The sequence below is a fragment of the Bacteroides sp. f07 genome (genome assembly GCF_042854785.1).
Lineage (GTDB): Bacteria > Bacteroidota > Bacteroidia > Bacteroidales > Bacteroidaceae > Bacteroides.
In genome coordinates, this window is the sequence record NZ_BAABXI010000001.1 from 3,402,617 (window position 1) to 3,517,959 (window position 115,343).

A 115,343-nucleotide genomic window follows, 5' to 3' on the forward strand; every position below is an offset into this window, starting at 1 on the left:
AGTTGTTTGGAAACAGCATGGTAATAGAGTTCATGAACCGGCGTACTGATACTTTCCAGCACTTCGTCGGGAAGTAGCTTCAACTCGCCCTGTTCTATCCCGGCACGAAACAAGCCGTTTCCCGTGCCGATAAAGAAATGGTTGCCGTCCGTCTGTTCAATGGCGGCTATTTCACCGTCAATCGGTGTTGGTATATGCAACGTCGTCCCGGTATGGGTATCATACCAGGTAATGCTATCCTTACAACATAACCAGATACGGTCATTCTTGTCCAAATAACCGTGATTCAGAAACGCCTGTGACTTATTTCTGATCAGCTCAGGATGTACATAAGCCAGTTCAAATTTATCATGACGCGAATCATATCTGAAAATACGACCTTTCTGACCGATTACCCATAATACATTCTCGCTGTCCATATAAAGCCAACCCAAGGCAATCCGTGAGTCCAGCGTCATGCTTTCGTCTGAAAAGGTGTAATGTTTGATATGTTTGCCGTCATAACGGTCTACCCCTTCCTGAGTTAAAAACCACATATATCCCCGTCGGTCTTTCTGGATATGGTATATTTTCTGATTGTTCAGACCGTCCTCCAGCCCTATGTATTTATAAATCTGCCCTCTGGCTACAGTACCACTAATGAAAAGGACTATAAGTAACAAGAGCCTCTTCATCTTTACAAAACTATTCATGTCTTTCACAAATATTCAAAAAAAATCACTGCAAAAATATAAAAAAATAATTAAAACGCAATTCAATAAATGTATTTATATTTCAACCTGAGATTAACATTAATACTCATGTATCCAGTTCTTAGTTTATAGAAAAACATATCATAAATGAAAATAGTGAGAGAGTATTTTTCCACTAATTAATTTGCATCTTTCAATATATTATCCGAATATTGCAGAGATGAAAAAGCACACCATGAATCCAGTTGATGAAAAAATCATAATAAAAAAGCTAAGGGCAGGAGATAATGAAGCATACAAGTATTTGTATGACTATCATTATGTTGCTCTCTGCAAACTTAGTTATTATATGCTGAAAGACAAGATACAAGCAGAAAGTATAGTCAGTGATGTTATTTTTCACTTATGGGAAATCCGGGAAAGTTTGGAACTCGTTCCTCCCCTGCGCAATTACCTAGTAATAGCCGTACGTAATAAATGCCTGAATTATCTGGCTCTCAAGCAACAAGAAGTGGAAATCCGCTTTTCTGCCATGGAGCGGGCAGGAATCCAACTGCAAAATATCATACCGGACAATCAGCAGCCTCTGGGCACACTATTAAAGAAAGAACTGGAACATAAAATTCAAGAAGCTATCCAAAAACTTCCCCCTGCCTGCAAGCAGGTATTTACAATGAGCCGCTTCCGGGAAATGAGTTACGAAGAAATTTCTAAGGAACTTGGCATTTCCGTCAACACGGTCAAATATCACATAAAGAGCGCATTAGCAATACTAAAAAGAGAACTTGGAACTTTCTTATGCATTTTTTTCGCTTTTTACCCTACCCTCTTGAAATAAAAAACTGTAGTATATATAAAGGCAATCATTATTTATGGATGAACAATCACTACATACGGATACTGTCAATGATTGGATTACCGGATATCTGACAAATAGTCTGACACCGGAAGATATGCAATCATTGCAAGAATGGCTGAATGCTTCGGAAAAAAACAGAAAATATTTTTCCGATATGCAGGAAGTATGGATAGCCGCTTCGGACGAAACAGATGATATGGACTTCAACAAAGAAAGAGCCTATCAACTATTCTTGAAACAAACCGAAGCCAGTGGCCGACAAGGCACCAATAAACGCAAGGCTTTCCAACTTCGCCCGTGGATGTATGCTGCCGCGATGATTATCGTGGTCTTTATTTGCGGAACAATCGCTTTCCAGACAGGAAAGAGTGTGATCCGGAATCAACTGACTCAAATCTCTATTGAAGCTCCATACGGATCAAAAACCAAATTATATCTTCCCGACGGAACCCTGGTCTGGCTCAACGCTGGTTCGAAGATGAGTTATGCACAGGACTTCGGTATCAACGAACGGGCACTGAATCTTACCGGAGAAGCTTATTTCGAGGTAACCAGAAATGAACATATTCCTTTTAAAGTACATACCAATGAATTGGACGTGAAAGTATTAGGAACTAAATTCAATTTCAAGAATTATCAGGACGATCTGGAAGCTAAAGTCTGTTTGCTCGAAGGGAAAGTGGCTCTCAGTACCCAACAAAAGGAAACAATACTTCACCCGGACCAACAAGCCTTATTAGACAAAAAGACCGGCAATTTATTGATTTCAAGCACTAAAGCGGCTTACAGCGCCGAATGGACAAACGACCGTCTCTATTTCGATGAAGCATTGCTCCCCGATATTGTGAAGGAACTGGAAAGAAGCTACAACATAAAAATCACTATTGCAGACGCTGCGCTAAACTCCGTCCGTTTCTATGGTAACTTCCGCAGAAAAGAACAGAGTATCCGGGAAATTATGGATGTACTATCATCTACCGATAAAATGACTTATACCATTGAAGGAAAAAATATTGTGATCACACTTCCTGAATGAAACAGAATGTTAAACCTTTTAAAACCCAAAAGAATATGAAAAGCAACTTTGAAAAGACATGATTTGACTCCCCTGATAGAAATAAAAAAAGGTCAGGTTCCTTTCCAACCCCTGACCCCTTTTGACTTTCTGTCTTAAAAGCCACAGTGACTTTATTGATGAAAGCTTAGGCAAATATACTGAAAATCCTAAACTTCTCATCTTATTTATCAATTATTTATTCATTGACTTATGAAAACTAAGAAAAAAGTTTTTTTCATGGTCCTGCTCATGCTATGTTTTCATCTGAGTTCATTTGCACAGCATATCAGTATGCAGTTGAAGAACGTGACAGTAAAACAGGCCATTGAAACAATACAGAAGCAGAATGGATATTCATTTACATTTGCGGCAAGCGATTTGAATACCCAGAAGATTATTACAGTAACAGCCAAAAACTTACCTATAGAAAAGGTAGTGGAACAGATTTTAATAGGACAAAATGTTAGTTATACAATTCAAGGTAAAGACATCATTATAAAGAAGAAAAGCAACCAAGCCGCCCAACAAAAGAAGAAAAGTACAATTAGCGGAATAATCACAGACAATTACGGAGAACCTATCATCGGTGCCAATATCAAAGAAAAAAATGGCACAAATGGGACTATCTCGGATATTGACGGTAAGTTCCAACTTACTGTTGATGAAGGTAACAGTGTGCTAATATCTTACTTGGGATATCTGACGCAAGAGGTGAACACTAAAAACAAGACACATCTGGCGGTCACAATGAAAGAAGACGCACAAGCATTGGATGAGGTTGTCGTTGTAGGATACGGAACGATGAAGAAAAGAGACCTGACCGGTGCCATCTCTTCTATCAAAATGGATGAAACTCCCGTGCAGACTTTCACAACTGTAAGCCATGCGTTAGCAGGAAAAGCAGCAGGTCTGCAAGTAGTCCAGACGAGTGCCCAGGTAGGTGGTGGCAGTAGTTTTAATATACGTGGCGCAGCCTCCGTCGGAGCCGGAAATGATCCGCTTATCATCATCGACGGCTTTCCTGTTTCTTCCAGTTCCACACTTGGTTCGGGCAACCGTTATGATGCCGGTCAAACCGATAATATTCTCGAGTCCATCAACCCGAACGACATTGAGTCAATAGAAGTTCTGAAAGATGCCAGTTCTACCGCAATCTACGGTGCAAGAGCCGGACATGGTGTAATTATCGTTACCACCAAACGGGGAAAAGAAGGAAAAGCAAGTGTCAACTACTCCGCCAATGTCTCTGTGCAAAAAATGAAAAACTCATTCAAGATGTTGAACGGGCAGGACTATATGTATCAAACCAACCGATATTATCACGAGCTATGGCTGAAAGAAAAAGGAGAAGGCATTTACGAGGATTATATGATTCCAAATGATGATGCAGCGGACTTTAAACCCAGATACTCGAACGACCAGATACTTAACGCACCGACAATTCCCTGGTTTGATGAAATCACACGTACCGGACTTATGCACCAGCATAATGTTTCTATAAACGGCGGAACAGACAAGACGAAATATATGGCTTCTATCAACTACCTAAACCATAAAGGCGTAGTGAAGAATAATGATATGGAACGCTTCACTGCAAAAATAAATCTGGATCAACAGATTTCCAAGTATGTAAAGGGCGGACTGTCTTTCAATATCAGTCGGAATAACTACGACAATGTACCTTTGGGAAACGGTGAGAATGAGAATTCAGGCATTATTACTGCTGCTGTAGCCTTCAATCCGACTGTCCCTGTCAGAGATGAAGAAGGAAACTACTCGGCCAATCCTCTGATGCCTCAACTTCCGAATCCGGTTTCTCTCTTGGAGATTAATGATAAAACTGTCAAAGAGCGTCTGCTGGGTTCAGCTTATATAGAAGTGGAGCCTATCAAGGGACTGAAGCTAAAGGCCAATTTGGGTATCGACCGGAAATATCAGAAACGAAAAACTTATCTTCCGAAAACCACTCAATACGGTGCGGCTGTTAACGGTCAGGCATATTTAGCCCAAGAAGATAACAACGACTATTTAATGGATCTGACAGCCAATTATCAAAAGACATTCGGCGAACATAGCTTCAATGTGCTTTTCGGTTATTCCTATCAGAAGTTCAACACCGAAGGAATGAGTGCGGGCAATCAGGATTTTATCAATGACTCATTCCTGTACAATAATCTGGGAGCAGGAAATTATAGCCGCCCGCCGGTAGGTTCGTACGCATCAGTCAGCAGTTTGAGTTCTTACTTCGGACGTTTTAATTATTCGTGGAAGGAAAAATACCTGCTCACCGCTACCCTCCGCGCTGACGGTGCTTCCAACTTTGCCAAAGGACATCAATGGGGATATTTCCCTTCCGTATCCGCCGGCTGGCGTTTCTCCGAAGAAAAATTCATCAAAAGTTTTTCCTCTGACTTTCTTTCGAATGGTAAACTGCGCTTAAGCTGGGGACAAACCGGTAATTATAACGTAGGTAACGGAGCTCTCGACTATTATGGAGCAGACCCGTGGTATGGCAGCCAATTCGGTGATTCACAACACGTAGGTATTTATGTGTCACAATTAGGTAACCCGAATCTGACGTGGGAGACGACAACCGAATTTAATATCGGTCTGGATTTGGGATTCTTCAACAACCGAATCAACCTGACTGCCGAATATTTCCAGCGCACAATTTCCGATTTGCTGGTAAAGAAGAAAGCAATCCCCCACTACAATGAAGTAAAAACCATCGCAGCCAACATCGGTTCAACCCAAAGTAACGGTGTGGAACTGACTCTGAACACGCAGAATATACAGACTAAACAATTTGCATGGAGCACCGATTTAACATTCTCAACATATAACGACCGTTGGAAAGAACGCGACCCGAACTGGAAACCTGCCGCCTATCAGAAAGAACAAGACCCGATTCGCGGAGTCTTTGCCTACATAGCCGACGGCTTGTTGCAGCCCGGTGAGGAAGCCCCCGTCCACCAGCCGCAACTTCTTCCCGGACAAGTGAAACTCAAGGATATAAATGGAGACCATAAACTGAATGAGGAAGATATGGTTTTAATCGGACGCAATGACCCCAAATTCATTTTTGGTTTCAACAATAATTTTTCTTATAAGAATTTCGACCTTAATATATATATGTATGGACAAGTAGGAAAAATAGCAGGAGCAAACAGCTATTACGACGCTTGGGGGTCTTATGGTAACCGCATCAAACTGGGGCAGAATGTACCTGTCTCTTTCAAAGATGCCTGGAGTTCGGACAACCAGACAAGTACACGTCCAAGCTTTATAGAGTCGGCTTATGGTACCGGTGACCTGTTCCTCCAGAAAATTTCATTCCTGCGTATCAGAAACATTACATTAGGATACACTGTCCCGATCAGTAAAAGTATCTGTAACCGACTGCGAGTATACGCTGACATCAACAATCCGTGTGTATGGACCAACTGGAAAGGTCAAGATCCGGAAACGGACAGTAACACGAATGCGTATCCCAACGTCACAAGTTTCAGCATCGGAGTAGATATTTCATTCTAAATAAACCTAAAAAGAATTGAACATGAAAAGAATTACAAAACTTATATATCTTGCTCTCGGAAGCTGCCTCATCGCAGGACTGAACGCTTCGTGCGAACTCGTCTCCGAGAACTATGGTGATATCAATACCAGTATCTTCCCCAAAACGGCAGAAGACGCTGATGCTATCACAACGTCTGCCGCATACGCCACCTTTAAAAATAGTGGTTACGGAGGTCTGTTTAATATAGCAACAGGCATACAAATCGTAAGCGACGAGGCAGGCGATTACGGAATGTGCAACTGGGGGTGGGACCACATCAACTATGCCAACTGGAATACTCTCAAGATATCCGGCTCCGGTAGCTGGCTGACCGTTGAGAGCTACGCCTATGTAAACGATATCAGTAAAATGACTCTGACTATCGACCGGTTGAACAATATTGAAATGGATGACGCCCTCAAACAGCAATATATTGCCGAACTTCGTATGGGCAGAGGATGGCTGGCATATCTTCTCTACGATTTCTACGGCCCAATCCCCATTGCCGACCTGGAAACACTCAAGAATCCTATGGCGGAGAAAATTCTGCCCCGACTCAGCGAAGAGGAGATGCAGACATACATCGAGACTGAACTTACAGAAGCAAGTAAAGTACTTCCCGCCAACTACAAAAAAGGAGACAAAAACTATGGCCGCTTTACAGCCGGACTGGCACATACCGTTTTGCTAAAACTCTATATGCTGACCAAGCAATGGGATAAGGCGGAGGCAGAAGGACGCGAACTTATGAAATCTGAATATGGTTTCGAACTTGTGCCCGAATACAAAGATATATTCACACTGGCAAATGAGAAGAACCCGGAAATTATCTGGGCATGCCAATGCGCCAAAGGATACCAGGAACACAAATGGCAGCCTCATGTATTGCCCAACGATTATAATTTCACCTCCTATCTGGATAAAATGACCAAATGGAACGGATATAAAATCTCATGGGATTTTATGCAGACCTTTGATCCGGAAGACAGACGCCTGCAGACGATCGCATACGAATATACCAGCAAAGACGGAGTGGTACATAATGAAAAGAATGACAGACCGGATCCTTCCGCGCAATTATATCTCGGAGCGGTTCCACTGAAATATGAATTTGACCCGGATTGCACGGGAGAGGATTCACAAATAGACTGGATTATCTATCGGTATGCCGACGTGCTTACTTTGACGGCGGAAGCTATTGTGCGCAACAAAAATGCCGTAACACAGGAAACGATTGATTTGCTTAATGAGGTGCGTACCCGCTCGCTTCCCGGCAAAGGATACAGCCTACAAGACTTGAACAGCGTGGACAAATTCCTGAAAGCCGTATTGGACGAAAGAGGTTGGGAGTTATACTTCGAAGGAAACCGCCGCCAGGATCTAATCCGTTATGGATTATTTGTGGAAGCTATCAAAAAGAAGGCTCAATCAATGGGTAAACAGACGCTCGTGGATGAAAACCGTTACCGCTTTCCTATTCCACAAGATATTATTGACGAAGGTAAGGGAATAATCAAACAGAACCCCGGTTATTAATCACTGAAAAGAAAAATCATGAAAAAGTTAATTTATAGCATCATCGGACTACTAATGTTCGCCGGTTGCGAAGATGATTATAAGACCGACATCACAATTCCAATGTCGGGCATCTATCTGAGTTCTCCCGCAGAAGGAGCAACTATGGACTTAAATGATGAAAGTAAAGATTCATACGAGTTTACTTGGGATAAGGCTTCGGAAGAAGGTTCCGTGCTGATATTCAGCACGACCAAGGATCTCGTGAAACAGGTTAGCGTAGAAGCAGGGACAGGGACAAATTGCAGCATATCAGCACTGGTTATCAACCAATTATTTTCTAAACTGGATATTAAATCAGGGAATGAGAAACTCATATACTGGACTGTGAAAGATAAAAACAACCAGACTGCCGCTGCATCAGAAGTTCGTACGTTACAAGTCAGACGAATGAAAAGCGTTTTGCTCACTCCTGAAGATATGTCAACAGCCACTTTGTTGGCAGACGCTACACAAACCAAAATAAAATTTGAATGGGATGCTTCAGGAATCGGTTATGATACAGAGTGTACGGTACTCCTTTCTTTAGACCCGGAAATGGACAGCTTCGTGGAACTACCGACAAAAGGAACAGGAAATATCTCGATCACCCACGAAGAAATGGAACAGACAATCGAAAAGTTGTCTATCAAGCGTTACCGGACCAATACTATTTATTGGAATGTACGTAACAATACAGATCAGTCACTTATTTCCCGTGTCGCTAACACATTATACACAAACGACATGATGCGCCTGGTTGACAAACGTGGAGACGAGACGATCACTTATCCCGTAGTCCGCGTGACATTCTCTGACGGAACTTCGCAAGTGTGGACAGCCCAGAATCTGAATACTACCAGATATCCGGACGGAACGGAAATCGAATCCGAATATTACAGATATGCTCCCGAATCCCTTGGAGAGAACTGGATCAAAGCAATCGGCACCTATTACAGTTTCGTGATTCGCGACCGGATTATCCCTGAAGGTTGGAGAATACCGACAGAAGCCGAATGGAATTATTTATTCTCCGAAGCCGGGAAAAATGGCGGGTATAATGTTCTTAAAGACCCTGTCTATTATTATAAAGATCCTACCGGTCAGGAACATTTAAACGAATGGGGACTGAGCTTTACTTCAGCAGGTACATGGAATCTGGATAGGGACGCAATCGAACTGGCTCAGGAAAAATTCTACTTTATGGCCGCCGATTTGGGGGATCCCGCGACATGGAACGATCCATGGAGAGCTTTAATCCATGATAACAGCGAAACTTTATGGGTATCCTGGGCCAAAGGAACCGTCATGCGCTATATCTATATAGAATAACTAATAAAACATGCATCATTATGAAAAGATATTACTTTCAAATATTACTGGCGTGCTGCCTGACACTATTTGCCGGATGTTCCGATTCAGATTCGGAATCCGGTCAGAACGGTATACCCAAAGGGTCAAAAGCTATTGACCTGCAACAAGACAGAAGTGGGCTGCTACGTAATCCTTGCATGGGCTGGGGGCTTTATGACGATGCAGTCGGCAATGTAGCCAACGCAGAAGAGTATTGGGCTGCACAAGACGAAGCTGCACGCAACTATGCATCTTTCTTCTATATACGCTGGCGTTGGTCGGAAATGGAACCGGAGGAAGGAAAATATGCCTGGATCTATGACGAGAACTATAAAAAGCTGATTCAAGGAGCGCTCGACCGAGGATTGAAGCTATGTTTCCGTATCTATGACAACGGACAGGACAACATCCGCCAAGGTACTCCCGAATATGTCCGTACCGCAGGAGCTAAAGGATATACTGTGACAGGACAGAATGGTAATTTATGGACTCCTTATGCCGACGATCCTATCTTTCAGCAGAAATATGAAAAGTTTGTCGCAGCATTCGCTAAAGAGTATGACAATCCGGATATCGTAGATTTTATCGACGGGCACTCTTTGGGCTGGTGGGGAGAAGGCTCACATATTGAATACCTGAATTCTGACAAGAAGAAAGAGACGTTCGACTGGTTTACAACGATGTATTCCAAGAACTTCAAGAATATCATTCTGGTATTACCCTATAATAGTGAAATCGGATTCAATACGGAAAAAGAAATCGCTATCGACCAAAAAGGGTATGGATTACGTAGAGACGGACTTGGAAGTATGTGGTTTACTGAAAATGATGAGAAAGTAGCGAACGAAATGTACGGAAAAGTTTTAATGGTGGGCGAATGTGCTTACTGGGGAGGATATACGGCTGCTTACGAACCTTTCAGAAACGACACGAAATATTCCTTTAAATCATGGAAGGATGTATATAATCAGAGTTTCGACCATGCCCAGACTTATCATTTCAACACACTCGACTTAAGAACGATTACCGAAACAAAGGGCTGGACGGGACTGGCACCGGAACTTGTCCGCAAATTTGTTTTGAACGGCGGATACAGGGTATATCCTACTTATGTAATCATGCCTTATGAAGCCTCAGCAGGTCAAACCGTATCTATCTCCCATTCATGGAGAAACACCGGATATGGTTACTTGCCGAATAACATGAAGAATTGGAATTATAAGTACAAACCGGCCTTTGCTTTGTTCGACGAGAGCGGCAAACTGGTAAAATCATGGATTGACGAAGATGCCGAGCCTTCCCAATGGCTGTCTAACCAACGGAAAAACTATACTTATGAAGTTTCCCTTGACGGTATTTCCAAAGGCAATTACCAATGGGCGGTAGCTATTGTGGACAAAACCAAAGATAACAAGCCTGGTATCAATATCGGTATCAAAGATAAGGAGAAAAAAGACGGGTGGACGTTTATCAGTGAGATGACTATTAAATAAATGAACCGATAAAACATGAAACATATATATTTATATCTATTTGCATTTATCTCCGTTATCCTTGCAGGCTGCTCGCACGCCTGTCAAAAGGTAGAGTTGCAGGAAGACACCGTATCATTGCTTCGCAACCCTTGTATGGGTTGGGGAGTATATGACGACGCTAATGATGAAGTACAAAACGCGGATATTTACTGGGCTGCCCAAGACGAGGCAGCCCGTCAATATGCCTCCTTCTTTTATGTACGCTGGAGATGGTCGGACATGGAACCGGAGGAAGGCAAGTATGCCTGGCTATATGATGAAAATTACAAAAAGCTGATACAGGGTACCTTAGATCGTGGATTGAAACTCTGCTTCCGTGTTTACGACAACGGACAGGATAACCAGCGTGCCGGAACTCCTGACTACGTACGCCGTGCCGGAGCAAAAGGCTATACCGTGAAAGGACTGAAAGGTGATCTTTGGACACCTTATCCGGATGACCCGGTTTTTCAGGAAAAACTGGAAAAGTTTGTCGAAGCCTTTGCCAAGGAATATGATAATCCGGACATCGTAGACTTTGTAGACGGATACAGCCTCGGCTGGTGGGGAGAATGTCATCATGTGATTCTGCAAGACCAAAGCAAATTCGAGCAAGTATTCGACTGGTTCACAACGCTCTATTCCACTCATTTCAAACATGTCATTCTTACGCTCCCCTTTGGCAGCCAAATCGGTTTCGACACCGAAAAACGAATTGCAATCGATGGAAAAGGATATGGCATGAGAAGGGACGGATTGGGAAGTATGTGGTTCAGTGATGAAGAAAGGAGAATCGTCGCGGATATGTATGGAAAGACACTTCTTATCGGAGAATCCTGTTATTGGGGATGTTCCACCGATGATTGCACTCCATTCAGATCGGATACACGTTACCGGATGAATACATGGAGAGATGTGTACGAACAGACTTATCAACATGCTATTGAAGGACATTTCAATACGTTGGATTTAAGAGAGATTCCCGAAACAAAAGGGTGGACCGAACGGGCAAATGACCTAGTAGAGAAATTTATCGTCCAAGGAGGATACCGGATTTACCCGTGTAGCCTATCATTGCCTGTCCGTATTAAAGCCAATTCGACAGTCACCATTTCACACAAATGGAAAAATACGGGAAATGGTTATTTGCCCAACAATATGCCCAACTGGAATTATAAATATAAACCGGCTTTTGCATTGTTTGACCAACAAGGGAGGCTTGTACAAACATGGGTAGATGATAATGCAGAACCTTCGGACTGGCTGCATAATACGGTACATTCTTATACTTATCCGGTTACTTTCACTGATATTCCAAAAGGGACTTATCAATGGGCTGTGGCTATCGTCGACCAGACGAAAGACCAACAGCCGGGGATTAAACTGGCAATCAAAGATAAAAAAGAAAAAAACGGCTGGTTTTTACTCAATGAGATAACTATCCAATAAATAAAAAACAGGAGGTGTGTCATCGCTCAAAGATATCTGTCATTTAGCTTTGACACATCTCTCTAAAAAACAATGATATGAGGATTACATATACATTCATCTTCCTGCTGGCAATAACTCTATTTTCATTTCCGCTCAAAGCGGAAGAATCTATCCGGTTAATACCACAACCTGCCGAGCTCCAGATGCAGTCCGGCACTCTCATATTACCCGGTTCTGTTGATATTTCCTATTCATCAGCATTAAAAAAGGAAGCAATTCTGCTAAGTAAGTATTTACAGGAATCAAAGCTAACCACAAAACTTTATTCCGGCAAATCCGATGCAATGATTCAGTTACAAATCTCCCCGACTACTCTTCCTGCACACAAAGAAGGATATGTCCTGCAAATTTCAAATCAAAATATACAGATAAAATCGTCTTCGTCCACGGGAATATTTTACGGTATCCAAACATTACGCCAACTTATCGGTAAATATCCTGACCGTCGACTTCCGCAACTGACCATAACTGATTATCCGAACTTCAGTTGGAGAGCTTTCATGCTGGATGAAGCACGCTATTTCAAAGGCAAGGAAGTAGTATGCCGGCTACTCGACCAAATGGCTTATTTAAAAATGAACACGTTCCATTGGCACTTGACTGACGACCAAGGCTGGCGCATTGAAATCAAGAAATTCCCCAAACTTACAGAAATCGGTTCTTACCGTGATTCAAGCGAAATCAACCATTTTGAGAGTGATGTGTTCGACGGTAAGCCACATAGCGGCTATTATACCCAGAAAGAAATTAAAGAAATTATCGAGTATGCCCGCGAACGTCATATCAATATTGTCCCGGAAATAGAAATGCCGGGACACGCCAGTGCCGCCATTGCTTCTTACCCCTGGCTGGGAACAAATAACGAATCTATTAAGGTGCCGGGAAAATTCGGAGTGCATTACAACGTTTACAACGTAGCCGATTCCAAAGTACTGGACGCCTTGAAAGATATCCTGACCGAAGTTATTGAATTATTTCCTTCTCCGATAATCCATATCGGAGGCGATGAAGTGAAATATAACCAATGGAAAGAGTCTCCTGTAGTACAGGCATATATGCAGAAACATGCACTGCAAACACCGGCAGAACTACAAGTGCATTTCACCAACGGCATATCCAACTGGCTTTCCTCTAAAGGAAAAAGAATGATGGGCTGGAACGAAATCACGGGCAGCAAGTTACACGAATACCAATCTTCCACTGATACTGCTATCCAAAATGAGAAGTTGGCCAAAAATGCGATTGTACATTGTTGGAAAGGAGATTATTCTTTGATTAAAGAAGCTATCGAGAATGGGTATGATATTGTAAATGCTTATCACGAATATACTTATCTCGATTATGACTACAAAAAAATTCCTTTAGAGAAAGCATATCATTTCAATCCTGTACCCGAAGGGCTGACAACAGAACAGCGTATTCATGTATTAGGTGTCAGTTGCCAGATGTGGGGAGAGTTTATTCCGACCGTAGAAAGTATGGATAAACTGCTATTTCCCAGGATAGCCGCGTATGCAGAAACAGGATGGAGCTTGGAAAAGAACAAGAACTTTCAGCAGTTTTCAGAAGCATTGAAAGCTCCTTAAAGCTCAAAATAGAAGGCTATTTCAATATCCTTAAAAATAGCCTTCTATTCATATATCATTTAAGTATCATTGCTAATATATTCCTCATAGTTGTCACTAAGAATTATTTAGTCAATGAACGAATACAATCCACCTCATCCTCCGAATAAGGCGTCCCATCACTACGGAAAATATCATGGAACCATAATGGTGGTTCTACTGTGTCAAGTAACGGAGTATCCCATGCAAAAATCGTATTTGTTTTTCCGGCTACCAGTCCCCAGTTTATCGCACCGATATTTTCCTCTTTCAACACAGGCATAATATCCTGAAAAGTACTATTCTGAGTTCGTGCCATGTATTCCGTACAAATCATCGGACGCCCGTATTGTTTCAATGAATCTATCAGTTGCCTATGCATATCCAAAGATTCGTACGTATGATAAGTAATCACGTCCGAGTTTTCCAACTGGTATTTATTGAGATTGGTCAAATTCATATCCCATACTCCGGCAGACAGAGGTTGTGACGGATTAACCGTCCGTCCCCATGTAAATATTTTCTGCAATAAAGGCAAACTCCTTTCACCATACCTGTAATTGCCCGAACCACCGGGTTCGTTATATAAATCCCATAACACGATTCTCTTGTCATCCTTAAAGGTAACCAGAATATCTTTCACATAACTTTCCAATACCGGAAGTATAGTTGCCGTATCACCTTTATAATACAGATCGCCCGGATCACGAACCCAGCCCGAATTATGCACTCCCGGTTGTGGTTCCGGTTGTCTGCCTGCCTGATAAACAGGATTCCAGCAATCGTCCAAAAAGACAAAGATGGTAGAAATATGATGTTTATCGGCAATAGCGAGATATTCATTGATACGTTTCTTAAATCCTTCCTTATCCGTTTCCCAAAGCAAGTGGTGTAAGTATACGCGCATACAATTCATTCCGATTCCTGCCGCCCAACCAAGTTCGCGTTCTATTGTCACCGGATCAAAAGTATCCGCCTGCCACATTTCCAGTTGGTTGATAGCCGTACTCGGAATGAAATCACAACCACGAAGCCATCCCCATTGTTTATACCATTCATTAGCTTGCTCTTTTGTCCAGACTTCACGGACAGGAGTTGTTTTCTGATTACAAGAAACCAACAATATAACGCCAATAAAAAATGCTACTAATATATTTCTCATAAGATTTTATATTTCAATATTCTACAATATAAGAGACTACTCAAAAACTGCTTTTCTGATACTGGCATTCCATGTGTCTCCGATATACATAACCCCGTTAGCATCCATGCATAATCCCGAAGGAGCACATAATTTTGCATCTTTGCCAACGCCATTTACAGCACCGGAACCATTGCCGCCAATGACAGTCGAAACTCCTGTGTCATTCACCATACGAATAGCATGATTGTCCTGGTCAACAATATAGATATTACCTTCATCGTCCGAACACATCTGTTCCCCCCTCAAGAAACGGGCTTCGGCAAATGCGCCGTCCCAATAACCTGTCTCGGTAGAAGTATTCAGCCAAGTAACTTCGCCTGTCGTGACATCAATATATGCCAGTTCGGACGTTGACCTGATTTGTACATACAAATGATTCGTACCGGTAGCAACAGCAAGAGCCGTCGAAAATTCCTGACTGCCATGCCGTTCGACTAATCCTATTGTTTTTGCAGTCCATGTCGAAGGGTCTATTTCTATAACAGTATTTGTCCATCCCTGCCGGGTATATAATTTACCGTCCTTACTAGCTGTCAATCCAACACCCCAATAGCCGTCAATACCCGCTTCGACTGCTTTCACCTCAGTCGACCAGTTATTAGCCGGATCAACTACAATAAGTTGGATTGCCGTACCGCCACATTCAGCTATTGTATAAAATTTCTTGGAAACATTATCATAAACAACACTTGTAAAGCCATATCCTCCCGCCACACGGTCATAACCGGCAAGGAAAGATACTTCACCTGTTTCCGACAAACGATAAAGTCCCAGTTCAGCCGGAATCCGGTCATCCGGGAAACGGCGTAAAAAGAGAATGTTCTTTCCGGCATCGTCAACAGCAATTGCCGAAGGCAATACATCCACTTTCAGATTTTCTATCCACCAACGTTTCTCGTACATAAAGTCATCGGTATAGGCTTCCTCCATTTTGTCCAGTTTCACACTTATCTTACAAGTCTCGCTATTCGTTATTTTAGGTACTTTCACCTGTAATTCCGTATCACTTGCTGAAAGGATTTCGGCAACAGTAGTTCCGAAAGAAACACGCAGATTGGCCGCTATATCTCCGAAGTTTTCACCTCTGAGTGTTACTATATCTCCCTTTCCACCATTCTGCGGCTCAAATTCCGTCAGTCTTATAGGCAAGATGATACCTGACTGAATAACATCGACCTTTACATTCCGATAATCAGGAGCAGTGAGAGTTATAGTCGCTTTTCTCCCTTGCTTTACTGTATTTTCATCCACACTGATAGTCAGAACCGATTCGTCTTCCGTTACGTTCTTCAAACTAAACCGGCACCAGGCTGTCGCTTCCGCAGGAGATATGTCAGTGGTAACTTCCAGATTAGAAAACAGGGTTATATCCTTAGTGCTTGCAGCAGCTGCAAACGACTGGCTTAGCTCATCCTTATCAAGTGCCAAGTAAGGAGAAGCCTGTTCCTTATCTTCGCATCCTGTGAATAATAGCATCTGAGCTATTACACACATTCCATATAGAATTATGTACTTCATACTGTATCAGGTTTAATTACTTAATGCCGAGGAAAAATCAATAGACAATTGTCCGTCATTATCAACAATCCGATGTATCGTAAGCCGTTCACTGCCTCCCGGAGTATTAGGAGAATGGTACGAGATGCGTAAAACTCCATCAAAATCTTTAAAAATCATGGCATGCCCCCCATTATCATTCGGGTTCAGGGGCTGAGGGTCCTGTATCCAAGGACCTGTAACAGTACCCGATTGAGAGCGGGCTACACCAATGGCATATTGTCCGTTCCCGTCCTTTCCCAACAAGAAACTAGACCATAGCATCAAAAGTTCACCATTATTCGCCCTGTACAGGAATGGAGCATCTGATACATAATACGAATTTCTAATAACCCAAGGCGCTGCACTTGCCGCAAACAAGGTCACCGGTTCGTCAGCCGCTTCTTTCAAATCTTTTGTCAATTTCTGTGCAACGATAGTTCCATCGGAGATTTGTGTCCATTCATGGCTGAATACAATCCACGGATCCTTGTTTTCATCAACAAAAAGCGCAGCATCCAAGGCCTGCCATCCATTAGGAGTAACGGGCCTGTTGACCAATGGAATAAATGGCCCTTCAGGTTTGTCGGACACCAATACGGATGCTCCCCGTACTTCATCTGCTCCGCTAAAAGTAGCAAACATATAATACTTGCCTTCATAATAATAAAGGTCGGGAGCCCAGAAGTCGGTCTTTCCCCAAAAGCTTGCCGGTGCTTCAAAGCTGATTCCGGCTTTCCGCCAATCACGTAAATTACGGCTAACAGCCACGGCAATCTGATTGGCAGACGTCGGATAAAGCGCGTCGTCTGCATGAACATGCAAATAATATTTTTTAGATACGGGATCCGCAAAAATAAACGGGTCACGCACACGGAATGAATTATACACTATCGGATAGTCTTCCTCTACCGGTGGGACAGGCTCCGAAGACGCTCCTTCCTGAATAATAGAAATATTGACAGGATAATCCTTTCCTGCCAGTTGCACGGCAAGTGACACGGAACGCTCTTCTTCACTTTCATTTTCCTTGACTGTTATCAGAAAACTTCCCGCCCCCTCACTTCTGCGAGGAGAAACTTTAGCCCATGTACCTATCCCTTTATGTACAATCTGCCATGGAGCATTAGCCTCTACTGTATATTCCTGCTCTCCTCCTTCTGCTCCCACATGCCATTCCTGTAATCCATCTTCTATTTTAAAGAAAAAAGACTCCTCCGCATCCTGCTTACATGATGCAACAAACATCAGTGTAGCTAATAAATTTATTATAATAAGCATATGTGTTTTCATATTAATTATTCCATCCATCATTTTGTACTAAATTTGAGTTCTTTTCCATTTCCGAAGCAGGTATTGCCCATTTCCAAAGATAATCACCACCCCACAAATAAGAATAGGTAGTATTCCCCCAGACTTCCATCAACCCGTTGCCTTCATAAAACTTTTTCTCTTTCCATGTTCCCCATCGGAGTTCATCAAAAAACATATATTCTTCAAAAGCCAATTCCCAGTACCGTTCCTTACGGACACGTTGGCGCATATCATCCAAGCCTTTTACTGTTGTATAATCGTTGGTATTCAATGCCTGGACTCCTACTCTGCCGCGGACATCATTGACATAAGGTATAGCTTCTTCCCATTTTCCCTGTTCTGTCAGTGATTCAGCCAGATTCAGAAGCACATCTGCATAACGGATTAATGGAATATCAATTGGAGAACGTTCCATAATCGTATGTTCCGTACCTTCATACACAAACTTTCGGATCAAGTAATAAAACTTATCATTAGTGTCTGTCCGGATATCATAAGGTTCAGCATCGTCAGAGCCCCGATATGGCCAGCGCAATGTATATGAGATAGCCGTCCCCGTCACACCACCCAGATATGTGGAATAAGGGGTTATCACATTCATAGCCAGACGCGGATCCCTACCTGCATAAGCAGCCTTAATACGCGCTTCATTTCCATTGGGAAGATATTGCTCCATATCAGCACCATAACTTCCCATTATTTTAATCTCCCCGTCAGTCAGGTTATCCCGCAAGAAAAATACGGAACGTTCTCTCGGACTCATCGTAGAATAACCGGGAAGATAATCATCCCAGTCAAACGGTTTGCCGTCCGCACACTCATAACTGTCTATAAAGGCAGGATTCGGCAGATAATTGTTCCAACCTGAACCACTCGTTGTCCGGTTACCAAAAGCCCAATTAAATACAGACCCGTAACCGGAAGGGTTTTCTATACAAGGAATGGTAAATATCATTTCATCACAACGTTCGTTAGCTTCCTTAAAAAGAGCTTTATAATCCCCGAACAATGAATACCCCATCTTAGTGATTGCCCTGAAATCATCTTCCGCCTTATCATATTGTTTCAGCCACAAATAAGTTTTCCCCCGCAATGAATAAGCGGCAGCTTTAGTGATCCGCCCGTAGTCCGAGCTACCGGCAGCATACTTGGCAGGCAGGTTCGGTTCTTCGACACAAGCTGTCAGATCAGCCAGCACTGCATCCCAGATTTCCTGTTCTGTAGAACGCCCTTTTATACATTCCTCGGCTGTCACCGGTTCCAAATAAAGAGGGACTCCTTTCCATAAAATATTCATCCGATAATAATTATACGCCCGAAGGAACTTGCACTCTGCAATATATTGCGCTTTCTTCCCGTCACTCATATCGGGTGTCTTTCCTATATTAGCTATAACATCATTGGCCCTGTGAATCAATTCATAATAACGCTTCCAGGCTGAGAGAAACTCTGTTGATGAAGGAGTAGCTACTCCGAAAAGCGTCGGTGTATGCCAAATCCAGTTGCGATCCATATCCATTATGCTGGAGCGATAATCATAAAAATGCAAATCACCGTCATAGCCGCTATTAGTTGCATAATCTGCTCTTAGAGCATTATATACTCCATTCACAACCTGAACAGCCAGCTCTGCGTTATCCCAAACCCCGGCCGTGGATATGACATTAGCCGGTTTCGTATCCAAAAAGTCTGCAGAACAAGCATAGACAAACAATATTAATATGCCGCCAAGTGTAATAATCGAGATAGTCTTTTTCATTGTCGTACAGATTAAAAATTAATATTAATACCTAACGCAAGCTGGCGCATTGTTACATATCCCATACCCGTCTGCATTTCCGGATCCATACCTGAGAATTTGGTTATAGTCAACAAGTTTTCACCTGAAAAATAGACACGTACTTTATTGGCATAAAACTTCCGTGTCCATGTTTGCGGAAGTGTATAGCCAATAGTCAGGTTACGCAGTTTCAGGAAATTACCTTTTTCAAGGTGCAACGTACTCGCTTCTGTTGCCTGATTGGTTTGATTAAGCGTCAGGCGTGAGTTCTTCGAATGTAAATTGGTGCGAGAGTCGTTGGGATTCTCCGGATTATAAAAATAATGGTCATTTTGAAGTTCTTTCGATAATCCATATCCCAAAATTGTGGATGTGGAATTTTGTCCTACCGAATACCAATAAATGGAAAATCCTGCCGCTCCCTGCCAATTCATGGAAACATCAAATCCTTTCCATGACACCGCGCCCTGCAATCCATAATAATATTTCGGAACTGACGATACTTTCTGAAATTTCTTATCATAGTCATTTCCATAAAGCCCATCCCCGTTTATATCAGCATAAATATAATCGCCATACCATAAATTAGCTTTTCCTATTTTTTGGTTAGGATAAAATACGTAACCTTGATCTTGCATCGCTTTCAACCACTGCATATCCTGTTCCGTACGAATCATCCCGTCTTTAGGACCTCCGGCAGGATTAACCAACCCGTTATTAAAGAAATAAGTAGCATCTCCCTTATAAGGCTCTTTCAGATAATATTCATTGATAATATGTCCTTCAATTATCCTGTTGTCCCCTCCGTCAGAAACATCTCCCAGATTCGACTTATAGACATAACTGCCGTTCTCGTCATATTCCCAGCTATTCTTTAAAGTTCCTTTAAACTTGCTGACATAATTCTTATTATAAGAGAAATTCCCGGAGAGAGAATATGACCATTCATTGATACGGTCGTTCCAGTTCAATGTCAACTCAACACCCTTATTGGTAACCTCGGCATAATTTTGACGGGCGGGTGTCTTGTTCCCCATCGTTGCATACACACCCGGACGATAAAGGATGCCATCAGTAACCTTATTGTAAATATCAAATTCTCCAACCAGCCTATTATTCAATATAGCGAAATCCAGTCCGAGATTAGCCTGCGTCACACTCTCCCAACGCAATTTTTGATTAGCAATTACGGTCTGCGCCAACCCCGAAGTCAGTTTATCTCCAAAAATATAATTACTTCCGGAATAAGTAGCCTGCCATTCATAGTCTCCAATACTATTATTTCCTAGCTTTCCCCACGACAAACGTATTTTCAGATTATCAAAAGGCGAACCTTGCATGAATGATTCTTCCGAGACACGCCATCCACCGGAGAAAGACGGGAAAAATCCCCAACGGCTTTCCGGCGCAAAACGAGAGGAACCGTCGTAACGCGCATTTACTTCAAACAGGTATCTGCTTTTATAAGCATAAGTCAGACGACCGAAAAAAGACCGGGAAGTATTTTCCCAGGTAACTCCCGTTATATTGCTCAATTCCGTATATGTAGACAAGTCTGTCAAGCTTGCGTCGGCAGCTCCTTGTTTCGCCATATCCGTATTAAATCCCCAGTTACGTATGGCTTCATAGCCTGCAAGTGCTCCCAAGTCATGTTTCCCAAAACTTCTAGTCCAATCCAACGTCTGTACGAAGCGCCATCTTTTGGATTCTTCCGAATAAACAGCTTTCGACATATTTTCTAAAGTTGTAGGCTGCTCCACAAGTTTGCCTCTTCTAAAGCTATATCGCCCGACTTGCTTGGAAAGCCAGTCCGCATCATGGCGATAACGCATATAGTCAAACTCAACATGATACACAAAATCCTTGAAGATTGTAGCATCTGCAAACATGGAAGTATTTAATTGTTCATATTTGAAAGAGCCGCCTGAAGAAGCTAACAAATGAAGAGGGTTGGAAGATGTCGGATCTTCTTCTACTGCTTCGGGAAGTCCTAATTTTCCATCATATTCAGGATAAATATCCGGTGGAAGCTTCTGACCGTGTATTCCACCTGTAAAAGCATCTACTTCATTCCGTTCCTGGTCTGTATGATAACCGTGCGAACGGTTGCCTATCTGCAACCAGTCCTTCACTTTTACAGTTATATTGGAACGTATGTAATATTTCCGAAGCCCCGTATCTTGTATTAATCCCGGGTTATCCAGGAAAGAACCGGAAAAATTATAATTCACATTGTCGGAAGCACCGACTACTGAAATCGTATGCTCGCTCATTATTTTATTTTGAAACAGTTCTTTATACCAATCGGTATTAGGATAAGCGACATAGTTAGGATAACCGGACTCCGCAAGACCATCAGGATTTTTCGCCGCTTCTTTCCATTCTGTTATTGTGTTCTGGCTGAAAATATCACTCTGCCCGATATTCCGGGCTGATTCGTTCATTAATTCAAAATAATCGGCACTATTACTCACAAGCTGAATCAGATTTGACGGTTGGTTCAAGGAAAATTTTCCTGAATAATTCACTGATGTCTTGCCTTTTTTCCCTTCCTTTGTGGTAATCATTATAACGCCATTTGCTCCACGATTACCATAGATAGCACATGAAGCAGCATCTTTCAAGATAGAAATTGAAGCGACATCATTGGGATTTATATCATTAAATGATAATTCCATTCCGTCAACCAATACTAAAGGGTTGGAATTGTTCAATGTTCCAATACCGCGGATACGTATGGTCGCCATATCACTGTTGGGTTTACCGGACGATTGCAATGTCTGCACTCCTGCACTCATCCCGGACAATGCCATTGAAAGATTAGTCAAAGGGCGGGAATCCAGTTCTTTTTCAACATTGATGGTTGAAACGGCTCCCGTCAAATTAATCTTCTTTTGTGTTCCATACCCCACCACAACGACTTCATCCAACTGTTTCGAATCTTCTTTCATCGTCACATTCAGTGTTATCGGCCCGGTGATTTTCTGCGTATATGTGATATAACCTATTGAAGTAAATTTCAGTGTCGAACCTTCCGGAACTTGCAACAGGTAGCTGCCGTCAAGACCGGTGATAGTTCCTTGTGTAGCCCCTTCTATCATAACGGTTACTCCCGGAAGTGTCTCACCCGATTCGTCCACTACTTTTCCTGTCACCTTGACCGTCCGTTTGTTCCCCTGTTGCCGGGACGAATTTCTGTTCAGTACAATTTGACGTTTTTCAATGACGTAAGACACTCCCTCACCTTTAAACAGTTTATCCAGTACCTGAGTCATCCATTCATTTCTCACGGAGATATCCACTATACGGTTTACATTGACAATATCCTTATTGTACAGGAAACGATAGTTTGTCTGTTTTTCAATATTAGTCAAAACCTCCTCTACGGTCACATTTTTCAATCGCAATGTAATCTTGGCAGACTGTGCGCAAACAGGCATACTAATTGCTTGCAAGACAAGACAAAACAGCCATACAGCACAAACTTTCCCCATTTTTACATTCACAGGTACATTAATTCTCTTTTTCATTTTCCTAATTGAAATAAGTTTCATACCTTTACATGTTTGGTTATTGGTTCTACAAATAAGTTGATTAACGAATAACTGAATCTTTGGAAAGGAAGGTGAGTCAGACCTTCCTTTTTTATCAGTTGTCAGAAGCTAAATTTACTGATTATGTTTTTCCCATGACTTGTATTATTTAAAAGGTTAATAAAAGTGTGTGTTTCTCTCGTTTCTATCAATAAGACGTTTCTAAAAATAAAAGCCACATCCCATCTCACATTATTTTTTATCCGAACTATTTTTTCTTCAAACTATCGTTTATCCCAAATAATCTTTCTATTTTTACCCCCAACAACAGAATTTCTACTGCAATACTATGTCAGATACCCAACAACATACTGCCAATGATCGTTTCCTGGTTATAGCATTGAAACAGGATGACCAACAGGCTTTTACCCGAATATTCCATGCTTATTATAAAGACCTGGTGTTGTTTGGCGGTACATATATCCCGGAAAAATCGGTTTGTGAGGATATTGTGCAAAATATCTTTCTCAAATTATGGAACGACCGGAAGACACTGGAAATAGAACTCTCACTAAAAGCATATTTGCTGAAAGCGGTTCGAAACTATTGCCTGGATGAATTGCGGCATCGTAGAATTATAGACGAACATATTGCCTATGAGCTTAAATCCCCCTCTATTAATATAGATACGACAGAGAACTACATACTATACTCCGATTTATGTCAACAATTAAGAAATGCATTGGAGCAATTGCCGCCTCAGGAAAGGGAAGTTTTTGAGATGAGCCGGTTGGAAAACATTAAATATCAAGAAATCGCAAATCGTCTGAATATCTCTGTCAGAACGGTGGAAGTACGTATCAGTAAGGCCTTGAAGCAGCTTCGTATTTTATTGAAAGATTTTTATCTACTATTTTTTTTCTTTCTTTTCCACTAATGGATGTGGGTTCTTCTTTCTGAAACGTCTATTATATATAAGGTAAAAATGCATATGATACATAAAGATTCGGACATAGAGATTATAATTTCCAAATATCTCTCGAAAGAGGCGACACAAGAAGATATCAAGGAATTGGAGAACTGGATATCAGCTACCCCCGAAAACTATAAGAGCTTTCTTGTACAAAAGAATATATGGGAAATTACTCATCCGGCTTTTAGCCCGGAAGAGATAGACGTGGACAATGCACAAAGAAAAGTGATGGAACAGATTCGTCATAAAAGCCAACCGGCATCCGCCCGTCCCAAGTTGTCCTTCCTATATTACTGGCAGCAAATTGCAGCTATCTTGCTTCTCCCGTTGCTGATATTATCTGCTTATCTTTATTTTAAGCCTGATTCTCAAATTGCAGAAACTTATCAGGAGTTATTTACTCCTTACGGCACTTGGTCGGTAGTTAATCTTCCCGACGGTTCTAAGGTATGGCTGAATGCCGGAAGTTCCCTAAAATATCCGGCTCAATTTAAAGGTAAAGAAAGGGTGGTTTCCATGCAAGGTGAAGCTTATTTTGAAGTAGAATCCGATAAAGAGCATCCTTTCATCGTTAAAACCAAAGAACTGACAGTAGAAGCTACCGGCACTGCATTCAATGTTAACGCATATGTTCCTGATAATATAGCGGCAGTAACGTTGGTAAAAGGAAAAGTAGCGGTAACTCTCGATAAACAAAAGACAGTTTCCCTTTCACCGGGAGAGAAGATTGATTATAATCTGGCAACTGCATTGTATAAAGTCAACAAAACCAATACATATAAATGGTGTTCATGGAAAGATGGAATACTCATTTTTAGGGATGACCCACTGGAATATGTATTCAAACGCCTGGGACAGACTTATAATGTGGAATTTATTCTGAAAGATCCCGAATTAGGCAAGTACTCCTATAAAGCAACTTTTGAAGGGGAATCTCTGAATGAAATATTACGCTTACTTGAAATGAGCGCCCCTATTCGTTGCAAAGAAATCAGTAATAGAACCAAGAATGACGGGAAACTTGAGAAACAACGTATAGAAGTGAGTAGAACTATGCAATAATAAACTAGAAAAGCGCCGTCACAGCATGTTCAGACAAGGGATAATTCTCACTACAATGAGAATAAATACTCATAGGTATGAGAAAAAGTTCTCACTGCAATGAGTATTTTTTCTCATCGCAGTGAGAATACTTGAGAATTACTTCATTTTATACACCAACGTCCCACCCTTCACAATATCTTCATGTGATATTGAATTCTTTGTGTAGGGTTCTCCATTCAGCGTTATGCTATCCACATACAGATGTTCTTTAGACAAGTTCTCTGCAATAACCGTGAAAGTCTTTCCATCAGCCAGATGCAATACCATCTTCGGCAATTGCGGAGCACCGAATACATATTCTCCGCTCACCGGATCTACCGGATAGAATCCCATTGCGCTAAGCATATACCAGGCTGACATCTGACCACAGTCATCGTTTCCACAAAGTCCGTCGGGTTTATTCTTGTATTGGGTGTCGAAGATTTCACGAACCAGCTCTTGTGTACGTTCCGGACGACCGGCCAATGCATATAAATAAGTGACATGATGGCTCGGTTCGTTGCCGTGGGCATACTGCCCAATCAAACCTGTCACATCCGACAGGCTTTCACCTTCGAGCTTAACTGTGAACAAAGAATCCAACTTGTTCAGGAAAGGCTTTTCACCGCCAAACAGACTGATTAATCCCGGTACATCATGCTGTACATGCCAGGTATATTGCCATGCATTCCCTTCAGTATAGTCACCGCCAATACTTTCGGAATGTCCCAACGCACTTGGATTAAACGGAGCTTTCCAGGTTCCGTCAGCCTTACGCGGACGCATAAATTGAGTTTCCGAATCGAAGAGGTTCTTATAATAATCCGCACGTTTTGCGAAATAAGCGGCATCTTCCTCTTTTCCCATACGGCGTGCCATGTCGGCGGCGGCATAATCATCATACACTGATTCCAGGGTAGAAGATACCGATTCCGCTTTTATCAGGTCGGTCGGGAAATATCCGTATTTTGTATAAACTTCCCAGTTCGACTTCAACGGATGAGAGACTGTCTGAGTTTTCTTTATCATATTGAAAGCACGTTCGGCATCAAAGCCACGGAATCCCTTACGATAAGCCTCAGCAATGACCGATATACCGTGATTGCCAATCATACAGAAATTTTCTTTTCCCCATAATGCCCAGATAGGCAGGAAGCCCTGTACTTCACCTTGTTCTATCAACGAATTTACGAAACCATCCACACGTTCGGGAATCACTAATGTATAGAACGGATGAGCGGCACGATAAGTATCCCACAGAGAGAAAGTAGAATAGAAAGTTCCTGTTCCGGCTTTCACAATGGAGTCGGCAGCATTACGGTACATGCCGTCTACATCCGAAATCTGATTCGGCTGGATTAGCGCGTGATAGAAACAGGTATAAAAATTGGTCTTTTCGTCATCAGTACCGTCTATTTCAATACGGCTCAGATAATTATTCCATTCATTATGAACGGCAGTTTTCACTCCGTCAAAGTCCCACGCAGGAATTTCGGCTTCCAGGTTCTTTTTTGCTCCATCCACGCTGGTAGTAGAAAGGGCAACTTTCATCATCAGTTCTTCACCCGGTTTCATGTCGAAAGTAGCAACGATACGTTTTCCTTTTTCTGTTTCTCCCATTGGAAGATAAAGAGAGTCTACGACAGGACGATTGAATTTCATCACAAAGAAATAATCCTGATCCACCCATACGGTATTATTGACATGCCCGGTCAGTGTCTGCGCGTCTTCCCAGTTTACTTCGCAACTGTTCACTTGTGAATGATACTGTTCTTCTCTCCATGCAGGCCCATGCTGCAAGTCAATCAGGACAGAAGCCGAATCGGCTTTATGATAAGTGTAACGATGCAGAGCTGCATGAATAGAAGCAGTCAGTTCCGCTTTCACCTGAGGATCTGAAAGTTCAACCGTATAATAACCCGGAGTAGCGGCTTCTTTATCTTTTGAGAAGTGACTACGATAGGCATCCCATGCACGGGTACGTGTACCTGTTACCGGCATCACCAGGATATCACCCAAATCCATGCATCCTGTTCCGTTCAAATGGGTCTGAGTGAATCCCCAAATCAACGTGTCCTGATAAACATACTCAGAACAGTATCTCCAGCCGACTGCACCTGTCACGGGACTAGTCTGTACCATTCCGAAAGGATAACACGCACCGGGAAATGTATGACCGTTATCAGCAGCACCAATAAAAGTATTAACGTATTGGGCATAATCCTGCGTTGCCATTTTTTCTGTCGGAGTGCAGGAAGAATAAAAAAACAAACTAGCCAAAGCAGCAGTCATCAAAGGGATTTTTCTTTTCATGCAAATATAGTGTTAAGTTAATGTCGCATTACATACATGAGTATTTATCATTCTTTTCATAATAGTATGATTCAATGTATGAATAGTTGTGCCACAAAATTAAAGTTTTCTTCCCATTTAAAACGAGTGTATACTGACAAATATACTTAAATTTTAAACAAAAGAAGCGCTGATTTATACAGATTCATTGTGATAAAACAAAAATTCGTACGACTTATTGAATAAATATCAACTCAATTATTTATCTTTGTTAGCTTAATAATAAGCTGGCGCAAAAAAACAATAAGTACAATGAAAGATTTCTTGAAATTCACACTTGCCACAGTGACAGGTATCATTTTGTCAAGTATTGTATTATTTATTATCAGTATGGTAACGCTGTTCGGTATCATGTCTGCTTCGGATACAGAAACAATAGTAAAAAAGAATTCTGTAATGATGCTCGACTTGAACGGTACGTTAGTGGAACGTACCCAAGAGGATCCGTTGGGCATTTTATCACAGTTATTCGGTGACGGGTCTAACACATACGGACTGGACGACATTCTCTCGTCTATCAAAAAGGCTAAAGAGAATGAAAATATCAAAGGAATTTATTTGCAGGCCAGTTCATTAGGCGCATCCTACGCTTCCTTACAGGAAATCCGTAATGCGTTACTTGATTTTAAAGAAAGTGGAAAATTTATCATTGCCTATGGCGACTCTTATACCCAAGGGCTTTATTATCTGTCCAGTGTAGCCGACAAAGTATTGCTTAATCCCAAAGGGATGATCGAATGGCGCGGCATCGCTTCCGCTCCTCTCTTTTACAAGGATATGCTTCAGAAAATCGGTGTGGAGATGCAAATATTCAAGGTAGGAACCTATAAATCTGCCGTGGAGCCGTTCATTGCTACTGAAATGAGTCCGGCCAACCGCGAACAAGTTACAGTTTTCATCAACTCCATTTGGGGACAAGTGACGGAAGGGGTAGCTGCCAGCCGTAGTCTTCCAGTCGATTCTCTCAATGCTTATGCAGACCGCATGTTAATGTTCTATCCGGCAGAAGAGAGCGTGAAATGCGGATTGGCCGATACACTGATTTATCGTAATGACGTACGCAACTACCTCAAGGAAATGGTGGAAATAGATAAAGATGACCGTCTTCCCATATTAGGACTGGCGGATATGATAAATGTGAAAAAGAATGTTCCCAAAGATAAAAGCGGTAATATCGTTGCTGTATATTATGCATCCGGTGAAATTACGGATTATCCCGGATCCTCTGCTTCCGAAGAAGGGATTGTAGGCCCTAAGGTAATCCGTGATTTACGTAAATTGAAAGAAGATGACGACGTGAAAGCTGTTGTACTTCGTGTCAATTCTCCGGGTGGAAGTGCTTTTGCTTCTGAACAAATCTGGCATGCTGTAAAAGAGTTGAAAGCCAAGAAACCTGTTATCGTTTCCATGGGCGACTATGCAGCATCGGGGGGGTATTATATCTCTTGTGTAGCCGACACGATTGTTGCGGAACCCACAACCCTGACCGGCTCTATCGGTATTTTCGGAATGATTCCGAATGTCAAGGAATTAACAGAAAAAATAGGTCTGACATATGATGTGGTAAAAACCAACAAATACTCAGACTTCGGTAATATTATGCGTCCTTTTAATGAGGGTGAGAAGTCATTGCTACAAATGATGATTGCACAAGGATATGACACATTTGTCGGCAGATGTGCCGAAGGACGCCATATGACAAAGGAAGCAATCGAAAAGATTGCCGAAGGACGTGTGTGGACGGGCGAAACAGCCAAAGAACTGGGATTGGTAGATGAACTAGGAGGTATCGACAAGGCATTGGACATTGCCATAGCCAAAGCAGGTATTGAAGGATATACTGTCATATCTTATCCTGCCAAGCAGGATTTCCTGTCTTCTCTATTCGACACAAAGCCGACTAATTATGTAGAATCACAACTTTTGAAAAGTAAATTAGGAGAGTATTACCAACAATTCGGCTTACTGAAAAACTTAAAAGAACAATCCATGATTCAGGCACGTATTCCGTTCGAACTGAATATTAAATAAACCGTATTGCATGGACGAGCACTTTTTCAAAATACATAAATGGCTATATCCTGTTTCGTGGTTATACGGAGCAGGGGTAATAATGAGAAATAAACTCTTTGACTGGGGATTGCTCCGGTCGAAGAGTTTCGATGTTCCTGTCATCTGTGTCGGCAATCTGGCCGTAGGCGGAACAGGCAAAACCCCTCATACCGAGTATTTGATAAAGTTGCTTCATGACAGTTACCAGGTGGCTGTACTAAGCCGGGGATACAAACGCCGTACACAAGGCTACGTGCTCGCCACTCCCCAAAGTACCGCCAGGACAATTGGTGACGAACCTTATCAGATGTACACCAAGTTCCCATCCATCACGTTGGCCGTTGACGAAAATCGCTGCCATGGAATAGATAAGTTGCTTGCTCTGAAAGAACCGATAGTAGACATTGTGCTGCTGGACGACGCTTTCCAACATCGCTATGTCAAACCGGGACTAAGTATTCTATTGACAGACTATCACCGTCTTTTCTGTGACGACACGCTACTTCCGGCAGGTCGTTTGCGTGAACCGGTCAGTGGAAAGAACCGGACGCAAATCGTCATTGTCACCAAATGCCCTCAGGACATCAAACCTATTGATTTCAATATTATCACCAAACGGTTGAACCTTTATCCGTATCAGCAGTTATTCTTCTCATCGTTCCGTTATGGGAATCTGCAACCTGTATTCCAACAGGGAGTTAAAGAAACTGCCGCAAATGTAATTCCGGCAAACAAAGAAATTTCTTTGTCTTCACTAACGGATACGGATATATTATTAGTAACCGGCATTGCATCTCCTGCCCCTATCCTGGAAAGACTGGAAGATTGTACAAAACAAATAGAAACATTATCTTTTAGCGACCACCATGATTTCACTCACAAAGAAATGCAACAGATAAAGGAACGGTTCAAGCGGTTGACAAGCGAAAAACGGCTGATAATCACCACCGAAAAGGATGCGACACGCCTGGTCAACCATCCGGGACTGGACGAAGAGCTGAAACCGTTTATCTATGCTTTACCTGTTGAAATTGAGATATTACAAAATCAACAAGATAAATTTAACCAACATATTATTGACTATGTTAGAGAAAATACAAGAAACCGCAGCTTATCTTAAAGAGAAGATGCACACAAGTCCCGAAACTGCCATCATTCTTGGCACCGGACTTGGCAGTTTAGCAAACGAAATCACCGAGAAGTACGAAATAAAGTATTCGGATATCCCGAACTTCCCGGTGTCTACCGTCGAAGGTCACAGCGGCAAGCTGATTTTCGGAAAATTAGGCAATAAGGATATTATGGCCATGCAAGGCCGTTTCCATTATTACGAAGGTTATTCGATGAAAGAAGTAACTTTCCCTGTACGCGTGATGCGTGAATTGGGTATCAAAACTTTGTTTGTATCCAATGCCAGCGGTGGTACGAATGCGGACTTTGAAATAGGTGACCTGATGATTATCACAGACCACATCAACTACTTCCCCGAACATCCGCTTCGCGGCAAAAACATACCTTATGGTCCGCGTTTCCCGGATATGAGCGAAGCATACAGCAAAGAACTGATTCGCAAGGCGGACGAAATTGCTGAAGAAAAAGGAATCAAGGTGCAACACGGTGTATACATCGGTACACAAGGACCTACTTTCGAAACTCCGGCTGAATATAAACTATTCCATATCTTAGGTGCTGATGCCGTGGGTATGTCTACTGTTCCCGAAGTGATTGTAGCCAACCATTGCGGAATCAAAGTTTTCGGAATTTCCGTTATTACCGACTTGGGAGTAGAAGGGAAAATCGTAGAAGTAACGCACGAAGAAGTCCAAAAAGCTGCTGACGCCGCCCAACCGAAAATGACGACTATCATGCGTGAACTTATCAACCGTGCCTAAACATTAAACCCGATTTATGAGAACTGAAATAGCTACTCTCGGTGAGTTCGGTCTGATCGACCGCCTCACCGAGGGAATCAAACTAGAAAACGAATCCAGCAAATACGGAGTAGGCGATGATGCCGCTGTCCTCTCCTACCCGTCCGAGAAACAAGTATTGGTGACCACAGACTTACTGATGGAAGGCGTACATTTCGACCTGACATACGTTCCTTTGAAACATTTGGGATATAAGTCCGCGGTAGTCAATTTCTCCGATATTTACGCCATGAACGGTACTCCCAGACAAATAACGGTATCTCTCGGACTATCCAAACGTTTCAGCGTGGAAGATATGGATGAGCTCTATGCAGGTATCCGTCTGGCCTGCCAGCAATATAATGTCGATATTGTAGGCGGAGACACAACGTCTTCCCTTACAGGACTTGCCATCAGCATTACCTGTATAGGCGACGCGGATAAAGACAAAGTAGTCTACCGCAACGGAGCGAAAGAAACAGACTTGATCTGTGTCAGTGGTGACTTAGGTGCTGCCTATATGGGACTGCAACTTCTTGAGCGTGAAAAAAGTGTATTAAAAGGTGAGAAGGACATGCAACCGGACTTTTCCGGCAAAGAATACCTGTTGGAACGCCAACTGAAACCTGAAGCCCGTAAAGACATCGTCGAGAAACTTGCTGCCGCCAACATTATCCCGACTTCCATGATGGACATTTCTGATGGTTTATCATCGGAGCTTATGCACATCTGCAAGCAAAGCAATGCCGGTTGCCGTGTTTACGAGGAACATATCCCTATTGACTATCAGACTGCTGTCATGGCAGAAGAGTTCAATATGAACCTGACCACTTGCGCTATGAATGGCGGCGAAGACTACGAACTTCTTTTCACCGTACCTATCGCCGACCATGAGAAAGTATCGCAAATGGAAGGTATCCGCCTCATCGGTCATATCACCAAACCGGAATTAGGTTGTGCTTTGATAACCCGTGACGGACAAGAATTCGAACTGAAAGCTCAAGGATGGAATCCTTTAAAAGAAGATAAATAAAATATTCAGCATACAGCTAAAATATTTTCAATCTATATAACACTGATAATAAGCCTACTAACTTTTTATCAGTGTTTTTTATTTCCAAAAGGCTTGCAGAATCCAAAAGTTTCACTACCTTTGCAACCGCAAAAGAGATATTACCGGAACGAACAGCACAAGGTGCCATAGCTCAGTTGGTAGAGCAAAGGACTGAAAATCCTTGTGTCCCCGGTTCGATTCCTGGTGGCACCACTATCGATTCGGTAATAAAAAAATCCCTTGAACTTTCAAAAGTTCAAGGGATTTTTTTATTCTTCTTTTTGCATCTACAAGCACTATACTTTAGAACTATGTAGTTTCTTATAAATCTCTACACGAGCATCTATTTCTGCTTGAGTCAAATGTGCAGGAAGTTCAATAGTAGTTCGGGCGCATGGTAATAAACCTGTGTTTATGCGTATAGATTGCAAAGGCGGAAGATAAAGAATTTAGTATCGTTGACACCGTGTAGTTTGGCTCTGAATGCCTTTATTTTAGAGTTGATGGACTCGGCGGATGCGTTTGTAGATCGGTTATCAAAGAAGTTTATTATTTCATCGGAGTGTTCGTAAAAGGTAGCAGCGATGGTGTTGAAAGACTTAAAACCTGATTCAGCCACCTTATTATACCAACGAGCAAGATTGAGCCGGGCGGTATCGGGAGTGGATTTCTTGCTAGAAAATATTGCTCTGAGATGCTGAGATAACCAGTATGCCTCTTTAAGATCAGGATAGAGCGAGAACATCAGATCAATGCGCTGCCGTTGGGATTCAGTCCATTTATCAGGGGATTTGAACAATGCATAACGTCCACGGGCAAGTAGCTCCTTGAGAGTGTCGCCATTTGGAAGCCGTTCAGGCACATACTTCTCGCCTGATAATTTTGCTTGTTCACGCGCTTCGGTATCAGCATTTACGGCGTCCCAGCGATGCTTGATGCGTATCTCCTGCACGGCTTCCAGCGCCAGCTTCTGAACATGAAAGCGGTCAATAACGCGCTTTGCCCTAGGGAAAGCATAGCGGCATATACGGTGCATGCTGTCGGCCAGATCAAGAGTTATCTCAATCACCTTGTTGCGCAGACGACTGTTAATCTGTCTTAATGCGTGCAGTACCGTATCAGAGTCAGTTCCAAGTACTATGGCCACTATGGAATGTTTTCGCCCGTGAGCTGCTTTGTTGGTAACAATCGTATATAGTTCGCCATTACTCAATGATGTCTCATCAATACTCAGGTGTTCTCCGATGTTTTCAGGGAAGACACGCCATTGCTCGGCATGTAGTCCCTCTGCGGTGTCTTTCCATTGCCAGTAACCGCTCAGATGGCGTTTGTACTGACGCTCGAACAGGTCTCCGTCAATATCGAAGAACCACTCAAGAGAGCGGCCCGTAATCGGGTATCTGTCCAAGCATACCTTTTAAAAAAGCCGCGAACTCTTTCGAGAAGCGGGTGCCTTCAGCTACTATGTCCCAGCGTTTTGAAACGCTCTTACCTGTCTCAATCTCAACCCAACGGCGACGCTTGACGTGAAAGGTCATCTTCCGGCCTCTGACCGGGTAGTCCCGCACTGTGCTTTCCTCGTAGAACCCGTTGGGACGTAGCTGTCCGGCCTCATAGCCGTCAACTCCATTGTCACGTTCTTCCAGTGTCACATCAAGTGTTTCTTTGGTTTTTTCAACCTTGACCACTTCAAAGTATTCAACCATTTCCTCGGGCAGCAGGCACTCGGCCAGTTCTATATACGGATTCTTTTCCATTGCAGTTCTTTTTACTTCTGCAAAGGTAAAAATTTCATCTCACATACACAGGTTTATTACCATGCGCCGTAGTTCGGGGAGTTATTGCTACCTGCACTACATCCCCCAGACCTTTTTTATACTCCTTGATTGCATTTTCAGTAAACTGATTGGATGAAATAACATCACGCATAATATTACCTTTTTTCATATCTCTTTTTTTGTTTTCATTCTATACACAAGCAGAATATAAATCTCCTTATTCAGATTCAGCTTGCACCAATTTTTCCGGTTTAGGTTTGTTTTCCAAACATATATTGACTGCATTCATCCCTTTTACTCCACGCTCAAGGTCAAATGTAACAATATTATTTTCTACAATATTACCAACGACATTGTTTACATGAAAAAAGTACTTCTCAACCCCGGAAAGATCCTTTATAAAGCCAAACCCTCTCGACTCATTAAAAAACTCAACCCGCCCTCTCAAAATAGTCGGCTCTTCTTCCTCTTTTTTGGGAGTTGCTATGATTATTTCATCTGGATTAATCTCTTCCTTTTTAATATTATCAGCCGGTGGAGTTGAGGTAATCATCCCATTCTCATCCACATAAGCAATCATGTCATCAAAACTACTAGTACCTGATAATTTCTTGCTTTCTTTCTTCTTTAGTTTTTCTTCTCGTTTAGCAATTCTTTTCTTTTCATTTTCACGTTTACCAACTGTCATGGATTTTGCCATAGAATTTATATTTAGTTTTATATTATATTTAAAAGATAGTGTAAATTGCTGATTTTAAATAATAAAATCAGCCTTATTTATTTTTTTCCCCGTCAGTTTCTGGATATCATTGACGAGTTTGCGCTCTTCCTGCGAACAAAACGTAAGTGCTGTCCCTTCATTTCCCGCCCTTCCGGTACGTCCGATACGGTGTACGTAAGTTTCGGGTACGTCAGGAAGATCATAATTGATAACCAATGGCAATTCATTAATATCAATCCCTCTGGAAGCAATATCAGTTGCCACCATTACCCTTGTTTTTCCTGATTTGAAGTTTCCCAACGCAGACTGCCTGGCCGCCTGACTCTTATTTCCATGGATAGCCTGACTGCCGATTCCTGCTTTACCCAATATTCTGACAATCTTATCAGCATTATGTTTCGTTCTCGAAAAGATTAACACCGATTGCTCTTCCGCCTTTTGCAGAATTGAAATTAAGAGTTGACTCTTCTCCTTCTTTTCTACAAAATAAATGACTTGCTTAATTGAATCTACCGTAGATGATTTCGGTGTTATATAAATCTTCACCGGATTCTTCAACAACGATTTAGTTAATGCAATAATACTATCCGGCATTGTCGCAGAGAAAAACAAAGTCTGTTTTTCTTTCGGAAGCTTTGGCAATATCCGCTTAATATCATGAATAAATCCCATATCGAGCATACGGTCTGCCTCATCAAGCACAAAATATTGTATCTTGTCCAAACGTATATGCCCCTGGTTCATCAAATCGAGCAAACGCCCCGGAGTCGCAACCAGAATATCAATTCCTTTATTCAACATATCAACCTGCGGACGCTGATTCACACCACCGAAGATAACCCCATGACGAACACGGGTATATTTTGAATAATCATCGATACATTCACTGATTTGTAAAGCAAGCTCACGGGTAGGAGTTAATATCAAAGCTTTGATACCTTGACACTTACCAGGCTCTTTGTTTACCTGTAAATGCTGAATGATAGGAATCGCAAACGAAGCAGTCTTTCCTGTTCCTGTTTGTGCACAACCTAATATATCTCTTTTCGCCAACGCGGCAGGAATAGCTTTTTCCTGAATAGGAGTCGGCACAGTATATCCTTTTTCTTCAATTGCTTTTAAAATCGGTTCGGTTATTTTTAAATCTTTAAATGTCATAAATGTAATTTGCTATACCTGTACTTACGCCGGAACATCTGAAAACATTTCATGCAAATGTTTACGATAATGCCGACACGATTATCAATATAGACTTTGTGATATAAATTATTAAACTTACGCTCTTGATTTTCAAGAGTCTTCAAATTGCAATAAAGCCTAATAATTCTTCTTTAGACATGAAAAGATCAGGAGCTGGGGTATCCTAGTTGCACTACACAGAGAAGTGAGAATTAGCAGAACTTAATTGTTAGATGATTTTCTTTTCCGGCTGTCGGGTAAACAGCCTCCGCAGATAATCATAAAGGCGGATATAAAGACTTTATAGAAAAGCAGAGGAAAACTTCCTTCTGCTTTTCCCAAGTCCGGATATTAATATCTTCTGGAATTGTTGTAACCACCTCCACGGCTTCCACCGTATGACGGTTTCTCAGCGCGAGGACGTGCAACGCTTACTGAAATAACTTTTTGGTCGTATTCTACGCCATTCAATTCGTCAATTGCCTTTTGTCCTTCTTCATCGTTCGACATTTCTACGAAAGCGAATCCTCTGGATTTACCAGTTTCTCTATCCATAATTACTTTAGCTGAAGAAACTTCTCCAAACTCTGCAAATAAATTTGTTAAGTCCGCATCGTTTGTACGATAACTTAAACCTGCGATGTAAATGTTCATTTAAACTCTTATTAAAATAAATACTAAATTGGAGTGAGGAGGATAATTACAGAAAAGGCCTACTTACTAATAAAATATTAAAAGGAGAACTATACGATAATGATTCGTAACTCAAACTCTGGGAACAAAGATAATGTAATAAATCTGAAAAACACGTTTATATCCATTCTTTTTCGGAAGAAAGACGATAATTATCATTTATTAGCACGTTGGGTATTAAAATATCTCTATTTTTGCCACAATCCAAGTAATAAACCGTAATCCACCGACTCACTATCTTATATGAAAACGACTCATGTCACCCGCGAAGAAATGTGGGCAAAGCAATGCCTGTCCGCTACCGACATTGATTACACCGTGTGGGAACAGGATAAATCCATGCTTCACCAACTCTCTAAAATCAGTCATAGCTGCACGTTCGTTGTCGATATGTATAAATGCAGATATGCCTACGCCTCTCCTAATTTCGTTGATTTACTAGGATACGACCGCCACAAAATAGAAACACTAGAAAGGCAGGGCGATTACTTGGAATCACGTATCCACCCGGATGACCGTGCACAACTGGCAGCATTACAGGTTACGTTAAGCCAGTTCATTTACAGCCTTCCCCTCGAACAACGGAATGAATATTCCAATATTTACAGTTTCCGTATACTTAATGCCAGGCAACAATATATACGCGTCACCAGCCGGCATCAAGTATTAGAACAAGACCGTAACGGAAAAGCATGGCTTGTAATAGGCAATATGGACATTTCACCCGACCAGCAATATTCCGAAACAGTAGATTGCACAGTTCTGAATCTGAAAAACGGGGAATTCTTCTCTCCTTCCTCTCCGCTCACATCTTCTACCAATCTCACTAATCGGGAAATAGAGATATTACGGCTTATTCAAAAAGGACTGTTAAGTAAAGAGATTGCAGACAAGCTATGTATCAGTATTCACACAGTTAATATCCATCGACAGAATCTATTACGTAAATTAGGTGTGCAAAACTCTATCGAAGCTATTCACTTGGGACAACAAACCGGGCTACTAAGTTAATTAACTCATACACCTTTTTTCAAAGCTGCTAATCTGTCTAAGGCATCCATTCCACCACACCTATCACCGGATGTTGCTTTCTCCATTCCACAAATTCCGGATAACTCTGCACACCATCCCGAATAACAGCCTGATAATATTCTATCCCCATAATCTTCTCCGAATCAGGAGTCTCATATTTCAATCTCAGAATCCCCTCTTTTGTTTCCTCCGTCAGAACACTGGAAATCCGTTCAGCCACTTTCTCAAAATATCCATCATATCGGGAACCTTCCTGAATATGAATCATATCAATCTGCCAAAGTTCACCTTCTGCATTCTGATACCAGGCATGCCACTCGATACATGCCTCAACGGTATGTAATAAATTCACGTATTCTATCCGCTTGACAGATTCATTTTCCGCCAGTTTCTCCATTGCCCGAAAACTATCCGCCAAGGTCACAGTAGAAGTATAAATATGGAAATCAATATCCCGGTGTTTCATCAACAGCCCTGTGCGCAAAGAACCCACCAAGTTAATCCGGGCACCTATACTCTCCCATATCGGAATAATATTCGTTTTCTCCACTATCTCCCATGCTTTCTGCTGATTCCGTTCTGCAATATCGAGGATATTCATCTTTCTTTTTTTTAAGTTGAGTATGCAAAAGTAAGAAAAAGGCCTAATATATAGCTATAAATAACTATTTAATACTCGGACAAATCAACCTAACTTTGCCACCCTTTCAATAAACTTTTAATGCTCAAACGAAGTTTTCATATGATATTCAACAGAACAGAAAAACAAGAGAAAGAATACTTACAACAGGTAATCAGTATCATTAATGCTACGATAAACAGTACGAACAAGTCGGTCAAGGAGCACGTGGATACCTTGCAGGAATACAAAGACTATCTATGGTCGAACAAAGATATCGATCCTCATGAAATCCGTTCCATGCGCGAGAGTATCTTACATCATTTTGCACGGGGAGAAAATGTAATTGACAAACGCAACCGCCTGAGTAAAATACTAGATATTCCCTATTTCGGACGGATAGATTTCAAGAAAAGGAAAAACGAAAGCCAGTTCCTACCTGTCTATATAGGAATACATACATTCTTCGATTTCAATAACAAGAGAAACCTGATATACGATTGGCGGGCACCGATTTCGAGTATGTTCTACGATTATGAGTTGGGCGAAGCGAGCTATTCTTCTCCGGCAGGCGAAGTTCATGGAGAAATTTTACTCAAACGCCAATACCGTATCCGTAAAGGGAAAATGGAATATATGATTGAAAGTTCCGTTACTGTCCACGATGATATCCTGCAAAAAGAACTCAGTTCCAATGCGGACGATAAGATGAAAAACATCGTCATGACTATTCAGCGCGAGCAGAACCGGATTATCCGTAATGAGGCTGCCCCTGTACTCATTATACAGGGAGTTGCCGGTTCAGGGAAAACTTCCATTGCGTTACATCGCATTGCCTACCTGCTCTATGCGCAAAGAGGTCAGATCTCCTCAAAAGACATTCTAATTATCTCGCCTAATAAAGTGTTTGCCGACTACATCTCCAATGTCCTTCCGGAACTTGGCGAAACAACTGTGCCGGAAACCAGTATGGAGCAAATCCTCTCCACAGTCCTCGACAATAAATATAAATATCAAAATTTCTTTGAGCAAGTGACGGAACTACTGGAAAAGCCGACTTCGGATTTTATCGAACGGATACAGTACAAAGCCTCTTTCGAGTTCATATCACGGCTCGATAAATTCGTTCTTCACATAGAAAACAACTATTTCAAAGCGACAGATGTAAAACTCACCAAGTACATCACCGTTCCTGCCGGATTTATCAGCGAACAGTTCAAGCGATTCCACCGTTACCCTATACGTCAGCGGTTTGAGACAATGACAGATTACATTCTGAAAATGATGAAACTACAATATAATTTCACTGTTACTACTGCAGAAAAGAATCTGCTGAAGAAAGAAATTAAGAATATGTTTGCAGGAAGCAATGATCTGCAAATCTACAAAGACTTCTTCGAATGGACAGGAAAGCCCGAGATGTTCAAAATGCGCAAGAATCGTACATTAGAATATGCAGACTTAGCAGGTTTAGCCTATCTACATATCGCACTTAATGGGAACAACACCCAATCATACGTTAAACACCTTCTGATAGACGAGATGCAAGATTATTCTCCCATACAATACAAGGTGATTCAAAAACTATATCCCTGCCGAAAAACAATTCTGGGAGACGCTGCCCAGACCGTAAATCCTTACGGTTCTTCCACTGCCGATATGATTCAGAAAGCATCTACAACAGGAGAAATAATGAAACTTTGCAAAAGCTACCGTTCTACTTTTGAGATTACCAACTTTGCACAAAAAATTCAACCGGACAATGAGTTAGAACCTATTATACGCCATGGAGAACAACCAATAATTCTTCAATTCCAAAATGTTGAAAAGGAAGTTCTCGGTATCTCAGACTTAATAAACTCTTTCAAAAACTCCAATAACACATCATTAGGAATCATCTGCAAAACCGAATCCCAAGCAAAAGGACTTGCTCAAAAACTCCAGATTTATACCAACGACTTCTCACTATTGTCAAATCAAAGCTCCGCTTATGTGAAAGGAATTATCATCACTTCCACCCACATGGCAAAAGGATTGGAGTTTGATGAAGTAATCATTCCGGAAACAGATGATAAGAACTACCATTCTGACATCGATAAAAGCATGCTTTATGTGGCAGTGACAAGGGCTATGCACAAACTAACTTTGACTTATTCCGTCTCTTCTCCCAAGTGTCGATTCCTGTAATAGGATAGATGTAGTAGCAAACATCGGAAATTAATTGAAATAGGAAATAATAGGAGATTAGCTATTATTTCCTATTTTTGCACAATGGAAAATAATGGAATAAAATACGAGTTTACCACAAAAGTATGGAATTACTCATCGACTGTTGGAACAGGCGGTTGGTACATAGCCTGCCTGCCGAAAGAAATGTCCAAAGAGATTAGAGAGAGTCTCGGATTCTTAGAGGAAGGCTGGGGACGGTTGAAGATAACAGCCAAAATCGGCAATACCCAATGGGAAACTGCAATCTGGTTTGACACGAAACTTGATACTTATTTACTTCCTCTCAAAGCAGAAATCAGAAAAAAGGAAAAAATCGTAATTGATAAAGAGGTAGAGATTATGATTTGGATTTAAGACAGACAATGGAAGAACTCCAGGAAAAGACAAGAGCCGCCTGAATAATCTTTTTTAACTTTCTTCTATTGTACTGTTCTTCAAGTATAGTCTCAAAACAACTATTCCATTTATACTATTTGGCTTATATACATTCATGAATGTATATAAGCCAAAACTCAATATGCAAACGAAATTTTAATACATTTCTAATCAAATAAATTACATTCTATTCCAATAAATCAAAAGCAACAAATTTCGGACACCCTCTTTACACAAAAACATGAGAACACTACATCCTTCTCTGTTGCATTTTCGTAAGAAGCATTTTAATTAACTAGAAATCAGATAAATCTATCCGAGATATTCCCTCAATACTTGGCAATATAATCCCATCAGTCTGCTGAACTTTTATAATAACGATACGTTTCTCAGCAGTCTGATATATATGTGACGGAGTATTTTTTCCCGCAAACATTTCAGACTTGCCATCTCCCCATTGGATATTACCAGACAGTTTACTGCCTGTAAGTTCCAAAAAACCGAATGAATTACCACTATGCTCTATTGTTACAACGCTATAGTCTTTAAAAGGATCTTCTTCCGGTCCCTCCTGCAAGATATCCTCTCCACCACTACAAGAATATATCATAAAAAAAATCAAAGCTAGTCTTATATATTTCTGTATTGCCTTCATATTCCTCTATTTTTATATTAATTACCTATTACAAAACGTATTCTTTTTTCCTCATATTCATCTTCATCCTCTATCTTTTTTCGAAGTATAATGACATACTCTCTATCAGTCAGCTCACTTGTATCAATCCGAATCTCCGGATTATCATCATCAGTAATTCCCGAAAATACCACTTTATTAGTCAACGAGAGCAGCTGATAGTCTACCCGAGGATAAGTTCTTAAACTAATCCTCTTATTTTCCTTATCATAAGCAAAACTTGTCATTTTCTCCAAAGGTATATCTTCCTCCTTGAGAATAATTTCAGATCTCAGCAGTGAACCACCTCTCAGATAGTCCCAATCCTCTGAATATTTACCTTTATAATATACTCTAATTCGATCTCCTGCCTTTATTGGTAGAGTAATCTTACAAGAACAGTCTGTTATACAGTTTTGATGGGAATCCGCCGGAAACCGAACTGGGATTTTTTCAGAAATATATTCTTTTATAGTTCCGTCCTTGTCTGCCAAAGCTATCCTCAAGTTTCCGTCAAAAACTGACCGCCCTATGTTGTTGATAGCTCCTATACTTATTTTAAATTCTTGATTAGTCTGAATATCATTAGCATCTATTACAAGCCCCTCATAATACACCCCATTCACTTCCTTTCTGACAAGAACCAAATTATCTGTAAAAGCAGAAGTCCCATTTTTGTCTGGTATCAAATCAAAAAAAGCAGCCTGTTCTTGAGTGTATCCACCACTAGAACTGCCAGAACCTGGATTGGAAGGATTCATAACGGTCAATAAGTAATATCCATTCGAACTGCCACTCCACCCCCAATTAATATGATAATAATTTTCCTGTGTATAACCATCTACTACAAACATATGCCCTCCACCGGATTTTGTGGAACCTGTATATAGAATTGGTCTTCTTGCGTCAAGTTCTTTCCTCAACATCTGATGCCATTCACTCATAACACGAGTTGCCCTGTTTTGCATATGAGCTCCTTTATTATATTTCATATAGGTTATCATGCCTTCTAGTGCATCCTTATAATACGCCCACGTAGACTTCTTACCAAATTGAGACTTTGAAATAATACCACAATCATATATAAGAGTTGCAACTTCATCCTTTATATCGGTATCCGAGTTCTTATCAACTCTTACCGGCATTTTACTCCAGACATAAGGACGTTCAAAAGTCTTGCTTGGTATCTGTGTGTTCTTATCAGCCTGTAGAACATAAGCAGGTGTAGTTCCTACTCCCTTATCCGGCCATTGATAATATTGCATAATAATCGCCATTGCAGTAGACACACAGCCAGTAATTGCCTTTCCGGCACTAGTTGTTGGCGACAACCTGTTGAAAGGAGCTTGCTGGTCCCACAAAGCAGTAGACAATTCTACTATTGGTGAGCCAACAGCATCTGAAGCTCGTGTCCAAAACTTCGAAACATAAGAAGTACCCATAACATGTTCCTTCCGAGCTGCATTAATTTGATTACGCAATCCGTTCATCCAGTCAAGTAAATTAGGAGGCATATTTTCAGCTACAAAATGATTCGAAAAAGAATATCCTAATATTGGCATGGAAACATCATCTCCTGATACAATCACAAAACCGTCACTATCCATACGGTTAAATACATAAAAAGCAGGAGTAGTTACACTTCTCGTAACAATATTTTCACCATCCCATACCAACTGAAGCTGAGGTGTTCCATTACGAGTCCGCATCTTTGCACTAAAAAAATCTACAGCTATTTCTCTTGCCTGCTCTACAGTAATTTCATTAGCAAGAAGAAATTTTGAGGTAAATAATATAAAAAACAAAAATATGTATTTCATAAAAAAGTATGATTAAGTTCACATTACAGTAGTTAAAATTTGACAGTAGACTGTCACGTCAGTAAGAGAAAACGACCCAATATCTTATCAGTTGTTATACCTTTACTGCCCCCTCCCTTTACCACTACACTAGCACCTATAATAGACCCTCCATTATCTGGTTACAATACCAACCACCAACCTTGCTTTTTTGCAGCACAATACCTGTTATAGCAACTGTACTCTTCGTCGCATAATTCTCAGAATAAAATGCCTGTTGTTCAAACACATAAGACATTACTAACTGACAACCCCATTTTTGAGGTATCTTCATTGGAATAAGAAAATCTTTCATCGTATTTAAAATTAAGTTACTATAATGATTAAAAATCCATCAAATCGATATAAAACAATCTGGCAAAACTGTTTATTCACACTTACAAATGTAATCTGAAAGAAAAAAATTGGAAACTAAAAACGTACATAAGAGGTATGAGATTCATACCCACAAATATCCCATTCTATCGTTGTACAAAAAGACTCTATTTTTGTACAAAAAAGCCCCATCACAAAACCAGTCTTACAGATAACAACGTATTAACAGTTTTGTGATTTTTCGGCTATAATCGAAAAATTCATTTTATCAGGTCAGGCATTAAATCTCCCCATTCACCCCTAAGCCGAACAAGGCGAAATCGCCCAGGCAAGGGTCATCCGGGAAAACCTCAGCCAATGCTGCCGTTATCTGACGGGCATTTTTTAGAGAGAAGGTTTCTGTATCCGTCAACTTGAAATAATGGGCCACCCGGCAGACGTGTGTATCCAAAGGAACAATCAGTTCTTTACGGTCAAAGCTCTTCCAAATTCCAAAATCAACTGCCGAATCCCGGCGAATCATCCAACGCAAAAACATATTGAGTTTCTTTTGAGGACTTTTAGCGGATACTTCAAGGAATGAGCACAACTTTTCCATAGGTATTCCTAAGTACGTATTCAAGGCTTCCTCCAAACTTTCAAACTGTGTATAGGCTGCATATAATCGCCGGAAGTATCCATAAAAATCGGCATACGACAGCATACGATAGAAGCTACTGGTTACTCCCGAAGGGAAATCGACCTCCCACTGGCGGGACAGTACATACTGATAAGGCGAATCCCCCATCAACCTGTGCAGTTCGTCCGCTTTCTTCAATATCTGTTTGCGATTGCCGAAACTCATAATTGCGGTCAGCAAGCCACTGATTTCAATATCCTGTTTCAGCGTATAGCGATGAGGGAATTGTACCGGGTCGCTTGTTATAAAGTCTGCGCAATGGTAAATCTCCGCACACATCAAAAGTTTATTCTTTATATCTTCAGTCATTTTGAGAATGTATCTAGTATTGAAAGTGCAAAAGTACATATTCTAGCCGGATTTCTTCTTTAAGTAGATAACGGATTGTATTCCCAGGAGAATAACAAACAGGTATTCCGCCGTCATATACACAGTGAGGGAAGCATGGAAATATTCACTCAACAGATACAGGTAAATCAGATACACCAGGATAGTGACTAATTGGAAAACAAATGCAAGCTGTGTCTTTCCCGTACCCGTAACAGCATTGATATAAACATATCCGGGCAATGCAAATATATAATTCAACAACATGACTATAAAAGGACAGAAGGCCAGTTTTACCAAATAATCATTATTCGTATAGAATCCGATAATCCATTGATTGCCCCAAAGAGCTAGCACTATCAATGGAAGTCCCACAGCATAACCCAATTTAAGAACTTTACGGCAGACGGGGAAAAGTTCTTTCCCCTGCCCTGCCCCAATCAGATTGCTGACTAATGAACCGGTGGTGGATGCAAAAGAGTTGACTATCACAAAGAAAACGGTAGACACGCTACGGGTAATATTGGAGATGGCAAGTTCTGTCTTTCCCAAATGTTCGATAGCTACGAAGAACAGGAACCAGGGAGCAACGCTGATAAAGGCATGGAGCATACTCCAAACTGAAAGTCTTAATAATTTCATTAACAACTTCCTGTCGTAGACTATTTTTAATCCATATTTCACTTTGTCTATCTTCGTCCACATATATAATAGAAGAATGACAAAGGCTCCAAGCTCTGCTAAAGAAGAAGCCATAGCTGCTCCTGATATGCCAAAATTCAGTTTGAAAATTAGTAAATAGTTAAAAGGGATGTTGATGCAGATAGCTGTAATGGCTGCTACGGATAACGCCCTGGTATTTGTTATCCCTACCAGAAAGGAGCGTAAAGCTAAAAAAGGAAATGAGAATAACAGTCCGAAGCTACGCCAGTCCAGATACTGAATCACTGCTTGATAAATTTCATCAGAAGTAATCAACTGTCGCAGGATTAAGGGAGAGACAAAGTGGAGCAGCAGGCAAAGAATGATTGCCAACCCTGACAGAAAATATAAGCCCTGAAAAAAGGTACGCCCTGTCTCTTTATAGTGCTTTTCCCCGTTTCTACGGGCAATCATCACCTGCATCCCGATACTGAACCCGAAGCCCAGCATATAAACGGCCAAATAATAGATTCCGGCAAGTGCGGACGCTCCGAGTTCGACTTCTCCCACATGCCCCAGAAAGACAGCATCGGTGATATTGATTAATTGTTCCATAAGTATGCTCATCATCACAGGAAAGTTAATGAGCCATATTTGCTTATATGTATAATTCATCGCTCAACTTAAAAATAACACGATACAGCATACCACATTCTCATAGCAGTACACAGTTTCGCAAGTTTATAAAAATGGATATAAAACTCTTTGACAGGCGGAAAGTTGCCTGTCGGATAGCTGAATAGCCTTATTAAAAAAGTATGCTATTCGTTGAGCGCAGCTATATACAGAGTTTCATAAATAGATGAATATTGTTGGTTTATCAATCAATTACATCACAAAGGTAGCAAATTTTATTTTGAATCTCCATCTATAAATACAAAAGAGGGCGACCACGCACCCTCTTTTAAATATTAACCTCTTCAAGTCCGAACTTAACTTATAGTATTTTGTATCGACATTTTATATTATAAGTTAATAGAACATCAAAGACATCTCTTTACAAAATCCATACTATCCAAAACTGAAAGGAAATGTGCTTTCGTCGGATAAAGCTATCAATCCATTTTTTCGTTGAATACAAATTTTGTTCTCTCTTGCCAGCCAACCGGCAGCTAATGCTGTACTCTCTACGCTAAGGTTTAATCTTCTCGCCAATTCTGGTATTGAAATTTCACCAAATTCCTTTAGGGCGCACCAGACCTTTCCGGCGTTCGTCCCTACTATTCTTTTATCCATGGCTATTATTTATTTAATAATTTGGTTACAATATAGCGATTTTAGCAATAGATTATAATCAAAAGAGCGTTTTTTATTCCAGGTTTTGACATTATTTAAAACATCAAAATCCATATCACCGCAAACGGTTAAAAATATGGTCATTTTATATACATTTATACCATACTTAAATACACAAAATCACTAGTGTCCCGTTAAAATCGGGACGAGTTATTAATTAATCAAATAATCCCGGAATAAGGGGATTAAATTGTTCTTTGACATCATTGAAATTAGTCTTATTAAACAGCTCTTGTAAAGGCGTTTTATCTGTTAATGAGATGCTAAGAATCTGCAAGACCTCATAAGTTGAACGATTCAGTTGCATATCATATTGGACAATAGCTACTAAACAATAGGTGATGATAGCAACACTAATCTGTATTCGAACCGCATTCTCGGTAGTACCCCAGAACCTTTTTATCTTAAGGTGTTGTTTCAGCCATTTGAAGAAAAGTTCCACGAACCATCTTTTCTTATAAAGATTGGCAACATCAAGTGCAGATATGTGTTTGGCATTCGTCAGGAATGTGAATTCACGATCATCCTCTTCATCATAGAAACGGATGACTCTGAATGATTCAGGATACTTCTTTTCAGAAGTGTACCCTATCAGTTTCACTTCCGCATCTGAAAGGATATTCTTCGGCATTCTACGCTTCCATTTACAGAACTTGCATTTCAGATTAGACTTCGCTCTGACTACAAAGAAAGAACCTGTAAGATGAATCCGATAAAGTTCTTTAAACGAGTCATACGCTCTGTCAAATATATAATAAGCATTTGGCTCATAATTAATTGCGGACATTTCTGTTGAATCATGCCTGGATGCTGTAGTTACTGTATAAAAGGCTGGAAGTTGTGCTTCTATGTCATAAAGGACATGAGCCTTAACTCCACCTTTTTTCTTACGGAACTTCGCCCAAGGGAATGTAGCCAAACATAAAGGAATCGTAGTGGAATCAAACGCATACTTCCTTCCTGGAATATCCAAGATGTGAGTCGATCGTTTTTCACATGCTTCCTTCATCATATAGAAAGCAAAATCTTCGAAGATTCTGTAATCCCGATTCTGATTGGCAGATGCAAGCGTAGTTTTGGCAATGGGCTCACGACCCAATCCCAAATGATAACGCTTTCCTTGATGTGCTTCCAAAGCTACAATCAAGTCACGAAGACTTTCACGATTACTGAGTTGACCGAACATCATTGCAAGTAACTGACTCCAGCAAGTGAAATGTTTCACATAACGATTGCCATCATACTTGTCTACAAGTCTTCTGAACTTATCATTGTTCAAGAATTCTACTAACTGAGCGAAAACATATTTATCTTGGTTCATTTGAGGTCACCTTAATTGACCTCAAAGGTATGATTTCAAATCGTCGCGCCTAAAAAGTAGTATCTAATAGACTATATTTCAATTATTTCAAAGAACTATTTATCCACTTTTACGGGACAGTAATGACACAAAATATTTAAATAAATTATCAAACAAAGAAATAGAAAAGCATCGTCAACAAATAGATATTCTACAAATAAGCAATATCGGACAAGTCTGTTCCCTTTTTTACCAGTACCTTTGCAAAGTGAAATAACAATCAAACTATGCAACAGAAGAAAACAACGAAAGAAGAGTACCAAAAGTGCGTAAATGTCGTAGTGGAATATATCAATCAGCATTTAGGAGAAGATATTGATTTAAAATCGCTGGCCAAGGTTTCTAATTTCTCTCCTTTTTACTTTCACCGGATAATGAAAGCATTTCTCGGTGAACCGATTGGTACGTTTATTGTCCGGACGCGGACAGAAGCTGCCGCACGCCTGCTCCGCTACTCGGATATCCCGATTGCCGATATTGCCTATCGCATCGGATATTCGTCTCCCTCTTCATTGTCGAAAGTATTCAGGCAGTTTTATGGGATTTCACCTTTAGAGTATCGAAACAATAAAAACTTTGTAATTATGAAACCAGCGATTATCAGACCGGAATTGGAACTGAAAAGTGAGATTAAGAACGTACCTGCAAGAAATGTGATTTATATTCGTCTGTCCGGCGACTACAAACTAAATGATTATGGCGGCACCTGGGGACGGTTGTGGCAGTTTATCAAAGAACAAAACCTGCCAATGGGGGATTTCAGCCCACTTTGCATCTATCACGACGACCCCAAAGTGACACCTGCCGAGAAGTTGCGTACAGATGTATGTATGGTAATGCCTGTTCAGGTAGCGCCTAAAGGTGACGTAGGATTCAAGACGCTTCCTGCCGGACGTTATGCTATTTTCCTTTATAAAGGGCCGTACGACAACCTGCAAGCAGTGTATGACACTATTTACGGAAAATATCTGCCCGAAATGGAATGTACGTTGCGCGACGAAGCCAGTGCCGAACGTTATCTGAACGACCCGTGCAAAACGGCTCCCGAAGAGTTGTTGACGGAGATTTATATTCCGGTGGAATAAAATGGAATAAGAAGTATAAAATGCAGGTGCGCCGTTTTGTCCTGGCACACCTGCATTAACTTACCCATTCCATTCTCAATGAATGGGAATTACGATGTACAGATAATCTTCCTCTCCTTTATCTGTTTTATCAGTTATCTGTCGGCATAAAGCCCTACTCTATTTCCCTCACTATCGGTAAACAGGGCAAACCATCCTCTGCCTTCTACCTCTATTTTCGTTTTAGGCATCACGACTTTTCCACCTTTCTGAAGCACCTTGTCTAATGTCAGGGTAATATCTTCACAATTAAAAGAGATAATCACCCCTTTCTCCGAAGGAAGATAATCCGGCGCGTAGAAAATAGCTCCGGCCGTTTCCCCTTCTTCGGTGAAACACGCCATTTTTTCTTCTTCACACTCAAAAACCGGAAGTTGCACATCCAGCACCGTTTCATAAAAATCGACAGCCCGACGAAAATCAACAGAAGGAATCTCGAAAAATGCAATAAACTTTTTCATTTTGTTTCTTTTTTATGGTTACTACTAAGCCTTTGCAAAGACATTGCAAAAGTAGGGCAACCCGTCGGGCCCTGATAGGAAAAAAGGGACATCTTCTAAAGTTCGGAGAAATAATCGGAATAGGGAGCACAGACTCCAAGATATTCGGCAGGCGTATAGCCTGAAAAGAGCTTGAACTCCTTTATCATATGCGACTGGTCGGAGAATCCGCACTCATAGGCAAGCCGGGCGAAAGGAACTGCCGGATTCTGTTGCAACAGGAACAGCGCACGCTGCATACGCACAATACGGATAAATTCTTTAGGAGTCGTCCCCACGTAATCGGCGAAAACCCGACCGAACTGCTTGTTGCTCAGGCAAGCCGCTTCCGACAACTGCGAGATTTGAATCTGTGGCTGACTATTGATTTCTTGAAAGACAGCGGACATTCTCTTCAAATTGTATTCGGAAAAAGAATATAAACGACGGAGAAAGAATTGTTCTATCAGACGGATACAAGCCGTATTGTCGGGAGTATCAGCAACTTGTTTCGATAAGTCCGAGAGTCCGGTATCTCCCACCTCATCCATAGACACATTCTGCCCGTGAAACAAATTGACGGGAATATGAAGCAACACCTTTGCCGCATAAGGCTGAAAGACAACTGTTATCATCTCTATCCTTCCCATAGACACCACATCGGAAAAGCCGACCGACTGCCCGCAAACAAACGACTGCGGCTGCAACCGCGATTCGTTCTGCAAAAAGAGCCGTTTGCCTTTGTGAAACACAAGTTGGATGCAACCGATAGGCAGAGTCCGCTCGGAAACAGTATCCGCCGCATCATCCTGCAATATCCAGTAATGCCGGATATAAGGAGCCAATACGGAAACAGGAGTGATAATTTGAAATGATTGCATACGGCAGATTTTCTACTTTTTAAGTTATAACCGTTTTTTAAGTTACGACTGCAAAAGTAGAAAGTTTGCCGGATTATGTATTGTAAAAATGGGACATTCTTTTATTTGAAGGGTTCGCTGATGTCTACGAATTTATTCAGGACATGGACATCGGACTCGTAAGAATTACCCGCCTCGGCAGGAGTGTCAATAACAAAGTTGCCACTACATCCACACAGCAGGATGAGAAAAAGTAAAAAGCCTAGTTTAGTTAATTGCAGATTCTTCATAACATACAGGGTTTGGTTATCTTTTCCTATTTCATAAAATAGTTTAGTTTTATGGCAACAAAGTTATGGGAAAGAAAATAAAAAAGTCTTGAACGAATTCAAGACTACAACTGATTTATATAGGATATAAATATTATTAACAATAATTCCCGCTATCATGCCAATGGTGGCAGATAGCAGGAAGCTGTTTCTTTAAATAACGGAAAGGCCGTATTCGTAGGCATCAGACATTGAGTTGTAATCCGCATCCGAGTAGGCGCCTTTGTCTCTGGCTTTTTGCATATCCTTCATAAAGGATTCTACGGAGGAAAGGAAACTCTGATAGTTTTTCAATTCTTCATCATAACCGGTAACGGCAGGAAGTTTCTTTGCGGCTTCCAGTTCCTTTTTCAATTCTGCCATTTTCACGTCAATCCGCATGCCGTCCATTGCGTGTTTACGGGAGTAGAGGTTCATGATGCTTTGTACGGTGCCCGACATTTTACGCATAACCATTATCTGGTCCTTCAACGGCTCGTCAGCGAGAAGTTCTTTTTCCGCCTGTTCCGTCAGAGGGCTTAATATATCGAAAATCACTTGCTTATATTCGGACATCGCTATGCTCAACTGATAGTTCTCTTCCAAAAGTTTAGTGGTTTCCGCCTTTTTGTTATCCTTCCGGTAAGACAGGAATTTATCAAAATTAGCGTAGAACTGTGCTCTCGAAGTAAATAATCCCCTGTAATTCTGTATCAGATTCTGACGGACTTCATCATTGAAGTAGACACCCGGATTCATCAGTTCCGCAGTATCTCTGGCCGAGACTTCCGGTGGCGCAATCGGAGCTACTTCGGGTACTTTTCCCGTCTGCTCCATATATCCCAATACTGCATTTATATCTTTTGCATTAGCTACATGCCTCAAAACAATGAGTGACGTATGATAATAGTTTATCACTTTACTGGCGTCGTCCAACTCTTCAGGAGTAGCCGAAGACGCAACCTGCTTCTTGTTCCCTCCCGAACAAGAAACCAACAAGAAAGCACCTACAAGTGCCCCTAACAACAAGATTCTTTTCTTCATAATGTTCAGTTTATTAAGTCTTTCGTACTATAACAATAAAAATCGTTTTTTGTTATAACCAAACAATGCATATCGGATAAGTTAAAAAAGAACAGGAAAGTCCTAGATGTTATTGGCGATGGTTGAGGAATAAACAATCACAAGAAGTATAAAAACAAAAAATGGCTACTCATCGCGAGCAACCAATCCTTTGTTAACCTTAAATCTAATACTTATGAAAAAAACACATTACAAAGGTACTATCTTTCGGGTAAATAGCAAATTTCAGAGTGAAAACAGGTGATAATATAACACGGTTTAATACTCTCGAAAGCGCATTAACATTTCAGACTTCATACGTTAACATTTAACATATTCATTCACAATCATTGCTTGCCGCATAGTCCGGAAACAGGCTTCATTCTTTTTTCTGCCCAAAAGAGGATAAATAAGATTCATTTTACGTAACTTTGAAGTATGATAATCAGTGCCAGCCGCCGGACGGATATTCCGGCATTTTATTCATCCTGGTTTTTCAACCGGATTAAAGAGAGATATGTATTAGTGCCTAATCCTTTCAATCCAAAGATGATTAGCAAGGTCAACCTCGACCCTGCCGTAGTAGACTGTATCGTGTTCTGGACAAAGAATCCGGCTCCGATGATTGACAAACTGGATAAATTGCAGGATTATAAATACTACTTCCAGTTCACTCTCAACCCTTACGACGAAAAGTTGGAAAACAACCTGCCCTCTATCGCCAAACGAATAGAAACTTTCAAACGGCTCTCCGACAAGATTGGAAAAGAGAAAGTCATCTGGCGTTATGACCCGATATTAACAAATACAGAGTTTAATGTAGCTTTCCATAAAGAAGCATTTGCACAAATAGCCGACGGACTTAAAGACCATACAGAAAAATGTATGCTGGGATTCATCGACCATTATCAGCATATCCGCAATGCGGTAGGACAATTCAACATCAATCCTTTGACAAAAGAAGAGATTGAAGAAATGGCTGTTTCTTTCAGGAAAACAACAGATGCGTATCCGACCGTCCAATTAGATACCTGCACCACTAAAGTGGATTTGAGACATCTGAATATCCCCAGTGGGCTGTGTATCGACAAAGAACTGATAGAAAGAATTATCGGCTGTCCGATTCTTGCCAAGAAAGACAAGAATCAACGGAGTATCTGCAACTGCATCGAAAGCATCGACATCGGTACGTATGAAAGTTGCCTCAACGGGTGCATCTATTGCTATGCAATCAAAGGCAATTACAACACCGCAGAATATAATATGAAGAAGCATGATAAAAATTCTCCGCTTCTTATCGGGCATTTATCAGAAAACGACGTGGTGAAAGAACGGGAAATGAAAAGTCTGAAGAATAACCAATACTCACTATTTTAAATCTTCGCCCAAATTTAAGGGCATAAAAAAAGGCTATCTATCCCAGACAGCCAATCTTTTGTTAACCTTAAATCTAATACTATGAAAAACACATTGCAAAGATACGGACTTTCGGCTTATTTCCAAATTTATCGGGCAAAACGGGGTATCTTATAACATGGTTTAATAGAATCGGAATCCGATTAACATATAAGTAGAGTGGCGTTAACATTTAACAATTTTCTTAAATATATAGGAGTAGAAAACTAGGAGAGATGCAAAAGTTTTCAAACTGGTTGGCGAATCTTATTAAAGAGAGTTTAAGGTGAGTAACAAATCTCCCGCCTGTTTGTTTAAAATAGAAGGTAACCATCAAATTCCCATTATATGAATAGATTCGAAAATAAGGTAGTCATCATCACCGGTGCTGCCGGCGGCATTGGCGAGGCAACCACACGCCGTATTGTTTCTGAAGGCGGCAAAGTAGTCATTGCCGACCACTCCAAAGAAAAAGCAGAGCAACTCGCTGCCGAACTCACTCAATCGGGGGCTGACGTACGTCCCATTTATTTCTCCGCTACCGAACTGCAAAGCTGTAAAGAGCTGATTGATTTTGCAATGAAAGAGTACGGGCAAGTGGATATACTGATTAACAACGTAGGCGGAACCGACCCGAAACGTGACCTGGGTATCGAGAAACTGGATATTAATTACTTCGACGAAGTATTTCACCTGAACCTTTGCTGCACCATGTATCTTTCCCAACAAGTAATTCCTATCATGGTGGCGCACGGCGGTGGAAATATCGTAAACGTAGCATCCATCAGCGGAATGACCGCCGACGCCAACGGGACTTTATACGGAGCCAGCAAAGCAGGTGTCATCAACCTGACTAAATATATCGCCACCCAACTGGGCAAAAAGAATATCCGTTGCAATGCCGTAGCGCCCGGACTGATACTGACTCCCGCCGCCCTGGATAATCTGAATGAAGATGTCCGCAACATCTTTTTGGGACAATGTGCCACGCCTTATTTGGGTGAACCGGAAGATGTGGCAGCCACCATTGCCTTTCTCGCCTCGAACGACGCCCGGTATATCACCGGACAAACAATCGTCGTAGACGGCGGACTGACCTCTCATAATCCAACCGTGGAATTATCATAATAGAGAAACATCTTATTAACTACAAATAAGATATTCATTCGCATGAATTATTTTCCCCGTTGCCTATTCGGTTTTCGTTTGACTTAACTCAAGCGAGCGTTCGACTTAAGTTAAGCTATCGTTTGACTTAAGTCAAACGAAAACTGAATCGCAGGTTGAATAAATAATTGATGAAGCCTGGCTTCTTAAACAATGCATTGCCACAAACTAGTTATTGCATCGCATTACTGAGCATACAATTCTCCCCCCGCCCCCATATTTTATCATTCTTTTCTAAATTCAGAGTAGCCGCATCAAAAAAAACTCTTTTTCCTCTCCATGTTACCGATAGGAAACATACCTTTGTGACCAACCAGTAACAAGACTATAAAAGTATGGAAAAAGAGATTATCAAAAACAGGCAGACAACGGAACTTACCCTGATTAAAGCCGTCGATGACATCATCGAGGAAAGTGGCTTCGAAGGATTAGGCATCAATGCAATAGCAGCCAAGGCTAAAGTTTCCAAAATGCTTATCTATCGTTATTTTAACTCATTAGACGGATTGATAGCAGCCTATATCCAACAAAATGACTATTGGATTAACTTTAATGAAGAATTGCCGGATAAAGAACATTTATCTGAATTTATCAAGCAAATATTCAAAAGACAAATCGTCCGGTTGCGGGAAAGTTATACTTTGAAACGGTTATATCGCTGGGAGCTCTCAACAGACAACAAATTCGTGAAAGAGCTGCGCGACAAGCGGGAAGAAAAAGGACTCTGGCTGATAGAAGCTGTTAGCAGGCTTTCAAAGCATCCGCAAAAGGAAACTGCCGCCGTAGCTTCCATTATCACAGCGGCTATCAGCTATCTGGCGCTACTCGAAGAAAATTGCCAGGCATATAACGGACTTAAAATACAACAAGAAACCGGTTGGGAACAACTGGAAGAAGGGATTAATTTACTTGTAGACCTTTGGCTACAAAAAACAACTTTAACGAAATGAATAAAATGACGATTATGGGATTATGGTTCCTCCCTCTATTGATTAATAGCGGATGCAACCAGGAATTAATAGAGTACAACACCGACGACCTCAAAATATCCATCGAAAAGGGTGAGGAATGGATGCATGACTTTCCGCTATTCTTAGGTATTAATAAGAAGAATCCGCCACAAATTGCCATTTGGACGGAAGATATGGAAGGACATTATTTATCCACTATTTATGTGACGCATAAAATAGCCACTCAATCCTGGCAAGCTTCCAGTGGAAACCGCAGAAAAGAGGCTCTACCGCATTGGTGTCATCAGAGAGGTGTTCAATATGAAGACGGGCTGTATCTTCCGACAAAGAAATCGCCATTCACCGACGGAGTCAGCGGAGCAACTCCGAAAGGCAGTTTTGATGTACGGATGACTCCCACGGGTAAGGTAAAGAAGTTCATTGTCAAAGTAGAAATCAATCATTCCACAGATTTCAATGATGCATATCCGAAATCCGCCGAAGAAGGAGACACCCATTATTCCGGCGGAAAAGAGGGAAGCGGGCAGCCTGCCCTTGTCTATGCAGCAGAAGTGGATTTAACTTCCGGTGAAAAAGTATTTGCAGCTAAGTTAATCGGACATAGCAGCCCGGATGGAAGCAACGGGGATATAACAGAAGATACTTCTTCGCTCACAACGGCATTACATATTGTCAAAAGCATAACGATATACATACTATAATGAAAAAGTCAACACTCACCTTTATTCTGTTATCCCTCATCGCAATGTACGCCAACGGACAGACAGATAACAAACATTTCTCTTATACTGTATCTATCGGAACCGGGTTCTCCATGAGCCAACCTTCGTGTACACCTTTCATCGGACAAGTCATTGCTCATTATCACATCAATCAGCGGTTTACCGTCGGTGCCGGCAGTGGTTTATCCGTCTATGAGAAAGCGCTTATCCCGCTATATGCCAACGCACAGTTCTTCATTACCCAACCCAGGAAGCTGACTCCTTATTTGGAATGTAATATCGGCGGCTCATTCGCTGCCGCCAAAGAAACAAACGGCGGATTTTATCTCTCGCCGTCCGTGGGGGCACAACTAAGACTTACTCAAAAGCTGAAAATGAATGTAGCGTTAGGCTATGAAATACAGAAGTTGGAACGGTTAAAGAAACAAACCGACCCGTATTTCCGCACTGAATTTAAGGAAAAATTATCACACCATTCCCTCACCGTGAAAGTCGGATTGACTTATTGACTAACGTTTCACAATGATTTTATCCACGCATTCATTTCTTCAATGTCCGCCAAGGAAGAAGAAAGAGTCTGCTCAGTCTGCAAGGAAGCAGGACGAAGGTCGACGCGCACATATCCCCAGCCGTCCTCATCGCCTTGCAGATAACCATACTTCCTGTACTCTTCCAGACAACTGTCCGTGCACTCTCCGTAAAAATCATATTGAAGTTCATCATCTGAAGTCCTTTTATTTGCTATGAATGAACTTTCACCCACCCAGGCAAAGTCTACCAAATCAACATCAGTGTAAGCAAGTCCCCCTCTATCAAGTACGGCAACTTCTGCCAAACGCCCTTCACTGAGCATTTTGTAAACGCGGACATAACACCCGCCCTCGTACGGACTTTCATCAACGACAAGGAAAAGGCCGGATTTTCCACAGAACAAAGGAGTATCTATTCCATTGTATTTGTAAACTTCTCCAGTGGCATCGCTCATCGCAAAATAACCCCAGCTTTCGAACCCGGAAAAATGGAAGAAATGTAAACCGTAATCAGACTGGTAACCATCATAATACCATTTTCTAAATCCGTCTTCGTCCTCTTCCAGTGGAGAATTCAGCAGTGCAAGAGTTCCCTTTTTCCACCGAACGGACAATTGGGCTTTACTGTCTGTATATCGCCCTTTGCCAAGGTCAAGCTGCGTGTTGCAGCTATCCGCTTTCGCAGCCATGTATTCACTGAATTCAAGTTTTCTCAGGTCTGCTCCTGTACTGTCATATAGACGTACAGGCATCATTTTCCCACTATGATAGTCATACATACTCTTTCCTATCCGATTGCCGTCTTCGGAATAGTTTTCGATTATAACACCCGGCGCACCTTTCTCCGAATACGGATAGCTCGCGAAATGGCACAGCCGCCCACCGGAGTAATCTCTTATTTCCAACCGCTTTTGAGAACCGATTGTCACAATACCACGTTTCACGGAATCACATCTGCCATCTGTGAAGCATATCGGTTCGTCGGTTCCTTCTTCAAAATATTTCCGTTTAAGGAGATATTTCTTCTCGCCGTCTTCCAATGCATAAGTTTCCTCAACGTAATAAAGAGGATGTCCCTCTGACGCCTGATATTTATACTCGTAGAAGTCGGGAACTTTACTTACGTTGTTGGGATTATTGTAACTATCTTCAGTATGGGCGTAATACCAACATTCGCTTGGAAATACTTCCTGGTCGTCAATATAATGATTAATCTGCCACAGTCGTCCGTTCGCGTGCCATCTCCTTTCTTCTCCGTGAAGTTTCCCGTCTTTATAGTGCTCAAACCAGTCAGGCTTTCCATCGTAATACCACCGCTGACGCACTCCGTCGAGTTTGCCCCGTGTAGCCTGATAGAAGATATGGGGATTTCCGTTGGAATTATAAGACTGATAAAGTTCATGAATACTGTCGAGGGTGATAAAACGGTCTACCATGCAATGGGAAGATATGCTGTAATGATATACTGTATCATTTTTTATTCCGTCCTTATAAACAGTTACCGAATAATAGGGTTCTGACATAAAAGAATCCGTAGAACGGAAATAAAAATTCTTGTAAGCTCCATTCATCAATGTGCCCTTGTAGAAATAGCGTTCCACGCCATCAATCTGCTTCTTGCAAATACTGTCGGGTATATACTCCTTTAAGGAAGCGGCTTCCGGCTCTTTCCGCAACGCCCCGGAAAGCGTATCGGGAACAAGCCAGTCACTTCCCTTATAAAAATCCATAGAAAAAGCTTCTGCAACCACAGGAGAGAATCCGTCCGAAGTATTTTCTTGTTCTACGGAAGAGGACTGCGAAATCCCTCCGGTCTTTCCGCCGCATGATAGCAACAGTAATGCGCAGCCATATATCAAAGCCTTTTTCATACCTAACATCTCTTTTTTAATACATAATCGCCACGAAATTAGTTATAAAATCAGAGATTCAAACAGAAGTCTACTGAAAAAGAAAGAATTATCAGCAACCAAACTGTTATTTCGTTCAACAAATACTAACTTTACAACGTTTTTAATATAAAGAGCGAACGGAATGATTGTTAGAACACTACTGGATACAGACCTCTATAAGTTTACCACATCGTACGCTTATATCAAACTATTTCCCTATGCAATGGGGAAGTTCAGTTTCCATGATAGAAATGAGACTGAATATACTGAAGAATTCCTGGAGACACTTAAACATGAAATTGATAAGCTAAGTCGATTAAGACTTACAGAAGAAGAACTGGAATATATGACACGGAATTGTCGGTTCCTTCCGAGAGTTTATTGGGAATGGCTGTCATCTTTCCGCTTCGATCCGGATAAAATCAAGATACATTTGGATGAGGCGCATCATCTTCACATCGAAGTCAATGATTTTCTCTATAAAGCTACCCTTTATGAAGTACCTTTGCTTGCCATTGTATCCGAAATTAAGAACCAGTTCTTCGGCAATGTAGCCGATATGGACAAAATCTTATGCAAATTATCGGAGAAAGTGGAATTGTCCAATCAACATCAGTTACGTTTCTCGGAGTTCGGTACGCGGCGGAGATTCTCTGTCCATGTACAGGAAACGGTCATCGAAAAATTAAAAGAAACGGCGCAGTATTGCACAGGCACTTCCAACTGCTATTTTGCAATGAAGTACGACATGAAAATGATGGGTACTCATCCGCATGAGTGGTTCATGTTTCATGGAGCGCAATTCGGATATAAACACGCCAACTACATGGCGCTCGAAAACTGGGTGAATGTCTATGACGGTGATTTGGGCATTGCCTTATCCGATACTTATACTTCCGGTATCTTCCTCAGCAATCTCAGCCGTAAACAGGCGAAACTGTTTGACGGTGTCCGCTGCGATTCCGGTAATGAATTTGAGTTTATAGACAGTCTGGTATCCCGTTACAAAGAACTGGGAATCGACGCGACCACCAAGACTATCGTTTTCAGCAACGCCCTCGATTTCACAAAAGCACTGGAGATTCAGGAATATTGCAAGAACAAAATTCGTTGTTCCTTCGGCATCGGGACAAATCTCACCAATGATACCGGATTCGAGCCTTCAAACATCGTTATGAAGATGACACAATGCAAGATGAACGTCAATCAGGAATGGCGGGAATGTATCAAGCTATCCGACGACGAAGGCAAACATACCGGTAGTCCGGAAGAAGTACAGGCATGTTTGCATGAATTGAGACTGAATTAGCTTATTTCCCTATTATCGCTTTATCAAAACGGCTATCCATACAAACACTGATATCCGTTGTGACAAACTTGCCTTCATAGAACAAGCTGAATATCGTAGCCGGAGTAGGTGCAGCCTGTGCCTGCTCCATTGTCTCCAGTTTAACAATCTCCAAAGGCAGATTTCTTTTGGCGGCGGTTTCCTTCAAAGAACTCATCACATGAAATTCCGCAAACGGACAACGGTTGGAAAAATAAACAGTGATACCCTTTTTATCAGGGCACTCTCCTGTTCGTGCAGATTCATTAAACGTCGGATTCGGAGCATCAACATTCAATTTCTTCACCAACAGACTAAATCCTGTCGAAAGCTCTTCGCAAACAACAAATCCCTGTCGCAACAGCCATTTGGTATCACTCATAAAATGAAACTTTTTTGTTCCTACCACTGTCACCAAACCATCCTTGCCTTGCTGCAAAGCGTCCTCTATCGCAGTTTGGAGCAGAGCTTTCGCATACCCTTTTCCTTTATACTGCCCAGCTACCCAAAAGCAGTTTATCAACAGGTAATTGTCAGCCTTCACAGGAACCCACCCGTTTTCGGCCGGGCCATATTCGATAAATACTTTCGCACGCTCATTCAAACGACGAAAAACATACCCGTTTTCAAATTGCTTCTTCAGCCATTCTTTTTTCAGGTTATAACTTTCCTGGCATTTCTTATCCGAGAAAGCGCAGCAGATATGTTCTTTCCCTATGTTGTCTTTGGTAAGCGTGATAAAGTCGATGTTCATAGTATCAGTTTTTTATTAGTAGTTTTTTAATGAAATAGTATCGGATATTATATTATCCACAAAGATAAACATTCAAGTGTAGCAGTCATTATCCAATCCCGTAAAAATCAATATTATTTAGTAGAAAGTGAGGTATGGGCATAAAAAAAGGAGCAACGCCTTGCTCCAACCTTTGTTAACCTTAAATCTAATACTATGAAAAACACAGTACAAAGATACGGACTTTCCGATTATCTGCAAATTATCCAAATAAAAAAGTATGTTTCATAACATGATTTAAAACTTTCCGAGGAATAACGCCTCTTTTATTAATACTTTTTCAAGATTTGAATTCCTTCACGGCTCTTTCCAACCTTTCCAAAGTAAGTTCGCCGGATTGTCTCCAAAGTTGCTCTCCTTTTCTGAAAAGGATAAATGTAGGCGTTGATTCGATGGTGTAGAAATCTGTAAGGGCAGTTTCCTGGTCTACGTCTACTTCCACTACTTCGAGCGTTCCTTCCATTAGTTTCTTAAATTCCTCAACGACAGGTTTCATACGCTGGCAATGAGGACTCCATGTTGCATAAAACTCTGCCATTGCCCAATCGGCATTAGCCAGCTTCTCTTTATTCCTTTCCTCACGGGCTACTTTCTTCTCTTTCATAATTGATTACTGTTTTGATTAATAATTGCTACTTCAACAATACGAAAAGAAAGAAAGTTTAAAGGATAAACAATAATACACACAGATTTAACTATTTAATCCACTTGCAGTTATCGTCTTTCGTTTCTAATATCTGGACAGCCGTCCATTGCACATAAAAGCAACTTTCGTGCAAAAAGGCTACACTCTATTCAATATTTATTTATCTTTGCCGTCGAAATGGTTCGGAATCCGTAGCCAACGGACGACGATTAATAGGGAATCGGGTGCAAATCCCGAACAGTCCCGCTGCTGTGAAACTCTGTTCAATGTCTTATTAATGAACTAATTTGACGCCACTGATGTTTTTTTATCGGGAAGGCAAATAAGACAAGAGTCAGTCAGAAGACCTGCCACTTCGCGTAAAACGTTCTTCCGCCTCGTGGATTAGGAGAAAGAACATCGTTTGTTAAGCCCCAAATCAATAAAATACTGTGTTTTCACCGGGTGGAATATGTCCGCAAGGTGGAAAGGCATAAAATAAGTATGTACTTAATTTAAAAAAGTATGATAAAAAGAATCTTAGTAGCCAATCGCGGTGAGATTGCCGTAAGGGTGATGCGCTCCTGCCGGGAGATGGAAATAACGAGTATAGCGATATTCTCCGAGGCAGACCGGACTGCAAAGCATGTGCTTTATGCAGACGAAGCATATTGTGTAGGTCCCGCCGCATCTAAAGAGAGTTATCTGAATATAGAAAAAATTATCGAAGTGGCGAAAGCGAACCATGCAGACGCCATTCATCCGGGATATGGATTCCTGTCCGAGAATGCTAATTTTGCACGGCGTTGTCAGGAAGAAGGCATTATCTTTATCGGACCCGATCCGGAGACAATGGAAGCAATGGGCGACAAAATTTCCGCCCGTATCAGGATGATTGAAGCCGGAGTACCCGTTGTGCCCGGCACACAAGAAAACCTGAAAAGTGTGGCAGAAGCCGTGGAGCTTTGCAATAAAATCGGTTATCCGGTGATGCTGAAAGCTTCTATGGGTGGCGGTGGAAAAGGGATGCGCCTTATCCACAGCGCGGAAGAAGTGGAAGAAGCCTACACAACTGCTAAAAGTGAATCACTCTCTTCTTTTGGCGACGACACGGTTTATCTGGAGAAGTTCGTGGAAGAGCCTCATCACATCGAATTCCAGATTTTGGGTGACAAGCACGGCAACGTAATTCATCTTTGCGAACGCGAATGTTCCGTACAACGCCGTAATCAGAAGATTGTGGAAGAAACACCTTCGGTTTTCGTCACTCCGGAATTGCGGAAAGATATGGGGGAAAAAGCCGTGGCAGCCGCCAAAGCAGTAAACTATATCGGAGCGGGAACCATCGAATTTCTTGTTGACAAACACCGCAATTATTACTTCCTTGAAATGAATACCCGCCTGCAAGTAGAGCACCCGATTACCGAAGAAGTAGTAGGTGTAGACCTTGTGAAAGAGCAAATCAAAGTTGCCGACGGACAGATGCTTCAACTGAAACAGGAAGATATCAAACAGCGCGGACACGCTATCGAATGTCGTATCTGTGCCGAAGATACGGAAATGAATTTCATGCCAAGTCCCGGAATCATTAAGCAGATTACAGAGCCGAACGGCATCGGAGTGCGTATTGACAGCTATGTATACGAGGGATACGAGATTCCCATCTATTATGACCCAATGATTGGCAAACTGATTGTATGGGCTACCAATCGCGAATATGCTATCGAACGGATGCGTCGCGTGCTTCATGAATACAAGCTGACCGGAGTCAAGAATAATATCAGTTACTTGCGCGCTATCATGGATACGCCCGACTTTGTGGAAGGTCATTACGATACCGGATTCATCACCAAGAACGGTGAACACCTGCACCAATGCATTATGCGCACCAGCGAACGTGCCGAGAATATTGCACTGATTGCCGCCTACATGGACTATCTGATGAATCTTGAAGAGAACAGCGGTGACACTACCGACAACCGTCCTATCAGCAAATGGAAAGAATTCGGATTGCATAAAGGCGTACTTCGTATCTAAATTTAAAAAGCAGTTAATTATGGAAATTCATATAGGTGACCGAGTGGCCGAAGTGGAACTGGTCAGCAAGGAAGATAACAAAGGGATACTTACCATTGACGGAAAACCGTTTGAAGCGGACGTGGTAATGGCGGAAAACGGAACCTGCAACATCCTTATGGACGGTCGCAGTGCAAACGCGCAGCTCATCCGCAAGGAAAACGGGAAAAGCTATAAAGTGAACACGCATTACAGCAGTTTCAATGTCGAAATCGTAGACAGTCAGGCGAAATACCTGCGTATGCGCAAGAAAGGCGAAAACGAACAGAACGACCGCATCACTTCCCCCATGCCGGGGAAAGTAGTAAAAATCCCCGTTACGGCAGGACAGGAAGTGAAAGCAGGAGACACTGCTATCGTTATCGAAGCCATGAAGATGCAGAGCAACTATAAAGTGACTTCGGATTGCCGCATCAAAGAAATTCTGGTTCAGGAAGGTGATAACATCACCGGTGACCAGACATTAATAACATTAGAACCGATTGCATAAACTAAAAAAGGATTGCATCATGGAAGAAATAAACAAAGCATATACCACGTTCCAGGAACGTGACCGCATCGCTTCCCTCGGGGGTGGCACAGAAAAAATAGAAAAGCAACACGAAAGCGGCAAGATGACTGCCCGCGAACGTATCGAGATGTTGCTCGACAAAGGAACATTTGTCGAATTGGATAAGCTGATGGTTCACCGTTGCACCAACTACGGCATGGACAAGAACAAAATTCCGGGAGACGGCATCGTATCCGGTTACGGAAAGATTGACGGTCGCCAAGTTTTCGTTTACGCCTATGACTTCACCGTTTACGGTGGTTCGCTTTCCGCATCCAACGCGAAGAAGATTGTAAAGGTACAGCAACTGGCTTTAAAGAACGGTGCTCCGATTATCGCATTGAACGATTCAGGCGGCGCACGTATTCAGGAAGGTATCGAAAGCCTTTCGGGATATGCGGATATTTTCTATCAGAACACAATGGCAAGCGGTGTGATTCCACAAATCTCCGCTATTCTCGGTCCTTGTGCCGGCGGTGCCTGCTACTCCCCCGCCCTCACCGACTTTATCTTTATGGTAAAAGAAAAGAGCCACATGTTTGTGACGGGGCCCGATGTAGTGAAGACCGTTATCCATGAGGAAGTCAGCAAGGAAGAGCTGGGTGGCGCCATGACTCACAGCAGCAAAAGCGGAGTGACTCATTTTATGTGCAACACCGAAGAAGAACTGTTGATGAGTATCCGCGAACTGCTTTCGTTCCTGCCGCAGAACAATATGGACGAGACTAAAAAGCAGAACTGTACAGATGAAACCAACCGTGAAGACGCTACTCTGGACACTATCGTCCCGACAGACCCGAATGTTCCTTATGACATGAAAGATATCATCGAACGGGTGGTAGACAATGGCTATTTCTTCGAAGTTATGCCGAATTTTGCAAAGAACATCCTCATCGGTTTCGCACGTCTGGCTGGTCGTTCGGTAGGTATCGTCGCCAATCAGCCCGCTTATCTTGCCGGAGTGCTTGATATTGACGCCAGTGACAAGGCAAGCCGTTTTATCCGCTTCTGTGACTGTTTCAACATTCCGTTGATTACATTCGAAGATGTTCCGGGATTCCTTCCGGGATACACGCAAGAAAACAACGGTATCATCCGCCACGGTGCAAAAATCGTTTACGCATTTGCAGAAGCTACCGTTCCCAAGTTGACCGTTATCACCCGTAAGGCTTACGGTGGTGCTTATATCGTAATGAACTCCAAGCAGACCGGTGCCGACGTAAACTTCGCCTATCCAAGCGCGGAAATCGCAGTAATGGGTGCGGACGGTGCAATCAATATCCTGTTCCGCAAAGCCGATGAAGAAACGAAAGCGAAAGAACTGGAAGCCTACAAGGAAAAGTTTGCCACCCCGTACCAAGCTGCCGAACTGGGATTCATCGATGAAATCATCTATCCGAGACAAACCCGCAAACGTCTGATTCAGGCATTGGAAATGACGGAGAACAAGATGCAGACGAATCCGCCCAAGAAGCATGGAAATATGCCCTTATAACAACTAGATAGGTACTTGTCAAAGTACCACCACCCAAAACGGACTTACACTGATTCTGAGGATTATTGTTCAAAGAATCGACATAAGCCCGTTTTTTATTTCTGAAATTCGTTCTGCGATATTATATCAAACAATGAATGCGTTACATTAAACACAATATGTTACATTAAATAAGGAGCAAGATACTTCACCAGGAAATAACCGCCTACCACCAGCCAGATATAAAGAAGAAGTGCCAGTACAAAAGGTTTTGCCCCCGCCTTTCTGAATTTATCAATACTCGTTTCCGTACCAAGTGCAGTCATTGCCATTGTCAGCAGGAAAGTATCCAAGGTATTGATTCCCGCAACCAACTGCGCAGGCAGCAAATCAAAAGAATTAAAAGCGATAACTCCCATAAAACCGATTGCAAACCAGGGAATGGCAATCTTCTGAAATTTCTGTCCTTTCTGTGCCTGTCTCTTTCTCGCTCTTGCCACCATGTAAGTAGTAATCAGAAGCACGGGAACCAGCATCATCACCCGAATCATCTTCACGATAATCGCCGAATCCGAAATACCGTTTCCCATAGCGTCACCCGCTCCCACCACATGAGCTACTTCGTGGAGCGTGGCACCTGTATAGATTCCCATCTGGTCGGGAGTCAACGCACAAATTCCATTCCGATAGAGGAAAGGATATAAAAACATGGAGATAGTTCCGAAGATTACTACGGTAGAAACGGCCACTGCCGTCTTATAAGGTTTTGCCTTAATAGTAGACTCCGCACCGAGAATGGCGGCAGCCCCACAGATACCGCTTCCAATAGAAGTAAGCAATGCAATGCCCTTATCCATTTTCAATAACTTACCAAGATAAATACCGCCACAAATAGTCACCACCACAATAATAACATCAATCAACAGAGCAGGCAATCCGATAGCCAGCACATCCTGAAAAGTCAGTCTGAAACCATACAGGATAATACCAATACGCAGAATTTTTTTCGAGCAGAACTGTATACCCGGTACCCAAGTCTCGGGAAGATTATTCCGCAAGCTGTTAGCATAAAGCATACCCAAAATGATACCTACAATCATCGGACTGAAGGAGAGGCTTCTCACAAAAGACATCTCACCAATGTAAAACGCCGCACAAGAGAACAGTGTTATCAACAAGACACCGTGCAACATGCTGCTTCTTTTTTCGTTGAACATAAATTACTAGATTTTAGTGATACTGAATTTATAACTCTGCAAAGAAAACCATTTTTCACAAAAATGGTTCACAGTATTTTATTATGCCGGATAATCTCCGGTTATACTTATCTGCAATAAAAAACGGCACCTCGATTCACATCGCAGCACCGTCACAACACAAACACAAAATAAAACACGACAAAACTACTATGCAATCTTCCTGTTATGCCGGGGAGGCATATCTTGCTCACCTATCTATATTCGCATACCCATAAGAAGCTTTATCAGGCGATTTGCATAATTAAAAACATACTCATTTGGATTTTTGTTCACGGAAGCTCAAAAAAAATGAGACAGAAACTGGGTTTTAACAAAAAAACGGTAACCATACCTCTTTTTTTATTCGGACAAACCAGCATGGCATCAAACAGTTATCAGCTCTTCTTATTCTCTTCCTTAAATCGGGTAGGTGTCATTCCTTTGATTTGTTTAAAGGAAGTGCTAAAATATCGAGGATAAGAGAAACCTACTTCATAAGATATTTCATTAATATTCATGCTAGTATTTGTAAGCAGAAAAACAGATCTCTCGATACGTAACCGGTTAATATAATCATTAACTCCCAAACCAGTCAGCGACTTCACCTTATTATATAGAGAAGCTCTGCTCATAGCCATCTTGTCCGTCAGGAATTTAATAGAAAGTTCTCCACCCGCCATATTCTCATTGATAAGCGTATTGAGCTTATTGATGAATTCCTCATCCTCCTTGTTGTTTTTCTGTTGAGTTTGCTGCTCTGTTTCCACCATCCGGTCATCATCCACTTCCTTTGACTGAATATCGGACAAAAAGATTTCTGCAAAGTTATCTTCTTCGCCCTGCTGTTTTTCTCCTTTACCGCTAAGCATATCGTTTAATACAGCTTGCAAGAAATGGTTCACACTACCTTTCATATTACGTTCTTTCCGACGGTAATGAATATAACCTATACTTGCAGTCATAAGGATAAACAGAACAGCGACCACACAAATAAACCAAACAGTTTTATACCAAGGGGGAGTGACAACAATACGTATCAGTTCCTTGGATGGGGTTCGGTTCCCACTTTTTGTATTACACGAAACTCGTATTGAATAATCTCCTGCCGACAAGGAAGATAAATTCAAAACCGGCTCATAACTTTCAACCACCTGTGTACCTCTGCCTTCAATAGTATATTGCAACATGTATTTCTGAAACACATCCCTGTTCTTTATCCGGAAGTGAACAGAAAGTGAATTATAATTCCAAGGTATCTTTATGGTGTTTTCTTTTACCTTCTTCAAAAAAGGACTACCATTAAAGAGGATTTCGGACAGATATATTTCCGGTATTTGAGTTTCGGTATATGGAATATCCGTATTAATCTTAACTAGTCCTTCTGAACCTCCTAAATAGATATAATCCCTGTTAGATTGCTTTTGGTATGCAAACAAAATTTCGTTAGGGGGAAAACCGTCTGAACTGTTCCAAAGGATAAACCTATTCTCTTTAATGATATAAGAATACAAATGATTCTGGGCACAAATCCATAGACGCCCCTTCCCGTCAGCAATAAGAAAGGAAATGCCATTGAAAAGCCTAGTACGGATACGATGATACATTTTGCTCTCCAAGTCAAAAAATCCAAGTCCTTTGTTAGTACTGGTCCATATCATACGATTGTTGTCGTAGGACATGGAAGTAATAAATTCATCTTTTTCCAACTCAAACAACAGTCGGATACTATCATTTTTCTGATCGACCCAAAAAGCCTGATGAGCACACTTTAACAGAGAAAAACTATCATTGGAATATGATAGACAAAGTGCATCATTGGAAAAGTCATAATCACGATCTGTTCGCATCCTTGAGAATGTACGGTCATTAGTGTGATATACATAAGCGCCATAACTGATGATATATATCTTGTCGTCCGAGACCTGATTGGCCAAAGGAAGATACCCATAAAAACATTCTTTATTATTAGTTTCTTCATCAACGATAATGAAGGGACGATACTTATGTGTTTTTTTATTGAACAGAAAAACACCTTTAGTATATAAAGACACCATCAGTTCAGTCTCAGACACTTCAGCAATAGAAACAACTTTATCACCGTAGGTAGAGGGGAAATGGGTAAATTTGTCTGTAAACGGGTCATATAAATTAATACCTCCTCCATCCGTTCCAATCCATACTTTACCGTCCCTTTCTTCATAAAGGCTGATAACAGATTTCTCGCTAAGTCCGTTAGTATTGTTCAAGATTGCATCTTTATAAGTCTTTATATACGTTTCCTTAATACTGAATATCCCTCCACGCACACTTCCCGCCCATAAATTTTCTTTCATGTCTTTGTACAGCAAAGTAATAGAATTGACCGGCAAGGAAGAATAATCCCCCACTATGTGTTGCAATTGTGAAAACTGCAAGGTTCGAGGAGTGAATAAATTGATTCCACTTCCGTCGGTTGCCAGCCATATGTTGCCATTATATTCTGCAATATCCAACACATAATTGTTTTTTAACCCGGAGTTTTCCTTTGTGTAATGTTTCAGCATTTTCCCTGTCCGGTCATAACAGTAAAATCCATCTCCATAAAAAGCGGTGTAAATGTGCCGGTCTGCTGTTACGTATAACGATGTCAATAGATTCAGACTGCTTGGAATCAAAAGGGTAAATTGCCCGATGCGACAGTCATATAAATAGATTCCCTTCTTCCGAGTGCCTATCAGAATCTTGCCATCTTCGAAATAAAGCATCTTCTGAATCCTGTAATCGACCGGATTAATATCTTTGCCTTCTTCTTTTTCTATATGAATCGTTTTTAATCTCTTGCTTATATAATCATAGCAATGAATGGTATTCTCACTACCAAACCATATTCCACCTTCGACTTCCACAGATGAATAAATAATGGAGGCGTTAACAGTATTAAACCGGTCTTGTTCATCATCATACAGAGCTAGTCCCTTTGAAGTCGATATCCAGAAATTCCCTAAAGAATCCTCTGCCAGATGATTGATATAGTTACTCGGGAGAGAATGAGGATCACCCGAGTGATGCAAGTAAGTTTTTATCCCTTCCTGGGTATAGCTATTCAATCCGCTTTTGGTACCTACCCACAGAGTACCTTTATGGTCCAGCAAGATAGATTGAGCAGTAGTTTGAGAAAGACCTTGTTCAATGGAGAGTTGAGTAAATGAATAATTAACAGTGTGTTCAGAAGAAAATAATTTTACCTCTGCCAACAGAAATAATAGTATGATTAAGGCACGATACATTGTAATTTCATTTTCTGCAAAAATACTTTTTTTTCTTATCATTAAAAATCTGTACCTCATTTTTTCATCAAGTATTCATAAAAAAAGAGAAGATTTTCCCACAAAAAACACTGAAATCTTCTCAATTAGACAAGATTTGACTCAAATTATACGATTTCTGAGTCATTTAAAAAAGAAAAAAAATACGTTTGCGTGTTAATTATTTAAAGTAAATTCTGTGAACCAAAATTAAAGCGTATGAAAAAGGTTATACTTTTATTGTTATCAGTATGTAGTATATTTGCTTGTACTCATACTCCTAGATGGGAATTAGTGTGGGAAGACAACTTTGATGGTACAGAGCCCGACACTACTGTATGGAGCCGCATATCTCGCGGCAAACCGGATTGGCAAAATACCCAGTCGTTTGATGACCGCTGTTATGAAATGCGTGACGGTCTTCTTATCTTAAAAGGCATTATCAATGACAACACAAAGGCAGATACTGCCAAATACCTGACCGGAGGATTATGGACCAAAGACAAACGTGCTTTCCACGGAGGACGTATCGAAGTGCGTGCCAGACTGCACGGGGCAAAGGGAGCGTGGCCTGCCATATGGACATTACCTTATGAAACAAACAAATACTCATGGCCCATGGGAGGAGAAGTGGACATTATGGAACGTCTGAACCATGACTCTATTGTCTACCAAACTGTACACTCGCACTATACCTATACACTAGGAATAGAAAATAACCCGAAACACGGAAGTACTATATCCATCAATCCCGAAGACTTCAATGTATATGGGGTGGATTTTTGGCCGGACAGTCTGGTGTTCCATGTCAACGGAAAGCGCAACTTTGTTTATCCCCGGATTGAAACCGAACAGGAAGGACAATTTCCTTTCAATATTCCTCAATATCTATTAATTGACATGCAGCTAGGAGGCACGTGGGTTGGTACGGTAGATCCAGCCGACTTGCCCGTAGAGATGGAAGTGGACTGGGTGCGCCATTATCAATGGAAATAAACACACACTGATATCTTTTAGTTATGAAAACATCAGTATTAAACAATAAAGAACCTATTAACTTAGTTAAATTTAAAATTATGAATGGACAAAAGCGAAATTTATTCCGTATGTTTTTAGCAGGCGTCCTCATGCTGTTATCTTTTACAGCATATGCACAGGAACGCACAGTGACAGGTAAGGTGTACGATGCAGCAGGCGAACCTATCATAGGAGCCAGCGTAGTGATTCAAGGTACAACACAAGGAACTATAACCGATATAGACGGTGCTTTTCAGTTGAAAGTACAACCTTCACAAACGTTGGTTGTTAGTTTTTTGGGATATAAAGATGTAATCCTCCCCGTAGGAAACAAAAACGATTTTAAGGTAACTCTGGAGGAAGACTCCAAAAAACTTGACGAAGTGGTTGTGGTGGGATATGCTACCCAAAAGAAAGTGAATCTTACCGGTTCTGTAGCTTCAGTATCCTCCAAAGACATTCAGGATATTCCAGTGGCTAACACAGCTACTTTGCTGCAAGGCCGTTTGCCAGGATTAGTACTGACTCAGAACGGCGCACAAGCCGGTAATGACAATCCGGAAATAAGGATTCGTGGTATTGGTACTTTTGGCAACAACAATCCGATGGTATTAATTGACGGCGTAGAGGGCAGCCTTTCACAAATATCCGAAATCCCCTCTGCGGATATCGACAATATCTCCGTATTGAAAGATGCAGCATCCGCGGCCATCTACGGTGTGCGTGCTGCCAATGGTGTGATATTGATTACCACCAAGCGCGGACAAGCTTCCAGCAGAGTAAAAGTATCCTACTCGGGAAGCTATACATTACAGACCCCAGGTATCGTTCCTGACTATGTAGACAGTTATAACTGGGCTTTAATGAGAAACGAAGTAAACCCTGATACTTTCTCACCGGAAGCTCTACAAAGACTGAAAGACGGTTCGGATCCCGACCATTATGCAAACACCAATTGGCTGGACGCTGTATTGCGCAATGCCAGCATGCACCAACACCATTTATCAGTGTCGGGAGGTAGTGAAAACACGCACTTCATGACCTCAGTAGCATACTCCAACCAAGAGGGTATCATGATGAAAACAGGAGTAGAACGTTTCTCTTTCCGTTCAAACCTTGACACTCGCTACAAACGTTTCACATTCGGGCTGAACTTGTCCGGTAACAAAAACAACGTAACAGCTCCTGCTGTTGCACCTTCGGGTGAAGGCGGTATCATGCGTTTTGTCTCCTGGTTCACTCGTCCTACCGTGCCAGTAATGTACTCCAACGGACATTATGGCTATGTAGACGGTTCGTCAATGAGTGCTGAAATGGTGAAAAACCCCGTAGAGTTGATGTCCTTGGGACATCGCAGCAACGAATATTGGCGTTTCAACGGTAAGGCATTTGCCGGCATTGAACTGTGGGACGGATTGAAGTTCCAGACAAGTCTTGCTTATGCTTTCGACCTGAATGCGACTAAGTCTTACACCCCCAAATCTCCTGCCCGCTATGATGCGGATGGAAACATCGTAAAAGCGGCAGGAGAAACTAATAAGGAAGAGGATTATTGGTACCGTAACGCAACATGGACAAACGAAAACTTGCTGACTTATAACAAGCAATTCAACAAACACAACATCAATGTATTGTTGGGACATTCGGTCATCGGTTCACGTTTTTACAAAACAACGGCCTCCATACAGGGTTTCCCAACCGAGAATATTTATGAGCTCAAAGGAGGTACAATCAATCCGGGAGCAACAGGAGAATCCGAAGAATATAAGCTTCAATCATTCTTCGGCCGTGTAAATTACAGTTATGATGACCGATATTTATTCGAATTCAATATCCGTCATGACGGTTCCTCACGTATGCCTAAAGCCAATCGTTATGCCACATTCCCTTCATTGTCTGCTGGATGGGTATTCTCGAACGAAGGGTTTATGAAGGACTATAGAAACTTCTCCCTCGGAAAGTTGCGTCTGTCATGGGGTAAATTAGGAAATCAGGAAATCGGCAACTACGCTTATGCAGCTACTTTGGGTGCAAGCGGAAACTACTTTTTCGACCAAAGTAAAGACAAGCAGGCGGGTATGGTACAGACATCCGTCCCCAATGAAAACATTAAATGGGAAACAACCCGTTCTGTAAACGTCGCTCTCGACCTTGGATTCTTCAACAACAGGATACAGACCACCTTCGAGTGGTTTGACAAAAAAACTTCCGATATCTTGATGCAGTTGGCTATGCCCGGCATTTTCCTGGGTTCTCTCTCCGCTCCTTATCAGAATGTGGGTGCAGTCCGTAACCGTGGTTGGGAATGGACTGTAAATTACTCCGACAGCAAAGGTGACTGGGCTTGGAATGTCGGTTTCAACCTGTCACACGTAAAGAATGAAATCCTTGAAATGGGGGAATTGGAAGAAAAAATTGACGGCAATACAATCAACCGTATCGGCAACCCTATCGGCGCTTATTTCGGATATAAGGCAATAGGTATCTATCGTACGGAAGCCGACTTGCAACGTACCAATTCGAAGGGTGAAGTTATCAAACAAAACGGTGTGGCTCCCAAATTAGGCGATATCATGTATGCCGACTTGGATGACAACGGTAACATTACTCCTGAAGATCGCGACATTATAGGTAATCCGTTCCCTAAATATTCTTATAGTTTCAATCTAGGTGCATCTTGGAAAAACTTCGACTTGTCTACTTTCTGGCAAGGAGTGGGAGGTATCTACCGCTACAGTTGGGAGACTTCTACCGACATTCGTGGTAACCTTACCAACCGTTGGGTGAACCGTTATTCGGCTGACAACATAAACGCTCCCATGCCTGCATTAGGAAACACCATGAACGATTCTTATTCTTCATTCTGGCTTGAAAAATCGAATTACCTGCGTCTGAAGAATCTGGAATTCGGCTATACTTTCCGCCAGACCGAACTTGCCAAAGTCGGTATTTCCAGCATCCGAGTTTACTTTGCCGGAAGCAACCTGTTGACATTCACACCTTTGAAGAACTGGGACCCGGAAAAGTCATCGGGTGATACAAGAAATGACGTACATCCCAATATGCGTACTTATTCATTTGGATTAAACATTCAATTCTAATTACAAGGAGGATACATATTATGATTAAGAATACAAAAAATATATGCAGAGTTTTACTATTATCCGGAATGTTATTATCTGCCGGCGCATGTTCGGACAGTTTTCTACAGACAGATTCTCCGAACCAGCCTTCCCAAACGACCTATTGGCAAACCGAATCGGATGCATTGATGGCACTGACCGCTTGCTATGACGCCATGCAGAGCCAGAACTTATATGATGACAATATTGACGGCTGGAAATTCGGATTCCTAGGACGCGAAACCAGCACAGACAATGGCGATCACACATGGGGCAACTGGATGTTGGGCAGTTCCATTTCACAATGCACTTCAGCTACCACCGATGAGTGTTTCTCAATGTACTGGAACGCTAATTATGAAGTTATCAAACGATGCAATATGTTAGTGGAAAACGTAGAACGCATACCAATGGAACAAGAAAAGATAGAAGCATACAAAGCGGAAGCAATAGCATTGCGCGCCCTGATGTATTGCAATCTGACTTCCGTTTTCCGCGATGTACCCTATCTGACAAAACCTCTCACTCTGGCAGAATCCCAAGCAGCCAAGACAGAACGCAGCCAGATTATCCCTTCCTTACTGGAAGATTTGAAAACATGGATTCCCAAGCTCCCCGTGATAGGAAAAGCGCAGACAGGACGTCTGACTCAAGAAGCGGCTTATGCCATTATGGGACGAATAGCCCTCTTCAATCAGCATTGGGACGAGGCTATAAATGCCTACAAGAACGTAGTTGGCAAAGTACAACTTTTCAAAGCGGGCGACGGCAGCGACCCGGCAGCTAACTTTGCAGATTTATTCAAGGAAGCCAATGAAACAGCCGGAGAAGTGTTACTGAGTGTTCACTACAAAGGTCCGGGATTGGGTGAAGGCAATTGTTTTGGAGTTTGCTGGTCTGCTCCGATGAATGCTATCGAAGGTTCGATGAATTTATGCGATGATTTTTATTGCACGGACGGATTGCCTATTGACAAATCTCCTTTATTTAGGGGTAATCCGGACAAAGGAGCGCATACAAAAGAGAATCCGGATATGGGACGTTATGAGAATCGCGACCCTCGTCTGAAAGCAACATTGATGCTACCGGGTATGGAATGGAACGGAAAGTTGTACACTAATAACTTACCGGCCAGCTCTACATGTTGTATTCGCAAATGGTTTACTCCCGAAAATACAGCAAACGAATATGACGGTAGCCTTGATTTCTATGTCATCCGTTATGCAGAGGTGTTATTGTCGCTCTCTGAAGCTATGATTGAAAAAGGCGGTTACTCCCAAGCGGAAGTTACCCAATATATCAATGAAGTCCGTGACCGCGTAGGCATGCCTGCCGTGGAAGAAGTAGAAGGAATCAATCTGAAACAAGAAGAGCTACGCTCCATTGTACGCCATGAGCGCCGTGTGGAACTTGCCTTTGAAGATTTACGTTTTGCCGACCTTTATCGCTGGAAAGATTTTGAGAATGCTCAGAAACGTATGCAGGAAGACAAGTCATTCTATGGCTTCGGAGTAGTCGAACGCGGTAATCTGCGTGGAGCACAGGATTTGGTATGGCCTATCCCACAAAGCGAGATTGACACAAACCCGATGTTGGAACAGCACAGTGAATGGAAATAATACTGCCTGATTATTGCAGTATATAAACAAAGAGTAAGCATGAAGCCGGAATAAATTGTGGCTTCGTGCTTACTCTTTGTTTATATACTGCGCAGACATTTACTTGTTTCAAAAATGTCTTTCTGTCATACAAAAAAACGGTACCTCGATTCACATCGCAGCACCGTCACAACACAAACACAAAATAAAACACGACAAAACTACTATGCAATCTTCCTGTTATGCCGGGGAGGCATATTCGCTGACTTGTATATATTCGCATACCAACAAGCAACTATCAGGCGATTTGCATATATAAAACATTCCATTTTCGTTTTTGTTCATGAAAAAGATGTCTTATACTTATTTTTTCTCCTTGTAATCTTTCAGAAAACCTTCCATCAGCCATTTAGCCAATGCCTGCCGATTGGAATTTATCACCAACCGGCGCTGGTCGAAGGTGTTTTGTATATTACCCAGTTCCACAAAAACGGAAGCGGGAGTAGTATGTGAAAGCACATACAGATTGCGTCCGTTCACTGTCCCGGAAAATCCCCGGTTCGGCTGATGTTTTCCGTATTTTGATTCAAATGTGTCTTTCATATTATTCGCCAGACGTTTACTTTCCGCTTTCTTGTTCGAATGATAGAAAAAGACATCTGTCTGTTTTCCTTTGCTACGGCTGTCTATATGGATAAAGATTGCCCGGCAGTAGGAGTAATTCTTACGGTCTTTCTGGTAAAGGGTATTTATCTTATTGCAACGTTGCTGAAGGCGCTGTACCTGATTTAACGGAATCGGATCGCCCATGCAAGTCTCCCGTTTGCTGTTCGACAGATATGAATCATCACGGATACCGTCTTTAGCATCTTGAATGATAATACGGACTTCCGCTCCTTCCTGCATCAGGTTACGCGCCAGACGAAGGGCGATGTCATAAGCATATTCGTCTTCGTGAAGTTCGTGCTTCCCCACGCGTCCGATAGCTCCGGGGTCGGGTCCGCCATGTCCGCTGACGACATAAAAGCAAGCACCTGCAAGACGGTTGGAAGTGACTTTGACATTTGCCAGTTCCTTTCCGAACAGGGGTTCGTTGATAGTAGTTCCTATTTTCGTCGTTTTGGCTTTCGAGGATTTCTGTTGGATTCCTGCACCTTTAGCGGTTGTATTTTTAGCCTCTGTATTTCCGGTGGAAGTTCCCGACGATTTCTTTACCGGTGGAATGACGTAGGTAACACCCACTTTTAAGACATTATTCTTTCCCAGTTTCTGCTTGTTCAGTTCGATAAAGTCATCATAATATTTCTTCGGAGAGCGGTTGTGTCTCAACAGGAAAGAAGAGATACCTTCTCCCGACTTCGGAGTAGCCTTCTGCTGCGCCCAAAGTGGCGTACCCGAAAAAAGAAAAATTAAGAATAAAAGAATATAGAGTTTATTTTTCATATCTACACAATTATCTCCTTCACATGAGTATCATTTCACTCATAAACAGGACAAAAATACAATTATTTTCCCTACTTTTGCGCCATTAAAACATTTTTTGAAATAAATCATTAAAACCAAATAACATTATGGCAAAACAATTCAAACCCGAAACCCTGTGCGTACAGGCAGGGTGGACGCCTAAAAAGGGCGAACCACGCGTATTGCCCATCTATCAAAGTACAACTTTCAAATACGATACCAGCGAGCAAATGGCACGTCTTTTCGATTTGGAAGACAGCGGTTACTTCTATACCCGCCTGCAAAACCCTACGAATGACGCTGTTGCCGCCAAAATTGCCGCTCTCGAAGGTGGTGTAGCCGCCATGCTGACTTCCAGCGGTCAGGCTGCCAACTTCTATGCTATCTTTAATATCTGCCAGGCAGGTGACCATTTCGTTTGCTCTTCCGCTATCTACGGTGGTACTTTCAACCTGTTCGGCGTAACTATGAAGAAACTTGGCATTGACGTCACTTTCGTCAGCCCGGATGCCAGCGAAGAAGAAATCTCCGCAGCTTTCCAGCCTAATACAAAGGCATTGTTCGGTGAAACAATATCCAATCCTTCTCTCGAAGTGCTGGACATTGAAAAATTTGCCCGTATTGCACACAGTCACGGTGTTCCTTTGATTGTTGACAATACTTTCCCGACTCCGATTAACTGCCGCCCGTTCGAATGGGGAGCGGACATCGTTGTTCACTCCACTACCAAATATATGGACGGACACGCTACCAGCGTAGGCGGCTGTATCGTAGATAGCGGCAACTTCGACTGGGATGCTCATGCCGATAAATTTCCCGGACTTTGCACACCGGACGAGTCTTATCACGGACTGACTTATACAAAAGCATTCGGCAAAGGTGCTTATATCACTAAGGCTACTGCACAATTAATGCGTGACCTCGGCAGTATCCAAAGCCCGCAAAACGCTTTCTTACTGAACCTGGGACTTGAAACGCTTCACTTACGTATGCCTCAGCATTGCAGTAACGCACAGAAAGTAGCCGAATATCTATCCAAGAACGAGAAGGTAGCCTGGGTAAACTACTGCGGACTGCCGGATAATAAATATTACGCTTTAGCACAGAAATATATGCCGAACGGTTCCTGCGGAGTTATCTCTTTCGGTCTGAAAGGCGGACGCGATGTATCTATCAAATTTATGGATTCATTGGAATTTATCGCTATCGTTACTCATGTAGCGGATGCACGTAGTTGTGTGCTTCACCCGGCAAGCCATACGCACCGTCAGTTGTCGGACGAACAGCTTATGGAAGCAGGAGTACGCCCGGACTTGATTCGTTTGTCGGTAGGTATCGAAAATGCGGATGATATTATCGCAGATATCGAACAGGCACTGAATGCATAAAGACTGATTATTAAAGTATTACATCATACAAAAAGAGACTGAACTCAATATGCATTTGAGTTCAGTCTCTTTTTGTATGATGACAAAGCGACGGAAATACGTATCCGCGCTTTGCAATGATTCTATAATTCTGCTGGTCTGATTCCGGAAGAACTCGCCAACACTACATAAAGCACTTTTACGTTCTCTTCTTCCGGTAAGGAGACTCCATCCCAATAGCGAGAATCCGTAACCTGTTCCATCCAATAATATCTTGTGGGTCCTATATCCCTAGTAGAAGGCTGACGAACAAATGAAGGCTCAAAATAGAATTTATGTAATAATTTATCAGCACCATTCTGATGCTGATAGAAAGAGAAAGCCAACTCTGGTTTGCCAGTTTCCAATTCCTCATCAAGGCTTACTTCATAAGTACCTTCGACACGTATTCTCCCATCAATATCCTTCAATTTAAAACTCCCCTTGCCCTCTTGCAGGAAACTATTCACATCATCCGGTTGCATGATACAGACATCCTGTTCCTTCAAAAATGAATATGATTCCAACATTACCTCATTCAACAACTTCAATAGTTCTTTATTTTCCTCCGCTCCTGATGTCAAAAGCTCATTACCCACACTTATAGCAAAACCTGACCAGTTCATTCCACAGTAGAAAGTCGCCACTCCATATGAAACCGTAACAGGCAGAACAACGCTATTCCCTTTCTTATCACTGACAGTAACAGCGGCCTTTCCTTTTTTACCATGTGAACTTATCAATAATCGGTCATTGCTGACAGTTGCCGTCACAATAGTTTCATCCGAACTCTGTGCAGAGTAACCGCCTTTTCCATTAGCAATTCCAATATCTTCCGTTCCCCGTCCGTTGAGATACAAAGTTGTAGAAGAAATCGTGTTCGTACAAGTTCCCGGTTCATTGATAAGTTGTGAACCGCTGAATAAAATAATCTCTGCATCATCCTGACAAGCAGACATACAGAATGTCATAACAGACAAAAGAAAGAAGCCCAGTAAAGTTTTTGTTTTCATGTTTTCAGTTATAAGTTTGTCTTTTTTATATTGTTTTGCAAAGATATTAAAGTATTATGTAAAAAAGAATCCTTTATTAAGAAAATACATAATAAAAAAGGTGCGCCTTCGATAACTCTCAGACGCACCTCCACACTTCATACACAAACATTAAATTTATCAGGCTCCAGGTGCTCGTCTATATAGCGGATGCCCTCTACCTTAAAAAGCCCCCGCAAAAGCGTATAGTTCAGCATCCGTTGTACCAGATACGGAGTACCTTGCAGACAACTCTGATAGATTACCTCCTGCAAATCAGGCGCAAAACGATCCGGGTCGACTCCCGGAAGCAAATAACCGCAAATCTTGCAGTGCGTCAGTACATCAATAAGCTGCTGTAACCAGAAAGCCTCTTCCCGCTCAAAAGAAGAACGGTATTCTGTATCTGCGGCAATATCCAGCAGTAAGGTTTTACCCAGCGAATGCAGCAGAGTAAGGTATCCGTTCACTGTTATGAAAAGTAAGTCCATACACGAACTGTCCATTCGTACCTGCTTTTGCTGCACATGACTTCTTATCTCATTGGCAAAATCTGAAAGACAAATACGAAACAGACAAGTCTTGCTGGGGAAGAGTTTGTAAAGCGTGCGCTTCGACATCTTCAGCCCCTTGGCTATATCATCCATAGTCAGTCCGCCGGCACCGTGCAGGTACATTTCCCGCTTGGTGTAGTCGAGTATCCTACCTCGCAGTGCTTCAGGATTCATACATACCTCCTTACATTCTGCCGCCGCCCAGAGCCTGATACAGAGTAATCACGCCCTGGATTTCGGTGAAGCGGTTCGCCACTTGTGAAAGTTGCGCACTCAACAGCGTTTGCTGCGCTGTCAATACTTCCAGATAGGTAGTGCTGCCATGCTTCATCAAAAGACTGGTGCTCCGGGCAGCCGTTTGCAGAGAAGTAACCTGCTTGTCATAGTAAGCAGCTTTCTCACGGGCAGTCTGATACTGTACCAATGCTTCATTTACTTCCACGCCTGCATTCAGCAATGTCTGTTCAAAGCTGAGACGGGCTTCTTCCTGTTGCGCTTTCGCTATTTTCAACTGGGCGATGTTAATACCTTTATTAAACAAAGGTTGCGTCAGGGAAGCTATCGCAGAAGCGACAAACTTGCCCGGGTTGATAATCATGCTTCCGGCACTGTTAGTCCAACCGGCACTACCACTCAACGTAATGGAAGGATAGAAAGCGGCACGGGCTGCATTCGTCGTATAGAACGCCTGCGCCAAAGAGAACTCTGCACTACGCACGTCAGGACGGTTGGAAAGCATCTGCAAAGGAATACCTACGGAAAAATTCTCCGGCAATTGCTGATTAGCCAGTTTTCCCCGTTGTATTTCGTGGGGAGTTTCCGCCAATAACAGAGCCAGTGAGTTCTGCGCCTGATTCACTTGTTCTTTCAGACTGAGAACCGTCGTACATATATTATAATAGGTAGCCTCGGTCTGCGCCAACCCGGCTTCGTTCATCATACCGGCGTTCTTCATGGCACGGGCGGTTTTCACGCTCTCTTTCCAGGCAGCTTCGGTAGCCACGGAAATCTCGTATTGGGAATCGAGCATCAACAATGTATAATAGGTATTCGCTACGGCAGCTACCAACTGCGTTTTCACGGCTTGTTCATACTCCTTGCTCTGTTCGTAAGCTGCTTTCGCACGACGTTTGGCAGTGGTCACCTTTCCGAAGATATCCAGTTCCCAAGAAGCGGTCACCGGCAACGAATAGGTCTGCGCAGCCTTGCCACGGTCGAAGCTGCTTATAGCTCCTTCCGGTGCAAGAAACAGGGAAGGGAGATAAGACAGTTTGGACGTCATCAGAGCGGCTTCCGACTCTTTGACACGCAAATGCGCCGTCTGCATATCCGTATTCCGTACCAGAGCCGAATCAATCAGGTTCTGCAAGTACGGGTCGGTGAACACTTCCCGCCAGGAAAGGTTACCGAAGTTTGCCGTATCGGTGGCAGCGAGGGATTCGCTGCCGTAAAGCCCTTCGGGGACTTCCGATACCGGTTTGTATTTATTGTAGATACCGCAACTGCTCAATACAAGCGTTGCTGCGGATAAGATTATTATTTTTCTCATTATCAATTATTTTTTCCAGCTTTAGACTTTTCTTCTTCACTTATCTTGATTTCCTCTTCAATCTGCCAGTCCTCGGTAGGCATGCTCTGCACCGGACGCAAGCGTTCCTGCAACCATTGGAAAGCGATAAACAGGGTAGGCACAATGAAAAGCAGTGCCAGCGTTCCGATAGTCATACCACCGACTACACCCGTACCCAGAGAACGGTTACCGTTCGCCCCTACTCCACTGGACATCATCAACGGGAACAGACCGAAAATCATTGTCAAAGCCGTCATCAGAATCGGACGCAGACGGGCTTTAGCCGCACTTACAGCAGAAGCAATCAGTCCCATACCGGCCTTACGGCGTTCGGCTGCATACTCGGTCAGCAAGATGGCCGTTTTCGCGAGCAGACCAATCAACATAATCAAACCTGTCTGCAGATAGATATTATTCTCCAACCCGAACATCCAGGCGAAGAGGAAGCTACCCATCAATCCGCAAGGTACGCTCAACAGAACGGCAAAGGGAATGATAAAGCTCTCGTACAGCGCACTCAGGATAAGGTAAATCATCAGGAAGCAGATACCGAAGATAATCATCGTCGTACCGCTCTGCTGGTTTTCCTCACGGGTGATGCCGCCGTAATCATAGCCGTATCCTTTCGGAAGTGCCTGTTCGGCAGTTTCCTGTACCGCCTTGATAGCGTCTCCGGTACTGTATCCGTCTGCAGGCATGGCATTCACCGCAATGGAGTTGTACATATTGAAGCGGCTCAACGATTCCGCACCATAGCTGCGAGTCAACGTTACAAACTGGCTCAACGGAGCCATTTCCCCATTAGACATACGTACAAACGCATTATCCAGTGAATTTTCGTCCAAACGGAACATCGGGTCTGCCTGAATCATTACTCTATACACTTTGGAGAAACGGTTGAAATTGGACACATACTGACCGCCGTAATAACCGGACAAAGTACTCAACACCGCATTCGGCGTAATTCCGGCACGCTTACATTTGGCAGCATCCACCTCTACCGTCCACTGCGGATAACGCACGTCGAACGTAGAATATGCCATTGCAATCTCCGGACGCTGATTCAGTGCACCCAGATATTGCTGGGTAGTCGTAAAGAAGTCGTTTACATCACTGCCCATTTTATCCTGCATATGAAGTTCCAGCGCATTCCCCATACCATATCCCGGAATCATACCCGGAGAAATGGCAAAGACACTCGCATCCTTAATATCAGCCGTGCGACCGTACACCTGACCGATGACTGCCTGCACATTATCTTCATCATTCGGACGTTCGTCCCATGGTTTCAACTTCAGAATCAACATACCGAACGAGCTTCCCTGTCCTGCCAGCAATCCGTAACCAGACACTTTCTGCACGTGCTTAACCTGCGGAATATCCATCACTCGTTTTTCAATGCGTTCCATCACTTCGTCAGTAGTCGCCAGCGAGCTACCCGCCGCCGTACTTACATTGACAAATACCACGCCCTGGTCTTCGTCCGGCACCAGACTGGTCTTGGTCGTATTCATCAGGAATACCAGCAACACCACGGAACAAGCAAGCAACGACCATGCCAGCCACCTGCGTTTGATAAAGACCAATACGATATTCTTATATTTCTCTATCAGTATATCAAAAGCCGAATTGAAAGCCTTACGGAAGCGTGCCGCAAAATTATTCTTCTGCGTACCGTCTTCATTAATATAGGGTTTCAGCAACAGGGCACACAACGCCGGACTCAACGTCAACGCATTGACAGCCGAAATACCTACGGCAACCGCCATTGTCAGACCGAACTGCGTATAGAACGTACCAGAAGTACCGCCCATGAAAGACACCGGAATAAATACCGCCATAAACACCAGAGATGAGGTGATTACCGCATTGCTGATACCTTTCATTGCATCGATACTTGCCATATAGGATGACCTGTACCCCACGTCGAAGCGTGCCTGCACCGCCTCGACGACAATAATGGCATCATCCACCACCGTACCGATGACGAGCACTAACGCAAAGAGCGTCAACAGGTTGATACTGAATCCCGCTATCGCCATGAAAGCGAACGTACCGATAAGCGAGACAATCACTCCCACCAAAGGAATCAGCGTAGACCGGAAGTCCTGCAAGAACACATATACCACCAGGATAACCAAGATGATAGCTTCAATCAACGTCTTCACGACTTCATGGATAGAAGCGAAAAGGAAGTCGTTCGAGCTCATCATCTGCGTCAGTTTCACCCCTTTCGGAAGATCTTTGCGGGCTTCTTCGAGAAATTTATCAATGTTCTGGTTTACTTCGGTCGCATTGGAGCCTGCCGTCTGGAACACCATGCACGAAATACCCGGATGACCGTCCATACCACCATGATAAGCATAGCTGTCCTGTCCCAGTTGTATCTCGGCAATGTCCTTCAGTTTCAGGACTTCTCCATTGTCAGTAGAGCGGATGACGATTTCCCCAAATTCTTCGGGGGTAATCAGACGTCCTTTATATTTCATCGTGTATTGATAAGTCTCGTTGGAGTTTTCACCGAACGAACCGGTTGCCGATTCAATATTCTGTTCGGCAAGCACACCGGTGATGTCAGACGGAATCAGCTTGTATTGAGCCATCACGTCCGGCTTCATCCATACACGCATACTATACTCACCGCCCATAATCATCAGGTCGCCCACACCCGAAATACGGAGAATCTCCGGTTTCAGATTGATGCTGATATAGTTGGAAAGGAAGTTTTCATCATAACTGTCGTCCGGGCTTGAAAGCGAGAACATCTGCAAGATACTCGTCTGACGTTTGGAAGTGGTCACACCGACCTGGGTAACTTCCGCCGGAAGCTGTCCCGTAGCCCGCGACACGCGATTCTGCACGTTGACGGCTGCCATGTCCGGGTCTGTCCCCTGTTTGAAGTACACGGTAATGCTCACCGTACCTGCATTGGTAGCGGTAGAAGTCATATACGTCATATCTTCCACACCGTTGATAGCCTCTTCCAACGGTGCTATTACACTCTTCTGTAAAGTTTCCGCACTGGCACCATAATAAGTGGTACTCACCATAATGGTAGGCGGGGCAATATCCGGATATTGCTCAACGGGCAGACTGAACAGCCCGATGATACCCACAACGACAATCGTGATAGAAATGACTGCCGATAATACGGGGCGTTCAATAAAGGTTCTTAAATTCATGGATGATTCCTCCTTTGTTTAATTTTCAGTAGTAGTTGTTGCAGGTGCCGCAGCGCTCTTTGCCTTGATAGGCGTGCCTTCACGAAGCAATCCTACACCTTCCGCAACAATCACGTCGCCGGGAACCAATCCCTCGTCTACAATAAATTCACGGCCGCCGTTCACACGAGTCACTTGTACCAGATTCGATTGGGCCTTACCGTCTACTACCTTATATACATATCTCTTATCCTGAATCTCAAAAGTAGCGCCTTGCGGAATTACCAACGCTCCCGCTTTCCGAACAGGAATAATCACATTTCCCGCACCGCCGCTATGCAACAATCCTTCCTTGTTGGGGAATACGGCACGCAGGCTGACAGTACCTGTCGAGCGGTCGATAACCCCGCTGATAGATTCGATTTGCCCCTGTTCGGGATAAGCCGATTTGTCATTCAGTTGCAAGTCGATAGCAGGCATGCTTTTCAACGCTTCCTCTTTCGAGCCATACTGGCGGATAAGTCCCAGTAACTGGTTTTCCGTCATTGAAAAATAAACGTACATATCCGAATTGTCGGAAACCGTAGTCAACGGTTCGGGGAGGCTGGAGCTTACCAATGCCCCAACACGGTAAGGCAATGTGCCTACCACTCCGTCCGCCGGACTTTTCACTACCGTATAAGAAAGATTGTTACGGGCGCTCACTTCCTGCGCTTTTGCCTGTGCCAGTTGTGCTTTGGCAGACAGGAGAGAATTCTTCGCCGTATTGAGGTCGAAAGAGGAAACTACGTTTTCCTTATACAGTTCCTCTTTACTGTTATAAGTCAACTGTGCCGTAGCAAGAGAAGCCTCGGCAGCTTCTACATTGGCTACCGCCGTCTGCCAGGCAGCTTCATACGGCACCTGATCAATGATGAACAATGTCTGTCCGTTCTTCACACGCTGTCCTTCCGTCACACAGACTTTTGTCAGCGTACCGCCTACCTGCGGATAGATATCAATATCCTGACGTCCGCGGATAGTCGCCGAGTACGTGCTCGAAATCATCCGATCGGTCGGAGAAACGGTCATTACTTCATATCCTGTTTCCATTTGTGCCGGTGGAGCTTGTTTACAGCCTGTCGCAACAACCAGACAGCAGAGTAACAATAGTCCCTGCTTCACTTTACTAATCTTTTTACTCATTGTATTACCTATTATTTTTTTGAACGCGGCAAAGGTAGACTCTTTTCTTCATAGAAAACTGGTCATAGTGTTTTGAGTTTTGTTCATTTTCGGAACATCAAAGCTAATATTTAGTAAAAATGTTCTATTTTTGCCGCCTAAACAAGAATTGTATATGAAAAAGAGAGAATCCATACTAGCCGTACTCCAAGAAGATTTTGTGGCAGGAGTCGACGAGGATCTGTCACCTATCATGCATCACCTGTGGAAACTGGAAGGGGGAGCTATCTACTTCTGCCGGAGCGGGTGGGCGCATGCCACGATTGACTTGAAAGATTATGAAATCGTAAAAAATACCCAAGTAGTGCTCTTGCCGGGAACCATTATCCGCATCAACGGCACCAGCAGTGATTTCAGTGCTTCTTTCTTCGGTTTCCCAAAAGAAATGTTCCGGGAAGCCTGTCTCCGGTTCGAACCTATCTTTTTCCGGTTTATTAAGGAAAAACCGTGCTATGTGCTCCCCAAAGAAAATACCGGAGCTATCAAAGGGCTTATCCATGCGACAACGGCTATCTACAACGACCGCAAAAACCGTTTCCGAAGCCAGATAGCCAAGAATCATCTCCAGTCGTTCATGCTGGATATTTATGATAAGTGTTACCGTTATTTCGACAGACAGGAAATAGAAGGAGGAAGCCGCCAGGATGAAATTTTCAAGAATTTCATCGCATTGGTACACGAGAATTGTATCTCCCAGCGGGAAGTCGGTTTCTACGCCAACAAGCTCTGTATTTCCACCAAATACCTGACGGGTATCTGCCGCAGCGTAACGGGTGAACCCGCCAAGAAGATTATCGATGACTTCGCCATTCTTGAAATAAAGGTACTGCTTCAATCCGGCGAAATGACGATACAAGGAATAGCGGATAAACTCGGTTTCCCCGACCAGTCTTATTTAGGAAGATACTTCAAACGGCACGAAGGAATATCTCCGAAAGAGTATCAGAGCAAGTACTCGATATAAAACAGAATTAAATTCCACATACCGCTACTTTCACCATTGTCCGCCGTATTGCCCACAACGCGCACAGCAGTGAACAGACAGCACATACTACAAATGTCACTCCGGTAGATAAAAGTATATTCCCCAGTCCTACCAACGGAGAGACGATTCCGCCCGAAGCGAAGCAGAGAGCACCCAGCAAAGCGGAAGCTGCCCCGGCGTAGCGGCGTTCGCAATCCATAGCCAAAGTAGTGGAAGCAGTGAAGGTCAGCCCCATCATAAACAGCAGTGCAAACATAAGCAGTTCATACGTCCAAAAGCCACATCCGCCATACAATGCTATCATCATGCAGACCGACAGAACCAGCATGCCGATACATCCGGTCAGTGTTCCATTCTCCGTCCGCCGGAATTTCACTGAAAGGGCTGCCGCCACTCCGATAGCTACTGCATTCACCGCAAAGCAAATACTAAAAGCGAATGGAGAAAATCCGTAATGTTGCTGTACAATGAATGGCGAAGAAGCGATGTAGGCAAACAGGATGCCTTGCGCAAAAGCGAGCTGCAGCACATAAAGTATATACCGACGGTTATGGACAATGACGCCAAAACTACGGAAAGTGGAAACGACTCCTGCCTTTGAACGTTTCTCTATAGGCAACGATTCTTTAAAACGGATACAGCCAATGCCAAGTACGATACCGATAAACAGTAATATCACAAAAATGCCCTGCCAACCAACGCTTCCGGTCAGCAGTCCGCCAATGACCGGGGCAGCGACAGGGGCAACTCCGTTTATCGCTCCGATAACAGCCAGCATCTTAGCCAGTTCCTTTCCCGAAAACTTGTCCGTTGCCACCGAACGGGAAATAACGATTCCCCCCGCTCCTGCTATACCTTGTATGAACCTTAAAGTGACAAACGAATAAATGTCCGGTGCAAAAAGGCAGAATATGGTGGAGAGAACGAACAGCACCATTGAAGCCAACAACAACGGACGTCTGCCGTACTTATCACTAAGCGGGCCGAAAAAGATTTGTCCGGCCGCCAGTCCTATCATACTGGTAGTAAGTCCCATTTGCACCATTGGCAGGCTTGCAGAAAAATAGTCCGCCATCACCGGCAGACTAGGTAAATACATATCCGTTACAAAAGGTCCGAACGCTGATAACATTCCTAACAGTATCAGCAAAAACACCTTTGAGTTCTCCTTATTTATTGCATTCATAATCAATTGTTTTTTTAATCGGAGACAAAGGTAAAGCATTTGTTCTGCCCGCTTATAGACTAATTCCGAACAAAACAGGGCTTTTTCAGAACAGACGTATTAATAAGTACTTCTTTCACCTGTAAGTTGTACTTGTTCCTATTAGTTTAAGTACATCATATACAGTATTCATGTACTTGGTTACAATGATTCTTGTACATCTTTCCCTCTTTTCTTCTACATGATATCCCCAAAAGGATTCGTTAAAAAATATTATATTTACGCATATACAAGGTCACAACTTAGCTATTTTTTTTCATAATTTTGCAAATCGAAAATAGAAAAGCAGGTATCAAGATGAAACTAAAGCATTATCAAATAGCCACTCGTTATAAAAACAAAATGGATGACTTCCACGGTTGGGGTGTAGCTGTACAGATTTGATAATTTCCAAAAGAACTACTCGCCATGATGCGAAATGCCACCTCACCGGAAATGGCATGATACAAGAGCGCATATTTATCATTATCAATTAAATTTCTTTTCATTTTATGAGCAAAAAAAGATGGCTCATAGTAGCGCTATGCGTAGTACTATGCAGCCAGGGTTCATTTGCCCAAACGCTTAACAGGAAAGTTTTGGGCATCAACGAAATGTTCCGTCTGGCAGACGAGAACAGTCAGAGTATTCAAACGTATAAAACCGGAAAGGAAGCTGCTGATGAGGCCTTGAAAGCTGCCAAGTCACAACGTCTGCCGGACATCGGCGCGTCGCTCTCTTTCAGTTATCTGGGTGACGGATATTTGTGGAACCGTGACTTCAAGAACGGGCAGAACATTCCGATGCCTCATTTTGGCAATAACTTTGCACTGGAAGCACAGCAAGTCATCTATGCAGGTGGAGCTATCAACAGCAGCATTTCACTGGCAGAACTAGGGCAACAAATGGCTGCTTTGGACTGGCAGAAAAACCGCCAGGAAATACGTTTTCTCCTGACCGGCTACTACCTGGATTTATATAAGCTGAATAATCAAGTACAAGTATTACAGAAGAACCTTGATTTGACAGAACAAGTGATTCGCAATATGGAAGCGCGGCGTACACAGGGAACAGCTCTGAAGAATGACATCACCCGTTATGAATTACAAAAGGAAACATTGAAACTGCAACTGGCAAAGGTACAGGATGCGTGCAAAATCATGAACCATCAACTGGTAACGACCCTGCATCTCCCTGCCGGAACGGAAATTATCCCCGACTCAACTTTGCTGGACGAAGAGGTAAAAGCACTGGCGGAAAATGACTGGCAACTGCTGGCTTCACAGAGTAATGTAGGTTTGCAACAAGCCCTACTGGCTGTGAAAATGAACGAGCAAAAGGTGAAGTTGGAACGTTCGGAGTTACTTCCTAAAATTGCGCTTGTAGCCGCCGAGCATTTGGACGGTCCTATCACTATTGAAGTTCCGGTACTCGATAATAACTTTAATTATTGGTATGTAGGAGTAGGAATCAAATACAACCTTTCTTCTTTATTCAAGAGCAACAAGAAAGTGCGCCAGGCCAAACTGAATGTACGCAGGGCACAAGAGGAATATTCTTTAGCACAGGAACAGATAGAGAATGGTGTCCAAGCCAATTACGTCAACTTTCTGACCTCTTTCACAGACCTTCGCACGCAAGAGAAAAGCGTGGAGCTTGCCGACCAAAATTACAGTGTAACCAGCAACCGCTATAAGAACGACCTTGCGCTGCTTACAGATATGCTCGATGCCAGTAATATGAAGCTGAGTGCTGACCTGAACCTGGTCAATGCACGCATCAACGTGATTTACAGTTACTATAAAATGAAATACATTACACATACCCTTTAAAAATATAACAAGATTATGATAGCTAGAAAAACCCAAAAGATTATATACAACATTCTGATTCTTTGTTTTCTCATTGGTGGTGCCACTTATGTTTGTTCCCGGTTCATTCATTTGGGAAATATCGAATATACCGACAATGCACAAGTGAAACAGCATATCACACCTATCAACACCCGTGTACCGGGCTTTATCAAAAAGATATGCTTTGAAGAATACCAGCAGGTACGCAAAGGGGATACGCTCGTTATCATTGAAGGTGCTGAGTTCCGTCTTCGTGTAGCCCAGGCGGAAGCAGACCTGGCAAATGCCACTGCGGGACGCCAAGCAACCACTGCCGGTATCGCCACCACCCAAAACAATCTGAGTGTAAGTGATGCAAGCATTGAAGAAGTACGCGTACAAATGGAGAATGCCAAACGTGAACTGAACCGTTTTGAGAAGTTATTGAAGGAAGATGCTGTGACAAAACAACAGTATGATAATGTACATACAGCTTATGAAGCAGCCAAAGCCCGTTACGAACAAGTGTCACGCGCCAAACAATCCACTTCTTTGGTGAAAAATGAACAGACGCACCGCCTAGGGCAAAACGAAGCAGGTGTCCGCCTGGCAGAAGCAGCATTGGAACTTGCCCGGCTGAATCTTTCGTATACGGTAATCATTGCTCCGTGTGACGGTACAACCGGAAAGAAAGAGATTCTGGAAGGCCAATTGGTACAACCGGGACAGACCATGGTCGATATCGTAGACAGCAGCGACCTGTGGGTAATCGCCAATTATCGAGAAACCCAACTTTCCAATATCAGGGAAGGCGCCGAGGTAGATATGACAGCCGATGCAGCGCCGGGTGTTACTTTCAAAGGGATTGTGGAATCCATTTCCGATGCTACCGGAGCAGCGTTCTCAATGATTCCGCAAGACAATGCGACGGGGAACTTCGTAAAAGTGGAACAACGAATCCCCGTCCGTATCAGTCTGAAAGGGAACAAGCCGGAGGATTTAAAACGCTTGCGTGCCGGATTCAACGTAGAATGTGAGGTGAAATATTAACGTATGGGAGCACCTGTTTTAAATGGGCCTTTCGTGATGCCTATGTTCCGTAGCTTTGTGCCGCGGAAGATGCAACCGTGGATTTATCTGTTCATAGCCGTCACTTTCCAGCTTTCGGGTGGCGTGTATTTGGGAGCCTTGAATCAGATGATTGGTGGCATGGCACTGATGCGTGAGGATATATTGATGTGCTTGTACGCCAATCTCGCAGGCATGGCCATCTATTTCCCTTTGTTGTTCCGTATGAAGTTCCGTTTCACGAATAAGACACTGCTTACATCGGCGGCATTGGGAGTGCTGCTTTGCAACCTGATTGCTCCGCATATTACTTTCCTTCCGCTATTGTGGCTGATATGTTTCATCGAAGGTATATGCAAGATTCAGGGAACCTTTGAATGTATGTCCAACATTCAGTTGTGGATGACCCCCAAACGGGATTTTACCGTTTTCTTTCCCTGGCTTCATATCATTGTACTGGGCAGTATCCAGTTGTCGGACTTGATAACGACTTATTTAATGTATCATTACCATTGGACATACATGAATCTTTTCATTGCAGGATTGATGCTGATAGTCCTGCTGATACAATTCACCTGTGTGAAGCATTTCCGGTTCATGCGTAAGTTTCCCCTGTTCGGTATTGACTGGCTGGGGGCAGCACTTTGGGCAACCTTATTAGCCGAGATAGCTTACCTCTTCAACTACGGCGACTGGTACGACTGGTGGAACAGTCCGGTAATCCGCCAATTGACGATAGCAATCTTTGTCACTTTAGGGTTCTGCATCTGGCGTATGATGACTATCCGCCACCCATTCCTTGAACCTAAGATGTGGAGTTATCGTTACTTTTTACCCTTGTTGGGTTTAGTCACATTGGTGGAAGCTTTTCTCGCAACCGAACACGTTTTAGAGGAAGTCTTTTATGAAGAGGTGATGAAATATGAAGAACTGGTAAGCGTACAACTAGACTGGTTTGCTATAATCGGCATAGTAACCGGTTGCTTGTTCTCTTATTGGTGGATGCACATCAGACAGTATAATTATGTACGCCTCATCATAGTCGGCCTCATAGGACTGATCGGCTATCTGGTCGGTTTCTATCTGACGCTCTCCACCGATATTCATATATCGCAGCTTTATATGCCGACGATATGCCGCGGTTTTGCCTATGCGGTGTTAAGCGCCACTTTCATGGTCTGCTTGGAAGAGATTATGACCTTTCAGCACTTTTTCCAAAGTTTAAGCGTGTTCAATATGCTTCACATGGTAGTCGGCGGCGTATTAGGTTGTGCAGTCTATGCACAGGGACTGGCTTATTACGTTCCTGACAACCTGGCACGTTACGGTTCGGCAATCGACCATGTATCTTTCAGCAGCAATCCGTTTAATCTCGGTCATTATATGGAAGAATTTATCAGTCAGATGATGGAAGTGAGCATCAAGCAGATTTATGGCTGGGTGGCTTATGCCTGTATCTTCCTCTTCCTGTTGTTGCTGCTTTATGATTTCCCGGTTCGACGCTCTCTGAAAAGTATGCCGAGTTGGAAAGAGGTGGCAAGGGAGGTGAAAAACACGTTCTGGCGCACTACACATACACCACCGTCAGGGAAAGAATAATAAAAAACTATAGCCCCGTTTTTTGACTATATATTACAAAGCAAACAGAGTTTATGCAGATTCGTTACAAAAGCCAACCTTTGAAAGAAACTGCATAAACTCTATTTTTTTTCAGACCTTTCCTCTATATCTTTATAAAGATCCGCTTTTTGTATAAACCCCATACAATCAAATAATTGAATCCGATAAACAGAAGTCCGTAAATCAGAGAGGCCAAATGAGCATCGAGACCAACAGCTAAGATGAAAGTATAAATCTTCTCCTGTAGACTAATTCCACCAACTGTGATAACCTCAAGCAAAGTAGCCAACACACCGGCAACCACATAGATAAATAACGGATTCGTACCAAAGACATGGAAAAAATACCCCCACTTCTGTTGTTTACGAATATCGATAAGCCAGGTGAGAAACACAAGAAACAAAGAAGCAAAACCACAGGTCACCAGAACAAAAGTCGGACTCCATACCTTCTTATTCAACGGGCAGCCGTAACTAAGTAACCATCCTGCAAATAAAAGAACGATGCCCAGTACGGATATCTGTAACAGCCGGTGATGAACCTCAGTCTTTTCCCGCAATATATTTCCGCAGAAATAGCCGATAATCACTTGCGCAATACACGGTAAAGTACTTAACAACCCTTCCGGATCGAAAAAGATACGTCCGCCGTCCGGCAACCACTCCCGATACAGATGAGCTTCTCCGAACAAAGTCCGGTCTGTTACGGCAATAATATTCTGCCCGGAAAGTTCAAATCCGTGTCCCAAAGCCAACAAGATAGAATAAGCTACCAGAATAATCACAGATACCCATGCCAATTTTGCTGTACGCCGAATACTCATAATCAACAAGGAACCAAAGAAGTAAGCCAATGCCAGTCGCTGCAACACTCCTAGAATACGTATATGCGAAAGAGGCTGTTCCACTCCTGCACACACCAACGAAAACCAAGAAAGAAAAAGTCCCAACGCAAACAAGACCACTGTGCGCCGCACCAGTTTGGTGATAAAGCTACGGCTGAAATGATGGTCGAATTTGGATAAGGCAAAACTCATGGAAACGCCCATTATAAACATGAAGAACGGGAAAACCAAATCTGTCGGTGTCAGTCCATTCCATTCAGCATGCCGCAAAGGCGCATAAATAGATTCCCATGTTCCGGGGTTGTTCACCAAAATCATTCCGACGATGGTGATTCCCCGAAGTACGTCTAATGAAAGTAAACGTTCTGATTTCATATCATTCTGATGACACCGGGATTAAATAAATCCCGGCTTGGTTAAATAAAATCCATTTGCATTCAACCATCTGACATGCCATTTCAGACGATTGGTAAAATCAATCCAGTTACGGTCACTTCCCCATGCCAACTCTGAAAAGGCCTGAAGAGAAGGGAAAACATGCTGACCGAACTTCCGTTCATTAGGAATCATTTCTGTCCAGACACAAGCTTGGAAACCTAACACATTCTGCTTTATGATACCCGGGAACTGAGGTTCGAACTCAAAGTTATACAAAGAGCTTAACCCTTCGTCCGAAGGCGTCGCACTCAAGTAGAAACGAGACCATTCCATAAATATGATCGGATACCCTTTTTGGGTAATCTTTCCCGGTTGATCGGGCAACCAGTCGCGCCAATAAGTATAGATCAAGTCCTGTGGCTCTTTTTCAAGAAAAGCATCGTCCCATCCCATCACTTTCTTTCCTTTGCCTTTCACATAGTTCGTCATGATCTTCACAAAGCGGTTTTGCAGTTCATCCACTTTTTGATAACCTTCCTGCTGCATCAATCGCTGACATGCTTCACACTGTTCCCAGTTATCCTTTTCCACTTCGTCCGCTCCTATATGAAAATATTCCGAAGGGAATATTTCAACCATCTCATCAATAATGGACTGCACAAACTGGTAGTTTTCCAAGCGGGAAGGACAAATAGGATAAGAAAATTCTTCTCCCCAGCCTGCTTCCCCCGTACACGACAATTCGGGATATACTTTGATAGCCGCGGAGAAATGTCCCGGCATATCTATTTCGGGAACAATATCAATACCTCTTTCCAATGCATAACTCACCAGTCCTTTCATCTCTTCCTGCGTATAATAGCCGCCATATTGTGAACCGTTTCTCACAAAACGGGGATCTATCTCGTAGTTATAATCCTGCTGTGCAAGTTCCACACATCTCTTATCATACTCATCGAAGTCACGCCAGCTTCCTTCCTGTGTCAGCAAAGGATACTTTTTCACTTCGATGCGCCAGCCCTGATCATCGGTCAGATGCAAGTGAAGCTTGTTGATCTTGTAAAAAGACAAACAGTCTATCACCTTTTCCAGATAATCAACCGTAAACATATGGCGTACCACATCGATATGGAATCCGCGCCAGTCGTATTTGGGAGCATCATTTATATCTACCACCGGAAGATATTTCGAGTTTCCCGAAGTGAAGGAATTAGCTTGTTCGAGTGCTTGCCTCAACGTCTGGACTCCCCAAAGAAGCCCGGTTTCCGTTGAATAATAGATGCAGGCTCCCTCTTTGGTTACGGTCAGATGATATGCCTCTTTGGGCAAATCAGACTCTTGTTTCACCCGGATAAAAGCATCATCGTTGGAAGCATCACTTACTGAAAGAGACAGTTCCTCTTCCAGCGTGGACTTCAGCAGTTGTGACGTAGAGGCCGGGATATTCCGGCTAACAGTCACATTCTGCGGAAGAGCGACCACCGACTCCTTATAATCAACTCTTTCCGGCAAAGGCATTACCGACAAGCGGGTCGGCACCCGGTCTGGATATCCCCCATTATTATTGTCATTGCATGACAATGATGTAATCGCACCTATTCCCAACAGGAATAATATACCACATCTTTTTATCTTATTATAGTTCATAATTTATCTACTTTTTGTGGATTAATTTACTTTGAGAGTGCCAGTCACACTTTCTTTATTCAAATAAAATAGTTTAGCCTTCACTACAGAAGCATCACAGGTTATGGGAGCTTCCCAAAGTGCTGAATCACGAGTTGGTTCCGCTCCATCAGTCGTATAGCGTATCTCCCCTCCCCGGATGGGGGTGTTGGCATAAAGCTTGCCTTCTTTGATGCAAAGTCCGGGATGAGGCAAACGGAAGTTAATGTTTCGGGACGCCCAATGGGGCATTTCCTTCTCACTCGCTTTCGAATAGAACAGAGCCAGCGCTTTGTTGAAAGCCTGCTGTTCTTTCTCTCCTGCCAGCATACTCCAAGCGGGAAAAGCATTCCACCCGCGTTCTACCAGTCCGAGGATTTTAGGAAAGGTATAATATTCCACCCACTTGAAATCACGGATCGTTTCTGCAAACAGTTGCGCTTGTACTCCTTGGATACGCTCCTTGCCGGATGCGGTCAAAACTGTTTTTCCTCTTTCCGCAATACCTAAATCGACCGGATTACCAGCCATATCAGTACGCGAAGAACGATAGATATCATATGGAAGCATGGAAAAGCCTTTGGATTCATCCACATATCCGGCCCACGAAAGCCCTCTTTCATCGGGATGAGCATCATAAGCCAAATCCAGATAGAAGTTGTTCACGTTACAGAGAATCACCGGATAGCCTTTGTTGGCTACCTGATAAGGTATTTCGTCCGCTTCCCATTCGGGAACAGTATTCCAGCAATATATTCCTGCCACAAGCCTGTTCAAATGACGGTCGGTAGCTTCCGAATGTCCCAACGCTGCTTCCTGCCAGCCACTGAACCGCACATGATATTGTTGCAGATAGTCTGCCATCTTCGTGATGTAGTATTCAGACAGTTCATGCGCACTCGTCATTCCATGTTCATCCATAAATGCCCGGCAGACAGGCGAACCCATCCAAGCTCCATCAGGCACTTCATCGCCTCCCAAGTGAATGGTAGTCAAAGGTACCTCCGCTTCTTCATACATAGCAATCAGCTCACGAATCACTTTTTCCATAAACCGATACGTAGAGGGCAATGCCACATTCATCACGTTATCCGTATAAAACTGTGCGGAAACATAGCGGGAAGTATCTTGCGCGTCACTCAACAAATATTCAACGGCCTTTTCAGGATCGGTGTTTATATATTTATGATAACGTGCTTTCATGGACACAATTGCCGCCCGTGCATGCCCCGGAGACTCTATTTCCGGGATCACACGCACATGTCTTTGAGCTGCATAACGCAATAAATCTATAAACTCTTCACGAGTATAATACCCGTTGCCGGAGGTAGGCGCAGACGGATCATAGTTGCCATCGTAGCCCGGATACAAACATTCCAGTTCATCCGTGGTGTGTCCCCGACGTGCACCGACCGAAGTCAGTTCTTCCAGACCGGGAATCTGAAGACGCCAGCCTTCATCATCCGAAAAGTGGAAATGCAGCACGTTCAGTTTATAAGAAGAGATAGCGTCTACCAGTTTCTTTAATTGGTCTGCCGTCGTGAAGTTTCTGGCAATATCCAACATTTGTCCGCGATATGGCAAGTCGGGGTAGTCACGGATAGATACAGCTTCCAAACGGAACGGTTTCTCTTGTCCTTTCAAGAGAGAGAGCAAGGTTTGCGTGCCATTGAAAATGCCGTGCGAAGTAGGAGCTGAAATATTGATCAGACTATTTCCTGTGTCCATCCGATAGTATTCGTCATTCGCAGCCGTCTCCTGTTGCGGCAAATAATCCAGATGAACCGTTACCGGTGCTTCGGAAATGACTTCCAACCCATAGAGTGTTTCCAACTTTTCTTTCAGCAATCCTGCTTCGTTGGCAAAATTGGGATGAAAAGTCAGTTTCACCTTATTTTCTATGGTAACGTTTTCTTTACCGACAGCCGGAAACGCTTCCTTTACTGACGGGAAAATATCAGTTTGTTGCAACTTGGCAGTAGTCTCTAACGCCAAGTTTGAAGCATATATTTTATCAGGTGCAGGATACCAGCTTTCCGACCCCATTCCTTGCAGCGGATAGATAGTCAGCCCGACAGGCAAGGGAGTACCTTGCTTGCCGCCTGCCTGACTCACCCAGTAAGTACCTTCGGGAGCATGTGACAGTTTTTTCAGTCCGTTGGTACAACAGAACGTCACAATCAGCGAGTCTCCCGGCGCCAATAGCTGGAAGTTTTCCGCCGGATACATCCGGAAGAAGTTCGCATTTACTACCTCTACCTTGACCGATGCAGATTCATCTTGAAGAATCTCACGAGGCAACTGCGAATAATAGATGATCCAGTCCTTTCCCAAAGGAGCATCTGATATATTCTTCAGGATAAATGAGTTCTCATAGTAGCCGGGCTGCACTTCGGCAGCTCCCATCTCCCAAGTCAATGACACGGGGGCTTTCGCCCCGTCAGCCGATTTACAGCCGGTCATGAGCAGCAGGAGACACAGACTTCCCCCTATCGTATATAGTATATTTCTCATAGGCTTTCCTGTTTTTCTATATATCACTCTTTCAGACATTAATCACTCAATCGTTCGATGTGCAATGTTTCTTTGCCTACTCCCTGCGAAGTGTCGAAAGTCAGACGGTAATAGCCAGGTACGAAGCCGTCGCCACTCGTTATTCCATTGGAAGCCGATATTTCAATTCCATCCGTATCACCGGATAATGAACCTTCTTGCAGCAACATACCTTTATTTTTATTCCATTGCAAATCGCTGTAAATTTCGATTTCGAAAGACTCCCATTTATGAGTATTACTCAAATATACGGTAGTCTGATACTTCTGTTCACCAATCGGGACAATATATCCTAACTGCAATATATCTTCCATATTCCAGCCATCATTGGTATCATAATCCGTATTCCAGATAGGAGCACTAGTGAATCCATGTCCAGCCAGCCAGAAGCAAGCAGGTGCCACATCGCCCATCCGGGCAACCCAAATATAGTTATATTTAGAAGAATAATAGATTTCCCAAGTACCCGATTTGCGCAGGAAGGTAAACTTACCATTATCCGGATTATAACTAAAGAAATCGCGGTTGTAAGCATGTTCCACATCTTCAAATCCACTCATTTCAAATTCTTCACCTTGAGTAAAGCTAATCTGGGCACGGAAAAGTCCTTCACTGGCTATCAACTCGGTTTCTTTAATTTTCAGGTTCTTCTGGAAACCGACGACACCCAATTTAAAAGTCATCACGTCGAAAGTGATCTGTTCAACAAACCAATCCCGGTAATCAAAGGCAAAGCTGGGTCCCGACGCTTCAATAAGGACAGCTGTATTACTCTTTTCAGCAGCTCCCCAAATCAATTCCGCATCGTCCAATGATTCCGTAGTGGAAATTTTTCCAGTCAGCTCCATCGGATAGCCCTCTTCCGAGCCGGAAACTTCCGTAAGATACAGATAAGGATTCTCTGCGCTCCGGGCCATTTCTACCACCTCACCATTATAGTGAAGATAGAGCACTTCCGGAATCTGTGGACGGACGATATGGAAATCAAACGTTTGAGAGACTTCACTACCTTCCACATTGATGGCAGTCAATACTACTTTAGCTTCCTGGTTCTCTTCCAAGTCTGCCACAAACGGAATATAAATTCCTTTCTCAACAATCGACACATCAGTGCCTTTCGTACGGATCGACTGTGAACTTACCAAGGTTTCACCTACCATCAATTTCACTTCCAGCGTAGACAAAGGAGTCTCCGGATCGTGAATCTTTACAGAGAAATAAAGAGAATCAGCTGCAGGAGTCTGATCGGTAGTCGAGAATTGTAGTCCTGATAGTTCAGGACATGAATATGGATACTTCACCCGACCATCCTCTTCGCTACATGAAGCCAGCCAGCAAACGGTTAGCCCCAGCAACCATAAAAACAGATTATTGTGTTTCATCATTTTTTCTTTTAAAGTTTTACGTTCCTCTTTTCATTAATAACCTTCATTTTGAGTCAGATTGGTATTTTTATCTTTCTCTCCTTGAGGAATCGGCCACAACTGCCGGAAAGCCTGCAAGCCTGCAAACAGCAATCTTCCATCTTTGTCTTTATGTTTCTGCATCACTTCCAGCAAACGGTTATTACGTACCAGGTCAAACCAGCGCTGACCTTCCATATACAACTCCAATTGACGTTCATTCTCTACCGCCAAGCGGCCCCTAGCCTGTCCCATATTCTCATCTAGAGAAGAGGGAGCAAACCCCGCACGTTCTCTAATGCCGTTCACGATTCGAATCGCTTCCGGAGTGCGGTCTAACTCTACCAGTGCTTCGGCTTTCAACAAGAGTATATCCGCCAATCGCATCAGAATAATGTTGGAAGTCTTCTCACGAATTTTATAAGACAACGGATAACTGTCTGCCGGCCAATAGGTGTCATAAGGAACCGATTTCCAAAGGATACTGGATGCATAACGAGTATCTTTCTCCTTGTCGAATTTAGCAACCAAGTCATGAGTAGGCGTACAATAACGTCTCCAGGTCACCGAGCCGTCGTCTTCTTTCAGCAACACCCAATAAGCCCAGTTGGGAGCATCGGAGGTGTAATAGACTTCAAAGATACTTTCTGAAGAGAATTTCTTGTCAGGTTGCCACAACTCATCAAAGTTGCTGACCAGCGTATAACCCTCCGCTATCACTTTGTCGCAAGCCTCAACCACTTTGGCATAGTCGCGTGTTGATTTCTCTCCTCTGGTTGCCAACACCTTGGCACGCAAAGCATAAGCGGCGCCTTTGGTGGCCTGGAAAATCCCCTTATTCTTGCTTACCAGATAACGAATGGTATTTTCCTCATTCAGATCATCCAGAATCTGATCATAGATTTTATCTGCGGCAGAACGTTCCGGATACATCACCGGATACCATTTATCCAGGTTCTCGGCAGTAATGGTCGGAATCAAATCCAGCACCATCGGAGCATCTCCCCACAAACGGACAATATCAAAATATGCCCATGCCCGCAAGAACTTGGCTTCCGCAATGACACGGTTACGTTCTTCTGCTACAGTAGAAGAAGGGTCCATCATTTTCGTATTTTCAATCACACTGGTTGCAGTACCCGCCATCGAATAATATTGCGACCAGACCAGTTCCACTTTATAGTTGGTAGAAGTCAGTTTCAACAAATCAAACTCCTGTTCGGCCACACCATCTCCGCCAATATAGCAATTATCGGACTGCACATCTCCAATGGTGTAATTTTCCGACTGGAATATATCTGCCTTAAAGCTTTCATATACGCCCTGCAACTCAGCTTGCGCATCTGCCAGACTTCCATATTTAGACTCCTGATCTTCTGTTCCGGTACCCTCCTGCATAAAATCCGATTGCGGTTTCTCATCCAGAAAATCACTGCATGAAACAAATAAGACACAGAGCACGACATAAGCTAACTTTATTATGTTTTTCATTTTCGCACCTATTAAAATTCAACATTCAAACCAAATATTACCGCCCTCGATTGAGGATAAGTACCATAGTCCACTCCTTGAGCAACGGAGTCGCCTCCAAAAGCATTTACCTCAGGATCGTATCCCTTGTATTTTGTCAATGTGAGAAGGTTCTGCCCGGTGACGTAAGCCTGTAATCGGGACAGATGTATCTTATTCAACCATTTCTTTGGAAAATTATAGGATAAAGTGACTGTTTTCAGGCGCAAATAAGATCCATCTTCCACAAAACGGGAGGAGTTGTGATTATTCTCCGTATTACCAACGCGGGGGACATTGGTAATCATACCCGGTCGTTTCCAACGTTCCAATACACGAACCGACTGATTTCTAAAGTCTGTCATACCTTCCATATCGATGCGCGACGCGTTAAAAATCTTATTGCCCTGACTTCCCTGCAAGAAAACAGACAAGTCAAAACCGGCATACGAAAATGTATTCGTCATACCGTAAATGAACTTGGGTTGGGCATTTCCCAAGGTGGTTCGATCTTCAGGATCAATAAAACCGTTACCATTCAGATCACGATAGATAATATCCCCTGTTTCCGGATCGACACCGTCGGATATATACCCAAAGAATGTTCCCAACGGAAGACCTTCTTTCAGGATGACAGCTTTCTCTTTGGATTCATACATTTCAGCATAATAATAAACTTTATTCAAGCCGAGTTTCGTCAACTTATTCTTGTTGAAAGAAATATTGAAATCTGTATTCCACTGGAAGTTACCCTTAAAATTCAGAGAAGAGACAGTAAACTCCATACCTTTATTCACCATTTCACCATCGTTTCTTGTCACACTGCTCGGCACTACATTCTCCGGCAAGCTGACAGTCAGTAACAAATCGGTTGTTTTTTTGTAGTAAGCGTCCACTGAGAAGGATAAGCGAGAATCAAACATTGTCAGGTCGAGTCCCAGATTCCATTGGCTTGTCTTCTCCCAAGTCAGTTCTTTATTGGCCGCCGAACCGGGCTTAATGGCAAGTCCCGGATATAAATTACCTTCCGAAACCGGCAGTTTACTAACACTCATGGCAGCCATGTAGGCGTAGTTTCCAAAACCGCCCTGATTACCGTTCATACCCCATCCGGCACGTAGCTTCATGTCGGTTACAATGTCTTGCAAAGGTTGCATGAACTTCTCGCCTGAAATTCTCCAGCCAACGGAAACAGAAGGAAAAGTACCCCAACGATGTCCCGGAGCAAAACGGGAAGAACCGTCAGCACGGAAGTTAACCGTCAGTAAATAACGGCTGTCATAATTATAAGCTACGCGACCCAAAAAAGAAGCCAGTGTCCATGCGGAAGCAGAAGAACCGCAAGCATCCTTATCCAACTGGTTGGCGGCACTGATGGAATGAATATCGGGATAAGAATCCGCCAAGTCGAAACCTGCCATCCAAGAAGCGTTATATTGTGCACGCTGCTGGGTAGCTCCTCCCATAACAGAAATGTTATGTTTGTTGAATGAACAATCATAGGTCAACAAATTCTCAAAAAGCCATTCAAAGTTTCGGGAGAAACTCTCTTCCACGCGTCCTTTTGTACCCCGTCCGTCCGAAGTTGAAATCGGATCCAGATAGTAGTCCCAATGCTCATTAGTCAGTTCAATTCCAAAAGTCGTTTTAAACTTCAGACCTTTGTATATGTCAACCGTGAATCCGAGCGAACCATTAATATGATCAGTATTCGTGTTACTGTCCGCAGCATTGGCAGCCAGCGGATTCAAGATACGTGCACCGTAAGCCTGTTCATCGTATTCATTCGGATCATACGGATTCCACTTCTGCATAAACGGAGGAGTATTCACTACAGACAAGATGGAACCGGCACGTAAAGAACTACGGCTCTCGTTCACCCATTGTCCGCCCGTATGCGAATAAGCAAAATTAAGCGCCATTTTCAACCATTTTGTTTGCTCGCTATCCAGATTCGCGCGAAAATTATACCGGTTGAAATGAGCCTTCTCCACAATACCTTGTTCGTCAGAATATCCTCCGGACACAAAATATTGCAGTTTCTCACTTCCATTTGCCACAGACAATTGATAATTCTGATTGACACCCGTACCGAAGAATAAATCAGTCCAGTCCACATAGCGTGTTTCACTTTCAGGGATATTGGGAGCAACGTCCGAAACAGCTTTCAAGTCTTTCATCAGGTCTTTATATTGCTCCGTATTCAAGGCATCTATCTTCTTCCCTAATTTAGAAAAACCCACATAAGCACTCATTTTCACTTGCGGTGCACCAATCTTTCCTCTTTTAGTAGTAATCAACACTACTCCATTCGCCGCACGTGCTCCGTAAATAGCTGCAGATGATGCATCTTTCAGAATTTGCATACTTTCAATATCGTTCGGGCTGATATTCGAGATGTCATCCGACGGCAAACCGTCCACTACGTACAACGGTTCATTGGATGCCTGTACCGAGGTGGCACCTCTCACCCGGATTGTTACACCGGATCCCGGCATACCCGATGGTTGCACGACTTGAATACCTGCCGCCTTTCCCTGAATTGCTTGTGCAGCCGTCATGATCGGACGTTCTTCAATATCCGCTGTAGAAACCACAGATACCGCAGTTGTAATGTCTTTCCGTTTCATAGAGCCATAACCCACTACGACAACCTCTTCCAGTACTTGTGAGTCTTCACTCAAAGATATATTATATACGTTCTGGTTATTAACCGTATGAGACTGGGAAACGTAACCGATATAAGAAAAACTGATTTTTGCCCCTACAGGAGCTTCCAAGGAGAAACGCCCGTCTATATCGGTGGCAGTTCCAATATTCTCTCCTTCCACTCTCACAGTGACACCAATCAAAGGTTCCCCCCGCCGGTCGGCTACGACACCGGTTATTGTTTTCTTATTTCCTTTCCGGGAGGTGTTCTGCCCGGTTTTGAGGGTAAGCACCACTTGCTTGCCCGATTCTATTTTATAACTAATAGATGATCCTTTGAAAACTTTTTCTAAAACTGTATCGATACTTTCATTGTTCACTGTCAACGAAATCTTTTGATCCAATCCGGGAAGCTTATCTGTATAAAAGAAGCTATAATCAGCTTTCTTCTCAATCACTCGTATCGTCTGGCGTAATGTCTGATTCTTCACAGAGAAAGTGATCTGCGCACTAACCTCTTGAGACACGAACAACAATATACAACAGAACATAACAAGCTTGAATATGATATGTAATTGTTTTCTCATTAGTAATTAGCTTTAAATTCTTTAAAATATAAGTCTGAAAGCCAGACTTTTTATTATCTTTGTCAAACCGTGATGCAAAAAGGATTCCCTTTCCCTTATTCGTTATAAGGAAAGATTCTTTTTTACTATCATGTATAAACCGTATTTGATTCGGGGTAGAATTATGCTGCTACATAATTCTACCCTCTTTTTTTATTATGAGGTGTCTTCCATAAATCGTCATTTTTAGTTAATACTACTTCCTATTCTCACCGTATCTCCCTCTAACTCATAGGTTATAGGATAAGTAAGGCTTATTATGTAAAATACATTATGCAAGCTGCTGTTCCGAATGGTTCCGGAAAACGGCACATTCTTCAGTTTTTCCGAGTCAAACACGACTTTCACTCCGTACATCCGCTCCAACGTAGTCGCAATCTCCGCTAAAGGCGCTGAATTAAAAATCAACATATTATTCCGCCAGAAATCGATTTCACGCATATCCGAGATGGCCGATTTAATAAATGTCTGCCTGTTCTTATGATACTCTACCTTCTCTCCGGGTTTCAACAATATGGCATTCGTTTCATTAGAAACCCTGACACTTCCTTCTGCTAGCAGTGTCGTGACGGAAAGATCGTCACCATACCCCTTCACATCAAAAGTGGTTCCCAGTGCTTCTATCTCCAAGTCATTGCAACAAACGATAAAACGCTTGTCTTTGTTTTTTGCCACTTCAAAATAGGCTTCTCCGTCTAAATAAATCTTTCGGTCGGATTTGTTGTATTCCGCATCATAAGAAAGATGAGTAGCCGAATTTAACCAGACTTTCGTTCCATCAGGTAAAGTAAGATTCGCTTTCTGCCCGTAATCTACTGCAACCATGAAAGGCTCCTGTGATAACCTATTAATATGTTCTACTCCCCAATAAGTGGCCAGGCCCAAACAAACCGACAATAATATGGTGGCCGCCACCTTATATATAATAGGTTGCCAACGCCGCTTCTTCGGATACAAAATTTGGGGTTCATCCAAATTCTTCTGCAAATGATTCCACATTTCCTCTTCCACTGTCTTATCTATTCCGACAGCCGCTCCTTTCCACATTTGCTCGCAAAGCGAATTAAACTCCTCCCGAATTCCCGGTTTACGAATCCATTCAATAAGTATCCTTCTTTCTTCAGAAGAGGCCTTCTTCTTGAAGAATTTTTCCAATAGTACTATGTAATCGTGTTGCTCCATAATTTTCCTGTTCTATATATACTAGTCTTGAGAGAAAGAAAAAGACTACAAGAAAATGGAGATAATTCAGATATTAACTTTTATTAAAAGTTCGATATTAAATATTATGCAAGAAAAAAGAGACAGAAAAGGCAATCATCCCCAGTTTGTCACGCAAGAAATCCAAAGAGCGGTGTACCTGTGTGGCAACAGTCTTTTCCGATATATTCAACTGTTCAGCTATCTCGCGATAATTCAGTCCGGATTTCCAATAAAGCATAAATACCTCCCGACGGGCAGGAGGCAGTTCTTCTATAAGTTTCAGGATATATTCTTCTAAAAATAAATAATCCAACTCTCCGTCTATCTCTACCGATTCGTCAGATGATTCATTCGACAGTTTATCCACATAATTTTGAAGCAGAAGTTCACGTCTTACATAATGATACACCATATTTTGGGATATTTTAAAAAGATAGCCGTCAAAATTCCCTTCCGGATCAATATTAAGCCGCTTCTCCCAAATTTGGAGAAAAATATCCTGCGTAATATCCTTCGCCACCCCGGCATTGCCTGTCATAGAAAGAACAAAATTATAAATGCGGGCATTGTATGCACGATACAAGGCTTCAAAGGCATTTTTATTCCCATCTTTTAATAATTGAAGTTGTTGGGTGGTTATCATTATCATATAAGGTTAAATCATATATGGACTCAAAAATAACGAAATAACTAAAGACGGCAATCAAAGCACTCGTTAAAATTTCAATAAATCAATATCGAAGCCTTTAAAAAAGAGTAGGATATAAACACGCAACCAATGTATATCATATCATAAATTCAGTCTCTTTGATATAAAATTAATAGAATTTACTAACCATCGGCTACAATTTCTAACTTTTATTCCTACATTTGCAGCCAAATGATAACTTATTAATAAATAATACAGATACTATGGCTAAAATAACCAAAGAAGCCGCTTTGCTCTACCACTCACAGGGCAAACCTGGTAAGATTGAGGTAGTTCCTACCAAACCGTACAGTACACAAACAGATTTAGCACTCGCATATTCTCCCGGCGTAGCAGAACCATGCCTCGAAATAGAGAAAAATCCACAGGACGCGTATAAATACACTGCGAAAGGTAACCTTGTTGCCGTTATCTCTAACGGTACAGCCGTACTCGGACTGGGTGATATAGGCGCATTGAGCGGCAAACCGGTAATGGAAGGCAAAGGTCTGCTTTTCAAAATCTATGCGGGTATTGACGTCTTCGATATCGAAGTGGACGAGAAAGACCCCGAAAAATTCATCGCAGCGGTGAAAGCTATCGCTCCTACTTTCGGTGGTATCAATCTGGAAGATATAAAAGCACCGGAATGTTTCGAAATCGAACGCCGTCTGAAAGAAGAACTGGATATCCCGGTGATGCACGACGACCAACACGGAACGGCTATCATCTCCAGTGCCGGACTGGTAAACGCCCTGCAAGTGGCCGGAAAGAAAATCGAAGATGTGAAAATCGTTGTTAACGGTGCAGGTGCATCTGCCGTATCTTGTACTAAATTGTATGTTTCACTGGGTGCACGTCTCGAAAATATCGTCATGTTGGACAGCAAAGGCGTAATCAGCAAAACACGTACCGACCTGAACGAACAGAAAAGATACTTCGCCACCGACCGCACAGATGTCCACACACTGGAAGAAGCAATCAAAGGCGCAGATGTATTCCTCGGCCTGTCGAAAGGAAATGTGCTGAGCCAGGATATGGTGCGCAGCATGGCTCCGATGCCTATCGTATTTGCACTGGCTAACCCTACGCCGGAAATCTCCTACGAAGAAGCGATGTCAGCCCGCCCCGATGTATTGATGGCAACCGGACGTTCCGACTATCCGAACCAGATTAATAATGTAATCGGTTTCCCGTACATCTTCCGTGGCGCATTGGACACGCATGCCAAAGCGATCAACGAGGAAATGAAGATTGCCGCAGTACACGCCATCGCCAATCTGGCAAAACAGCCTGTACCTGATGTCGTAAATGCAGCCTATCATGTAAACAACCTCTCTTTCGGCCCGGAATATTTCATCCCGAAACCGGTAGACCCGCGTCTCATCACAGAAGTTTCCTGTGCCGTAGCAAAAGCCGCTATGGAAAGCGGAGTAGCCCGCACCGAAATCAAAGACTGGGACGCTTACTGCGTACATCTGCGTGAACTGATGGGATATGAGTCCAAACTGACCCGCCAACTGTATGATACAGCCCGTCGCCATCCGCAACGTGTAGTGTTTGCCGAAGGCATCCACCCGAATATGCTGAAAGCTGCCGTTGAAGCGAAAGCCGAAGGCATCTGTCATCCTATCTTATTAGGAAACGATGAAGCTATCGGCAAGCTGGCAGAAGAACTCGACCTCAGCCTGGAAGGTATCGAAATCGTCAATCTCCGCCACCCGGACGAATCGGAACGCCGCGAACGATACTCACGTATCCTTGCGGAAAAGCGTGCACGCGAAGGTTTTACTTACGAAGAAGCCAACGACAAGATGTTCGAACGCAACTACTTCGGTATGATGATGGTAGAAACCGGAGATGCCGACGCATTCATCACCGGGCTTTATACAAGATACAGCAACACTATCAAAGTAGCCAAAGAAGTAATCGGCATCCAACCCGGATTCAATCATTTCGGAACGATGCACATTCTTAACTCCAAGAAAGGTACTTACTTCCTGGCAGATACCTTGATCAACCGTCATCCGGATACGGAAACCTTGATTGACATCGCCAAACTGGCTGACAAGACAGTCCGTTTCTTCAACCATACACCGGTCATCTCGATGCTGTCGTACTCCAACTTCGGTGCCGACACCTCCGGCAGCCCTGTCAAAGTACACGGAGCGGTGAGCTATATGCAAAAGGAATATCCAGAACTAGCTATCGACGGTGAAATGCAGGTGAACTTTGCCATGAACCGCGAACTGCGTGATGCCAAATATCCGTTTACCCGCCTGAAAGGTAAAGATGTGAACACACTGATCTTCCCGAACCTGAGTTCTGCAAATGCCGGATACAAACTGCTGCAGGCAATGGATCCCGACACAGAATTTATCGGCCCTATCCAGATGGGATTGAACAAGCCTATCCACTTCACCGACTTCGAAAGTTCCGTCCGCGACATTGTCAATATCACTGCCGTAGCCGTGATTGACGCTATCGTAGACAAAAAGAAAAAAGAAAGCAAATGAGAAGACCGTTATCAAAATCACAAATAGTTTGCGTCAGCCTGCTTTGGCTGGCGCTTTGCTATTTAGTTCTCACAAAAGCAGAACGGATTGACGGAATGACGCTAGTAATGCTTATCATTTCAGCAGCATTAGTCTTTATTCCCGTCTATAAGTCTATCAAAAAGAACAAATAAATATCTTTTTTTTCACTTTTAATGCGATAAAATATCAAATTTGATGTTTTATCGCATTTTTCTTTATAAAATGTTTGATAGTTCAAATTTTATCTTTACTTTTGCAACCGCATAAGAGAAATAGATAATCGAATTTTAAACAACCAATAAAAGAAAAAAAGAATATGAATGCAGCAAAGGTATTAGACGATCTGAAAAGAAGATTTCCCAATGAACCGGAGTATCATCAAGCAGTAGAAGAAGTTCTTTCTACGATTGAAGAAGAATACAACAAACATCCGGAGTTCGACAAAGTGAACCTGATCGAACGTTTGTGTATTCCTGATAGAGTATATCAGTTCCGCGTGACTTGGATGGATGACAAAGGTAACATTCAGACGAACATGGGTTACCGTGTTCAGCACAACAACGCGATTGGCCCGTACAAAGGCGGTATCCGTTTCCATGCATCTGTAAACCTTTCAATCTTGAAATTCCTTGCCTTTGAACAAACATTCAAAAACTCACTGACTACGCTGCCTATGGGTGGTGGTAAAGGTGGTTCCGACTTTTCTCCGCGCGGCAAGTCAAATATGGAAGTGATGCGTTTCGTTCAATCATTCATGTTAGAACTGTGGCGCCACATCGGTCCTGAGACTGACGTTCCTGCCGGTGACATCGGTGTTGGTGGTCGTGAAGTAGGTTTCATGTTCGGTATGTACAAGAAACTGGCTCATGAATTCACCGGAACATTCACCGGTAAAGGACGCGAATTCGGCGGTTCACTGATTCGTCCGGAAGCTACCGGTTACGGTAACATCTATTTCTTGATGGAAATGCTGAAAACTAAGGGTACTGACTTAAAAGGTAAGACTTGCCTGATCTCCGGTTCCGGTAATGTTGCCCAATATACTGCAGAAAAAGTTCTCGAATTGGGTGGCAAAGTGTTGACAATGTCCGACTCTGACGGTTATATCTTCGATCCGGACGGTATCGACCGCGAAAAGCTGGATTACATCATGGAACTGAAAAACCTGTACCGTGGCCGTATCCGCGAATATGCAGAGAAATATGGCTGCAAATATGTAGAAGGAGCTCGTCCTTGGGGCGAAAAAGCTGATATTGCCCTGCCTTCTGCAACTCAGAACGAACTTAACGGTGACGATGCCAAGAAATTGGTTGCAAACGGCGTAATTGCTGTTTCCGAAGGTGCAAACATGCCTTCTACTCCGGAAGCTATCAAAGTATTCCAGGATGCTAAGATTCTTTACGCTCCGGGCAAGGCTGCCAACGCCGGTGGTGTATCAGTATCCGGTCTTGAAATGACTCAGAACTCTATCAAACTGAGCTGGAGTGCTGAAGAAGTTGACGAGAAGCTGAAAAGCATCATGAAGAATATCCACGAAGCATGTGTTCAGTATGGTACTGAAGCTGACGGATACGTAAACTATGTGAAAGGTGCTAACGTAGCCGGATTCATGAAGGTTGCCAAAGCAATGATGGCACAAGGTATCGTATAATCAGCGTATAAGACATAACAAGCTATAGTTTATTAAAAACTCCCGTCTTCCCAAAGGAAGAACGGGAGTTTTTTTATGCAATTCAAACAGACCTGTCTCCCGTCTCTCAGCCCAATTATTCCGGTGAGAAAAATAAATAGCAGCCGGTAGATACATTTATTCATAGTTATTCTCTATCTTTAGATAGAAATTATCTGTTTGACAGACAAGCAAAACAAGCCTATCTTTGTTACATATTACAAACCACGGAATAAAAGGATAAGGGAACTACGGTTTTAGTTATGCTTAGCTTCCGACTAAAAAAACTATTTATGGAAAAGAAAAAACTTACTGCTGCGAACGGACGGCCCGTCGCCGACAATCAAAACTCGCAAACCGCAGGCCAACGCGGACCTGTGATGTTACAGGATCCCTGGCTTATCGAGAAGCTTGCCCATTTTGATCGTGAGGTGATTCCGGAAAGACGTATGCACGCCAAAGGTTCAGGAGCTTACGGAACTTTCACCGTTACCCACGATATTACGAAGTACACCCGTGCAGCTATTTTCAGTGAAGTCGGAAAGCAAACAGAATGTTTCGTACGTTTCTCTACGGTAGCAGGGGAACGTGGAGCCGCTGATGCGGAACGCGATATCCGTGGTTTTGCCATGAAATTCTACACAGAGGAGGGAAACTGGGATTTGGTTGGAAACAATACACCTGTATTCTTTTTACGTGACCCGCTCAAATTTCCAGATTTGAATCATGCCATCAAACGTGACCCCAAGACGAACATGCGCAGCCCCAATAGTAACTGGGATTTCTGGACGCTTCTGCCCGAAGCTTTGCATCAGGTTACTATCACCATGAGCCCCCGCGGTATTCCTTATTCTTATCGTCATATGCACGGATTCGGCAGCCACACTTATAGTTTTATCAATGCAGACAACCAACGTATCTGGGTGAAATTCCACCTGCGCACCTTGCAAGGTATCAAAAATCTGACAGACCAGGAAGCAGAAGCTATCGTTGCCAAAGACCGTGAATCACATCAACGTGATCTCTTCGAGAGTATCGAAAAAGGCGATTACCCGAAATGGTTATTCCAGATTCAGTTAATGACAGAGGAAGAAGCGGACAATTATCGCATTAATCCGTTCGACTTGACCAAAGTGTGGCCGCACAAAGACTTCCCTTTACAAGATGTCGGCATCCTTGAATTGAACCGCAACCCGGAAAACTACTTCGCTGAAGTGGAACAAGCAGCATTCAACCCGATGAATCTTGTAGACGGTATCGGATTGTCTCCCGACAAAATGCTACAAGGACGTCTCTTTTCTTATGGTGACGCACAGCGTTACCGTCTCGGAGTGAATGCGGAACAAATTCCAGTAAACAAGCCACGCTGCCCTTTCCATGCTTATCATAGAGACGGAGCAATGCGCGTTGACGGGAACTACGGTTCTGCAAAAGGGTATGAGCCGAACAGCTACGGCGAATGGCAGGATTCTCCCGATATGAAAGAACCGCCTCTCAAAGTAACAGGCGAAGTTTACAATTACAATGAACGTGAATATGATGATGACTATTACAGCCAACCGGGTGACTTGTTCCGACTGATGCCGGCAGACGAACAGCAATTATTGTTCGAGAATACCGCCCGCGCCATGGGAGATTCCGAATTGTTCATCAAACAGCGCCACGTGCGCAATTGCTATAAGGCCGATCCGGCATACGGAACAGGAGTTGCCAAAGCACTGGGCATTGATCTTCAAGAGGCTTTGAAAGAATAAGAAATAAAATGATGAATTAAACGAAAGACTGTCTTAAAATTCCAAGACAGTCTTTTTTGTATATTATTCCCGACAGTTATATTTCCTCTTGTGAATAGCCAAAGCATATCACCTTATCTATATTCTGATAAAGAAACAACCGCACTCTGTTTTTTATTCATTTCATGTACGGTTATGGACTAACTGTTTTCGGGCTTAAAAAAGAATAAAAGAACGGGATTATCCCCGATACATTTTAATAAATGCAGTAAAAAACATGTTTTTAGAGATTAAAAGCTTTTTGAACGATGAATTAGGATGTGTAAAATGAAAAATGTAAAATAGTTATTTGATTAATACATAGCATAATATACCTTATTATATTCTCAAACAATTCTCACTGCTATGAGAAAAAATACTCATCGCGATGAGAAAATATTCTCATAGGGATGAGTATTAATTCCTATCACCGTGAGAAAATGTTCTTATCACGATGAGAAAATATTCGAGTTAGTTTCATTCATTTCCGCACGGTTCACTCATTTCATCCTAGCCTATCGTTAAACTTATCACTCGTTCGAGAACTTGCATTCCAGCCTTTTGTTATAAAAACATATATACTAAAATAGAAGCTCTAAGAATTATAAACAAATAGTCTTATCCTAGCAAAATCTGGTCTGTTTTTTCCTTTTAAACCAACGAAAAACGTATATTTATCTCTTCCCAAATATTAATCATCATAATCATACTCCAAACTAAAATCATCAACCCACAAAGTACTACCATCTCCCCCTGTAAAGTAATCACCATACTTACTTGCCGTACATACTAACACCAGATATTTAGGAACACGACTAGTAGAACGGTAAACTAAAGGTAAATCCAACTCCGTATATTGAGGTATAGTTTTCCCTGAAATAAATTCCGCATAAGCAATGATATTCGAATCATTCTTATCGAACAATTTACGTTCACTCTTTTTAGTTCGAATTTCCACAGGCTCATCCCAATCACCTAAAGCGATATAAATATGACAAGAATCAGGTCTACCTTTCAAATAACTAAATTCAGAAGTTGATTTGTCGATAGTTACACTTGTATATTTAATATGTCCTTTCAAGCGAGTTGGTCGTTCTGTAAATGGCTTACCAAAACTAAGAACTCCATCAGTAACATCTGTTCTTAAATAATCTCCGACAAACAAGTTACCAGCAGCAAATTTTAACACAATATAGACAGATTTCAACTGTGCAGCCTTACCCGAACCATTCCATGTATCAAGTACTGGAATCGTATTACTGGTACCAACAGTGGTAGCACCTTTGTTACCCGTATCCCAATAACCTTTCTCCATTCCTTCTGCCCATGGTTTCCAAAGTATCTTGTTATTTCCCTTATCCTCTTTACTCCAATCTTCGAACAAACTATTCGGAATTTCGACAGCCTTTCCTGTTGTAAAGGAAAGTTCTGTACCATAATCAATTCCAGAATAAGCCCGACAAACATATTCTGTCTCCGCCTTCAAATGAGGAATACGTGCAATAAATGCCGCCCCATCAAATGTTATATAAGATTTATCTACCTTTTGCCATTCAATAGCAGAAGCCTCACGGATTTCAAACCCATTATCCGCTCCTTCAAGACCTTCACCATATAACCATGCTACATTCACCCATCCATCTGCCCGCTTCGTGTCAGCATTTTTATCTTTACGATAAGCACGCACTTCCCACTCTTCTTCAAAGAAATTTTTATATTTCACTAAGATTTTAGCAGAGGCGTAATTGGAATATACTGTCCAATCTAAAGAAGGAATTTCAGTACTTCCATTATAAGTAGAGCCGACAGGTCCCAACTTCAGTTCAAGCAATTGCAGATCTTTCCATTTTGTATCTTTTGTCACATAAGCCACAGCCAACCGCTGTTCCTCATTAATTTCAGATACCCCAACCTGATTTTGGAGTTTATAAGTCCGGTCTATATTACGGTTGGCAAGAATACTCCATTGATAATTTTGATAAAGTGACAATGTGACCTTATAAGGAGTCGTCAAATCAATAATATCGTTCACCGCAAGCGTACTTTCAGCACCTTCCGTCACAGTAAAGGCAGTGACTTGAACTTTTTTCAAGTCCTGCGTCTCTTCTATATTAAGTGTAACTGTACGGTTATCTTCGGAAATGACAGCATTCCCTCGTTGTCCAGTCACTTGCATTTCTACAATAGACAATGCAATCTGCGGGTATCCTATATCATTTTTGATACAGCTTTGCAGTAAACACACAAATACTGCGCTAAGAAATAAATTATATATAATACGCATCACCATTACATGCAAAAAATTAAACCAATATTTATATTAAACAGATTGATCTTAAAATCAGCACCGCTAGACCGTCGTTTCCCAGTTTCTCCCAAATTATTGCTTTGTTTCTCCGACCTATATTTGAAACCCACAACTCCAAAAGAAAGCTCTGCACAAACATTCTGTGTTATAAAAACAGCAACTCCCGGATTGATACCCAAATGCAATTCATTTATCGTCGTATCCGTCCGCTTATATTCCGCTCCTTCTCCTCTGGCAAAACTTGATGTCCCATTCAAATATGTTAATGTCGTCTCATTAAATAATCCGAATAATTTCCCCCTATCAAGCCCGACATACGAACGATGGAACAAACCAAAAGAATAAAGATCCTCCGCATACCTCATATTACTCAACGAGAAATCCGACTCTTCATCAATATTAAGCGATATATTTCCTAAATCAGCAATTGTATGATTATATCCGAGCTTTACTCCAACCACAACATTATCCTTTATTGCATAACCAACAAAGGGCTTA

Annotated in this window: 85 protein-coding genes, 1 tRNA gene, 1 pseudogene and 1 riboswitch (2 of these 88 running past the window's edge); of the genes and pseudogenes, 40 read left to right on the top strand and 47 right to left on the bottom strand. The window is 42.5% G+C overall.

Annotated features, from left to right (window positions below; all coding sequences use genetic code 11):
- Positions 1–692, bottom strand: a pseudogene (locus tag ACGHVY_RS13980) (two-component regulator propeller domain-containing protein) (its annotated part extends 2,278 nt beyond the left edge of the window); the annotation flags it as partial.
- Positions 693–927: 235 nt separating this feature from the next.
- On the opposite strand from ACGHVY_RS13980, the gene ACGHVY_RS13985 reads away from it, so the two are divergent.
- The 8 genes from ACGHVY_RS13985 (at position 928) to ACGHVY_RS14020 (ending at position 13,662) form a co-directional block, all read left to right on the top strand.
- On the top strand, positions 928–1,530 hold the full coding sequence (locus ACGHVY_RS13985) for an RNA polymerase sigma-70 factor (protein WP_390599459.1): 603 nt from the start codon (positions 928–930) through the stop codon (positions 1,528–1,530).
- Positions 1,531–1,564: 34 nt separating this feature from the next.
- A complete protein-coding gene (locus tag ACGHVY_RS13990) occupies positions 1,565–2,587 on the top strand; it encodes a FecR family protein (RefSeq protein ID WP_390599460.1) in 1,023 nt (340 codons plus the stop codon).
- Positions 2,588–2,818: 231 nt separating this feature from the next.
- Positions 2,819–6,142, top strand: coding sequence for a TonB-dependent receptor (locus ACGHVY_RS13995; protein ID WP_390599461.1), 3,324 nt, complete (start codon positions 2,819–2,821; stop codon positions 6,140–6,142).
- 22 nt (positions 6,143–6,164) lie between these two features.
- Entirely contained in the window at positions 6,165–7,700 is a 1,536-nt protein-coding gene (locus ACGHVY_RS14000) for a RagB/SusD family nutrient uptake outer membrane protein (RefSeq protein ID WP_390599462.1), read from the top strand.
- Positions 7,701–7,718: 18 nt separating this feature from the next.
- Positions 7,719–9,050 carry a SusE domain-containing protein gene (locus ACGHVY_RS14005; protein WP_390599463.1) on the top strand — a complete coding sequence of 444 codons (1,332 nt, stop codon included), beginning with the start codon at positions 7,719–7,721 and terminating at the stop codon, positions 9,048–9,050.
- A 20-nt stretch (positions 9,051–9,070) separates the two neighbouring features.
- The gene (locus tag ACGHVY_RS14010) at positions 9,071–10,564 is read left to right on the top strand and encodes a hypothetical protein (RefSeq protein WP_390599464.1); all 1,494 of its coding nucleotides are present in this window, start codon (positions 9,071–9,073) and stop codon (positions 10,562–10,564) included.
- A gap of 15 nt (positions 10,565–10,579) precedes the next feature.
- Positions 10,580–12,034: a hypothetical protein gene (locus ACGHVY_RS14015; protein ID WP_390599465.1), complete on the top strand. Its 1,455-nt coding sequence runs from the start codon at positions 10,580–10,582 to the stop codon at positions 12,032–12,034.
- A gap of 77 nt (positions 12,035–12,111) precedes the next feature.
- Complete coding sequence (locus tag ACGHVY_RS14020) at positions 12,112–13,662, top strand: beta-N-acetylhexosaminidase (protein WP_390599466.1); 1,551 nt, start codon at positions 12,112–12,114, stop codon at positions 13,660–13,662.
- 103 nt (positions 13,663–13,765) lie between these two features.
- Here ACGHVY_RS14020 and ACGHVY_RS14025 read toward each other — a convergent pair whose 3' ends face one another.
- The 5 genes from ACGHVY_RS14025 to ACGHVY_RS14045 are packed head-to-tail and all read right to left on the bottom strand — an operon-like array spanning position 13,766 to position 23,068.
- Positions 13,766–14,842 (bottom strand): cellulase family glycosylhydrolase, encoded by a 1,077-nt coding sequence (locus ACGHVY_RS14025; RefSeq protein ID WP_390599467.1) that lies wholly within the window; start codon positions 14,840–14,842, stop codon positions 13,766–13,768.
- 36 nt (positions 14,843–14,878) lie between these two features.
- Complete coding sequence (locus ACGHVY_RS14030) at positions 14,879–16,402, bottom strand: IPT/TIG domain-containing protein (RefSeq protein ID WP_390599468.1); 1,524 nt, start codon at positions 16,400–16,402, stop codon at positions 14,879–14,881.
- Positions 16,403–16,414: 12 nt separating this feature from the next.
- Complete coding sequence (locus ACGHVY_RS14035) at positions 16,415–17,701, bottom strand: family 43 glycosylhydrolase (protein ID WP_390599469.1); 1,287 nt, start codon at positions 17,699–17,701, stop codon at positions 16,415–16,417.
- 13 nt (positions 17,702–17,714) lie between these two features.
- Entirely contained in the window at positions 17,715–19,493 is a 1,779-nt protein-coding gene (locus ACGHVY_RS14040) for a RagB/SusD family nutrient uptake outer membrane protein (protein ID WP_390599470.1), read from the bottom strand.
- A gap of 11 nt (positions 19,494–19,504) precedes the next feature.
- Complete coding sequence (locus ACGHVY_RS14045; protein ID WP_390599471.1) at positions 19,505–23,068, bottom strand: TonB-dependent receptor; 3,564 nt, start codon at positions 23,066–23,068, stop codon at positions 19,505–19,507.
- Between the two features lie 328 nt (positions 23,069–23,396).
- On the opposite strand from ACGHVY_RS14045, the gene ACGHVY_RS14050 reads away from it, so the two are divergent.
- Both ACGHVY_RS14050 and ACGHVY_RS14055 read left to right on the top strand, forming a co-directional pair.
- Complete coding sequence (locus ACGHVY_RS14050) at positions 23,397–23,984, top strand: RNA polymerase sigma-70 factor (RefSeq protein WP_390599472.1); 588 nt, start codon at positions 23,397–23,399, stop codon at positions 23,982–23,984.
- A gap of 54 nt (positions 23,985–24,038) precedes the next feature.
- Entirely contained in the window at positions 24,039–25,082 is a 1,044-nt protein-coding gene (locus tag ACGHVY_RS14055) for a FecR family protein (protein WP_390599473.1), read from the top strand.
- Positions 25,083–25,220: 138 nt separating this feature from the next.
- On the opposite strand, the gene ACGHVY_RS14060 is transcribed toward ACGHVY_RS14055, so the two are convergent.
- Positions 25,221–27,416 (bottom strand): GH92 family glycosyl hydrolase, encoded by a 2,196-nt coding sequence (locus tag ACGHVY_RS14060; protein ID WP_390599474.1) that lies wholly within the window; start codon positions 27,414–27,416, stop codon positions 25,221–25,223.
- Between the two features lie 291 nt (positions 27,417–27,707).
- On the opposite strand from ACGHVY_RS14060, the gene sppA reads away from it, so the two are divergent.
- From sppA to ACGHVY_RS14085, 5 genes are all read left to right on the top strand, one after another.
- Positions 27,708–29,486, top strand: a complete 1,779-nt coding sequence (sppA, locus tag ACGHVY_RS14065) for a signal peptide peptidase SppA (RefSeq protein WP_390599475.1) — start codon at positions 27,708–27,710, stop codon at positions 29,484–29,486.
- A gap of 10 nt (positions 29,487–29,496) precedes the next feature.
- A complete protein-coding gene (gene lpxK / locus ACGHVY_RS14070) occupies positions 29,497–30,627 on the top strand; it encodes a tetraacyldisaccharide 4'-kinase (protein ID WP_390599476.1) in 1,131 nt (376 codons plus the stop codon).
- A complete protein-coding gene (locus ACGHVY_RS14075; RefSeq protein WP_308746639.1) occupies positions 30,590–31,399 on the top strand; it encodes a purine-nucleoside phosphorylase in 810 nt (269 codons plus the stop codon). Before lpxK ends, ACGHVY_RS14075 begins: the two co-directional genes overlap by 38 nt.
- Before the next feature lie 16 nt (positions 31,400–31,415).
- On the top strand, positions 31,416–32,450 hold the full coding sequence (gene thiL / locus ACGHVY_RS14080; RefSeq protein ID WP_308746640.1) for a thiamine-phosphate kinase: 1,035 nt from the start codon (positions 31,416–31,418) through the stop codon (positions 32,448–32,450).
- Positions 32,451–32,611: 161 nt separating this feature from the next.
- Positions 32,612–32,684: transfer RNA gene (locus tag ACGHVY_RS14085), tRNA-Phe, on the top strand.
- 199 nt (positions 32,685–32,883) lie between these two features.
- On the opposite strand, the gene ACGHVY_RS14090 is transcribed toward ACGHVY_RS14085, so the two are convergent.
- The 6 genes from ACGHVY_RS14090 to ACGHVY_RS14115 all read right to left on the bottom strand — a co-directional run bounded on the left by ACGHVY_RS14090 (position 32,884) and on the right by ACGHVY_RS14115 (position 36,803).
- Positions 32,884–33,879 carry a transposase gene (locus ACGHVY_RS14090; protein WP_390599313.1) on the bottom strand — a complete coding sequence of 332 codons (996 nt, stop codon included), beginning with the start codon at positions 33,877–33,879 and terminating at the stop codon, positions 32,884–32,886.
- The gene (locus tag ACGHVY_RS14095; RefSeq protein ID WP_390599314.1) at positions 33,845–34,177 is read right to left on the bottom strand and encodes a hypothetical protein; all 333 of its coding nucleotides are present in this window, start codon (positions 34,175–34,177) and stop codon (positions 33,845–33,847) included. Before ACGHVY_RS14095 ends, ACGHVY_RS14090 begins: the two co-directional genes overlap by 35 nt.
- Positions 34,178–34,262: 85 nt before the next feature.
- Positions 34,263–34,400: a hypothetical protein gene (locus ACGHVY_RS14100; RefSeq protein WP_390599477.1), complete on the bottom strand. Its 138-nt coding sequence runs from the start codon at positions 34,398–34,400 to the stop codon at positions 34,263–34,265.
- Between the two features lie 66 nt (positions 34,401–34,466).
- Complete coding sequence (locus tag ACGHVY_RS14105; RefSeq protein WP_308746642.1) at positions 34,467–34,949, bottom strand: cold shock domain-containing protein; 483 nt, start codon at positions 34,947–34,949, stop codon at positions 34,467–34,469.
- A gap of 54 nt (positions 34,950–35,003) precedes the next feature.
- Positions 35,004–36,128, bottom strand: a complete 1,125-nt coding sequence (locus ACGHVY_RS14110; protein WP_308746643.1) for a DEAD/DEAH box helicase — start codon at positions 36,126–36,128, stop codon at positions 35,004–35,006.
- A 372-nt stretch (positions 36,129–36,500) separates the two neighbouring features.
- On the bottom strand, positions 36,501–36,803 hold the full coding sequence (locus ACGHVY_RS14115) for an RNA-binding protein (RefSeq protein ID WP_308746644.1): 303 nt from the start codon (positions 36,801–36,803) through the stop codon (positions 36,501–36,503).
- A gap of 282 nt (positions 36,804–37,085) precedes the next feature.
- Between ACGHVY_RS14115 and ACGHVY_RS14120 the strand changes: the two genes are divergently transcribed.
- Positions 37,086–37,853, top strand: a complete 768-nt coding sequence (locus ACGHVY_RS14120) for a LuxR C-terminal-related transcriptional regulator (protein ID WP_390599478.1) — start codon at positions 37,086–37,088, stop codon at positions 37,851–37,853.
- 37 nt (positions 37,854–37,890) lie between these two features.
- Here the strand turns inward: ACGHVY_RS14120 and ACGHVY_RS14125 are convergent, their stop codons facing one another.
- Positions 37,891–38,475, bottom strand: a complete 585-nt coding sequence (locus ACGHVY_RS14125; RefSeq protein ID WP_390599479.1) for a phosphoglycerate mutase family protein — start codon at positions 38,473–38,475, stop codon at positions 37,891–37,893.
- Between the two features lie 141 nt (positions 38,476–38,616).
- On the opposite strand from ACGHVY_RS14125, the gene ACGHVY_RS14130 reads away from it, so the two are divergent.
- Both ACGHVY_RS14130 and ACGHVY_RS14135 read left to right on the top strand, forming a co-directional pair.
- A complete protein-coding gene (locus ACGHVY_RS14130; protein WP_390599480.1) occupies positions 38,617–40,680 on the top strand; it encodes a HelD family protein in 2,064 nt (687 codons plus the stop codon).
- A gap of 84 nt (positions 40,681–40,764) precedes the next feature.
- Entirely contained in the window at positions 40,765–41,076 is a 312-nt protein-coding gene (locus tag ACGHVY_RS14135) for a DUF1905 domain-containing protein (protein WP_390599481.1), read from the top strand.
- 316 nt (positions 41,077–41,392) lie between these two features.
- Here ACGHVY_RS14135 and ACGHVY_RS14140 read toward each other — a convergent pair whose 3' ends face one another.
- The 7 genes from ACGHVY_RS14140 to ACGHVY_RS14170 all read right to left on the bottom strand — a co-directional run bounded on the left by ACGHVY_RS14140 (position 41,393) and on the right by ACGHVY_RS14170 (position 48,269).
- On the bottom strand, positions 41,393–41,752 hold the full coding sequence (locus ACGHVY_RS14140) for a hypothetical protein (protein ID WP_390599482.1): 360 nt from the start codon (positions 41,750–41,752) through the stop codon (positions 41,393–41,395).
- A 17-nt stretch (positions 41,753–41,769) separates the two neighbouring features.
- Positions 41,770–43,590 (bottom strand): C10 family peptidase, encoded by a 1,821-nt coding sequence (locus ACGHVY_RS14145; RefSeq protein ID WP_390599483.1) that lies wholly within the window; start codon positions 43,588–43,590, stop codon positions 41,770–41,772.
- Between the two features lie 136 nt (positions 43,591–43,726).
- On the bottom strand, positions 43,727–43,924 hold the full coding sequence (locus ACGHVY_RS14150; RefSeq protein WP_390599484.1) for a hypothetical protein: 198 nt from the start codon (positions 43,922–43,924) through the stop codon (positions 43,727–43,729).
- 300 nt (positions 43,925–44,224) lie between these two features.
- The gene (locus ACGHVY_RS14155; protein WP_390599485.1) at positions 44,225–44,932 is read right to left on the bottom strand and encodes a TIGR02757 family protein; all 708 of its coding nucleotides are present in this window, start codon (positions 44,930–44,932) and stop codon (positions 44,225–44,227) included.
- A gap of 42 nt (positions 44,933–44,974) precedes the next feature.
- Positions 44,975–46,267 (bottom strand): MATE family efflux transporter, encoded by a 1,293-nt coding sequence (locus ACGHVY_RS14160; protein WP_390599486.1) that lies wholly within the window; start codon positions 46,265–46,267, stop codon positions 44,975–44,977.
- Positions 46,268–46,663: 396 nt separating this feature from the next.
- Entirely contained in the window at positions 46,664–46,888 is a 225-nt protein-coding gene (locus tag ACGHVY_RS14165; RefSeq protein ID WP_390599487.1) for a winged helix-turn-helix domain-containing protein, read from the bottom strand.
- 217 nt (positions 46,889–47,105) lie between these two features.
- Entirely contained in the window at positions 47,106–48,269 is a 1,164-nt protein-coding gene (locus tag ACGHVY_RS14170; protein ID WP_002561845.1) for an IS4 family transposase, read from the bottom strand.
- A 266-nt stretch (positions 48,270–48,535) separates the two neighbouring features.
- On the opposite strand from ACGHVY_RS14170, the gene ACGHVY_RS14175 reads away from it, so the two are divergent.
- On the top strand, positions 48,536–49,393 hold the full coding sequence (locus ACGHVY_RS14175) for a GyrI-like domain-containing protein (RefSeq protein ID WP_390599488.1): 858 nt from the start codon (positions 48,536–48,538) through the stop codon (positions 49,391–49,393).
- Between the two features lie 134 nt (positions 49,394–49,527).
- Here the strand turns inward: ACGHVY_RS14175 and ACGHVY_RS14180 are convergent, their stop codons facing one another.
- The 4 genes from ACGHVY_RS14180 to ACGHVY_RS14195 form a co-directional block, all read right to left on the bottom strand.
- Positions 49,528–49,893 carry a VOC family protein gene (locus ACGHVY_RS14180; RefSeq protein WP_308747227.1) on the bottom strand — a complete coding sequence of 122 codons (366 nt, stop codon included), beginning with the start codon at positions 49,891–49,893 and terminating at the stop codon, positions 49,528–49,530.
- A 95-nt stretch (positions 49,894–49,988) separates the two neighbouring features.
- A complete protein-coding gene (locus tag ACGHVY_RS14185; protein WP_390599489.1) occupies positions 49,989–50,792 on the bottom strand; it encodes a DUF6597 domain-containing transcriptional factor in 804 nt (267 codons plus the stop codon).
- A 101-nt stretch (positions 50,793–50,893) separates the two neighbouring features.
- Positions 50,894–51,061 (bottom strand): hypothetical protein, encoded by a 168-nt coding sequence (locus tag ACGHVY_RS14190; protein WP_390599490.1) that lies wholly within the window; start codon positions 51,059–51,061, stop codon positions 50,894–50,896.
- A gap of 192 nt (positions 51,062–51,253) precedes the next feature.
- Positions 51,254–52,123, bottom strand: a complete 870-nt coding sequence (locus ACGHVY_RS14195; RefSeq protein ID WP_390599491.1) for a DUF6845 domain-containing protein — start codon at positions 52,121–52,123, stop codon at positions 51,254–51,256.
- Positions 52,124–52,579: 456 nt separating this feature from the next.
- On the opposite strand from ACGHVY_RS14195, the gene ACGHVY_RS14200 reads away from it, so the two are divergent.
- From ACGHVY_RS14200 to ACGHVY_RS14220, 5 genes are all read left to right on the top strand, one after another.
- Positions 52,580–53,518 (top strand): DUF1848 domain-containing protein, encoded by a 939-nt coding sequence (locus ACGHVY_RS14200; RefSeq protein WP_390599492.1) that lies wholly within the window; start codon positions 52,580–52,582, stop codon positions 53,516–53,518.
- 366 nt (positions 53,519–53,884) lie between these two features.
- Positions 53,885–54,664 carry an SDR family NAD(P)-dependent oxidoreductase gene (locus ACGHVY_RS14205; RefSeq protein ID WP_390599493.1) on the top strand — a complete coding sequence of 260 codons (780 nt, stop codon included), beginning with the start codon at positions 53,885–53,887 and terminating at the stop codon, positions 54,662–54,664.
- Positions 54,665–55,038: 374 nt separating this feature from the next.
- On the top strand, positions 55,039–55,653 hold the full coding sequence (locus tag ACGHVY_RS14210) for a TetR/AcrR family transcriptional regulator (RefSeq protein ID WP_390599494.1): 615 nt from the start codon (positions 55,039–55,041) through the stop codon (positions 55,651–55,653).
- Positions 55,650–56,375 carry a hypothetical protein gene (locus tag ACGHVY_RS14215; protein WP_390599495.1) on the top strand — a complete coding sequence of 242 codons (726 nt, stop codon included), beginning with the start codon at positions 55,650–55,652 and terminating at the stop codon, positions 56,373–56,375. Before ACGHVY_RS14210 ends, ACGHVY_RS14215 begins: the two co-directional genes overlap by 4 nt.
- On the top strand, positions 56,375–56,905 hold the full coding sequence (locus ACGHVY_RS14220) for a hypothetical protein (protein ID WP_390599496.1): 531 nt from the start codon (positions 56,375–56,377) through the stop codon (positions 56,903–56,905). The genes ACGHVY_RS14215 and ACGHVY_RS14220 overlap by 1 nt, the downstream gene beginning before the upstream one ends.
- 8 nt (positions 56,906–56,913) lie before the next feature.
- Here ACGHVY_RS14220 and ACGHVY_RS14225 read toward each other — a convergent pair whose 3' ends face one another.
- Positions 56,914–58,797, bottom strand: a complete 1,884-nt coding sequence (locus ACGHVY_RS14225) for a toxin-antitoxin system YwqK family antitoxin (RefSeq protein ID WP_390599497.1) — start codon at positions 58,795–58,797, stop codon at positions 56,914–56,916.
- 163 nt (positions 58,798–58,960) lie between these two features.
- Between ACGHVY_RS14225 and pncB the strand changes: the two genes are divergently transcribed.
- On the top strand, positions 58,961–60,127 hold the full coding sequence (gene pncB, locus ACGHVY_RS14230) for a nicotinate phosphoribosyltransferase (RefSeq protein WP_390599498.1): 1,167 nt from the start codon (positions 58,961–58,963) through the stop codon (positions 60,125–60,127).
- A 1-nt stretch (position 60,128) separates the two neighbouring features.
- On the opposite strand, the gene ACGHVY_RS14235 is transcribed toward pncB, so the two are convergent.
- Both ACGHVY_RS14235 and ACGHVY_RS14240 read right to left on the bottom strand, forming a co-directional pair.
- On the bottom strand, positions 60,129–60,899 hold the full coding sequence (locus ACGHVY_RS14235; protein WP_390599499.1) for a GNAT family N-acetyltransferase: 771 nt from the start codon (positions 60,897–60,899) through the stop codon (positions 60,129–60,131).
- 319 nt (positions 60,900–61,218) lie between these two features.
- Positions 61,219–61,542, bottom strand: coding sequence for a thioredoxin family protein (locus ACGHVY_RS14240; RefSeq protein ID WP_390599500.1), 324 nt, complete (start codon positions 61,540–61,542; stop codon positions 61,219–61,221).
- A gap of 203 nt (positions 61,543–61,745) precedes the next feature.
- A riboswitch (cobalamin riboswitch) is annotated at positions 61,746–61,954 on the top strand.
- Positions 61,955–62,088: 134 nt separating this feature from the next.
- Here ACGHVY_RS14240 and accC point away from each other — a divergent pair.
- Genes accC through ACGHVY_RS14255 form a run of 3 tightly spaced genes read left to right on the top strand, consistent with a single transcriptional unit; the run spans position 62,089 to position 65,684 of the window.
- Positions 62,089–63,600: an acetyl-CoA carboxylase biotin carboxylase subunit gene (accC, locus tag ACGHVY_RS14245; RefSeq protein ID WP_390599501.1), complete on the top strand. Its 1,512-nt coding sequence runs from the start codon at positions 62,089–62,091 to the stop codon at positions 63,598–63,600.
- Positions 63,601–63,619: 19 nt separating this feature from the next.
- Positions 63,620–64,129 (top strand): acetyl-CoA carboxylase biotin carboxyl carrier protein subunit, encoded by a 510-nt coding sequence (locus tag ACGHVY_RS14250; RefSeq protein ID WP_390599502.1) that lies wholly within the window; start codon positions 63,620–63,622, stop codon positions 64,127–64,129.
- Positions 64,130–64,148: 19 nt separating this feature from the next.
- Positions 64,149–65,684: an acyl-CoA carboxylase subunit beta gene (locus ACGHVY_RS14255; protein WP_390599503.1), complete on the top strand. Its 1,536-nt coding sequence runs from the start codon at positions 64,149–64,151 to the stop codon at positions 65,682–65,684.
- 161 nt (positions 65,685–65,845) lie between these two features.
- On the opposite strand, the gene ACGHVY_RS14260 is transcribed toward ACGHVY_RS14255, so the two are convergent.
- Both ACGHVY_RS14260 and ACGHVY_RS14265 read right to left on the bottom strand, forming a co-directional pair.
- Positions 65,846–66,880 (bottom strand): YeiH family protein, encoded by a 1,035-nt coding sequence (locus ACGHVY_RS14260; RefSeq protein WP_390599504.1) that lies wholly within the window; start codon positions 66,878–66,880, stop codon positions 65,846–65,848.
- 416 nt (positions 66,881–67,296) lie between these two features.
- Positions 67,297–70,167: a two-component regulator propeller domain-containing protein gene (locus ACGHVY_RS14265; protein ID WP_390599505.1), complete on the bottom strand. Its 2,871-nt coding sequence runs from the start codon at positions 70,165–70,167 to the stop codon at positions 67,297–67,299.
- 237 nt (positions 70,168–70,404) lie between these two features.
- On the opposite strand from ACGHVY_RS14265, the gene ACGHVY_RS14270 reads away from it, so the two are divergent.
- The 3 genes from ACGHVY_RS14270 to ACGHVY_RS14280 all read left to right on the top strand — a co-directional run bounded on the left by ACGHVY_RS14270 (position 70,405) and on the right by ACGHVY_RS14280 (position 75,943).
- On the top strand, positions 70,405–71,181 hold the full coding sequence (locus ACGHVY_RS14270) for a glycoside hydrolase family 16 protein (protein ID WP_390599506.1): 777 nt from the start codon (positions 70,405–70,407) through the stop codon (positions 71,179–71,181).
- 80 nt (positions 71,182–71,261) lie between these two features.
- Positions 71,262–74,303: a SusC/RagA family TonB-linked outer membrane protein gene (locus tag ACGHVY_RS14275; RefSeq protein WP_390599507.1), complete on the top strand. Its 3,042-nt coding sequence runs from the start codon at positions 71,262–71,264 to the stop codon at positions 74,301–74,303.
- Between the two features lie 68 nt (positions 74,304–74,371).
- Positions 74,372–75,943 (top strand): RagB/SusD family nutrient uptake outer membrane protein, encoded by a 1,572-nt coding sequence (locus tag ACGHVY_RS14280; protein WP_390599508.1) that lies wholly within the window; start codon positions 74,372–74,374, stop codon positions 75,941–75,943.
- A gap of 342 nt (positions 75,944–76,285) precedes the next feature.
- Here the strand turns inward: ACGHVY_RS14280 and ACGHVY_RS14285 are convergent, their stop codons facing one another.
- Positions 76,286–77,365 (bottom strand): N-acetylmuramoyl-L-alanine amidase, encoded by a 1,080-nt coding sequence (locus tag ACGHVY_RS14285; protein WP_390599509.1) that lies wholly within the window; start codon positions 77,363–77,365, stop codon positions 76,286–76,288.
- A 128-nt stretch (positions 77,366–77,493) separates the two neighbouring features.
- On the opposite strand from ACGHVY_RS14285, the gene ACGHVY_RS14290 reads away from it, so the two are divergent.
- Complete coding sequence (locus ACGHVY_RS14290) at positions 77,494–78,774, top strand: O-acetylhomoserine aminocarboxypropyltransferase/cysteine synthase family protein (RefSeq protein WP_390599510.1); 1,281 nt, start codon at positions 77,494–77,496, stop codon at positions 78,772–78,774.
- Positions 78,775–78,896: 122 nt separating this feature from the next.
- Here the strand turns inward: ACGHVY_RS14290 and ACGHVY_RS14295 are convergent, their stop codons facing one another.
- The 5 genes from ACGHVY_RS14295 to ACGHVY_RS14315 form a co-directional block, all read right to left on the bottom strand.
- Complete coding sequence (locus ACGHVY_RS14295; RefSeq protein WP_390599511.1) at positions 78,897–79,805, bottom strand: hypothetical protein; 909 nt, start codon at positions 79,803–79,805, stop codon at positions 78,897–78,899.
- Positions 79,806–79,942: 137 nt separating this feature from the next.
- Positions 79,943–80,551, bottom strand: coding sequence for a TetR/AcrR family transcriptional regulator (locus ACGHVY_RS14300; RefSeq protein ID WP_390599512.1), 609 nt, complete (start codon positions 80,549–80,551; stop codon positions 79,943–79,945).
- A gap of 10 nt (positions 80,552–80,561) precedes the next feature.
- Positions 80,562–81,926, bottom strand: a complete 1,365-nt coding sequence (locus ACGHVY_RS14305) for a TolC family protein (RefSeq protein WP_390599513.1) — start codon at positions 81,924–81,926, stop codon at positions 80,562–80,564.
- Between the two features lie 2 nt (positions 81,927–81,928).
- Positions 81,929–85,129 carry an efflux RND transporter permease subunit gene (locus tag ACGHVY_RS14310; RefSeq protein WP_308744472.1) on the bottom strand — a complete coding sequence of 1,067 codons (3,201 nt, stop codon included), beginning with the start codon at positions 85,127–85,129 and terminating at the stop codon, positions 81,929–81,931.
- Positions 85,130–85,147: 18 nt separating this feature from the next.
- Positions 85,148–86,293: an efflux RND transporter periplasmic adaptor subunit gene (locus ACGHVY_RS14315; RefSeq protein ID WP_390599514.1), complete on the bottom strand. Its 1,146-nt coding sequence runs from the start codon at positions 86,291–86,293 to the stop codon at positions 85,148–85,150.
- 154 nt (positions 86,294–86,447) lie between these two features.
- Here ACGHVY_RS14315 and ACGHVY_RS14320 point away from each other — a divergent pair, with 154 nt between their 5' ends.
- Positions 86,448–87,296, top strand: coding sequence for a helix-turn-helix transcriptional regulator (locus ACGHVY_RS14320; protein WP_308744470.1), 849 nt, complete (start codon positions 86,448–86,450; stop codon positions 87,294–87,296).
- Between the two features lie 7 nt (positions 87,297–87,303).
- Here ACGHVY_RS14320 and ACGHVY_RS14325 read toward each other — a convergent pair whose 3' ends face one another.
- On the bottom strand, positions 87,304–88,503 hold the full coding sequence (locus tag ACGHVY_RS14325) for a multidrug effflux MFS transporter (protein ID WP_390599515.1): 1,200 nt from the start codon (positions 88,501–88,503) through the stop codon (positions 87,304–87,306).
- Positions 88,504–89,033: 530 nt separating this feature from the next.
- Here ACGHVY_RS14325 and ACGHVY_RS14330 point away from each other — a divergent pair.
- Genes ACGHVY_RS14330 through ACGHVY_RS14340 form a run of 3 tightly spaced genes read left to right on the top strand, consistent with a single transcriptional unit; the run spans position 89,034 to position 93,020 of the window.
- Entirely contained in the window at positions 89,034–90,353 is a 1,320-nt protein-coding gene (locus tag ACGHVY_RS14330) for a TolC family protein (protein ID WP_390599516.1), read from the top strand.
- 15 nt (positions 90,354–90,368) lie between these two features.
- Positions 90,369–91,403, top strand: a complete 1,035-nt coding sequence (locus ACGHVY_RS14335; RefSeq protein ID WP_390599517.1) for an HlyD family secretion protein — start codon at positions 90,369–90,371, stop codon at positions 91,401–91,403.
- Positions 91,404–91,406: 3 nt separating this feature from the next.
- The gene (locus ACGHVY_RS14340) at positions 91,407–93,020 is read left to right on the top strand and encodes a hypothetical protein (protein ID WP_390599518.1); all 1,614 of its coding nucleotides are present in this window, start codon (positions 91,407–91,409) and stop codon (positions 93,018–93,020) included.
- Between the two features lie 124 nt (positions 93,021–93,144).
- Here the strand turns inward: ACGHVY_RS14340 and ACGHVY_RS14345 are convergent, their stop codons facing one another.
- From ACGHVY_RS14345 to ACGHVY_RS14380, 8 genes are all read right to left on the bottom strand, one after another.
- Complete coding sequence (locus tag ACGHVY_RS14345; protein ID WP_390599519.1) at positions 93,145–94,260, bottom strand: acyltransferase family protein; 1,116 nt, start codon at positions 94,258–94,260, stop codon at positions 93,145–93,147.
- Positions 94,261–94,281: 21 nt separating this feature from the next.
- Entirely contained in the window at positions 94,282–95,910 is a 1,629-nt protein-coding gene (locus ACGHVY_RS14350; protein WP_390599520.1) for a beta-N-acetylhexosaminidase, read from the bottom strand.
- A gap of 21 nt (positions 95,911–95,931) precedes the next feature.
- Positions 95,932–98,442, bottom strand: coding sequence for a family 20 glycosylhydrolase (locus ACGHVY_RS14355; protein ID WP_390599521.1), 2,511 nt, complete (start codon positions 98,440–98,442; stop codon positions 95,932–95,934).
- A 38-nt stretch (positions 98,443–98,480) separates the two neighbouring features.
- On the bottom strand, positions 98,481–99,866 hold the full coding sequence (locus ACGHVY_RS14360) for a DUF5016 domain-containing protein (RefSeq protein WP_390599522.1): 1,386 nt from the start codon (positions 99,864–99,866) through the stop codon (positions 98,481–98,483).
- A 33-nt stretch (positions 99,867–99,899) separates the two neighbouring features.
- Positions 99,900–101,375: a RagB/SusD family nutrient uptake outer membrane protein gene (locus ACGHVY_RS14365; protein WP_390599523.1), complete on the bottom strand. Its 1,476-nt coding sequence runs from the start codon at positions 101,373–101,375 to the stop codon at positions 99,900–99,902.
- A gap of 11 nt (positions 101,376–101,386) precedes the next feature.
- Positions 101,387–104,629, bottom strand: a complete 3,243-nt coding sequence (locus ACGHVY_RS14370; RefSeq protein WP_390599524.1) for a TonB-dependent receptor — start codon at positions 104,627–104,629, stop codon at positions 101,387–101,389.
- Positions 104,630–104,854: 225 nt separating this feature from the next.
- Positions 104,855–105,850 (bottom strand): FecR family protein, encoded by a 996-nt coding sequence (locus tag ACGHVY_RS14375; protein WP_390599525.1) that lies wholly within the window; start codon positions 105,848–105,850, stop codon positions 104,855–104,857.
- 97 nt (positions 105,851–105,947) lie between these two features.
- Complete coding sequence (locus ACGHVY_RS14380) at positions 105,948–106,514, bottom strand: RNA polymerase sigma factor (RefSeq protein WP_390599689.1); 567 nt, start codon at positions 106,512–106,514, stop codon at positions 105,948–105,950.
- A 269-nt stretch (positions 106,515–106,783) separates the two neighbouring features.
- On the opposite strand from ACGHVY_RS14380, the gene ACGHVY_RS14385 reads away from it, so the two are divergent.
- The 4 genes from ACGHVY_RS14385 (at position 106,784) to ACGHVY_RS14400 (ending at position 112,519) form a co-directional block, all read left to right on the top strand.
- Positions 106,784–109,075 (top strand): NADP-dependent malic enzyme, encoded by a 2,292-nt coding sequence (locus ACGHVY_RS14385; RefSeq protein WP_308744457.1) that lies wholly within the window; start codon positions 106,784–106,786, stop codon positions 109,073–109,075.
- Entirely contained in the window at positions 109,072–109,248 is a 177-nt protein-coding gene (locus tag ACGHVY_RS14390; RefSeq protein WP_308744456.1) for a hypothetical protein, read from the top strand. Before ACGHVY_RS14385 ends, ACGHVY_RS14390 begins: the two co-directional genes overlap by 4 nt.
- Positions 109,249–109,412: 164 nt before the next feature.
- Positions 109,413–110,747, top strand: a complete 1,335-nt coding sequence (locus ACGHVY_RS14395) for an NADP-specific glutamate dehydrogenase (protein WP_390599526.1) — start codon at positions 109,413–109,415, stop codon at positions 110,745–110,747.
- A gap of 311 nt (positions 110,748–111,058) precedes the next feature.
- Entirely contained in the window at positions 111,059–112,519 is a 1,461-nt protein-coding gene (locus tag ACGHVY_RS14400; protein WP_308744454.1) for a catalase, read from the top strand.
- Positions 112,520–113,228: 709 nt separating this feature from the next.
- On the opposite strand, the gene ACGHVY_RS14405 is transcribed toward ACGHVY_RS14400, so the two are convergent.
- Together ACGHVY_RS14405 and ACGHVY_RS14410 are read right to left on the bottom strand one after the other, a co-directional pair.
- Positions 113,229–114,827 carry a PCMD domain-containing protein gene (locus tag ACGHVY_RS14405; RefSeq protein ID WP_308744453.1) on the bottom strand — a complete coding sequence of 533 codons (1,599 nt, stop codon included), beginning with the start codon at positions 114,825–114,827 and terminating at the stop codon, positions 113,229–113,231.
- Positions 114,827–115,343: the 3' portion of a hypothetical protein gene (locus ACGHVY_RS14410; protein ID WP_390599690.1), read on the bottom strand. The gene runs 341 nt beyond the window's last position; only the last 517 of its 858 coding nucleotides appear in the window; its start codon lies beyond the right edge, outside the window; its stop codon occupies positions 114,827–114,829. The genes ACGHVY_RS14405 and ACGHVY_RS14410 overlap by 1 nt, the downstream gene beginning before the upstream one ends.

Excerpts from the sequence above, each read along its gene's own strand:
- ACGHVY_RS13985 (WP_390599459.1), top strand. The coding sequence starts at position 928 with ATGAATCCAGTTGATGAAAAAATCATAATAAAAAAGCTAAGGGCAGGA.
- ACGHVY_RS13990 (WP_390599460.1), top strand. The coding sequence starts at position 1,565 with ATGGATGAACAATCACTACATACGGATACTGTCAATGATTGGATTACC.
- ACGHVY_RS13995 (WP_390599461.1), top strand. The coding sequence starts at position 2,819 with ATGAAAACTAAGAAAAAAGTTTTTTTCATGGTCCTGCTCATGCTATGT.
- ACGHVY_RS14000 (WP_390599462.1), top strand. The coding sequence starts at position 6,165 with ATGAAAAGAATTACAAAACTTATATATCTTGCTCTCGGAAGCTGCCTC.
- ACGHVY_RS14005 (WP_390599463.1), top strand. The coding sequence starts at position 7,719 with ATGAAAAAGTTAATTTATAGCATCATCGGACTACTAATGTTCGCCGGT.
- ACGHVY_RS14010 (WP_390599464.1), top strand. The coding sequence starts at position 9,071 with ATGAAAAGATATTACTTTCAAATATTACTGGCGTGCTGCCTGACACTA.
- ACGHVY_RS14015 (WP_390599465.1), top strand. The coding sequence starts at position 10,580 with ATGAAACATATATATTTATATCTATTTGCATTTATCTCCGTTATCCTT.
- ACGHVY_RS14020 (WP_390599466.1), top strand. The coding sequence starts at position 12,112 with ATGAGGATTACATATACATTCATCTTCCTGCTGGCAATAACTCTATTT.
- ACGHVY_RS14025 (WP_390599467.1), bottom strand. The coding sequence starts at position 14,842 with ATGAGAAATATATTAGTAGCATTTTTTATTGGCGTTATATTGTTGGTT.
- ACGHVY_RS14030 (WP_390599468.1), bottom strand. The coding sequence starts at position 16,402 with ATGAAGTACATAATTCTATATGGAATGTGTGTAATAGCTCAGATGCTA.
- ACGHVY_RS14035 (WP_390599469.1), bottom strand. The coding sequence starts at position 17,701 with ATGCTTATTATAATAAATTTATTAGCTACACTGATGTTTGTTGCATCA.
- ACGHVY_RS14040 (WP_390599470.1), bottom strand. The coding sequence starts at position 19,493 with ATGAAAAAGACTATCTCGATTATTACACTTGGCGGCATATTAATATTG.
- ACGHVY_RS14045 (WP_390599471.1), bottom strand. The coding sequence starts at position 23,068 with ATGAAACTTATTTCAATTAGGAAAATGAAAAAGAGAATTAATGTACCT.
- ACGHVY_RS14050 (WP_390599472.1), top strand. The coding sequence starts at position 23,397 with ATGTCAGATACCCAACAACATACTGCCAATGATCGTTTCCTGGTTATA.
- ACGHVY_RS14055 (WP_390599473.1), top strand. The coding sequence starts at position 24,039 with ATGATACATAAAGATTCGGACATAGAGATTATAATTTCCAAATATCTC.
- ACGHVY_RS14060 (WP_390599474.1), bottom strand. The coding sequence starts at position 27,416 with ATGAAAAGAAAAATCCCTTTGATGACTGCTGCTTTGGCTAGTTTGTTT.
- sppA (WP_390599475.1), top strand. The coding sequence starts at position 27,708 with ATGAAAGATTTCTTGAAATTCACACTTGCCACAGTGACAGGTATCATT.
- lpxK (WP_390599476.1), top strand. The coding sequence starts at position 29,497 with ATGGACGAGCACTTTTTCAAAATACATAAATGGCTATATCCTGTTTCG.
- ACGHVY_RS14075 (WP_308746639.1), top strand. The coding sequence starts at position 30,590 with ATGTTAGAGAAAATACAAGAAACCGCAGCTTATCTTAAAGAGAAGATG.
- thiL (WP_308746640.1), top strand. The coding sequence starts at position 31,416 with ATGAGAACTGAAATAGCTACTCTCGGTGAGTTCGGTCTGATCGACCGC.
- ACGHVY_RS14095 (WP_390599314.1), bottom strand. The coding sequence starts at position 34,177 with ATGGTTGAATACTTTGAAGTGGTCAAGGTTGAAAAAACCAAAGAAACA.
- ACGHVY_RS14100 (WP_390599477.1), bottom strand. The coding sequence starts at position 34,400 with ATGCGTGATGTTATTTCATCCAATCAGTTTACTGAAAATGCAATCAAG.
- ACGHVY_RS14105 (WP_308746642.1), bottom strand. The coding sequence starts at position 34,949 with ATGGCAAAATCCATGACAGTTGGTAAACGTGAAAATGAAAAGAAAAGA.
- ACGHVY_RS14110 (WP_308746643.1), bottom strand. The coding sequence starts at position 36,128 with ATGACATTTAAAGATTTAAAAATAACCGAACCGATTTTAAAAGCAATT.
- ACGHVY_RS14115 (WP_308746644.1), bottom strand. The coding sequence starts at position 36,803 with ATGAACATTTACATCGCAGGTTTAAGTTATCGTACAAACGATGCGGAC.
- ACGHVY_RS14120 (WP_390599478.1), top strand. The coding sequence starts at position 37,086 with ATGAAAACGACTCATGTCACCCGCGAAGAAATGTGGGCAAAGCAATGC.
- ACGHVY_RS14125 (WP_390599479.1), bottom strand. The coding sequence starts at position 38,475 with ATGAATATCCTCGATATTGCAGAACGGAATCAGCAGAAAGCATGGGAG.
- ACGHVY_RS14130 (WP_390599480.1), top strand. The coding sequence starts at position 38,617 with ATGATATTCAACAGAACAGAAAAACAAGAGAAAGAATACTTACAACAG.
- ACGHVY_RS14135 (WP_390599481.1), top strand. The coding sequence starts at position 40,765 with ATGGAAAATAATGGAATAAAATACGAGTTTACCACAAAAGTATGGAAT.
- ACGHVY_RS14140 (WP_390599482.1), bottom strand. The coding sequence starts at position 41,752 with ATGAAGGCAATACAGAAATATATAAGACTAGCTTTGATTTTTTTTATG.
- ACGHVY_RS14145 (WP_390599483.1), bottom strand. The coding sequence starts at position 43,590 with ATGAAATACATATTTTTGTTTTTTATATTATTTACCTCAAAATTTCTT.
- ACGHVY_RS14150 (WP_390599484.1), bottom strand. The coding sequence starts at position 43,924 with ATGAAAGATTTTCTTATTCCAATGAAGATACCTCAAAAATGGGGTTGT.
- ACGHVY_RS14155 (WP_390599485.1), bottom strand. The coding sequence starts at position 44,932 with ATGACTGAAGATATAAAGAATAAACTTTTGATGTGTGCGGAGATTTAC.
- ACGHVY_RS14160 (WP_390599486.1), bottom strand. The coding sequence starts at position 46,267 with ATGAATTATACATATAAGCAAATATGGCTCATTAACTTTCCTGTGATG.
- ACGHVY_RS14165 (WP_390599487.1), bottom strand. The coding sequence starts at position 46,888 with ATGGATAAAAGAATAGTAGGGACGAACGCCGGAAAGGTCTGGTGCGCC.
- ACGHVY_RS14170 (WP_002561845.1), bottom strand. The coding sequence starts at position 48,269 with ATGAACCAAGATAAATATGTTTTCGCTCAGTTAGTAGAATTCTTGAAC.
- ACGHVY_RS14175 (WP_390599488.1), top strand. The coding sequence starts at position 48,536 with ATGCAACAGAAGAAAACAACGAAAGAAGAGTACCAAAAGTGCGTAAAT.
- ACGHVY_RS14180 (WP_308747227.1), bottom strand. The coding sequence starts at position 49,893 with ATGAAAAAGTTTATTGCATTTTTCGAGATTCCTTCTGTTGATTTTCGT.
- ACGHVY_RS14185 (WP_390599489.1), bottom strand. The coding sequence starts at position 50,792 with ATGCAATCATTTCAAATTATCACTCCTGTTTCCGTATTGGCTCCTTAT.
- ACGHVY_RS14190 (WP_390599490.1), bottom strand. The coding sequence starts at position 51,061 with ATGAAGAATCTGCAATTAACTAAACTAGGCTTTTTACTTTTTCTCATC.
- ACGHVY_RS14195 (WP_390599491.1), bottom strand. The coding sequence starts at position 52,123 with ATGAAGAAAAGAATCTTGTTGTTAGGGGCACTTGTAGGTGCTTTCTTG.
- ACGHVY_RS14200 (WP_390599492.1), top strand. The coding sequence starts at position 52,580 with ATGATAATCAGTGCCAGCCGCCGGACGGATATTCCGGCATTTTATTCA.
- ACGHVY_RS14205 (WP_390599493.1), top strand. The coding sequence starts at position 53,885 with ATGAATAGATTCGAAAATAAGGTAGTCATCATCACCGGTGCTGCCGGC.
- ACGHVY_RS14210 (WP_390599494.1), top strand. The coding sequence starts at position 55,039 with ATGGAAAAAGAGATTATCAAAAACAGGCAGACAACGGAACTTACCCTG.
- ACGHVY_RS14215 (WP_390599495.1), top strand. The coding sequence starts at position 55,650 with ATGAATAAAATGACGATTATGGGATTATGGTTCCTCCCTCTATTGATT.
- ACGHVY_RS14220 (WP_390599496.1), top strand. The coding sequence starts at position 56,375 with ATGAAAAAGTCAACACTCACCTTTATTCTGTTATCCCTCATCGCAATG.
- ACGHVY_RS14225 (WP_390599497.1), bottom strand. The coding sequence starts at position 58,797 with ATGAAAAAGGCTTTGATATATGGCTGCGCATTACTGTTGCTATCATGC.
- pncB (WP_390599498.1), top strand. The coding sequence starts at position 58,961 with ATGATTGTTAGAACACTACTGGATACAGACCTCTATAAGTTTACCACA.
- ACGHVY_RS14235 (WP_390599499.1), bottom strand. The coding sequence starts at position 60,899 with ATGAACATCGACTTTATCACGCTTACCAAAGACAACATAGGGAAAGAA.
- ACGHVY_RS14240 (WP_390599500.1), bottom strand. The coding sequence starts at position 61,542 with ATGAAAGAGAAGAAAGTAGCCCGTGAGGAAAGGAATAAAGAGAAGCTG.
- accC (WP_390599501.1), top strand. The coding sequence starts at position 62,089 with ATGATAAAAAGAATCTTAGTAGCCAATCGCGGTGAGATTGCCGTAAGG.
- ACGHVY_RS14250 (WP_390599502.1), top strand. The coding sequence starts at position 63,620 with ATGGAAATTCATATAGGTGACCGAGTGGCCGAAGTGGAACTGGTCAGC.
- ACGHVY_RS14255 (WP_390599503.1), top strand. The coding sequence starts at position 64,149 with ATGGAAGAAATAAACAAAGCATATACCACGTTCCAGGAACGTGACCGC.
- ACGHVY_RS14260 (WP_390599504.1), bottom strand. The coding sequence starts at position 66,880 with ATGTTCAACGAAAAAAGAAGCAGCATGTTGCACGGTGTCTTGTTGATA.
- ACGHVY_RS14265 (WP_390599505.1), bottom strand. The coding sequence starts at position 70,167 with ATGTATCGTGCCTTAATCATACTATTATTTCTGTTGGCAGAGGTAAAA.
- ACGHVY_RS14270 (WP_390599506.1), top strand. The coding sequence starts at position 70,405 with ATGAAAAAGGTTATACTTTTATTGTTATCAGTATGTAGTATATTTGCT.
- ACGHVY_RS14275 (WP_390599507.1), top strand. The coding sequence starts at position 71,262 with ATGAATGGACAAAAGCGAAATTTATTCCGTATGTTTTTAGCAGGCGTC.
- ACGHVY_RS14280 (WP_390599508.1), top strand. The coding sequence starts at position 74,372 with ATGTTATTATCTGCCGGCGCATGTTCGGACAGTTTTCTACAGACAGAT.
- ACGHVY_RS14285 (WP_390599509.1), bottom strand. The coding sequence starts at position 77,365 with ATGAAAAATAAACTCTATATTCTTTTATTCTTAATTTTTCTTTTTTCG.
- ACGHVY_RS14290 (WP_390599510.1), top strand. The coding sequence starts at position 77,494 with ATGGCAAAACAATTCAAACCCGAAACCCTGTGCGTACAGGCAGGGTGG.
- ACGHVY_RS14295 (WP_390599511.1), bottom strand. The coding sequence starts at position 79,805 with ATGAAAACAAAAACTTTACTGGGCTTCTTTCTTTTGTCTGTTATGACA.
- ACGHVY_RS14300 (WP_390599512.1), bottom strand. The coding sequence starts at position 80,551 with ATGAATCCTGAAGCACTGCGAGGTAGGATACTCGACTACACCAAGCGG.
- ACGHVY_RS14305 (WP_390599513.1), bottom strand. The coding sequence starts at position 81,926 with ATGAGAAAAATAATAATCTTATCCGCAGCAACGCTTGTATTGAGCAGT.
- ACGHVY_RS14310 (WP_308744472.1), bottom strand. The coding sequence starts at position 85,129 with ATGAATTTAAGAACCTTTATTGAACGCCCCGTATTATCGGCAGTCATT.
- ACGHVY_RS14315 (WP_390599514.1), bottom strand. The coding sequence starts at position 86,293 with ATGAGTAAAAAGATTAGTAAAGTGAAGCAGGGACTATTGTTACTCTGC.
- ACGHVY_RS14320 (WP_308744470.1), top strand. The coding sequence starts at position 86,448 with ATGAAAAAGAGAGAATCCATACTAGCCGTACTCCAAGAAGATTTTGTG.
- ACGHVY_RS14325 (WP_390599515.1), bottom strand. The coding sequence starts at position 88,503 with ATGAATGCAATAAATAAGGAGAACTCAAAGGTGTTTTTGCTGATACTG.
- ACGHVY_RS14330 (WP_390599516.1), top strand. The coding sequence starts at position 89,034 with ATGAGCAAAAAAAGATGGCTCATAGTAGCGCTATGCGTAGTACTATGC.
- ACGHVY_RS14335 (WP_390599517.1), top strand. The coding sequence starts at position 90,369 with ATGATAGCTAGAAAAACCCAAAAGATTATATACAACATTCTGATTCTT.
- ACGHVY_RS14340 (WP_390599518.1), top strand. The coding sequence starts at position 91,407 with ATGGGAGCACCTGTTTTAAATGGGCCTTTCGTGATGCCTATGTTCCGT.
- ACGHVY_RS14345 (WP_390599519.1), bottom strand. The coding sequence starts at position 94,260 with ATGAAATCAGAACGTTTACTTTCATTAGACGTACTTCGGGGAATCACC.
- ACGHVY_RS14350 (WP_390599520.1), bottom strand. The coding sequence starts at position 95,910 with ATGAACTATAATAAGATAAAAAGATGTGGTATATTATTCCTGTTGGGA.
- ACGHVY_RS14355 (WP_390599521.1), bottom strand. The coding sequence starts at position 98,442 with ATGAGAAATATACTATATACGATAGGGGGAAGTCTGTGTCTCCTGCTG.
- ACGHVY_RS14360 (WP_390599522.1), bottom strand. The coding sequence starts at position 99,866 with ATGATGAAACACAATAATCTGTTTTTATGGTTGCTGGGGCTAACCGTT.
- ACGHVY_RS14365 (WP_390599523.1), bottom strand. The coding sequence starts at position 101,375 with ATGAAAAACATAATAAAGTTAGCTTATGTCGTGCTCTGTGTCTTATTT.
- ACGHVY_RS14370 (WP_390599524.1), bottom strand. The coding sequence starts at position 104,629 with ATGAGAAAACAATTACATATCATATTCAAGCTTGTTATGTTCTGTTGT.
- ACGHVY_RS14375 (WP_390599525.1), bottom strand. The coding sequence starts at position 105,850 with ATGGAGCAACACGATTACATAGTACTATTGGAAAAATTCTTCAAGAAG.
- ACGHVY_RS14380 (WP_390599689.1), bottom strand. The coding sequence starts at position 106,514 with ATGATAACCACCCAACAACTTCAATTATTAAAAGATGGGAATAAAAAT.
- ACGHVY_RS14385 (WP_308744457.1), top strand. The coding sequence starts at position 106,784 with ATGGCTAAAATAACCAAAGAAGCCGCTTTGCTCTACCACTCACAGGGC.
- ACGHVY_RS14390 (WP_308744456.1), top strand. The coding sequence starts at position 109,072 with ATGAGAAGACCGTTATCAAAATCACAAATAGTTTGCGTCAGCCTGCTT.
- ACGHVY_RS14395 (WP_390599526.1), top strand. The coding sequence starts at position 109,413 with ATGAATGCAGCAAAGGTATTAGACGATCTGAAAAGAAGATTTCCCAAT.
- ACGHVY_RS14400 (WP_308744454.1), top strand. The coding sequence starts at position 111,059 with ATGGAAAAGAAAAAACTTACTGCTGCGAACGGACGGCCCGTCGCCGAC.
- ACGHVY_RS14405 (WP_308744453.1), bottom strand. The coding sequence starts at position 114,827 with ATGGTGATGCGTATTATATATAATTTATTTCTTAGCGCAGTATTTGTG.